This is a genomic window from Paenibacillus cellulosilyticus, assembly GCF_003182255.1.
Lineage (GTDB): Bacteria > Bacillota > Bacilli > Paenibacillales > Paenibacillaceae > Paenibacillus_T > Paenibacillus_T cellulosilyticus.
On record NZ_QGTQ01000001.1, the window covers coordinates 115,344 to 230,686 of the forward strand.

At 51.4% G+C, this 115,343-nt stretch carries 105 protein-coding genes and 1 riboswitch (2 of these 106 cut by a window edge); of the genes, 18 read left to right on the forward strand and 87 right to left on the reverse strand.

The window, feature by feature from the left end:
• The 14 genes from DFQ01_RS00450 to DFQ01_RS00515 all read right to left on the reverse strand — a co-directional run.
• Positions 1 to 851 carry the 5' portion of an Ig-like domain-containing protein gene (locus tag DFQ01_RS00450; protein ID WP_110041912.1) on the reverse strand. Its footprint begins 3,484 nt before the window's first position, so only the first 851 of its 4,335 coding nucleotides appear in the window; it begins with the start codon at positions 849 to 851; its stop codon lies off the left edge, out of view.
• Positions 852 to 984: 133 nt separating this feature from the next.
• Entirely contained in the window at positions 985 to 2,187 is a 1,203-nt protein-coding gene (gene metK, locus DFQ01_RS00455) for a methionine adenosyltransferase (RefSeq protein ID WP_110041913.1), read from the reverse strand.
• A gap of 261 nt (positions 2,188 to 2,448) precedes the next feature.
• A complete protein-coding gene (locus tag DFQ01_RS00460; RefSeq protein WP_110041914.1) occupies positions 2,449 to 2,730 on the reverse strand; it encodes an alpha/beta-type small acid-soluble spore protein in 282 nt (93 codons plus the stop codon).
• 418 nt (positions 2,731 to 3,148) lie between these two features.
• Complete coding sequence (locus DFQ01_RS00465) at positions 3,149 to 3,655, reverse strand: hypothetical protein (protein WP_245946464.1); 507 nt, start codon at positions 3,653 to 3,655, stop codon at positions 3,149 to 3,151.
• A gap of 74 nt (positions 3,656 to 3,729) precedes the next feature.
• Entirely contained in the window at positions 3,730 to 6,237 is a 2,508-nt protein-coding gene (locus DFQ01_RS00470; RefSeq protein WP_110041915.1) for a hypothetical protein, read from the reverse strand.
• Between the two features lie 323 nt (positions 6,238 to 6,560).
• Positions 6,561 to 9,260 carry an S-layer homology domain-containing protein gene (locus DFQ01_RS00475; RefSeq protein WP_174812873.1) on the reverse strand — a complete coding sequence of 900 codons (2,700 nt, stop codon included), beginning with the start codon at positions 9,258 to 9,260 and terminating at the stop codon, positions 6,561 to 6,563.
• Positions 9,261 to 9,828: 568 nt separating this feature from the next.
• Positions 9,829 to 14,004: an S-layer homology domain-containing protein gene (locus DFQ01_RS00480; protein WP_110041917.1), complete on the reverse strand. Its 4,176-nt coding sequence runs from the start codon at positions 14,002 to 14,004 to the stop codon at positions 9,829 to 9,831.
• 190 nt (positions 14,005 to 14,194) lie between these two features.
• Positions 14,195 to 15,325, reverse strand: a complete 1,131-nt coding sequence (locus DFQ01_RS00485; RefSeq protein ID WP_110041918.1) for a glycosyltransferase family 4 protein — start codon at positions 15,323 to 15,325, stop codon at positions 14,195 to 14,197.
• 111 nt (positions 15,326 to 15,436) lie between these two features.
• Positions 15,437 to 16,228 (reverse strand): WecB/TagA/CpsF family glycosyltransferase, encoded by a 792-nt coding sequence (locus DFQ01_RS00490; RefSeq protein WP_110041919.1) that lies wholly within the window; start codon positions 16,226 to 16,228, stop codon positions 15,437 to 15,439.
• A gap of 10 nt (positions 16,229 to 16,238) precedes the next feature.
• Positions 16,239 to 17,390, reverse strand: a complete 1,152-nt coding sequence (gene csaB / locus DFQ01_RS00495) for a polysaccharide pyruvyl transferase CsaB (RefSeq protein ID WP_110041920.1) — start codon at positions 17,388 to 17,390, stop codon at positions 16,239 to 16,241.
• Positions 17,354 to 19,537: a DUF5693 family protein gene (locus tag DFQ01_RS00500; RefSeq protein WP_110041921.1), complete on the reverse strand. Its 2,184-nt coding sequence runs from the start codon at positions 19,535 to 19,537 to the stop codon at positions 17,354 to 17,356. The genes csaB and DFQ01_RS00500 overlap by 37 nt, the downstream gene beginning before the upstream one ends.
• A 13-nt stretch (positions 19,538 to 19,550) precedes the next feature.
• A complete protein-coding gene (locus DFQ01_RS00505; RefSeq protein ID WP_110041922.1) occupies positions 19,551 to 21,263 on the reverse strand; it encodes a phospho-sugar mutase in 1,713 nt (570 codons plus the stop codon).
• Between the two features lie 120 nt (positions 21,264 to 21,383).
• Entirely contained in the window at positions 21,384 to 21,815 is a 432-nt protein-coding gene (gene fabZ, locus DFQ01_RS00510; RefSeq protein ID WP_110041923.1) for a 3-hydroxyacyl-ACP dehydratase FabZ, read from the reverse strand.
• Between the two features lie 196 nt (positions 21,816 to 22,011).
• The gene (locus DFQ01_RS00515) at positions 22,012 to 22,587 is read right to left on the reverse strand and encodes a CDP-alcohol phosphatidyltransferase family protein (protein ID WP_110041924.1); all 576 of its coding nucleotides are present in this window, start codon (positions 22,585 to 22,587) and stop codon (positions 22,012 to 22,014) included.
• Between the two features lie 250 nt (positions 22,588 to 22,837).
• Between DFQ01_RS00515 and DFQ01_RS00520 the strand changes: the two genes are divergently transcribed.
• A complete protein-coding gene (locus DFQ01_RS00520) occupies positions 22,838 to 25,024 on the forward strand; it encodes an Ig-like domain-containing protein (RefSeq protein ID WP_110041925.1) in 2,187 nt (728 codons plus the stop codon).
• Positions 25,025 to 25,265: 241 nt separating this feature from the next.
• On the opposite strand, the gene DFQ01_RS00525 is transcribed toward DFQ01_RS00520, so the two are convergent.
• The 10 genes from DFQ01_RS00525 to DFQ01_RS00570 form a co-directional block, all read right to left on the reverse strand.
• The gene (locus DFQ01_RS00525) at positions 25,266 to 25,625 is read right to left on the reverse strand and encodes a DNA-directed RNA polymerase subunit beta (protein ID WP_245946465.1); all 360 of its coding nucleotides are present in this window, start codon (positions 25,623 to 25,625) and stop codon (positions 25,266 to 25,268) included.
• Between the two features lie 20 nt (positions 25,626 to 25,645).
• On the reverse strand, positions 25,646 to 26,458 hold the full coding sequence (gene flgF, locus DFQ01_RS00530; RefSeq protein ID WP_110041926.1) for a flagellar basal-body rod protein FlgF: 813 nt from the start codon (positions 26,456 to 26,458) through the stop codon (positions 25,646 to 25,648).
• 34 nt (positions 26,459 to 26,492) lie between these two features.
• The gene (locus tag DFQ01_RS00535; protein WP_110041927.1) at positions 26,493 to 27,356 is read right to left on the reverse strand and encodes a flagellar hook-basal body protein; all 864 of its coding nucleotides are present in this window, start codon (positions 27,354 to 27,356) and stop codon (positions 26,493 to 26,495) included.
• Between the two features lie 209 nt (positions 27,357 to 27,565).
• Positions 27,566 to 28,576: a rod shape-determining protein gene (mreB, locus tag DFQ01_RS00540; RefSeq protein ID WP_110041928.1), complete on the reverse strand. Its 1,011-nt coding sequence runs from the start codon at positions 28,574 to 28,576 to the stop codon at positions 27,566 to 27,568.
• Positions 28,577 to 28,710: 134 nt separating this feature from the next.
• Complete coding sequence (gene spoIIID, locus DFQ01_RS00545; RefSeq protein ID WP_110041929.1) at positions 28,711 to 28,995, reverse strand: sporulation transcriptional regulator SpoIIID; 285 nt, start codon at positions 28,993 to 28,995, stop codon at positions 28,711 to 28,713.
• Positions 28,996 to 29,211: 216 nt separating this feature from the next.
• Entirely contained in the window at positions 29,212 to 29,928 is a 717-nt protein-coding gene (locus DFQ01_RS00550) for a M23 family metallopeptidase (RefSeq protein ID WP_110041930.1), read from the reverse strand.
• A 109-nt stretch (positions 29,929 to 30,037) separates the two neighbouring features.
• On the reverse strand, positions 30,038 to 31,231 hold the full coding sequence (spoIID, locus tag DFQ01_RS00555) for a stage II sporulation protein D (RefSeq protein ID WP_245946466.1): 1,194 nt from the start codon (positions 31,229 to 31,231) through the stop codon (positions 30,038 to 30,040).
• A 128-nt stretch (positions 31,232 to 31,359) separates the two neighbouring features.
• Positions 31,360 to 32,535, reverse strand: coding sequence for an ABC transporter permease (locus DFQ01_RS00560; RefSeq protein ID WP_110041931.1), 1,176 nt, complete (start codon positions 32,533 to 32,535; stop codon positions 31,360 to 31,362).
• Positions 32,501 to 33,244, reverse strand: coding sequence for an ABC transporter ATP-binding protein (locus DFQ01_RS00565; RefSeq protein ID WP_110041932.1), 744 nt, complete (start codon positions 33,242 to 33,244; stop codon positions 32,501 to 32,503). Before DFQ01_RS00565 ends, DFQ01_RS00560 begins: the two co-directional genes overlap by 35 nt.
• Positions 33,244 to 34,770 carry an efflux RND transporter periplasmic adaptor subunit gene (locus DFQ01_RS00570; protein WP_110041933.1) on the reverse strand — a complete coding sequence of 509 codons (1,527 nt, stop codon included), beginning with the start codon at positions 34,768 to 34,770 and terminating at the stop codon, positions 33,244 to 33,246. Before DFQ01_RS00570 ends, DFQ01_RS00565 begins: the two co-directional genes overlap by 1 nt.
• A 280-nt stretch (positions 34,771 to 35,050) precedes the next feature.
• On the opposite strand from DFQ01_RS00570, the gene DFQ01_RS00575 reads away from it, so the two are divergent.
• Positions 35,051 to 35,803, forward strand: coding sequence for a hypothetical protein (locus tag DFQ01_RS00575; protein ID WP_110041934.1), 753 nt, complete (start codon positions 35,051 to 35,053; stop codon positions 35,801 to 35,803).
• 65 nt (positions 35,804 to 35,868) lie between these two features.
• On the opposite strand, the gene murA is transcribed toward DFQ01_RS00575, so the two are convergent.
• The 15 genes from murA to DFQ01_RS00650 form a co-directional block, all read right to left on the reverse strand.
• Positions 35,869 to 37,230: a UDP-N-acetylglucosamine 1-carboxyvinyltransferase gene (gene murA, locus DFQ01_RS00580; protein ID WP_110041935.1), complete on the reverse strand. Its 1,362-nt coding sequence runs from the start codon at positions 37,228 to 37,230 to the stop codon at positions 35,869 to 35,871.
• Positions 37,231 to 37,676: 446 nt separating this feature from the next.
• Positions 37,677 to 37,928 carry a DUF1146 family protein gene (locus DFQ01_RS00585; RefSeq protein ID WP_110041936.1) on the reverse strand — a complete coding sequence of 84 codons (252 nt, stop codon included), beginning with the start codon at positions 37,926 to 37,928 and terminating at the stop codon, positions 37,677 to 37,679.
• 21 nt (positions 37,929 to 37,949) lie between these two features.
• Positions 37,950 to 40,892 carry a S8 family serine peptidase gene (locus tag DFQ01_RS00590; RefSeq protein ID WP_245946467.1) on the reverse strand — a complete coding sequence of 981 codons (2,943 nt, stop codon included), beginning with the start codon at positions 40,890 to 40,892 and terminating at the stop codon, positions 37,950 to 37,952.
• A 473-nt stretch (positions 40,893 to 41,365) separates the two neighbouring features.
• Complete coding sequence (locus DFQ01_RS00595) at positions 41,366 to 42,976, reverse strand: NADH-quinone oxidoreductase subunit N (protein ID WP_110041937.1); 1,611 nt, start codon at positions 42,974 to 42,976, stop codon at positions 41,366 to 41,368.
• Positions 42,977 to 42,979: 3 nt separating this feature from the next.
• Complete coding sequence (locus DFQ01_RS00600; protein WP_110041938.1) at positions 42,980 to 44,599, reverse strand: complex I subunit 4 family protein; 1,620 nt, start codon at positions 44,597 to 44,599, stop codon at positions 42,980 to 42,982.
• Positions 44,596 to 46,452 (reverse strand): NADH-quinone oxidoreductase subunit L, encoded by a 1,857-nt coding sequence (nuoL, locus tag DFQ01_RS00605; RefSeq protein WP_110041939.1) that lies wholly within the window; start codon positions 46,450 to 46,452, stop codon positions 44,596 to 44,598. The genes DFQ01_RS00600 and nuoL overlap by 4 nt, the downstream gene beginning before the upstream one ends.
• Positions 46,453 to 46,459: 7 nt before the next feature.
• The gene (nuoK, locus tag DFQ01_RS00610) at positions 46,460 to 46,762 is read right to left on the reverse strand and encodes an NADH-quinone oxidoreductase subunit NuoK (RefSeq protein ID WP_110041940.1); all 303 of its coding nucleotides are present in this window, start codon (positions 46,760 to 46,762) and stop codon (positions 46,460 to 46,462) included.
• 1 nt (position 46,763) lies between these two features.
• The gene (locus tag DFQ01_RS00615; RefSeq protein WP_110041941.1) at positions 46,764 to 47,291 is read right to left on the reverse strand and encodes an NADH-quinone oxidoreductase subunit J; all 528 of its coding nucleotides are present in this window, start codon (positions 47,289 to 47,291) and stop codon (positions 46,764 to 46,766) included.
• Positions 47,292 to 47,741: an NADH-quinone oxidoreductase subunit NuoI gene (gene nuoI / locus DFQ01_RS00620; protein ID WP_110041942.1), complete on the reverse strand. Its 450-nt coding sequence runs from the start codon at positions 47,739 to 47,741 to the stop codon at positions 47,292 to 47,294.
• Positions 47,742 to 47,766: 25 nt separating this feature from the next.
• Positions 47,767 to 48,780 (reverse strand): NADH-quinone oxidoreductase subunit NuoH, encoded by a 1,014-nt coding sequence (gene nuoH / locus DFQ01_RS00625; protein WP_281271951.1) that lies wholly within the window; start codon positions 48,778 to 48,780, stop codon positions 47,767 to 47,769.
• Positions 48,780 to 49,886: an NADH-quinone oxidoreductase subunit D gene (locus DFQ01_RS00630; RefSeq protein WP_110041944.1), complete on the reverse strand. Its 1,107-nt coding sequence runs from the start codon at positions 49,884 to 49,886 to the stop codon at positions 48,780 to 48,782. Before DFQ01_RS00630 ends, nuoH begins: the two co-directional genes overlap by 1 nt.
• Before the next feature lies 1 nt (position 49,887).
• Complete coding sequence (locus DFQ01_RS00635; protein WP_110041945.1) at positions 49,888 to 50,814, reverse strand: NADH-quinone oxidoreductase subunit C; 927 nt, start codon at positions 50,812 to 50,814, stop codon at positions 49,888 to 49,890.
• 3 nt (positions 50,815 to 50,817) lie between these two features.
• On the reverse strand, positions 50,818 to 51,330 hold the full coding sequence (locus DFQ01_RS00640) for a NuoB/complex I 20 kDa subunit family protein (protein ID WP_110041946.1): 513 nt from the start codon (positions 51,328 to 51,330) through the stop codon (positions 50,818 to 50,820).
• Positions 51,315 to 51,680, reverse strand: a complete 366-nt coding sequence (locus tag DFQ01_RS00645) for an NADH-quinone oxidoreductase subunit A (protein WP_110041947.1) — start codon at positions 51,678 to 51,680, stop codon at positions 51,315 to 51,317. Before DFQ01_RS00645 ends, DFQ01_RS00640 begins: the two co-directional genes overlap by 16 nt.
• 667 nt (positions 51,681 to 52,347) lie before the next feature.
• Positions 52,348 to 52,824 carry a Dps family protein gene (locus DFQ01_RS00650; RefSeq protein WP_110041948.1) on the reverse strand — a complete coding sequence of 159 codons (477 nt, stop codon included), beginning with the start codon at positions 52,822 to 52,824 and terminating at the stop codon, positions 52,348 to 52,350.
• Positions 52,825 to 52,975: 151 nt separating this feature from the next.
• Here DFQ01_RS00650 and DFQ01_RS00655 point away from each other — a divergent pair, with 151 nt between their 5' ends.
• The 7 genes from DFQ01_RS00655 to DFQ01_RS00685 are packed head-to-tail and all read left to right on the forward strand — an operon-like array spanning position 52,976 to position 59,730.
• Positions 52,976 to 54,721: a spore germination protein gene (locus tag DFQ01_RS00655; RefSeq protein ID WP_110041949.1), complete on the forward strand. Its 1,746-nt coding sequence runs from the start codon at positions 52,976 to 52,978 to the stop codon at positions 54,719 to 54,721.
• 1 nt (position 54,722) lies between these two features.
• Positions 54,723 to 55,889 carry a Ger(x)C family spore germination protein gene (locus DFQ01_RS00660; RefSeq protein WP_110041950.1) on the forward strand — a complete coding sequence of 389 codons (1,167 nt, stop codon included), beginning with the start codon at positions 54,723 to 54,725 and terminating at the stop codon, positions 55,887 to 55,889.
• Entirely contained in the window at positions 55,886 to 56,113 is a 228-nt protein-coding gene (locus tag DFQ01_RS00665) for a hypothetical protein (protein ID WP_110041951.1), read from the forward strand. The genes DFQ01_RS00660 and DFQ01_RS00665 overlap by 4 nt, the downstream gene beginning before the upstream one ends.
• 37 nt (positions 56,114 to 56,150) lie before the next feature.
• Positions 56,151 to 57,266 carry a GerAB/ArcD/ProY family transporter gene (locus DFQ01_RS00670; protein WP_110041952.1) on the forward strand — a complete coding sequence of 372 codons (1,116 nt, stop codon included), beginning with the start codon at positions 56,151 to 56,153 and terminating at the stop codon, positions 57,264 to 57,266.
• Positions 57,263 to 57,493, forward strand: a complete 231-nt coding sequence (locus tag DFQ01_RS00675) for a hypothetical protein (protein ID WP_110041953.1) — start codon at positions 57,263 to 57,265, stop codon at positions 57,491 to 57,493. Before DFQ01_RS00670 ends, DFQ01_RS00675 begins: the two co-directional genes overlap by 4 nt.
• Entirely contained in the window at positions 57,442 to 58,626 is a 1,185-nt protein-coding gene (locus tag DFQ01_RS00680) for a GerAB/ArcD/ProY family transporter (RefSeq protein WP_281271952.1), read from the forward strand. Before DFQ01_RS00675 ends, DFQ01_RS00680 begins: the two co-directional genes overlap by 52 nt.
• Positions 58,627 to 58,638: 12 nt before the next feature.
• Positions 58,639 to 59,730, forward strand: coding sequence for a GerAB/ArcD/ProY family transporter (locus tag DFQ01_RS00685; RefSeq protein WP_110041955.1), 1,092 nt, complete (start codon positions 58,639 to 58,641; stop codon positions 59,728 to 59,730).
• Between the two features lie 51 nt (positions 59,731 to 59,781).
• Here DFQ01_RS00685 and DFQ01_RS00690 read toward each other — a convergent pair whose 3' ends face one another.
• The 25 genes from DFQ01_RS00690 to DFQ01_RS00810 form a co-directional block, all read right to left on the reverse strand.
• Entirely contained in the window at positions 59,782 to 60,585 is an 804-nt protein-coding gene (locus DFQ01_RS00690) for a tyrosine-protein phosphatase (RefSeq protein WP_110041956.1), read from the reverse strand.
• Between the two features lie 118 nt (positions 60,586 to 60,703).
• The gene (locus tag DFQ01_RS00695) at positions 60,704 to 61,102 is read right to left on the reverse strand and encodes a F0F1 ATP synthase subunit epsilon (RefSeq protein ID WP_110041957.1); all 399 of its coding nucleotides are present in this window, start codon (positions 61,100 to 61,102) and stop codon (positions 60,704 to 60,706) included.
• 23 nt (positions 61,103 to 61,125) lie between these two features.
• Positions 61,126 to 62,532, reverse strand: a complete 1,407-nt coding sequence (atpD, locus tag DFQ01_RS00700; RefSeq protein ID WP_110041958.1) for a F0F1 ATP synthase subunit beta — start codon at positions 62,530 to 62,532, stop codon at positions 61,126 to 61,128.
• Positions 62,533 to 62,625: 93 nt separating this feature from the next.
• Positions 62,626 to 63,501 carry an ATP synthase F1 subunit gamma gene (atpG, locus tag DFQ01_RS00705; RefSeq protein ID WP_110041959.1) on the reverse strand — a complete coding sequence of 292 codons (876 nt, stop codon included), beginning with the start codon at positions 63,499 to 63,501 and terminating at the stop codon, positions 62,626 to 62,628.
• 90 nt (positions 63,502 to 63,591) lie between these two features.
• On the reverse strand, positions 63,592 to 65,106 hold the full coding sequence (gene atpA / locus DFQ01_RS00710; RefSeq protein WP_110041960.1) for a F0F1 ATP synthase subunit alpha: 1,515 nt from the start codon (positions 65,104 to 65,106) through the stop codon (positions 63,592 to 63,594).
• A gap of 15 nt (positions 65,107 to 65,121) precedes the next feature.
• The gene (locus DFQ01_RS00715; RefSeq protein ID WP_110041961.1) at positions 65,122 to 65,670 is read right to left on the reverse strand and encodes a F0F1 ATP synthase subunit delta; all 549 of its coding nucleotides are present in this window, start codon (positions 65,668 to 65,670) and stop codon (positions 65,122 to 65,124) included.
• Positions 65,667 to 66,149 (reverse strand): F0F1 ATP synthase subunit B, encoded by a 483-nt coding sequence (atpF, locus tag DFQ01_RS00720; RefSeq protein ID WP_110041962.1) that lies wholly within the window; start codon positions 66,147 to 66,149, stop codon positions 65,667 to 65,669. The genes DFQ01_RS00715 and atpF overlap by 4 nt, the downstream gene beginning before the upstream one ends.
• Before the next feature lie 213 nt (positions 66,150 to 66,362).
• Entirely contained in the window at positions 66,363 to 66,587 is a 225-nt protein-coding gene (gene atpE, locus DFQ01_RS00725; RefSeq protein ID WP_110041963.1) for a F0F1 ATP synthase subunit C, read from the reverse strand.
• 107 nt (positions 66,588 to 66,694) lie between these two features.
• Positions 66,695 to 67,453, reverse strand: a complete 759-nt coding sequence (atpB, locus tag DFQ01_RS00730; protein WP_110041964.1) for a F0F1 ATP synthase subunit A — start codon at positions 67,451 to 67,453, stop codon at positions 66,695 to 66,697.
• Positions 67,453 to 67,866, reverse strand: a complete 414-nt coding sequence (locus tag DFQ01_RS00735; protein ID WP_110041965.1) for an ATP synthase subunit I — start codon at positions 67,864 to 67,866, stop codon at positions 67,453 to 67,455. The genes atpB and DFQ01_RS00735 overlap by 1 nt, the downstream gene beginning before the upstream one ends.
• Entirely contained in the window at positions 67,863 to 68,138 is a 276-nt protein-coding gene (locus DFQ01_RS00740; protein ID WP_110041966.1) for an AtpZ/AtpI family protein, read from the reverse strand. The genes DFQ01_RS00735 and DFQ01_RS00740 overlap by 4 nt, the downstream gene beginning before the upstream one ends.
• Before the next feature lie 186 nt (positions 68,139 to 68,324).
• Entirely contained in the window at positions 68,325 to 69,473 is a 1,149-nt protein-coding gene (gene wecB / locus DFQ01_RS00745) for a non-hydrolyzing UDP-N-acetylglucosamine 2-epimerase (RefSeq protein ID WP_110041967.1), read from the reverse strand.
• Positions 69,474 to 69,586: 113 nt separating this feature from the next.
• Positions 69,587 to 70,216, reverse strand: coding sequence for a uracil phosphoribosyltransferase (gene upp / locus DFQ01_RS00750; RefSeq protein ID WP_110041968.1), 630 nt, complete (start codon positions 70,214 to 70,216; stop codon positions 69,587 to 69,589).
• A 342-nt stretch (positions 70,217 to 70,558) separates the two neighbouring features.
• Entirely contained in the window at positions 70,559 to 71,806 is a 1,248-nt protein-coding gene (locus tag DFQ01_RS00755; protein WP_110041969.1) for a serine hydroxymethyltransferase, read from the reverse strand.
• A gap of 90 nt (positions 71,807 to 71,896) precedes the next feature.
• A complete protein-coding gene (locus tag DFQ01_RS00760; protein WP_110041970.1) occupies positions 71,897 to 72,514 on the reverse strand; it encodes a TIGR01440 family protein in 618 nt (205 codons plus the stop codon).
• 27 nt (positions 72,515 to 72,541) lie between these two features.
• Positions 72,542 to 73,000 carry a ribose 5-phosphate isomerase B gene (gene rpiB / locus DFQ01_RS00765; protein ID WP_110041971.1) on the reverse strand — a complete coding sequence of 153 codons (459 nt, stop codon included), beginning with the start codon at positions 72,998 to 73,000 and terminating at the stop codon, positions 72,542 to 72,544.
• Between the two features lie 288 nt (positions 73,001 to 73,288).
• Positions 73,289 to 73,368, reverse strand: a riboswitch (ZMP/ZTP riboswitch).
• A 98-nt stretch (positions 73,369 to 73,466) separates the two neighbouring features.
• Positions 73,467 to 74,054 (reverse strand): low molecular weight protein arginine phosphatase, encoded by a 588-nt coding sequence (locus DFQ01_RS00770; protein WP_110041972.1) that lies wholly within the window; start codon positions 74,052 to 74,054, stop codon positions 73,467 to 73,469.
• Positions 74,055 to 74,075: 21 nt separating this feature from the next.
• Positions 74,076 to 74,651, reverse strand: coding sequence for a manganese efflux pump MntP (locus DFQ01_RS00775; RefSeq protein WP_110041973.1), 576 nt, complete (start codon positions 74,649 to 74,651; stop codon positions 74,076 to 74,078).
• A 185-nt stretch (positions 74,652 to 74,836) separates the two neighbouring features.
• Positions 74,837 to 75,958 (reverse strand): L-threonylcarbamoyladenylate synthase, encoded by a 1,122-nt coding sequence (locus DFQ01_RS00780; protein WP_110041974.1) that lies wholly within the window; start codon positions 75,956 to 75,958, stop codon positions 74,837 to 74,839.
• Positions 75,959 to 76,168: 210 nt separating this feature from the next.
• Entirely contained in the window at positions 76,169 to 77,017 is an 849-nt protein-coding gene (gene spoIIR / locus DFQ01_RS00785) for a stage II sporulation protein R (protein WP_110041975.1), read from the reverse strand.
• A gap of 724 nt (positions 77,018 to 77,741) precedes the next feature.
• The gene (locus DFQ01_RS00790; protein ID WP_245946468.1) at positions 77,742 to 78,911 is read right to left on the reverse strand and encodes a N5-glutamine methyltransferase family protein; all 1,170 of its coding nucleotides are present in this window, start codon (positions 78,909 to 78,911) and stop codon (positions 77,742 to 77,744) included.
• Between the two features lie 50 nt (positions 78,912 to 78,961).
• Positions 78,962 to 80,038, reverse strand: a complete 1,077-nt coding sequence (gene prfA / locus DFQ01_RS00795; protein ID WP_110041976.1) for a peptide chain release factor 1 — start codon at positions 80,036 to 80,038, stop codon at positions 78,962 to 78,964.
• Positions 80,039 to 80,172: 134 nt separating this feature from the next.
• Positions 80,173 to 81,909, reverse strand: a complete 1,737-nt coding sequence (locus tag DFQ01_RS00800; RefSeq protein WP_146216818.1) for a methyl-accepting chemotaxis protein — start codon at positions 81,907 to 81,909, stop codon at positions 80,173 to 80,175.
• 201 nt (positions 81,910 to 82,110) lie between these two features.
• Positions 82,111 to 83,211: a redox-regulated ATPase YchF gene (gene ychF / locus DFQ01_RS00805; protein WP_110041978.1), complete on the reverse strand. Its 1,101-nt coding sequence runs from the start codon at positions 83,209 to 83,211 to the stop codon at positions 82,111 to 82,113.
• 95 nt (positions 83,212 to 83,306) lie between these two features.
• Entirely contained in the window at positions 83,307 to 84,218 is a 912-nt protein-coding gene (locus tag DFQ01_RS00810) for a DUF6612 family protein (protein WP_146216819.1), read from the reverse strand.
• 88 nt (positions 84,219 to 84,306) lie between these two features.
• On the opposite strand from DFQ01_RS00810, the gene DFQ01_RS30940 reads away from it, so the two are divergent.
• Positions 84,307 to 84,450, forward strand: a complete 144-nt coding sequence (locus tag DFQ01_RS30940; protein WP_174812874.1) for a hypothetical protein — start codon at positions 84,307 to 84,309, stop codon at positions 84,448 to 84,450.
• A gap of 204 nt (positions 84,451 to 84,654) precedes the next feature.
• Here DFQ01_RS30940 and DFQ01_RS00815 read toward each other — a convergent pair whose 3' ends face one another.
• From DFQ01_RS00815 to DFQ01_RS00835, 5 genes are all read right to left on the reverse strand, one after another.
• The gene (locus tag DFQ01_RS00815; protein ID WP_110041980.1) at positions 84,655 to 87,057 is read right to left on the reverse strand and encodes an S-layer homology domain-containing protein; all 2,403 of its coding nucleotides are present in this window, start codon (positions 87,055 to 87,057) and stop codon (positions 84,655 to 84,657) included.
• 225 nt (positions 87,058 to 87,282) lie between these two features.
• Positions 87,283 to 87,594 (reverse strand): thioredoxin, encoded by a 312-nt coding sequence (gene trxA / locus DFQ01_RS00820; protein WP_110041981.1) that lies wholly within the window; start codon positions 87,592 to 87,594, stop codon positions 87,283 to 87,285.
• 89 nt (positions 87,595 to 87,683) lie between these two features.
• A complete protein-coding gene (locus DFQ01_RS00825) occupies positions 87,684 to 88,112 on the reverse strand; it encodes an RrF2 family transcriptional regulator (protein WP_110041982.1) in 429 nt (142 codons plus the stop codon).
• A gap of 125 nt (positions 88,113 to 88,237) precedes the next feature.
• Positions 88,238 to 89,068 carry an aldo/keto reductase gene (locus DFQ01_RS00830; protein ID WP_110041983.1) on the reverse strand — a complete coding sequence of 277 codons (831 nt, stop codon included), beginning with the start codon at positions 89,066 to 89,068 and terminating at the stop codon, positions 88,238 to 88,240.
• 30 nt (positions 89,069 to 89,098) lie between these two features.
• Positions 89,099 to 89,962: a DUF72 domain-containing protein gene (locus tag DFQ01_RS00835; protein WP_110041984.1), complete on the reverse strand. Its 864-nt coding sequence runs from the start codon at positions 89,960 to 89,962 to the stop codon at positions 89,099 to 89,101.
• A 189-nt stretch (positions 89,963 to 90,151) separates the two neighbouring features.
• On the opposite strand from DFQ01_RS00835, the gene DFQ01_RS00840 reads away from it, so the two are divergent.
• Positions 90,152 to 90,415: a hypothetical protein gene (locus DFQ01_RS00840; protein ID WP_110041985.1), complete on the forward strand. Its 264-nt coding sequence runs from the start codon at positions 90,152 to 90,154 to the stop codon at positions 90,413 to 90,415.
• Positions 90,416 to 90,654: 239 nt separating this feature from the next.
• Here the strand turns inward: DFQ01_RS00840 and DFQ01_RS00845 are convergent, their stop codons facing one another.
• Genes DFQ01_RS00845 through DFQ01_RS00855 form a run of 3 tightly spaced genes read right to left on the reverse strand, consistent with a single transcriptional unit; the run spans position 90,655 to position 92,001 of the window.
• The gene (locus DFQ01_RS00845) at positions 90,655 to 90,978 is read right to left on the reverse strand and encodes a DMT family transporter (RefSeq protein WP_110041986.1); all 324 of its coding nucleotides are present in this window, start codon (positions 90,976 to 90,978) and stop codon (positions 90,655 to 90,657) included.
• Between the two features lie 2 nt (positions 90,979 to 90,980).
• A complete protein-coding gene (locus tag DFQ01_RS00850) occupies positions 90,981 to 91,403 on the reverse strand; it encodes a DMT family transporter (RefSeq protein WP_110041987.1) in 423 nt (140 codons plus the stop codon).
• A 4-nt stretch (positions 91,404 to 91,407) separates the two neighbouring features.
• Positions 91,408 to 92,001, reverse strand: a complete 594-nt coding sequence (locus DFQ01_RS00855) for a TetR/AcrR family transcriptional regulator (protein WP_110041988.1) — start codon at positions 91,999 to 92,001, stop codon at positions 91,408 to 91,410.
• A 217-nt stretch (positions 92,002 to 92,218) separates the two neighbouring features.
• Between DFQ01_RS00855 and DFQ01_RS00860 the strand changes: the two genes are divergently transcribed.
• Positions 92,219 to 93,406: a glycoside hydrolase family protein gene (locus DFQ01_RS00860; protein ID WP_110041989.1), complete on the forward strand. Its 1,188-nt coding sequence runs from the start codon at positions 92,219 to 92,221 to the stop codon at positions 93,404 to 93,406.
• A gap of 111 nt (positions 93,407 to 93,517) precedes the next feature.
• Here the strand turns inward: DFQ01_RS00860 and DFQ01_RS00865 are convergent, their stop codons facing one another.
• The 3 genes from DFQ01_RS00865 to DFQ01_RS00875 all read right to left on the reverse strand — a co-directional run bounded on the left by DFQ01_RS00865 (position 93,518) and on the right by DFQ01_RS00875 (position 97,135).
• On the reverse strand, positions 93,518 to 95,215 hold the full coding sequence (locus DFQ01_RS00865; protein ID WP_110041990.1) for an ABC transporter substrate-binding protein: 1,698 nt from the start codon (positions 95,213 to 95,215) through the stop codon (positions 93,518 to 93,520).
• An 87-nt stretch (positions 95,216 to 95,302) separates the two neighbouring features.
• Positions 95,303 to 96,175 carry a carbohydrate ABC transporter permease gene (locus DFQ01_RS00870; protein ID WP_110041991.1) on the reverse strand — a complete coding sequence of 291 codons (873 nt, stop codon included), beginning with the start codon at positions 96,173 to 96,175 and terminating at the stop codon, positions 95,303 to 95,305.
• 15 nt (positions 96,176 to 96,190) lie between these two features.
• Complete coding sequence (locus tag DFQ01_RS00875) at positions 96,191 to 97,135, reverse strand: ABC transporter permease (RefSeq protein WP_110041992.1); 945 nt, start codon at positions 97,133 to 97,135, stop codon at positions 96,191 to 96,193.
• A 363-nt stretch (positions 97,136 to 97,498) separates the two neighbouring features.
• Here DFQ01_RS00875 and DFQ01_RS00880 point away from each other — a divergent pair, with 363 nt between their 5' ends.
• On the forward strand, positions 97,499 to 98,353 hold the full coding sequence (locus DFQ01_RS00880) for a helix-turn-helix domain-containing protein (protein ID WP_110041993.1): 855 nt from the start codon (positions 97,499 to 97,501) through the stop codon (positions 98,351 to 98,353).
• A gap of 128 nt (positions 98,354 to 98,481) precedes the next feature.
• Here the strand turns inward: DFQ01_RS00880 and DFQ01_RS00885 are convergent, their stop codons facing one another.
• The 3 genes from DFQ01_RS00885 to nirB form a co-directional block, all read right to left on the reverse strand.
• The gene (locus DFQ01_RS00885) at positions 98,482 to 99,579 is read right to left on the reverse strand and encodes a uroporphyrinogen-III synthase (RefSeq protein WP_110041994.1); all 1,098 of its coding nucleotides are present in this window, start codon (positions 99,577 to 99,579) and stop codon (positions 98,482 to 98,484) included.
• A gap of 118 nt (positions 99,580 to 99,697) precedes the next feature.
• Positions 99,698 to 100,030: a nitrite reductase small subunit NirD gene (nirD, locus tag DFQ01_RS00890; RefSeq protein ID WP_110041995.1), complete on the reverse strand. Its 333-nt coding sequence runs from the start codon at positions 100,028 to 100,030 to the stop codon at positions 99,698 to 99,700.
• Between the two features lie 48 nt (positions 100,031 to 100,078).
• Positions 100,079 to 102,547 carry a nitrite reductase large subunit NirB gene (gene nirB / locus DFQ01_RS00895; protein ID WP_110041996.1) on the reverse strand — a complete coding sequence of 823 codons (2,469 nt, stop codon included), beginning with the start codon at positions 102,545 to 102,547 and terminating at the stop codon, positions 100,079 to 100,081.
• Between the two features lie 354 nt (positions 102,548 to 102,901).
• Here nirB and DFQ01_RS00900 point away from each other — a divergent pair, with 354 nt between their 5' ends.
• The 3 genes from DFQ01_RS00900 (at position 102,902) to DFQ01_RS30945 (ending at position 105,262) form a co-directional block, all read left to right on the forward strand.
• Entirely contained in the window at positions 102,902 to 103,456 is a 555-nt protein-coding gene (locus tag DFQ01_RS00900) for an ANTAR domain-containing response regulator (protein WP_110041997.1), read from the forward strand.
• Between the two features lie 344 nt (positions 103,457 to 103,800).
• Positions 103,801 to 105,033: a nitrate/nitrite transporter gene (locus DFQ01_RS00905; protein ID WP_110041998.1), complete on the forward strand. Its 1,233-nt coding sequence runs from the start codon at positions 103,801 to 103,803 to the stop codon at positions 105,031 to 105,033.
• Positions 105,034 to 105,112: 79 nt separating this feature from the next.
• The gene (locus DFQ01_RS30945; protein ID WP_174812875.1) at positions 105,113 to 105,262 is read left to right on the forward strand and encodes a hypothetical protein; all 150 of its coding nucleotides are present in this window, start codon (positions 105,113 to 105,115) and stop codon (positions 105,260 to 105,262) included.
• 252 nt (positions 105,263 to 105,514) lie between these two features.
• Here the strand turns inward: DFQ01_RS30945 and rfbD are convergent, their stop codons facing one another.
• From rfbD to rfbC, 3 genes are read right to left on the reverse strand one after another with little or no spacing between them, the layout of a single operon-like run.
• Entirely contained in the window at positions 105,515 to 106,366 is an 852-nt protein-coding gene (gene rfbD, locus DFQ01_RS00910; protein WP_110042360.1) for a dTDP-4-dehydrorhamnose reductase, read from the reverse strand.
• 44 nt (positions 106,367 to 106,410) lie between these two features.
• Positions 106,411 to 107,436, reverse strand: coding sequence for a dTDP-glucose 4,6-dehydratase (gene rfbB / locus DFQ01_RS00915; protein ID WP_110041999.1), 1,026 nt, complete (start codon positions 107,434 to 107,436; stop codon positions 106,411 to 106,413).
• Positions 107,437 to 107,441: 5 nt separating this feature from the next.
• Positions 107,442 to 107,999, reverse strand: a complete 558-nt coding sequence (gene rfbC / locus DFQ01_RS00920) for a dTDP-4-dehydrorhamnose 3,5-epimerase (protein WP_110042000.1) — start codon at positions 107,997 to 107,999, stop codon at positions 107,442 to 107,444.
• A 226-nt stretch (positions 108,000 to 108,225) separates the two neighbouring features.
• Here rfbC and DFQ01_RS00925 point away from each other — a divergent pair, with 226 nt between their 5' ends.
• Positions 108,226 to 108,540, forward strand: a complete 315-nt coding sequence (locus tag DFQ01_RS00925; protein WP_146216820.1) for a hypothetical protein — start codon at positions 108,226 to 108,228, stop codon at positions 108,538 to 108,540.
• A 12-nt stretch (positions 108,541 to 108,552) separates the two neighbouring features.
• On the opposite strand, the gene gmd is transcribed toward DFQ01_RS00925, so the two are convergent.
• Positions 108,553 to 109,512 (reverse strand): GDP-mannose 4,6-dehydratase, encoded by a 960-nt coding sequence (gene gmd, locus DFQ01_RS00930; RefSeq protein ID WP_110042002.1) that lies wholly within the window; start codon positions 109,510 to 109,512, stop codon positions 108,553 to 108,555.
• A 211-nt stretch (positions 109,513 to 109,723) separates the two neighbouring features.
• Here gmd and DFQ01_RS00935 point away from each other — a divergent pair, with 211 nt between their 5' ends.
• Positions 109,724 to 110,047 carry a hypothetical protein gene (locus DFQ01_RS00935; protein WP_110042003.1) on the forward strand — a complete coding sequence of 108 codons (324 nt, stop codon included), beginning with the start codon at positions 109,724 to 109,726 and terminating at the stop codon, positions 110,045 to 110,047.
• A gap of 8 nt (positions 110,048 to 110,055) precedes the next feature.
• Here the strand turns inward: DFQ01_RS00935 and DFQ01_RS00940 are convergent, their stop codons facing one another.
• From DFQ01_RS00940 to DFQ01_RS00960, 5 genes are all read right to left on the reverse strand, one after another.
• Positions 110,056 to 111,081 carry a stalk domain-containing protein gene (locus tag DFQ01_RS00940; protein ID WP_110042004.1) on the reverse strand — a complete coding sequence of 342 codons (1,026 nt, stop codon included), beginning with the start codon at positions 111,079 to 111,081 and terminating at the stop codon, positions 110,056 to 110,058.
• Positions 111,082 to 111,089: 8 nt separating this feature from the next.
• A complete protein-coding gene (locus DFQ01_RS00945; protein ID WP_110042005.1) occupies positions 111,090 to 112,190 on the reverse strand; it encodes a hypothetical protein in 1,101 nt (366 codons plus the stop codon).
• Positions 112,191 to 112,233: 43 nt separating this feature from the next.
• Positions 112,234 to 113,571 carry a UDP-glucose dehydrogenase family protein gene (locus DFQ01_RS00950; protein ID WP_110042006.1) on the reverse strand — a complete coding sequence of 446 codons (1,338 nt, stop codon included), beginning with the start codon at positions 113,569 to 113,571 and terminating at the stop codon, positions 112,234 to 112,236.
• Between the two features lie 77 nt (positions 113,572 to 113,648).
• Positions 113,649 to 115,016: a sugar phosphate nucleotidyltransferase gene (locus DFQ01_RS00955; RefSeq protein ID WP_110042007.1), complete on the reverse strand. Its 1,368-nt coding sequence runs from the start codon at positions 115,014 to 115,016 to the stop codon at positions 113,649 to 113,651.
• Positions 115,017 to 115,034: 18 nt separating this feature from the next.
• Positions 115,035 to 115,343, reverse strand: partial view of an NAD-dependent epimerase/dehydratase family protein gene (locus tag DFQ01_RS00960; RefSeq protein WP_110042008.1) — the 3' end only. Its footprint extends 744 nt past the window's final position; only the last 309 of its 1,053 coding nucleotides appear in the window; the start codon falls outside the window, past its right edge; it ends in the stop codon at positions 115,035 to 115,037.

Genomic DNA, 115,343 nt, shown 5'->3' on the forward strand with positions numbered 1-115,343 from the left:
TCTGTGCTGCTTACACCAGTAGCATTGTTAGCTGGCGTATAGCTCACCGTCATTGGGGGCTGGGCTGTGGTGAACTTCCAGGTTGAAGTGCCGGAATAGGAATTGCCTGCACTATCTTTAAATGCCCCAGAAGGGATACTCACCGTGTAAGTGCTGGAAGCTTGCAGCTGGGTGTTAGGCACAATCGTAATCGTGCTGGTTCCGCTCCCGCTTACCGAAGACGAGCCAACATCAATACTTTGTGTATCTCCACTCGAACGAGTGATCGTAATATTGCCACTTGCAGCATAAACCGGTTCGCTAAATGTAATGGTGAGCGCTGTTGTGAGCGAGACACCTGTCGCATTGTTAGCTGGCGTAAAAGTGGACGCCACAGGTACTGTGACATCGGCAGCGCTTACTGTGAATCGCCAAACCGTTGCATCATTCAATCCATCGAAGTTCGCACCATTAGACACATTGACGAAAGCCCCTTGGTCAATGCGCACATAATACGATACTCCAGCAGTGAGCGTTGTTGGCATGGTGATCGTTGCTACATATCCTGATGAACTGAGTGAGACATTGGACGAAGTAGCAGAAATCGTATTGATTTCCTCGTTCGTATCCACTCTCCTCACATGGATATAAGCTGCTGACGAGCCTTTCACGACAGCCTCGTCGAACGTAATCTTCAAATTAACGTTGCTAGGGACGGCAGTCGCTCCATTGGCTGGATACGTACTTGCGATTACTGGTGCTGATGTTGCAGCTTCTACTTGCTCGGACCAGCTTGTCCATGCAGGTATTCCTAGTTGCAGCATAAATACAATGACAATAATAAGGCTTATGCTTTTCCGATAATGTTTCAAAACTCATCCACTCCCAGTAAGACAGTCGTACCTATTTTGTCGGTATACAGGAAAGGAAAGTTTAGGTTAACTCGAAAAAACCGAATCGCAAATTGCGATTCGGTTTCATTTTGTATATCAAGCTGTCAAGCAATTAGCTCAGTGCACCTGCTTTAAGTAGATCCGCTTTATCAACGCGTTCCCATGGCAAATCGATATCTGTGCGGCCGAAGTGGCCATATGCTGCTGTTTTGCCATAGATCGGACGGCGAAGATCGAGCATCTTAATGATGCCAGCTGGACGAAGGTCGAAGTTTGCTTTGATCACCTCAACAAGCTTCTCTTCGCTAACTTTACCCGTACCGTACGTATCAACGTTGATCGATACCGGCTGCGCTACGCCGATTGCGTAAGCAAGCTGGATTTCGCATTTGTCCGCGAGGCCTGCAGCTACGATGTTCTTCGCTACATACCGTGCTGCGTATGCTGCCGAACGGTCAACCTTCGTTGGGTCTTTACCGGAGAATGCGCCGCCGCCATGACGTGCATAACCGCCGTACGTATCAACGATGATTTTACGACCCGTAAGACCTGCGTCACCTTGAGGTCCGCCGATTACGAAACGGCCCGTAGGGTTGATGAAATATTTCGTTTGCTCATCGAGCCATTCTGTAGGAACGACTGGTGCAATAACATGTTCACGAATGTCTGCTTGGATTTGTTCCAGTGCAACTTCTTCAGCATGCTGCGTCGAAACGACAATCGTATCGACACGAACTGGTTTTCCATCGACATACTCGATCGTCACCTGCGTTTTGCCATCAGGGCGTAGGTAGTCCAGTTGACCATTCTTACGGACTTCAGCCAGTCGACGTGCGATACGATGCGACAATGCGATAGGAAGCGGCATCAACTCTGGCGTTTCGTTCGTCGCGAAGCCGAACATAAGCCCTTGGTCGCCTGCTCCGATATCTTCATTCTCTTGCTGTACGTCCTTGCCTTCACGCGATTCAAGAGCAGCGTTAACGCCTTGTGCGATATCTGCTGACTGCTCATTAAGCGACGTTAAGACGGCGCAAGTGCTGGAGTCAAAACCGTATTTGGCACGTGTGTAGCCGATTTCCTTAATCGTGCGGCGAACGATTGCAGGGATATCCACATAGTCCGCACTACTGCTGATTTCGCCGATAACAAGTACGAGTCCCGTAGCTACCGAGACTTCGCACGCAACGCGTGCGTTCGGATCCACCTCAAGAAATGCGTCTAGTACTGCATCTGAGATTTGATCGCAGATCTTATCTGGATGCCCTTCTGTAACGGATTCCGAAGTGAACAAATGTCTGCCTTTCAACGACATCTCAACAACCTCCTAAACCTTGTACTTTATTATGCACAATAATTGCGATATGCCTACATGAGAAAACCTCTATCGAGGTCTCTCGAAGATGAGCGACCGCGTTTAGAGGTTGGTTTTATCGCAAATAGGAACGTCTGTCCTCACATTCATGCCTTAGTGAAACTAAACTTTCCTATGTGGTAAAAAATGAACCTTTTCCGACTGGAAAAGGTTGCACACAACACTTCTAACATATTATGATACTTGATCCACCATGGTGTGTCAATGGAACGATCCGTTTCCATTAAGGACAGCTTCTGCTTGTTGGACTAGTCGGCGAGTAATAGCACCGCCTACAGCGCCTGCTTGACGGGTTTCTAACTGCCGCCACGGTATGCTGCCACTCGCTGCGCCAATCGTTCCGAATTCACCAGCGAATTCTGTATCGCCTTCTGCTGTAAACCCTGATGATTGAACAAGACCAAGCTCTGCGGCGATTTCATATTTCATTTGATCAAGAGCCTGACGACATTCCGGAACAACCTTACGATTAGAACGAGCCATAATTAGAGCACCTCCGAAGGAATAGTGGATAGTTAAGATCGTGCTATTATCGTGCTCGGTTCGGGCTCGCTTAAAGCGTATAACCTTTTGTCAGGAAGGGAAGAAACAGGATGAGGATAGGGGTTTCGCCCCTTGGACCCCGTTAATATCTATCCAATTAAAGATTTTCTCCCACCTAGATTTCCACCCCTTCGACCCCGGAATGGGGAACGTGGGAACGATAGAGGCGCGCTCGCATACTTGCGTGTGGGGAGTCGCGTGCCCCTTCGAGGCAAGCCTACTGTGGCGTATTCTTACAGTTCTCTAAATCGATGTGAGGCGACTTACTCTAGACCCTTACCGCGATAATAATTCCACATAAAAAAGACGGCCCCGTAAGAGGCCGTCTCATGTGGTGAATCATTAGCAGTAGGGATAATTATTGCAGTTGATATTGACCACGAACAAGCACCGTGAGACCGTTCTTCTGAGCCGGATCCGGCTGAACACCGCGTCCGCCACGAGGGAATAGTATGAGGTGGTTGTTCGGCACCGATTTGCCATTCGTAATATCTTTACCGTCGGTCAAATCGGAGATGCCGTTCGCATCGCTGCTATACGCGACTGCTTTGCCAGCACGAACAACGAATTCTGATCCATCCTTGGCAATTAACGTCTTGCCCAGCGGCACTGTAACAACGACAACCTCACTACTATTAGCGCTAAGTTGTTCCGTAATCAGCTTCTGTACATCTTCTGCTGTCATACCGCCGCTCTGGCTGCCAAGCTTCTGATCGACATAGCTCTTCGTAACGACTGGGTCGTCAATTGAGCCTGGAACAATCGTGTCGCCTTCTGCTTCTGTTGTCATAAAGGCGCCAACATAAATGCCTACTGCAACAACAGCTACACTGGCCATTAACTTCATTGCTGATTTCCGTTTCAAACGAATCCTCCTTCCAACCTCTCTTATACAATACTAGATTGGAAGGATTTGATCTAGCTTTTACGCGGAAACTATTATTCTTTCTCGTACCAAGTGAAGTCTTTCGTAGCAAGAAGAACCTTCGCATCATCGATCACATCATAAATGTTGACCGTGTACGTATTGAATTGCTGAATCTTCTCCAGAATTTCACTATCACTGAACGTTACCGTCGCATGAAGAGCGGTTCCGCTCGGTAATCCAGGCGTTGTGCCATCGCCTTCTTTATCTAATGTATACGTCTTTGTATACGTTGCATTAGACATCTCATGATCGACAAACTCAAACATAAGATTGTGTTCAGCCGCTACCGAATCATATTCATCAGAGTCTACCAGATCATAGTCGAAGTCCAGTTTAACACCGTTTACCGCACTGCCAGATACAGACAGCGTGTTGTATACGCTGCTCATCGAGAACGTATAGTTCGCAATTGGAATGTTCTTCAGCGTAGTCAACGTTGCGCTTGCTTGCGTTCCGCTTAGCTTGTATGCAACTGGATTAACGACGATTGTGCTCTCCGTCGCCGTTGTTCCGCTTGTCGAAGTACTCGAATCGGTAATCGCCTGACCAATGATCAGTTGATAGTTCGATACATTGAAGGTCTTGTTAAGCTTACCCCATGCAGAAATGAGAACTTTACCGTCAGGAAGTACCTTTTCCTTCATTTGCGATACCTCTATCGGAATAATCGTACCTTTATCATCCTTAATATAAGCACCGATATTACCGATCAAAGCATTGCGTTCTTCGTTGTTGACTGCTACAAATTCGCTGTAGAAGTAGCTCGCTGTCGAACTCTTATAAATATTCGATTTCAGAAGCGTAATACTTGTCTGGTGGCCAACTCTATCGATCACGTATTCCTGATTCTGATTATAAGTCGGGATACTCGAGATCGACGAGCTATTGAACGTGTACAGCGTCTTAGCTGTCTTCCCTTCTACCGGCGCGGTCAGAACGAAGGTCACGTTATCCAAAGCCGTCGTATAAGGAATCTCCGAATAGACAACGAAACGGTATTTGCCTTTCGAAGCAATGTTGATCGTGTCATCCAATGGGACTGCCTTCGCTTCTGCCGTTACTTTGACACCGTTCACTAAGAAGTAACCGCTCAAGTTAGGTGTAGCCTTGGAAGTCGAGCTTATATTCGTTACCTCCAGCTGTGCAATCAACTGGTCATTGTCCGCTTGCGGCGCTCTTTCCAACGTACTAAGCTTCACTTGATAGGAAGTGTCATACGTATAGACACTACCTACAGCACCTTGCTGAGTAGCACCGTTAATCATATAAGTTCCAATAACATAGCCTGACGTCGTCTCTCCATCAGCTACCCGTACAATTAACTTAGAAGTATTCGGGTCAACGGATTCCTCGATCGTTCCCGACAGATTAAGAACTTTCTCGATACCAGGCAGCAGCTTATCGCCATCTGCCTTCGTATAGGACAGCGGATATTCTACTCCACTCTTCGTCCGAATGAAAAACTCCAAATCAGGTAATGCTATTGCAGCAGCGTCAATGTTCTTCAGTGTGAAGTCCATCGTAATATCCGTCGTATCGTCGCTTGTCGTTAAGAAGCCTGTGCTGGCCGATGTACTAATACTTCTGCCGTCCATAAACACTGCACGAGTGCTGCCTACACCTACCGCTGAAGATGCTTTGAGTGCTGGTATAACGAAGGCACCGTTCGCGAGCGATACATTATTCGTTTCATCCTTCGTATACGAAATGAGGTTTACGGATTTGCCCAGTACTGCAAGTGGAACCTGCGACGTGAACGTCACGATCTTACGTTGACCTGGCTGGAGTGTAACTCCACTTAAATCAGCGCTTACGTCGTATACCGAGTAGCTTGCCGTTTGCAATGCAAAATTCAATTTGCTTGCATCGACACTGCTAGAACCTACATTCTCAAGAAGGAAGCTAATTGTTACGTATCCACCGTTCTGATCCTGTGTTACATAGTACTGCTTCAAGGCACCTTTGACTTTGCTGTTAGAGCCAAACAAAATCGTCTTAGGTTGGTAGGCCGCTGTCTTCTCCGTTTGTCCCGCTGGGAATTTAATCGTTCCGACACTACGCTGATAGTTTGGTTGACTGAAATCCCACGCAATTATGTCGAATGTAATATCCGAAATCTGCGTTGTCCGATCCACGATAGCGTAATATGTAATATTAACAGAAGATTTCGGAGCAACTTCTGTGATCGATTTATCGGAGCTACTCGTATTCGCTTTAAATACTTTGCCTGACTTGCCTTTCAAGCGCATGAAGTAATCTTGCAAATCGAGCTTCGAATTGCCATCATTCGTAACTGTCACCGTATACGCTAACACTAGACCTTGATCCTGCATAAGCAGTTGTACATCTCGAACAGCAATTGTACTACTCGAATTCAACTTCACTGCTTTACTCGATATTGACGTAGTGGCTGCTTGTGCTACAGCTGACTGACTCCATGGCAAAATTGATTGAATCGGATTTGCCAATAATGCAAAGGCTGCTGCAGCCGTAATGCTATGCTTGACGATCTTCCGCAATTGATATTCCTCCTTATGTTATGGAAAGTGGTTATTACTTTAGACGCGATAACGGTATCATTTGTTTCATCTCATACCGTATATTCCTTATCCACCATATCATCTTGTACCTTACTCTAATGTAATTGATCTTAATGAACTGAATATGAACAAACGCTAACTTTGCTGAATCCTACCGAAAACAGATAGGTATGGCCCTTCTTGAACAAGGAAATAATAGTTAAAAAAAAACAAAAAAACACCCCTAAGTCATACAGACTAAGGAGTGCTTTTCTTGATTACTCAGCGGAACCGAAGTCCCGCTGAATAATGGATATTGCTAATTACTTAACGTATACGCTAACCGAGCCGATTACACCGTTGCTTGCAACGTACGAGATCGTTACGGAACCGCCAGTTGCGTTACCGTCTGCATCCACGTCGAGCGTGTTAAGCGTACCATCAGCATTCAGCTTGAGGATGTCGTTGTCCGAAGATGTCCACGTACCTACTACCGCACCAGAAGCTGCGATGTTGATACCGTATTGGTCATAAACTTCGAGTTGGTTAACGATGTTAGCCAGAACAGTATTTACATCAGCAGCTGTAAGCGTCCATTCAGTCGTGTCGAACTCTACGCTTACTGCTTGTTGAGCATCGTCACCAGCTTTAACAGCTTTTTCAGCCAGTTTCGTAGCGCCGTTCCAAGCTGTCAGCGTAGCATCGCCGTCAGCTACATACTTGAGTACGTTAGTACCTGCAACTTTTACAGCACCCAAGTTGCTCGACGTTACGGACGTCAGGAAGCGCGATTGATCGATCGCTACTGTTTTGCCGTCAGAAGTTTTACCAACGAGGCTGATCGACTCATCTTGGAATGGAGAAACCGTGTTGACCGAGTTGAGATCGTCAATCGTGAACGCCGTTACTTTGTCGTCTGCAATCACGTTAACCGTGATATCGATCGACGTACCGGAATCGATTGCACCATCGCCATTGATGTCCAGACCTACTGTGAACGTTTCTTTACCAGTCGCAGCACCTGTTACCGTGAACGCACTGCCACGTGTACCAGACAGGTTAGCCACATTGTTAGAAGTCTTCTTAGTTACGAGCAGATAATCGTTGCTATCAAGAACACGACCGTATTGGTCTTTGATATTAACGCTATCGTTGTCGATATCGTCAGTACCACCAATGCTGTAGTACGTAGCGAAGCCATTGTTCGAAGCAACCTTCGTCGCTACAGCTGCTGCTTTAACATCTAACGTGAAGTAGCTGGATACCAGGCCATTAACAACAGCATAAACTGTAGCTGTACCGGAAGTAATGTTATCAGCCAAGTTAATGTCAAGCTTCAGTTCACCTTTGGAATTCCAAGTAGGTGTTACTGTTTGACCATTAACCATGAATGTAACGTCGCTGTTAACGTCTTTCTTAGCGAATTCTGTTGCAGCGATTTTCGTGCCATAGCTATCTGTAGCTGTGTAAGGAATCGTTACAGTGTCACCATTAGCAACAAGAACGCCTGGCTTCGTCATTTGGAACTTCGCAACGTCAGCCGTAGCGCTAACTACTACTGTCGTAGAAGCCGATGCACCAGCCGAAGAGTTCAGAGCCGTAATAACAACCGTACCATCATTGTCAGCATTGAACGTCAGAACGCCGTCGCTGTCAACCGTAAAGGTAGAAGCGTCAACCACTTTTTGGCTGTTCGACGCGCTATAGCCCGTTGCGATGAATGTGATGCTGCCGATTGTAACCGAGTTGTTCGTGCTGCCATCTGCAACTTCATAAGTTCCTTCAGGAAGAACATATTTGTTGCCGTCTGCATCAACGAACGTGTATGGCAGAACCAGACCTTCGTCGCCAGCCGTAATACGTGTATTGCCTTCAAGCGGAGCAACCGTACCCAATTTCAGGGAAGTGATCGCACTTGCATCTGTCGCTGTGAACGTCTTCGATACGGACGTACCCGTGCTCGAGTGAACTGCCGATACAACGATGATGTCGCCTTTGGAAACTTCGTCGCTGTTCAGATCAACTGTGTCGTCTGTTACTGTAAGATTTTGACCTGTCGTGCCATTGTATGCACGAACGTCGAACGACTCGTTTTCAACAACTGCGCCAAATTGGTCATAAGCTGTAACATCGAGGTCTTGGCTCGAACCAACCATCAGCGAAGTAGCGCCAATTGCGATCTTCGAAACTTTACCTTCTACAATCGTTACCGATTGAGCATCTTGACCGGAAATTGCTACGCTGTACGTACCTGCTGCCAGGTAGTCAGCCGTCAGCGTTACAGATGTAGCGTCAGCAGAAATTGCTTTCGTTACGCTGTACGAAACTTCGTCTTGGCTCAGACCGAACGTCAGGTTGCTTTGCTCGTCAGCCGTCAGAGCACGGTTGAATTGAACCGTGATTGCTGTGGAACCTGTTTGCGATACTTTGGATACCGCCAGGTCTGCTACTGTTTCTTCTTCGTCAGCAACAACAGCGTATACAGCGTCAACGAGTTGACCGCGTGTTGCAGCTACGTTGTAGTTCGAGAAGCTAGGGATGATTTTAGCGTCAAGAGCTGCTTGAACATAACCTACTGCCCATGCGCTTGCGCCTTCAACCGTAGCACCTTCAACTGGCTCAAGGCCCAGTGCCAGAACGAGCGTTTTAGCGAGTTCTTGGATTGTAACGTTGCCGTTAGGATCGAATTTGTTGTTGCCAACGCCTTCCATCAGTTGAGCTTCAGTTACAGCACCGATGTAGCCTTTAGCCCAGTGCGTAGCGGATACGTCACTGTACGTGGATGCTGCTGCGTTCTCTTCGAGGCCAGTGCCAACCGTGAGAACTTTAGCGAATTGCGCGCGAGTCATTTTTTGGTCAAGACCTGCAGTACCATCTGGGAAACCATCAAAAATACCGAGTTCTTTCAGTGCTGCGAATTTCTCATCTTGTGTAGGAGCTGTTGTTTCAGCCGCGTATGCTGCCGATGCGAACATCGAAAGCACCATGGATGAAGCTACGAGCATAGACAAACTTTTTTTCATAACCTTTTTTTCTCCTCCTCTAAATTGCTTCGGTTGTTGAGAGTATTGAATGGATAGTGAATTGCTCGTTTCCCTCATTTGCGATTCACCTCCTTTCCAGAGTTGAGCAGTAATTGGATATAAATAATGTCTGCAAGCATGTTAACCCTATGTAAAAACATGTCGCAGAAACTTGTAAACGTTTGAAGAAAATTCTGGTAGAGAAGCTAGACCACTATAACATTATACAGTAGACTAACTCAAGCGTAAAGAGGATGATGAGAATAAGTCCGATCTCTATCTCTCATAAAAACCCGCATTTTCCGCTGTTCTTATACGTTAGACGCAGTTCGAAACTAAAAGTTGCGGCTTTGATCAAACTTTTTCTTGTCTTGGGTATTTCTTTTTTATCTGCACTTTCGTTCCCTCTCAGGAACATCCTTAGTATAGCTTGCAAAGGCGGAATACGTCGATACTAAAGTTTTACCAAGACTTTATGAATCGTATGCTGTCGAATTGACTCCACAGAATCGATCCGATAGAAAGACGGCACCTGCTTCATGCAAGTACCGTCTTCTTAACATACGATCTAGTTCAGCTTAGGAAGCTTCTTCGTATCGACGAGCATCTTGCCTACAATAATTGCTGCATCGGAACGAAGCAGATTAGCTTTTGGTTCGAATACATAGCCTTTAGTCAAATCACTAGAATCGACAGGGGAACCTGTAATGTACCCTTTCTTAGCGATAGCTAGAACGGATGCTTTGGCATAATAGTCGATCGAGCTATAGTCTTTGAACAACTTCTGCAGCTGCTTATCAATCTTAGTCGAGTCTGTCTCCAACTTCAGCTCGAGCGCCCGCGCCAGAATGACAGCTGCGTCACCGCGAGTCAAGTTCCCGCTAGGCTCAAACGTACGAGGCTGCGTACCGCGAATGATGCCTTCACGTGCTGCAGTCTCTATATAACGATAATCCCAAATGGCATCTTGGTTCACGATTTGCGGCACATCATCAAACGACGGGTTACCCAATGAGTAGTTAAGCGGTATGTTCAGGGATTTTACCATCATACGAGCAAATTCACCGCGCGTCGTGTACATGTCTGCACCGAAGTCATCGCTGCCTACCGAGTTGATAATACCTTTGGCGAACAACGCCTCCATATAGTTCCGTGCATATGGATGCGATGTAACATCAGAGAACGAATAAACCATTTTGCCAACAACATAGTAGCCGAATTTCGTGAATGGTATCGTAATCGTGTTCTTTGACATATCCACTACGCCGCCGAGGTTTTCCCAGTACTTGTTCTCATTGTCGAAGCGGTAAACGGTGATGACCGTTCCTGCAACTTCTTTCATGTTTGCGTCAAATGCCAGCGTGAGCGATCCTGTCTTGGAAGCAACCAGCTCTTGGCTCGTGTCGCGATCATAATAAGAAGAAATTTCAGTTCCGTTCGGACCATTCTGGTTGCCAGGGAACTGGTACGGGTCTACCCCTCGTGTAATTGGGTCATAATCGCTCGTCGTAATGTCGTCCGCCAAACCGGCATCCAGCCAGAATACTGAGCTTACCTTCGAGAAGCGCGTCGGGAATGAATACTTGAACAATTCACCATACGATGTAACGAGCTGGTCAAATCCGGATGGTTCGGATTCGAAGTCATGCCGGTCAATAACGCCGTCTTCCGGGTTCGCAATAGCGTACAAAATATTGTGGTTCGTGAATACTTGGCTCTTATACTTCTCAGCTACGTTGTAATCGTTGCGAATGAGCGTTGTACCTTTCGGGAACGTTAGTGCCAACGCGCCATCGAATACTTTCTGGGAGCTGGACATTACCTTAGCGTACTGTGCGCCTGGAATGTTCGTAGGTGCGTAAGTAATCGTGATCTTGCCATCCGTCTTCTCATTCGCGTTGGCAATCGTGAATTTAATATCATTCTTGCCAACTTTCAGATCAGAAACAATGACACGGAAAACGTCGCTGTACTCGTAATCACCATTGTAATCGGCGTCGTACTTACCAATCTTCTCCGCCACTTGCTTATTGATCGTTACCGTCTCTGCACCCGGTGCATCGATGAGCACTTCGATGAAGTTCTGGTTCACGATGTCTCTCTCTGGCGTTTTGATTGGCCGAACAATGCTGTAAGGCAGCGCGGTTGGATCCACCTCAAGGCGAGCCGTTGCTTTGGAACCATACAGACCACTGTTATACGCTGCAAAATTATAAACGCTGGACGTACCATCGCTGTTGAGTTGTTGATCCTTTAAGATAAATGCGAATGTCTGTGTCTCAATATCATAACGAACAAACAAGCCATTCGAATCTACATTCTCAATATCAACCGTCGAAGGGTAAGTGCCCACGTACGTCTCTGTCGTACTGTTATAGATCGCGAACGGCATCGACAGATTCCATTCTATCGGATCAGAAAGCGCTGTACTCGTAATGCGAAGAATATAGTCGTTAAGTTGAATACCCGATGCCGTCGTCGTACTCGACGAGCCGGACGTTGTCAGCTTACTGGTAATGCTTGATATATTCTTGCCAAGATCGATAAAATCAAATGTACCGAATATGTTCATTTTGGAACTATTCGTCGTATAGATCGAACCATTCTTAGGGAATTTCGGATCGCTCTGTACAGGTACAATCGATGCGTTCGTATCGGTCGTGTACGAGAACGGGAAAATACCAAGAGAACCCTCTACCGGAATAACCGGCAGGTTTGTCGGAATAATGTTGAACTTCACCGTCTTCTCATAGAACGTATTCGTTCCTTGGAACACGAACCGCACCGCATTTTCTCCACTGAACATGACGTTAAACACATTGAGGTTCGTTACGTCGCCAGTTCCGTCATCAATTGGTGCGAGCTGGAACCGTGTCTTGTCGATGGTACCCGTGGAATCCGTAACAGGATCCAATTTGAATAATACGTTATTTACATAGAAGAAAATCGACTGCGCTTTACTGTTAGCAGGCGTTACGCTATCAATGTACGCATCATATTGAATTTCATCCGTGTCATTCACGTTTTGAATTCTACCCAAGAACTGTTTCAGAACCGTGCTAACGAGAGCGTCTGCACGAGCTTGGCGATCAGCAGTTGTATCATCATACACGATCAAGCCATCATACAACGATTCGTAGCTGACATAAGGACCATAGAGCATCGTAATCGTCGCATCCATGCTGCTCTCAGTTGTCGTTGATCTGCCCGCATCAATTGTGAATGTAAGGGTCTGTTTGCCCTCGAAAGGCAGTTTCGTAAACTCCAAGACGAGTCGCAGGAATGACTTGGATACCCCGTTAACCGTTCTAGTTACTGTTGCGCTTTCCACTTCAGCAACCGTATATCCTGTAGTTGCAACTTTTGAAGAGACGGCGCTTTTGATCTGCGATATAGTCAAACCATCTTGCATCTTGTTTGCATTGCCGATCAACACCTCAACACCAATCGGCATACCATACAGGTTCTGACCATCCAGCGTAACGCCCGTCATATTCGTTGTGCTTACGCCTGACTGATAACCCTGCAGGAGGTTGATTTGGTCAATATAAGGTTTGTTGCTGTCGACCAATGTGAAATAAAGCCCATCCGTCCCTTGGTACGTGCCAGTCTCTTCATTGATCGTTTGCATCGTCAAGCTGAATGTCTGACCCAGCGGGAGCGTCGTTGGCAAAGTGAGTGTGTACTCGTACACAAAGAAAGGATCCGTCACGCTGTAATTCCCGCTAATGCTTGCATTAAAGTCGGCACTTGTGAAGTTTTTATAAACCGTACTTCCGCTTGCCAGTGTGCCCTTAATGTTGCTGAGAATTTGAGTTGGATCCGGATGTGGATTCGCAGCTGACTCGCCTGTACGTTGGACATAGTTGTTCGGAACGATAACTTTACCTTTAATCTGTAAACCGCTCATATCCGTAACGAAGCTTGGGCTATATTCGAGCGCTGAGCTCGAGCCCGTATCGTCGGATATGTTAACGTCATAAAACGTTACACTGCCGTTATAGAACGCAACCTCACGCGTTGTTTTGAGTGTCTGACTGCCGTTCGATACGGTAATCGTAATCAAGTTTTTGCCTAAAGTAACAGCAACAGGAGAAGCAACAAAAGAATAACTGCTTGTACTGTTTACCGAGAATGTGCGCGAGCTGCCGTTTGAATCAACCGTAACGCTAGTTGCATTCGGCGCTTTACCGGAGATCGTAATGTCAGCCGTTGTCTTATTCTTCGTGCTCGAGGAATAAACCACTGCCGTGCTGCCTTCATTCAAGGCGAAGTCATTGCCATATAAGGATGCCTTCAAATCATATAGTGTCGGTCCATCATGATAATCGATATAGATGGAGTTCGAGACCTGTCCACCGCCCTGTGTACCCGTAAACGTAATCTTGTTCATACCTGAGAACAATTGAATGTTGTACACCTGGATGGTTGTGCCGTTAATATAAACGTTACTCGTCAATCCTTCACGGCTCGAACCAATTTGCTCATCTACGCCAGGGTTGTTCACATCGTAGCCAACAAGCTGGTACACGCTGTATACAACAGAGCTGGAATTGACACCGTTGAGCGTACCTGTCAGTGTTACAAGCCCATTCGTTGTAATGCGCGCTTGACCAGGAGTATCAAATTCCGTTGGAAACGAAAAGCTTCCCGACGTGGCAGCTGTCGCTGTCTTGCCGGCGCTTGGAAGCATGCCGATGACGATTGCGAGCACCATAAACCAGATTCCAATTTTCTTTGTCACAATGTGCCTCCTCCAATAACACGGGTTTCGCTATATACTTGTACTTCCATTATCGGACCCAAAGCGACAAAAGTTTAGGTTATACGACCAATTCATCCCCAATGAATGTCACATTAATGTTTCTGCACGCAAAAAAAGCTTCGGCCCCCAGCGGGAGACCAAAGCTTTCGAATGATAAATAAGAGCCGGATTATTTGGTACGCGATTCTGCATGTGCCTTGAGACGGTTGCGGAACAGCAGGTCTAGAATTGGGCGCTTCGACTTATCTACGATACCGATCATTTCTGCACCAATCTGCAGGAAGACGGTCAGTACACAAATGACGACGAAGGTAAGCCAGTTCGCTGCATGCGTCTTGATGAGCGTCGATTGTACGATTGCACAACCACCGAAGAGAGCAGCTATGCCCCAGATGATAAGCACCGTATTCCGATGGCTGAAGCCAAGCTCCTGCAGGCAGTGATGCAAATGGCCTTTATCTGGAGCGAAGATCGGCTTCTTGCTGCGCCAGCGTCGAATAATCGCGAAGAACGTGTCCGACAGCGGTACGCCGATAATGAGCAGCGGTGTAACGAACGACACGATCGTAACCTGCTTGAAGCCAAGCATGGACAGTGTCGCAAGACAGAAGCCTAAGAACAGTGCCCCTGAATCGCCCATGAAGATCTTAGCCGGATGGAAGTTATAGACGAGGAAGCCGATAACGCCACCGAGCAAAATCGTGCAGAGCAGTATGACAGGTACGAAGCCCATAATCGCAGCCATTGTCAAAATGGTCGCAATCGCAATACCCGAGACACCTGCTGCCAGTCCATCCAGACCGTCAATCAGGTTAATCGCATTCGTGACGCCAACGATCCAGAGGATCGTGAGCGGTATGCTAAGCCAGGACGCAACTGGCTGCATGGATTCACCGAATGGAATGTTGAGCAAATCGATCTTGACGTCGAAGCCGAAGACAACGACGCAGGCTGCCGCAATTTGTCCGACCAGCTTAACCTTAGCTGACAGCTCGAAGCGATCGTCCAACCCGCCAACGATGACGATAATCGACCCGCCGACTAGAATGGCCCGGATCATATTAAGATCATACGAGCGTAGTGTTCCTTCGGGAATGAAGGGCAGTGCAATCAGAACAGCGCCGACAAACGCAATATAAATAGCTAACCCGCCCAAACGCGGCATTATTCGTGTATGCACTTTGCGGTAATTAGGTTTGTCAATAGCACCAACAACAAACGCAAACCGCTTGACGATTGGTGTCATAATGAGCGCAAGGATCAAAGCGATTGCAAATGAGATGCCGTAGAGAATACCCACAGGTGTATCCAACTCCTCTTATTTTCTACCGCATTGATTATACTCCGCGCGAATAACTTTCGCTATCCTCGTTTTTTGCCGAATTGACCGATTTTCACTAGTTTTTAGCGATTAAGGACGTGCTTTCGTCACCTTTTCTTTCTCTCGAACCACTTTGATCACAAATTTAGGTAAAACGAGCATCCTTTTATAGCGATAGGGCTCTTGTAGAAGGCGATATAGCCACTCTATCCTCAGCTTTTGGAACACTTTCGGCGCTCGTTTCAGCTTACCCGCAATGATATCAAAGCTGCCTCCAACGCCCATAATGACCGGTACATTCAACTCGTTCTTATAGCGTGAAATCCATGGTTCTTGCGTTGATGCCGAACGCGCTACGAACAGAATGTCTGGCCGTGCCTCACGAATCGCGGCAACAACTTCCGCGTCCTGCTCGGGTCCAAAATATCCGTTACGCACCCCCACAATTCGCGTGAGAGGATACTTCTGCTTCAAATTCGCTGCTGCTTGATCAATCGTCTGCTGATCGGTGCCTAGCAGATAAACGCTCCAACCCTTCGATTCGCCAAGCGCCATCAGCCGATGTAAAATATCAAACCCTGGCACCCGCTCCGTCACAGGTTCACCGACATAACCAGCAGCCCACACCACACCTGTTCCATCCGGTACAATCAACTCTGCCGTTCGCATCATGCTGTGGTAAGCAGGATCCTCCAGCGCAGACATGACCATAATTGGATTAGCTGTAATGACATGTGTCACTTCGCGGTTCTCAATCGCTTCCGTCAGCTTCGCAATCGTCTCGTCCATCCCCATCTTGCTGAATGGAAGACCATAGATCGATACCGTTGGAATTTGCTTCAATGCGTTTGTGGTTGCTCTATTATTCGTCATTGTCGTCATTATGCGTCGTTCACCTTTTCATAGTTTGACTCAGCAGTGCAGCGATTTGCTGCGCCGGTCGCTGCGACTCTCGCTTCAACCGATCGATTGCTTCACCATGCCGGGTGCGCCAGCCCTCTAAATCGCTCAGAAGCGAATCTGCACTCGCAGCAAACTGTACAGGATCAAGCTGCTCGGTCGTACCGATAGGTGTAAGCCCCAGCCGGTTAAGGAACTGGTTAATCTTCGGATCATAGGACAAGCCAATCAGCGGGACACGTTGATTAGCCGCATAGATGAGCGCATGCAGACGCATACCGAACATCATGTCACAACGGCTGACTTCCAGCAGCATCTGCTGCGGATCGTCGCCAGGCGAAGCTAGTTCGGCACTGCTCTCTCCCAATCCGAGCATCCGCATCTTGTCGATGACGATTTGAGATGTAGCTGCATCGTCAGGCATGTGGAACGGCAGGAAACGGAACCGTACAGCACGGCGCTTCGCTAGTGCTGCAAGTGCCGACGCTGCCCGCTCTAGATCTGCGCCATCCTTGCGCCAATGACGCAGCGACACGCCTACTACAGGCAAAGCATCTCCAGATGGTGGTTTCGTAGAAACCTCGTCAGCCCCTGCTGGCAGCGGTAAGCCCATGACTGGATCAGGGACAATCTCCACTCGCTCCTGAGCTACGCCAATCCGGCCGAGCAGCGCAGCCGACTCAGCATCGCGAACCGAGATATATTTGCTCTTGTTCATGACACGGCGAATCGGAGCAAACAGCCAGCCGCGATTCACAGGGCCAACGCCCTGTGAATAAATAAAGGTTGGCTTACCGAGCATCTGCGCCAGTGACAAGACGCCCGTATAATACGGAATCGTCTTCCACCCTGTCGCATCTTGCAGCAAGCTGCCGCCGCCGCTGATGAGTCCATCGCAGCGGCGAATTTCGCGGAGCAGTACGGATGGACTCATCCGAGGAACTGCTTCAACGCCGTACATCTTCGTTGTCCATGCGGGATCGGCAGACAGCACGACAGGCTCAATCGTAATGCCATGTGCCTCCCCTTCCGCATGCAGCGCATTCAGAATCGACTTCAGAACCGCTTCATCGCCGCTATTGTTAAACCCGTAGTAGCCGGAAACAATTATTCGGCGTACTTGACGATTGCTGGTCTTACCCATCTGCGCCATACTCCTTCCCCAAGCTGCCACACTGCGATGAGCACGCAGCCGATAGCTGCTCCTAAGCAGAGGCCGAGCAGATCACGAATCAACGATATTTGTAAAGGTGTATGAATGTGAGCAAATGTATCTACCATCGACAGCTGGCCAATGGAGCCTACAATAACCAATACCCATGCTGCGCGATAACGAAGCGCCAAGAACAAACCAAGCAGCAGCAATGGATGCGCTAGCAAGAACTCCTTCGATCTCGGACGAACGCCGAATGTCGTCTCCAACGTATTACGCATCATCATTTCGAGCGAAGACGCTTGTCCTTCGTTACCTGTTCTCGACAAGTAGTACAGCCCTACAACACCTAACACCGCTACTACGATCACCCAGAACACCGTAATCTGAATGGACAGCAGCTTGCGGATATTCTCAAGCACCGACGAGCCCATGTACAGGAACAGATACAGTGCGACGAGGAAAATCGGCGCGAGGTGCAGCAGGCTAACGCCGCGGAATTGCTCCAACAGCAAGCTGTACGTAATATTGTTCAACAAACCAAATACATACGGAATGCCTAACATGGAGATCAAGCTGGCGAAGACGAAGAGCGTAATCGCGTTGCCAAACCGTTGTCCGGCAGGAATTCCGTTAAAAATCCATTTGATGCGGCCGATACCAAACACATCACCCAGCAGCGATGTCCATTTCGTATAACGACCAGTCGCACCTTCAAATCCTGCGGCCGATTGCGCCACCGATTGCGAGCGATTATTGCCGCTCCATTCGCCACCGACGTTGCGACGGTTACCTTCGGTACGTCTGCGGATTACATTCAACACCCAGATGAGCGCTAATGTTGGTGCACTGATTGCAGCGCCTAATGCCAAACCTTGCTCAAGCGTCGACTTGGATAGGACATAAAGTCCGCCGCTGCCGATCACGCCAAGCACGAATGCGATAATCGTAAGCCAGTTCGCAAAGGCACCAATTAGCAGCGCAATCATGCTTACTGCACCAAGGCATACGATTGCTTTAGCTGCTTTCGTCCAGCTTGGATGATCCACATCAAACGGCTCAGCCGGACCTGGCGAGAAGCCGAAATCAGCAAGCTTCTGAATCGTGCCATCTGGCCCTTGAAGCGCCGCAACAAGCTTATCCAGCGGGTCAACGACACCGCCTTTATCCAAGCTGCGGCTTGCACCAGCATTCAGATAGAACATGCGGATATTGCGGTCTTTCGCAGCAAGCAGGAACCGATCCTTCAACGTTTCAGGCGAAATCGTTGCCGCTAGTGCGCTTGGAATCGAATGGAGCCTTACAACATTATAGTCTGTCAAATAAGCAAGCGTATTAAAGCCGCTCTGCGGTGACTTCAATCCTTCGATCGCCGCAATGCCGATGCCCTCTTCCTTCAGAAGTGCGGCAAAGGAGTTCAAGCTGTGCAGTTCGGCATTGTCATTGAAGCCCTTCACTGCGGAGCCATCAAACAAGATACGATCTACACCATAGCTTTTGAACTGCTCCAACAGCGCGCGCACTTCTGTTTCGTTATACGGGCGAATTCGATCCGAGATACGAGGCAAAATTCGGAAGCCCGCTGCGTGGATTCGATCCATCGCAATAGGGTCCGGATCCATCGAGATAAGCGTTGCCGTCTCGATCGGCGCGCTGATTTGAAGACCCGAACGACCATCCATCGCCCATGGAGAGACGGAGATGCCTGCTCGTTCGAAGGCCGACGTAATAAGAGGCTTAAGCGCTTGCTCCTCTTCATTGCCGGCAAACAAGACATACGTTTCGTTCAGACCCAAATTAGGCGCCTTGCCCTGAAGTAGAGCAAGCTGCGATTGGTTGTATACATTCAATCGCTTTGCAGTAACGAGATCATCCAGCGTCGCTTCGAAAACAGCCATTGTCGTTACGCCAGCTGCCTTCATTTGCTCCAATTGTTTATCGATAAATGCAGCCGGATTGTATTGATACGAGGCAACAAGCTCAATATCTTTATAGTTCATTACATATTCAACCTGCTTGGACGTGCCCTCCATCTGCCACCGCAGCACACCCAGGGGCAATGCAGCGACTACACCAACTAAGGCAAGCGTCCACAGCACGGCTTTAAATTTGCGGTTCCATTGCTGCCATTGAAGCACTGATGTTCTCTCCTTATGCTAGTTGATCGACGCGCTCCATAACAGCGGTCGTAAGACGCTCGAGATTCGCTGCTGCCTCATCAGGAGACTGACCGCGAACAGCAAAATAGATTTTGATCTTCGGTTCCGTTCCAGAAGGACGCAGGCAGAACCAGGAGCCATCGGAGAGCAGGAACTTCAATACGTTCTCAGCTGGAAGACCATCCAATCCCAAGCTGTAATCAAGCACGGACTCTACGCTAGTACCTGCAACTTCAGTTGGCGGGCTCGTACGCCAGTTTTCCATAATGGCGCCAATCTTTTGAACACCATCAAGACCTTTCAGTGTACGTGATTGCAAGCCTTCCAGGTACGTGCCGTATTGAGCGTACAGCTCAAGCAGTACGTCATACAGCGTTTTACCTTGGCTCTTATAGTATGCCGCTGCTTCGCAAATCAATAAGGAAGCAACTACCGCGTCTTTATCGCGTGCATAGGTACCGGTCAGGTAACCGTAGCTTTCCTCATAACCAAACAGGAACGTGCGCTCGCCCGTTTGTTCGTACTGCGTCATTTTCTCGCCGATGTATTTGAAGCCCGTCAGCGTATTCGTCACATCTGCACCGAACGAACGCGCAATATCTGCGCCCATCTCGCTTGTTACGATCGTTTTGACGACAATACCGTTGGATGGCAGTGTACCTTTCTCACGAAGCTGGCTCAGCAGGTAGTACACCATGATCGCACCGGATTGGTTGCCGGACAGCACAACGTACTCGCCGTTCGTATTTTTAACTACAGCACCCATCCGGTCAGCATCGGGGTCCGTACCGATAATAATATCCGCATCGACTTCTTTCGCTAGTAGAATAGCCTTCGTGAACGCTTCGCGCTCTTCCGGATTCGGCGACTTCACCGTGCTGAAATAGCCGTCTGGCTGCTCTTGTTCAGGAACGATGTGCACATTGCTGAAGCCCGCTTTCGCCAGTACGCCGCGCACAGGCAAGTTACCTGAACCGTGCAGCGGTGTGAAAACAACCGAAACACGTTCGCCAAGACCGCCCTTCAGCAGTTCTGGATTAACGCTGCATGCTGCAACCGTATCGATGAACTGTTCGTCCGCCTCTTCGCCCAGCCAGCGCAGCAGTCCTTGAGCCTCTGCCTGCTCGCGCGAAATCGTACGCACTTGCTCGAAGCTCGTTACTTGTTGAATAAGACCAATCGCCTGCTCCGCCTCGTGAGGCACCAACTGGCAGCCATCTTGGTTATAAGCTTTATATCCGTTATATTCAGGCGGGTTGTGGCTTGCAGTAATTACAATGCCGGCAGTAGCTTTCAGCGCGCGCACCGAGAACGACAGCTGCGGCGTTGGACGCAGCGATGGGAACAAATACGTCGTAATGCCATTCGCTGCAAGGACGAGTGCTGCATCTAGAGCAAACTCTGGTGAATTGTTACGGGAGTCATGTGCGATAACGACAGAAGGTTCCGCTGGCTTCTGTGACAAAATCCAATCAGCCAGACCTTGCGTTGCTTTACCAACTGTGTAAGCATTCATTCGATTCGTTCCTGCGCCCATAACACCGCGAAGTCCACCTGTACCGAACTCCAAATCGCGATAGAAACGATCAACAATTTCGGTTTCGTTGCCCGCAATGGTGCGAAGCTCGTTTTTCGTCTCCTCACCAATCGCTGGATCGTCAAGCCATTCCTCATACTTTGCTAATGCTGCAGCATTTACCGACATCTATAAACCATTCCTCTCTCCCTGTGTTCGCCAATGGCGCCGACCTTTGCGTCGTTCTCTATATAGTTCGTCATGATAGAAGCACTTATTAGATACTGCTGGAAAATTAATTTGTTGCGTTTAGGATGGGTCGGACAACGCGAACATGATGCCGCCTTCGGCAACAACTTTATCATCCACCTTCGCAACGGCATGCCCTTTACCGATTTTGCCCTTCAAGCGCGTAATCTCCACTTCAAGACGCAGCGTATCGCCTGGCGTTACTTGACCGCGGAAACGGAATTCATCGATACCTGCGAAAAAGGCGAGTCTGCCGCGATTTTCTTCCATCTTCAGAATAGCAACGGCACCCACCTGCGCCAGTGCCTCAACGATAAGTACGCCAGGCATTACCGGATAGCCTGGGAAGTGGCCGGCAAAGAACGGTTCGTTCATTGTGACATTTTTGATGCCGACAGCACGTTTGCCTTCCTCCAATTCAAGGACGCGGTCTACGAGCAGAAACGGCTGACGGTGGGGAATAATTTGTTGAATTTCATTAATATCGAGCATGTATGTACCTCCAGTTTTGAAATAACCCCCTAAGCGGGGCATAATCTAGGAAAACCGTGACAACCTAATCCTATCCTGCGCGGAAACTGCAGTTCGCGAAGGTTAAGATAAGGGAGCTCGTCTATAGTCGGCCCGAAGCGCCGAGTGGGACGAGCTTCTTTGTATTTGCATATGCGAATTCGCATGATGTTCCAGTCTATAACTCGCGCGTATTGCCAGATCGATTCGTCGGTTTATCGAGCGGCGCTTCACCATTTTCCTCTTGATCGCGATTGATGGCGAAGATCTTGATCATGTACATGACCGAGGTGACAAAGGAGAAGACGACCACACACCATAGGTACGTCCTAGCGAACGATACTTCGAAGAAAATAAACAGAATAGCAAAGTACAGCAGCACTGTTGTCAGCTTACCCATCCAATTCGCAGGCACCGTCTTGCGTCCGCTGAAATGAAAAGCAGCCGAGCCAGCGATCATCCCCAGATCTCGCACGAACATGAGAATGGCAGCCACAAGTGGAATGTGATCGGTCAACAGCAGTGAAAGAATGACCGTTCCGAGCATGAGCTTATCCGCAAGCGGATCAAGCATTGCGCCGACCGTCGTAATCTGACCCCTTTTACGCGCGATATACCCATCCAATACGTCTGTCATTCCAGCAGCAACGATAACGACAAACGCCGGTATCATCCGCTCTCCTCCCGCAAACACAACAATATAAACCGGTATGAGAAGAAACCGCAATACGGTGAGCATATTCGGAAGATTCAAGCGTTCACGTCCTTTACCACCACGAAATGGATAGCACTTCAAAGTTACCCAACCATTATACCTCTACCTATTGAAAAATTAAACTGACTTGTCGGATTCCCATCACAATGTCGCGCTGCACACCCTTCAATACACAAAATATTAAAGCTTAATGCAAACTGAAAATCTCGTCTTCACTCTTCATTAATACCCCTCAAATACCGTTATTAAAAAGAAAGAAAATATTTACGAAAGCGAGGTATTATCCTCCATGCTGCACCTATCAATGTTTAACATGAAGAAGGCACGCACCTTTGTAAGTATGCTTTTGGCGCTTCTCGTGACGATTTCATGTATCCCAAGCCAAGCGCTCGCAGCCGACACGGTTTCCAGCCTAAGCTTCGACACATCGGCCTCGTCGATCACGATTTACGTATCTGACGACGCTTATTATTTGAACCTGTACGCGACTTTATCGGATTCAACCACTCAGACCGACGTAACCGACTCCGCATCCTGGAAGTCTTCTAACACGGCTGTCGCTAAAGTCAGCCTCGGCGTCATTACTGGCGTTTCCGCAGGAACGGCTAAAATTAGCGCTACCTACGGCGGCTACACAAAATCGATTACCGTCAATGTCGAGTATGTATTTGATTCCGTCGCGATTACGCAGGTAGGTTCTTCAACTCCCGCAAACGCTGAAGTCAAAGTCTCAATGGGCGACACGATCGAATATTCGCTAGTCGGCACCAAATCAACCGTCAGCAGCGACATTGCATCGGAGGACGTCAGCTGGTCGAGCTCCAATACAGCCGTCGCCACTATCGAGGAAGGCGAGTTGACGCTGCTTGCAGAAGGCACGACAACCATCACCGCCGCCTACAAAGGCAAAACGAGCAAGGTGAAGCTGACCGTCTCTTCTCCTTACAAATCGATCACGCTGTCCGATACGGACCTGATCGAATTCACGGTCGGTGACTCGGATTATCCGCTCGTAGCCCTCGCAACGCTGCAGGACGGCACGACATCCATTATAACGGAAGATGCCGAGTGGACCTCCTCTAACACGACGGTCGCTAAGGTCGAAGATGGCGTCATAACGCCAGGAAGCACGGGCACAGCAACCATTACGGTATCGCATCTCGGCGCTACCGATTCCGTCACCGTTGCCGTGCGCGCTGGCTCGCAGACGCTGAAGCTGACGCCCAGCAAGAACCAAGTCATGCAACTAAGTGACAGCCCACTGACACTGACGGCGCAGGCGCTGGAATATAGCAATTCGACGACGGATGTCACAAGCTCTGCAGAATGGACATCGTCGGATGTTATGGTTGCTACCGTATCCAAAGGTATTGTAACACCGAAGGGTACTGGCACGACGACGATTACCGTAACCTACAAAGGTACCCAGCGATCCCTGACTGTTACGGTTTACCCAACAGTATCGGATTTATCGATTGACGAGGACGATCAAACGATCGAAACGTATTTGGAGCAAACAGGCTCTCTGCCGGAGGTGCTGGCGAAGTCGTTTAGCGGCGACGAGGTAACTGTCACGTCTCTGCTGAATTGGGAATCAAGCAACGAGTCGGTTGTCACTGTAGAAGACGGTAAGTGGAAAGCGGTTGGCACCGGTACGGCTACACTGACCGGGTCCATCAACGGCTATTCCATTGACGTTAAGATTAATGTGTCAGGAAAGCCGCTGACGCTGCTCGTCGATTCCAGCACGCTTAGCATGATCATCGGAACGGAATACGCTTATCCTACCGTGACCCTCGTCTATGAAAACGGCGATGAAGCGGACGTAACGGATAAAATCACATGGAAATCTTCGTCAACCAATCTTGTCGTCAAATCGTCCACGTTAAAGGGACTCGCTTCATCGAATGCTACATTGACTGGTTCGTATTTAGGGAAAACGGTCAAAATTAGCGCAACAATTGAAGAAGAAGTCGTCAAGCTTGTTGCAGACCCAACGAGTCTGACGCTCAATCCGAAGAAGTCGAAGTCGATTAAGGTCAAAGCGTTCTATAAGAGCGGTAAGAGCTCCATTGTAAGCACAAAAGTAAGCTGGAGCATAACCGACGAGGCAGTCGCTGAGTTCTCGGGCAAAAATACGGTTAAAGCGCTCAGCAAAGGAACTGCCGTTATTACAGGCACTTATCAGAGTAAAACAGTGACGATTACACTCTCCGTCGTACCGAAGCTGAAGACACTCGTCTTGTCGGAGAAATCGTTGAAACTCGGAATCGGCGAGACGAAGACGTTGAAGCTGAAAGCATTCTACGATGACGGAACATACATCGATCAAACCGCCAACGCCGAATGGACAAGCTCGAACGTGAGCGTTGTCACTGTCGATAGCGGTATTCTCGTAACGAAAGCTAAGGGCTCCGCATCGATTAAGGCGAAAGTCGAAGGCAAGACGATTACGCTTCGCGTAACCGTAAAATAGGACATCAGAACAGCCGCGGTGAATGCCATGTAGAATGGCATTCACCGCGGCCTTTTTTGTTGTACCCAGCACCTATTTTTCCTTTTCTGACATCTGGGGGATCGCTTCGCCAGTGAGATCTAGTAAAAAAGAAGCTGATGATTGCTCACCAGCTTCTTTCACATATTGTGTGACCACTTTTCAATGCTCTCATGAATGACGAGCCTTTTACTGCGTTCGCACCGTTAAACGATAAGCCCCGTTACTCATTAGAAAACATGAGGTCGTACACATGCTTCCATGTCTCCAGTTGGAAAACCTCGCCCTTCGGCTGATGGCCGAGAACGGTATAACCCACGTACATGCCTGCAACAATGGCCCAGAACAATAACACCGGCACGACGAACCAACGCAGCACTCTCAGCACCGGATTACGTTTCTTCCTGCGCTTCACCTGCTTGCCAGAAGACTTAGCAGATTGAGGCCGCTCTGATGGCTTATCATCGGACACCGAACGCTCCTGGACAGGCGTACGCCGAGCCCCTTCCGCCTTTGCCGCAGATGTGCGCATATTGCTGCTTCTGCTGCCTTGGATTGTCGTTGGTTGCCAATCATTACTCATATCGATATATTCAACTCCGTTTATGCGCGCAAGCCATTGGCTAATCCCATTAACGTGTCACTGGAGCTCAGTGCTCGAGAAGTCAGCTGATAGGCGCGCTGCACGTTTATGAGCTCCGTCATCTCGGTCGTTAAGTCTACGTTCGATTGTTCGAGATAGCCTTGGTGCAAGGAAATATCATTGCCTTCACCGGCATTCACGGTTCTCAACACATCTTCTACATTAACACCATCTGCCACAGCATACAAGTTATCTGCCACACTTGTCAGCTGAGAAGGACGCGTAACTTGCAGCAGCTTGAGTCTTCCAATAGACTCAGCTGTGCCATCTTGCGCGACTGCATCAAGCGTTCCGTCTACATTAACGCGAATGGAATAGTTGGGAGGAATAACGATTGGCTGATCATCCTCACCTATCACTGGATAGCCATCACTCGTCGCCAGGAGAGCTGTACCATCACTTTGCAAGGATAATTGGAATGCACCATTGCGCGTATATCCCGTACCTCCAGGCGTCTGTACTTGGAACAGCGCATCGCCTTCAATCGCAATATCGAACGTGTTGCCCGTCTGCTGCAGCGTACCCTGTGACAGATCAGGCGTAATGCCGAGCATTCTCGAACCCCAGCCCTGCGTATAGTTCATCGGGGACAAGCGGCCCGGTTCCTTGAAATCATCCGATTGCTGCTTCGCATTCGTCAGCAAATCCTCGAATGAAGCCTCCTTGCGTTTGTAGCCAACCGTATTCGAATTCGCAATGTTATCCGACATGACATCAAGCTTCTGCTGCAAGCCGCTCATCGATACCATTGCACTAATCATCGATCCGTTCACCTGGCAAGCCTCCTTATCCCTACGCTAGTGTAATCTATACCTTTCCGACCTCATTGACGGCTTTATCCAGACTCTTATCGTAAAATTGTACGACCTTCTGGTTCGCCTCATATGCGCGCAAAGCAGCCATCAGGTCCACTGACGACTGCGCAGCATCAACGTTCGAGCGTTCGTAGTAGCCTTGACGCACTTCAACGCCGTCTGCGGCCGTTACGGCTACCGCTTCGGTATCGCCTTCGAGACGGAACTTACCATTCCCCTCACGAACGAGCATATTCGGGTTATTAATGCGTGTCAGCTGCAGTGCATTGCCTGTGTCAGCGCCGGTCAATCCATCAACAAAACGGTAATCTGAAGTCAGCACAAGATCATCCATGCTTACGCCTTGCTGGAACTGAATCGGCTGTCCATTCGTGCCCAGCACGCGCGTGCCTTCCGACGTTACGAGATAACCCTGCGCATCCAGATCGAATCGACCGTCACGCGTATAACGCGGCTGCCCGTCAGTCCCTTCCAACGTGAAGAAGGCCTGCGGCTGGAAAGTCGTTTCCCCATTCGCTGAAACCGATTTGCCTGATGCATCGAATTGCACGCCCGGCACTTGAATGTTGGATGACAATCCGAAGTCGCCAGATCGGCCCGACTCGGTCAGATCGCCCTGCAGTTGCAGTGACAGGCTCTCCTCTGCGAATACGCCCGTCGATACACGACCAATTCGATGGTCGGTATTATCGCTTGTCCCTGTCAGTGCAAGCAGCATATCTGGAAATGTGCGTGTAACCTCATTCGACTGCTTATAGCCCGGCGTATTGAGGTTGGCAATATTGTTCGTCACCGTATCATGACGGCGCTGCTGCGTCGTCAGTCCGGCAGCTGCCGTATAAAGCCCTCTTAGCATCTGGTAATCCTCCCAGCTTGTCCGGTCCCGTACCGGAACAATAATAGATTCTGCTAGTTCGATAGTCTTCTATTCTCTATATCGGCAAATCGGAACACCGCTTTAATAAGCCCTAGGGCCCACCTTTTGTCCTTATGTATGATCTAAAAACAACGAAAGCCGGCCTCGGCGCGTCCCCCCAGAACGCCCTACCCGCCGGACTTTCATCATCAGTATTTCAACGATTTGTTCTTGCGAATCAATCGATCAAGGTTGTCCAGCATAATACCGGTACCTTTGACGACACAGTGCATCGGATCCTCTGCAACGAGTACAGGGACCATCAGTTCTTCCGATAGGAGCGTGTCCAATCCATCCAACAGTGCGCCGCCACCTGTCAAAATAACGCCGCGGTCGATGATGTCCGCCGATAGTTCTGGCGGCGTCCGTTCCAGCACCGACTTCGCTGCCGATACGATCGACATGACCGAATCCCAAAGCGCTTCACGCACTTCTGCTGAGCGAATCGTAATCGTCTGCGGCAAACCAGATACCATGTCACGACCGCGAATGTCGATCTCGCCATCGCGACGATCACCGTTCACCGTACCGATCTTAATCTTAATATCTTCGCTTGTCCGCTCTCCGATTAGGAGCTTGTACTTGCTCTTGATATACTTCATGATTGCATCGTCAAACTTATTGCCTGCAACCTTAATGGACGACGAGGTAACGATGTCGCCCATCGAGAGAACCGCGATATCCGTCGTGCCGCCGCCAATGTCAACAACCATATTACCGCTTGGCTGGTAAATATCCATTCCCGCGCCGATCGCGGCTGCCTTCGGCTCTTCTTCCATGAATACTTCGCGTGCCCCGCTGCGTTCCGCCGCCTCACGAATTGCCTTCTGCTCCACGGACGTAATGTTCGTAGGTGCACAGATCAGAATGCGCGGTCTGCCATACCAGCTGCGTCCGCCTATCCGATCAATGAACGCTTTCAACATTGCTTCCGTAATTTCGAAGTCCGCAATGACGCCGTCCCGCAGCGGACGGATCGCGATAATATTGCCGGGCGTACGCCCGACCATCCGGTGCGCCTCTTCGCCAACTGCTAGAACCCGTTTGGTATCGCTCTCAATGGCAACAACTGACGGCTCATCTAGCACAACACCTTTCCCTTTCACATGAATCGATACATTTGCCGTCCCCAGGTCAATTCCGATATCCTTGCTGAACATTAGGCGTGAGTCCTCCAACGAATAAAAATAAAGTGCACGTTCGCGTAAGCCCCACAAATCGTAGGGACTTCCTACGAATATTATTCGCTGAATTTCTCGAAAACCCTCTATTTTTGTAGAAAAATTTATTACGATCAGCTCTTTGAAGCGGCGAACACTTCCCGCTTCTTGCTGCTCTTCTTGTACTTGATTTTGGTCGCCTCTCCTCCCCTCAGGTGCCGGATCGACTTATGATACTCAAGGATATGTTTCACCTGATCCGCCAGGTCGGGATTGATCTCGGGCAGCCGCTCGGTCAAATCCTTGTGTACCGTGCTCTTGGAAACCCCGAACTCTTTGGCGATTGTTCGAACCGTATGCTTCGTTTCCACGATGCAGCGGCCTATTTTAATGGTTCGCTCTTTGATGTAATCGTGCACGTTCCCGCCTCCCTACTCGAGATAGTTTGGTACATTATATGAGGGGTCCGGGTATATATTCTTTAAGGCCAAGCTTGACAAGCCGCAATAGCCAATTATTTTCAATCTTTTATTTGCGAAGTAGGACTTACAGCCTATCTTAGACGCTCCAATCGCAAATAAAAACGCCTGCCCTCTATATAGAGAGCAGGCGCCCATCGTTTGTGCGCTTACGTATTAGCGCTTAATGATGTCGTTCGGATTCAGCACGTTACCGTTCTGGCGAACCTCGAAGTGAAGGTGAATGCCTTCTTCGCTTTCCAGATCGTTTCGGCCGGCTTTTGCGAATTGTGCCCCTTGCTTCACTTCGTCGCCTACTTTAACGGAAACGTCGCTCAAGCTTTGGTACACCGTTACCAGACCATTACCGTGCGTAATCTCAACCGTCGTACCGTTCGTTGGATGGTTGTCTACACGCGATACTTTACCGCTAAGTGCAGCAATGACATCGAACGTCGTATTGTCCGGCTTCGTCAAATCCACACCCGTATGCGGGAGGAATTGATTATCGCTCGTCGACACTAACGCAGCTTGTTTCTCTTCGCTGGTTGCATTTTCATCGTAGTACTGAAGCGACACTTCAAGATCGCCATAGTTCAGTACAGGCCACTGCATGTCCTCATCGCCCGTCATTACCGCAATGGTATCATCTGAAGGCTTCGTCGTTACATCGTCACCTTGACTGACTTCAGTATCAGGCGTCGTAGTTGTTTGTTCTGGTTGCTCTCCCCGATAGAGCCACATTAAGGTTACGATAATTGCCGCTGCCGCCATGAACGCTGCCGGTGTAACCCATTTTTTGGCTAACACTCTACGCAGTCCATTTGGTCTAGCAGCTGCACCTCCCGGAATCGATTTGGGAGATTCTTTTGGCTTGTTGTTTTGATCATTCATTGTCGATCACCTCATCAGCCATTGTTGCCAGAACTACTAGGTTTATACGTGAGGTGACGCTATTCTTATAAATTTTGAGATTCCCTCAACCATGCGGTGCGCGAGGAAGCTATTTGCCGTCTTCATTCGGAAGCTTATAAGCTTGTTCGACCTTTACGCCAGTGTAATAGTGGAGCAAGATTTCCGAAGCCGTGGCCCCTTCTTTCGCCATTCCGTTCGCCCCCCACTGGCTGAGTCCTACTCCATGGCCAAGTCCATAGGTTGTAATGGTAGCCTTCCCTTTGCTGATCGTCCACTCGAATTGAGAGGAAGCCAAATCCAGCTTTTCTCGAACCTCGCGCCCCGTGAACGTCTTGCCGCCAATGACGACCGTTTTGACCCGATGTCCTTCCGTCGTCTCGAGTATGCGCGGAGGCTTGCCATCATCCTTAACGCCTAGCCTACGGTACAGCTCCTTCTCTTTCATCTCTACCGTCTGTTTAAATCGGGGCGAAATTTCCTCATCCCATGGACTTGCAACGCTCTTCAGATAAGGCAGCGAGAGCTGCCAGTAATCTTCCACATTCTCTGTAAAGCCATTGCTAGTTGAGAAAAATGCAGCTTCGATCGGCTCCCCATCATAGGTCAGCACCTCGCCATCCGTTTCCTCCACTGCCTGTGTCAGCTTCGCAAGTGATGCTGTCCGCTCCTCGCCGGCCGGGTACCTTGCCGCAAGTTCCTTCAATGGAATGTATACTTGATGATCGACCGTATCGGTCACATCAGCCTTCTCACCTGGCACGCCGCTTCGATCATGCATGGCAAGCCGTCTAACGATATAGGTACGCGCCGCAACAGCTTGCGCCTTTAAAGCCTCCAGCTCAAAATCAATCGGCATCTCACCCGCCAGCACACCGCGTACATACTGCTCGAGCGGCACCGCCTCCACACGCTTCTGCTTCGTCAAGTAAACGCGCACGGTCAGCTTGTCCAAATCGCTATTTGACTTCGCACTACTCTTTTCCGTTGAGGGCACAGCATTACTTGACGCAGATGGTTTCTTCTCAGGTGAACGAGTCGTGGCAGGCTTGCTGTCTGACTGACTAACCGTAGATGAAGTAACCGGAAGAGCGGGTTTCACCACTACCTGCTGTTTGGCAGCTTCCGCCTCATTGCCAGTTGTCTTCTCTCTATCTGTCTGTATCCTACTTGTTGTCCTATCCTGATCAGCGAGAACACCGCCGTGTAATAGAATAAACAGAATAACGCCGAGCCCAATTCCTGCTGCGAATGGCATTCCCCATGCTCGAATGCTGTTGATCAAAGCAACACCGCCCCTTCCGAATCGTCTTGGAGACACGAAAGTCCGCGCATGGGCGCGGACTTTGTCTGTTGTCCCTCTAGCTCTACTATATGAGCGAGAACGATAGGATAGAAGCGATGAGAATACTTTTAATCGTGGCGCAGTGCATCTACTGGACGGAGTCTCGCAGCTTTGTTCGCCGGGAAAATACCGAAGATAACGCCAACGCCTGCGGAGAAAGCGAATGCTTCGCCGACCATCGCAAGCGAAACAGCTGTCTCGGTATCCATGACGACACCGATAATATTCGATGCGATATAGCCGATTACGATACCAATCACACCGCCGAGGCCGCTAATTGCAACTGCCTCGATCAAGAATTGGGTTAGAATATCACGCCGTTTCGCACCAAGCGACTTGCGAATACCGATCTCGCGCGTACGTTCAGTAACCGATACGAGCATAATGTTCATAATGCCGATACCACCAACAATGAGCGAGATCATGGCAATGCCCGCCATCATAGAAGTCATCGTCTGCGTGATCGATCCGAGCGTCTCCATCGATTCCTGCTGGTCAACGACACGGTACGCATTCGTCGAGCTCGGGAACTTGGCAGCGAGCTTCGCGGTAATGAGCGCCTGCGTCTCTTCGGATTTGCCCGTATCCTCAATTTTCAAGTAGATGGATTTAACACCATTCGAACTCAACAGCCGCTCGGCCGTAGTAAGCGGGATTAATATTTTATCGTCCGCCGAGCCGTTCAGGGAATCACCTTTCGTCTCCAGCAAACCAACGACCTTGTAACGGTTGCCGTTAAGCAGAATCGTTTGGCCAACTGGGTCCTCCGTGTCGAATAAGTCAGTGGCAACGTTAGCACCGATCAATGCAACCTTGTTGTAGTTCGTAAGGTCCAAGTCAACAATGTAACGACCCTCAACAAAGCTGACATCCCGCACGTCCGCATACTCCGGCGTAATCCCTTCGACCGTGTAAGACTCACTTGTCGTGCCGTACTTTGCATAAACGCTGCCATTTACAATCGGCGACACGCCTTCTACGTTATCAATGTCGCCGTATTCCATGGCTTCGTCTTTGGAGAGCGAGGTCGTCAGACCTCGTCCTGTAATCGACACCTGCAGCATATTCGCTGCGCCAAGGCTTTCGACTTGCTCCTGTACCTGACGGGAGGAGCCCTCGCTCATCGAAACAAGCGCGATAACAGTCGCAACACCAATCAGCATGCCAAGCATCGATAGCGCTGTTCGTAACTTATTTGCCAATACACTTCTAAACGCCATCCGGAATGCCTGCGAAAGCTTCACGTCTCTCCCTCCTTTCGGCACGTTCTTCTGTCAGCACGCCATCTTTCATACGGACAACACGTTCCGCTCTGGCAGCGACTTCCATATCATGCGTAATGAGGACGATCGTATGTCCCTGTCGATGAAGCTGCTCTATGAGAGCAAGCACTTCTTGGCCGGTGCGCGTATCGAGCGCACCGGTTGGTTCATCGGCCAGAAGCATCGGCGGCTGGCCCGCCAATGCGCGAGCAATCGCCACACGCTGCTGCTGACCGCCGGATAATTCACTAGGTTTGTGAAACATCCGTTCCTCCAGACCAACCAAACGAAGCGCTTCGGTGGCCATCTTACGGCGATCCTTATTCGACATCCCTCGATAGACCAGCGGCAGCTCCACATTCTCGATAGCCGTCAGTTTCGGAAGCAACTGAAACCCTTGGAAAATGAAACCTATTTTATCATTGCGGATCGCTGCTAATTTGTTGTCACTTAGTCCCTTTACTTCAACACCATCGAGCTTGTAGCTGCCCGATGTCGGGATATCAAGGCAGCCGATAATGTTCATCATCGTCGATTTGCCTGAACCGGACGGGCCTACAATGGCAAGAAAATCACCTTTGTTAACAGTCAAATTAACATCATGAAGCACTTGCACTGTCTCTTGTCCCATCCGATACGTCTTAACCAACTTCTCTATCTCTATCAATACTTCGTTGTCATTATGGCTCATTAGCGCATGCCTCCGCCTCCGCCGAAGTTGCCTCCGCCTCCGCCAAAGTTGCCGGTAGGCATACCGCCGCCGAAGCCGCCTCCAAACATTTGGGTTTGCTGCTGTTGCGACGTGGAAGCTGTTGCCGTGCTCACGGTTGGAGATGGCAGGTAGACCGTATCGCCCTCACTCAGGCCCGACTTGATCTCAACGTACGTGTCGTTACTAATACCGATCGTAACCTCTACCAACTTACCTTCAAGACCTGACTGGTTCTGGCCGTTTCTAGTACCCGTGCTGCCATTTCGGCCCGAGCCTCCGTTAGCACTGTTGCCGCTATTTTGGCCGTTTGCAGCATTCTGACCTGTGCCTGTGCCTGTGCCTGTGCCCGTGCCTGTGCCCGTCTTAGCATTGCCACCTTGGCTAGCATTTGCTTGTCCGCCTGCTGCACCATCTGCAGCGCCTGCAGCGCCATCTGGCGGCGTGAAGCCTTCTGGCGGCTGGAAGTCACCCGACGGTGCCTGGGAGTCACCAGACGACGCCTGGCCTTGTCCTTGCGTGTCGCCTTGCCCTTGCGTTTGGCTTTGGTCTGTTTGGCCCTGCGTACCTTGGCTTGTCGTGCTTGTAGTTGCAGTGCTATTAGGCACACGAACAAAGCTTTTGCCGCCCATCGTACGCAGCGCTTCAATCGGTACGAGCAGCGCGTCGTCGACCGATGCCGTTACAATTGCACCTTCACCGGACATGCCGGCGATGACGTTATCGAGTTGATCGAGCGTTACTTTGACCGCATAGGAAGCCGAACCGTTAGAGGATGCGCCCTCTTGTGCGATTTCAAGTACTTTACCCGTCAGCGCCTGATCAGGCAGTGCACTCAGCGTAATGTTCGTCGTCTGGCCGACTTTGACCTTCGGAATGTCCAGCTCGTCAACGTTCATCGTGAATTGCAGCTTCGTGTAGTCGATCAAAGTCGCGATAACTTTCGAACCCGTCACTTTGTCGCCGATTACAACACTCGAAGACGTGACCGTACCATCAGCTGGCGCTACAACACTTGGTACTTCAGCTGCGTTGTCGAGCAGTTCTTCCAGCTCTAGCTCCGTCGATTCCATATCGAGACGCAGGCTGTCCATTTGGACTTTAATATCGTTCTGCTTGCTCTCATCGTCGCCAGCCGCGATATACTGCTTCTTGTAGTTCTCCATCTGAAGCTCTTGCTTCTGCTGGCTAATCTTAGCCTTCTCGATATCGGACGAGTAATCTTCCGTCTCGAACTCGACTAGGACTTGCCCCTTCTTAACTTTGTCGCCTTCTTTAAAATGAACTGCGCTGACCGTACCTTCCTCGCCAGCATATACGGAAGTCGTCTCCGTCGTATTGACAGAGCCAGAGCCCGTGATTTGCACACTGATACTTCCTTTGGTCACTTTTGCCGTTATTTGTTGTGCAGCCGCCGCTTGCGTTTCATCTTTTTGGTTGTACCAATAATAAGCGCCGGCAGAGGCGACAACTACAACCGCTAGTGATGCCAGTAACCATTTCTTCATTGCCTTTACGCCACCTTCCTGTCAATTGTCCGTTTTTTCCACATAAAGAATTGATAAGTTTCCGGGTCTAGAGGAATGAACAAATTGTTATTGACTATAAAAACCTACCTCTAAACGCGGTCGCTGATCTTTGTATGTAGCCTCAATTTGAGGTTTTCTCACTAAAAGGTAGCATAGGATCATGAACGGAAGATGAACACCATTATTCATATTTCGTTCATCTTCCTATGATAGAATGACCCCACTTAAGCTTTGCAGTAATGAATGGAGGTATTTGAGAGTGAAAACATCAAAATGGGCGTATAGCATGAAGGCAGGGATGGCGCTGCTGCTGGCAGCTTCGATTTTGTCGGCATGCGGTTCGAAGGATGATAGTTCAGGGACGGCGGCGGCTTCTAACAGCGAACAGACCACTACAGACCAACAGCAAGGGGCACAAAGCGGTAACGGCGTCCGTCAAATGGCGCAGGCACCGAACCAACCAGAGCGTGATGCGGATTTATTCGCCAAAATCGTCTCGATCGACGGTACATCAGTCGTTGTCAAACAGGCTGACACGAGCTCGATGCCACAGCGCGGGCAAGGCGGTCAAGGCGATGGTCAAGGACAGCCTCCAGCTGACGGACAAGCGCCAGCGGACGGACAAGCGCCGGAGATGCCTGCAGACGGGCAGCAACCAGCAGCAGACGGACAAGCAACGCAAGGCGGCGACGGTCAAGGACGCAGCATGCCAGACTTCTTCACGGGTGAAGAGTCGACGATCTCCATCTCGGAAGGTACGTCCATCTACAAGCTCGTACGCGGCGATGACGGCAGCATGAACTATGAGCAGGTGAAGCTGGCCGACCTGGCAGCTGACGATATTATTAATGTATGGCTCAAGACTGACACGAAGGAAGCAGAGTATGTATCACTGAGCGGCGGTTTCGGTGGTGGCTTCGGTGGCGGCGGCATGCGTGGAAATCAGAATGGCAATGGACAAAATGGTAACAACAGCGGTCAAGCCAGCACAGACACGCAAACGACGAATTAATCCTTGAAAACAGCACAAAAGCTGCCCTCGAAAGGGCAGCTTTTGTGCTGTTCAATACGATTTATTTAAGCCCAAGTTGGCTGTACAGTCCGTACAACTTCTTTCTCACGCTTGAACGATACCGTTTCCCGCACAGCGACTGGTGCGGCGGCAATGACAGCTTCACGCGTCGCCTCAACTCGCTGAATGTCAGCGCCGAGAGCAGCCATTTTGCCTGCGATATCCACATATCCGCGATCAATATGGTGTGTACCAGAAATTTCGGAGACACCCTCTGCAACCAGTGCTGCACAGATGAGCGCCGCGCCTGCACGTAGATCCGTTGCGGTTACTTTCGCACCTGTGAGCGGCATGCCGCCATTCACAATTGCCGAACGGCCATCAACCTTAATCTGTGCATTCATCTTATTGAACTCTTCAACATGCATGAACCGATTCTCGAAAATCGTCTCCGTCACGACGCTTGTGCCGTCCGACACCAGCAGCAGCGACATCATCTGCGACTGCATATCTGTTGGGAAGCCAGGGTATGGAAGAGTCTTCACATCAACTGCCTTGAGCGGCTTATCCGCAATGACATGCAGACCGTTATCCATCTCGTGTACCGTAACACCCATTTCTTGCAGCTTCGAAATAACGGGTGCCAAATGGTCGGCAATCGCACCTTCAATGAGGACGTCTCCACCAGTTATGGCTGCTGCAATCATATAGGTTCCTGCTTCAACACGGTCTGGAATTACCGTATGGCGTACGCCGCGCAGCTTCTCCACGCCTTCGATCCGAATGATGTCCGTACCCGCTCCGCGCACATGAGCACCCATTGCGTTCAAGTAGTTGGCAAGGTCTACGATTTCCGGTTCCTTCGCCGCGTTCTCGATCGTGGTCGTTCCGTCTGCAAGGGAAGCCGCCATCATAATATTCTCCGTTGCACCCACGCTCGCAACGTCCAAATATATCTTGGATCCTTTCAGTCGGCCATCCACCTTCGCCTCGATATAGCCTTGACCAAGCGTAACGTTGACGCCCATCGCTTCAAAGCCCTTCAAGTGCTGATCGATCGCCCGCATCCCAATGGCACAGCCGCCTGGCAGCGAGATCTTAACCCGTCCCGTACGCGCAAGCAACGGCCCCATTACAAGAATCGAAGCCCGCATCTTGCGAACCATCTCGTAAGGCGGTTCATAGGTCGTTAACCGCTGTGCACGTATCGTCATCGTTTCTTCCCCGTGCTGCACGTCCGCTCCAAGCGATGCAATTACTTCCCGGATCGTCAGTACGTCATCAAGGAGAGGAACGTCGGCAATGACACTTTCCCCTTCACTTGCGAGTACGGACGCCGCTAGAATCGGAAGCACTGCGTTCTTGGCACCATGAACCCGTACTGTACCTGATAACCGCTGGCCTCCGCGGACGATTATTTTGCTCATCTTCTGAATTCCCTCCGCACGCTGCAATTTTGTTCTCTGCCGCTTTATGACTATTTCATCGTATGTGGCTGCGTATTGGACTTCGATTAGGACGATCATGACGGCAGGTCCGCTTCCCTATGCACGTCGGGGAAAAGCGTTCATAACATGCCGGTCAAAAATTTGTATAATATTCCAACTATGTCTACCGATAGTCATTTGCTCCAAACTTTATCTTACCATCCTGCTGCACGAATCGACAAGCGTAATTTTCATAAAACGCCTTCATTCGAGCGGCTTTTCGAAGATGTAAAAATTCCCTTTGTTACGCGGCTTTTTCAGATCAAATAAGCAGGCTCAAACCGTTAGAATTCGGCTCATAATGACAACCGTTTTCATATCATTCGATGCGGTTCGCGTTTTTCGTTCCGTCATGTAATACCCATTGTTGACAGGAATCGATTTTGTTATTCGACAAATGCAGTTAGCATCCTTGCCCACTGGTAATAATCCAGAATGAATGAGGCAAGAGAATGTCCAAGAACGACGGCTAATACAACGAGCAATAGACGTGCCTTTGGACCTCTCGGGTGACGCATGAACGACTCCAGCTTTAGTTCTTGAAGCACAGCCCAGCATAAAATAATGCACAACAGCACGACAACAATGGAGAACAGCCCGTTCATGCCATAGGTAATTTGTACGTCTTCCATATTCATCGGTAAATATCCCTTCGCTCATTAGATGCTGTTACGGATACGGAATAACATCGATGTGAATTCAGCACGACTTGCGAATTGTCCCGGTAGGAAACGGTTACCTGGATACCCGCTGATCCACCCCTTCGCTCGCATAGCTGTAAGCATTGGCGACGCCCAATTGCCAGCGGCAACATCCGCATATGGGGCTCCATTAACGACAGCCGGCTGAACACCTGCAGCATGCCCGAGCATCACCGCCATCTCCGCACGGGTCATTGGACGGTCTGGTCCGAATGTACGATCCGGATAACCTGTCATATAGCCCGCGGAGACGGCTAAGGCGATTACGTTATAAGCCCAATGACGAGCAGATAGGTCTTTAAAGGACAAGCGTGCGGGATTCGACTTTGGTGCGAAAGCGCGAACGAGCAGCGCCGCACCTTCGGCACGTGTAACAGCACGATCAGGTTCAAACTTGTAATCGGCATAGCCGGATACAATGCCTTCCTTGGACAGAGCGGTTATAGCCGCTTCCGCCCAATGTCCATCGATATCCCGATAGCCGGACTTCAGTGATTCTGTACGTACAGTAAAATGGTAATATTGCTGATTAAACGCGGCGTCCGTTGTTATTTTGAAATAATACAGACCCTCTTGCAGCGGCATTCCGGCAAAAACACGCTGCCTGCCCGCTACCGACCGGATCGTTCCGACGACCTTCTGGCGCTTGTCGTACACCGTAATCGTCATCTTCCGATCAGCAGGGATACCGCTCAAATCAATGGAGGCATAACTCTCTCCAGTCAGCCTGAGCTGGAACCAATCCTCATCCGCAGCTGTGCCGATGACGCCTAGATATTCCGTTCCTTGACGCATTGCTGTCGCCGTATAGGACTTGTCATTCGGCTCATTCGGATCATCGTATTTCGTTGAAATATCCAGCTTCAGTGTATAAAGCCCCGTAACTGGGCTCGCATCCGCAGCCGCTGCATTATATACCCGAATGTAGTATCGGCCAGGCGTCACCGTAATGAGCGGAGTCTGCTCTTGCTCGCCGTCTCCGTTATCATCGTACGTTACGAGCTTCTGCCCTTCCCGCTGCACAGCCAAGCTGGGGTCGATGCGTACCGTATCCGTCTGCAGCAGCAGCTTGAGCGTCCCGCTTCGCTTAAAGTTCACGACATACCAGTCACGGTCCCCCTGCTTGTCAAAGTTCCCCGTAATGACCTGTGAACGCGGCTGAAGCGTCGCAGCCGCATAGGACTTGTCATTGCTCTCATACGCGTCCGGATTCATGTGAAAATCGGATGTGAGCAAATAAGGCAGCTTATCATCGCGATCATGATCGTACAGCTGAAGCTTGATCCAGTTCGTGCCCTTCTTAACCGGCCACTCCACGGATGTGTTGCCCAGCTTCGCATCCTGTGAATTAGCTGCTTGCTTGCCTGAATACAGCATCATCCGTACGGGCGGCATGGCCGTTCCAGCTGGGTTCAAGCCCTGCAGTTGAATCGTCAGTTTCCCATCATACGGTACATCAACACGATACCAGTCCTGATCGAGACCTCCCGTTAATCGGGCAGCAATTCGTGTCTGCAACGGCCATTTGGCCGCGCGGTCTCTTGAATCGTTCGGCTCGTACGCATCCGGCCGAAGCTGAGCCGTAACTGCCTTATCCACCTGCAGCAGACCGTAACCAGTCTCTTCATCGACTCCTGGCTGCCCGATATCCTTTGCCGTCTGGCGAAGCAGCTCTCTAACCTCGTATGGCTTAAAATTCGGATGCACCCTCAGGACGAGCGCAGCCGCGGCAGCCGCTTGCGGAGCCGCCATCGACGTGCCTTCCTCTTCCTTATACCCGCCGCCTAGTGCTGTCGTAAACACATTCCATGGCGCCGCAATATCAATCTCCGGGCCTGAATTGGAGCGCGGCTCCGGTTGTCCGTTCGGCTTCACACCGCCAACGGCGAGCACTGTCGGATAAGCGGCGGGGTATTCAATCGCAACCTTGCTGCCCAGCTGTTCTCCATCATTGCCCGTCGCGGCAACAAGTAACACGCCCTTGCTCTCCGCATACTGCACAATATCGCGCATATAGGTCGAGAATCGATACAGCCCGACGGACAGAACGACGATCGCTGCGCCTTTGTTAACCGCATACAGGATGCCTTCCCCAAGCTTGCTCTCATCGCCGGCACCGTCTTCATCCAGCGCCTTGATCGGCATAATGCGCGCACGCCACAAAATGCCTGCAATGCCTGCCTTATTGTTCCCTGTCGCGGCAAGGACTCCGGCTACGTTCGTGCCGTGCCCATTATCGTCCTGCGGAGGCAATTTAGGGTCAAGCAGATTCACACCTCCGAGCAGGCTGCCCTTCAGATCCGGATGGCTGAAATCGACGCCCGTATCTACCAATGCGATCGTAATGTCGGTCTGATCATGCACCGTGTTCCACGCCTTCTTCGCACCGATGAGATCGAGGTACGTTTGCCGTGACAAATACGGATCGTTCGCTTCGACATGCGTCTGAGCCGATGATAAAACGTGCACCCGGTCGTTCGGCTGCACATACGCCACTCTGTCATCCGCACGCAGCTCCGTTAGCCATTGTGCAATGCTGCCATCGCCGCCACCTTCAGGAACGACGATATCCGTCGCCATCTCCGTCTGTCGGCTAATGACTCGCGTTCCCGCTGGCACGACGTCCGGCGGTGTATCCCGCCATTTCAGCAGCCAGCTCTCGGCTCCCGTCTCGTCTACCGCTCCACATTGATCGGCCTCGCCTATATAGTCTCCCGCTATTGCTGCGGACGCGGATGCGGATGCGTAAGACTGTCCGTCCAAAGCGAACGAATCGGCAGCCGCAGCCCATAGCAGCAAGCCCGCAAGCATAAGCCCGACAGCGCAGCGAAGTGTGCGATGACGATCCATCTCTTTATTGTGTTGTTCTTGATTATTGGAATTTCGTATATTGTAGTCCATTTGACCTCGTCCTTGCGCAAAGTCCCCGGTCGTTGCCCGATCCTTGCTGCTTCTCCTCCATATAAAAACGCCGATACCATCTCAATAGTTTCGATTCGAAACGGTTATTTTCCTTGCTGGCGGCGAAATATTTTCGCGCACGTCCGCACTCGACTACGATTAGTGCGTTAACGGTCTTACCGACTTCCGGGCGCTATGCTATAGCGTTTCTATTTTCTATTCCCGGACGACTATTCCCCCTCCATACTCCACATGGCTGATTAAGCCTTATTCATCCATATGGCGATTGTGATGTCCCTATGAGAAAACTTTAATCGAGCGAAATTGTTCTTTTTTGTAAACTTAGAAACTTATACATGTTAGGTGATCCATACTCTTGTTTAGCTTGTCTTGAATAAACATGGTAAAGAGCGCCCCGTGGCAGCAGCAGATCCATGCTCCCAACTAGGCGCTCTTCGTTTGTTGTAAATGGTTTATCGCAAAATAAGCAGGTCGCCCACGACCGAGAAGACGTGCTCGAACCAATGCAGCAGACCGTTCGGATAAACGCCAAGCACAAGCGTCGCCGCGGCGCACAGCCAGACGACAATGCCGGATGCCGCAGGCACATGAACAGGCTCATCGCCTGACGAGCGCATGAACATTTGACGGACGATACCGAAGTAGACGTAGTAGGATATGACGCTTGTGCCCGCCATGATCGCAACCAGCCAATACGCATGCGAGCTTGCCGCGCCCATCATGACGAACAGCTTACCGAAGAAACCGCCTGAGATCGGCAGGCCTGCGAGTGATAGAACGAAGATGATCATCGCCCCCGCGGTCCAAGGCGCTCGATGATATAACCCTTCGAACGAACGCAGCTGCACGCTGCCATCCGCATCCCGACGCGAGCCTGCCACTATCGACAGCACTGCGAAAGCCCCGATGTTCATGCACAAGTAAGCAGCCGCGTAGAAGAACAGCTCTGCTGCATTATTCGAATGGACGCCATAGAAGGACAGTCCGATCGGCGCAATCAAGTATCCGGCATTCGCAACACCCGACAGCGCAAGCAGCCGTTTCATATTGTGCTGCCTTAGCGCGCTCAGTGTACCAACGATCATCGCGCAGGCCGCAACAGCCAGTACTGCCCGGAACAGATCGTGCCCGATCGTGCTCCCGTTCGATAGACTTTCGGGAAAAACAACATTGTAGAACAGTCGGAACAACGCCACTGCAGCTGCCGTCTTCGAGACAACCGCGAGGAAAGCACTCACCGGTGTTGGTGCACCTTCGTACACATCCGGCGCCCAAGCGTGGAAAGGCGCTGCCGCGATTTTGATCCCGAAGCCCGCCGCCATGAAGAAGAATGCCAAATAAATAAGTCCGCGGAACGACTCTACCGCTTGTGGCAGGCTGCTGCCAATCTCACCGACGTGGGTGGAACCAGTCAAGCCGTATAAATAGGACATCCCGAATAGGATAAAAGCCGATGAGATACCGCCGGTCACGACGTATTTGAACGCCGCTTCGGCCGGCTTCGCAGATACTTTCTCTTCTGAGGATGCCGCCTGCGCCGTAAGCGCTCGACGTGCTCGCAACCCTACCAGCACATAGGTGGAGATGCTGAGCAGCTCAAGGCCGGTGTACAGCGTTATGAGATCACCCGTCGACGTCATCAACATGGCACCGGCTGTCGCAGGCAGCATCAGGTAGTAATACTCCCCTTGATGCACCAGCTGTCCGCTCGAGCCTTGTTTCATCGCTCCTAGACTCCACAAGACGATAAGCGCCGCCGCCGTCAGCAGCAGCAGCTTGAACATGGCGCCGAAATCGTCGATCCGGTAGTTATCGTTCAGTAAGCCAAGCGCCTCGCTAGCCAGCGATTGGTCCGCCTGATGCTGTATCCGCCAGACGACACTAACGAAGGAGCCAAGCAGCGAAGCAAGCGACAGCCAGCCGATCAGCGACCGATCAACTCGCCGCGGGAGCAGCAGATCCAACATAATAAGGACAGCCATCATTGCAATGAGAATGAGCTCGGGGGCCATATGTCCCGCATCGGCCCAAGTCATCGCCTGCAGCGTTCGTTCGTAAGCCATGCGTTACCCCCCTACCCTCAAGTTCAATTGCTCCAGCATCGAATCGAAGCTGTGATGCAGCTGCTCCGTCACGAATGACGGATAGATGCCGAGCAGCACGACGAGCGCAAGCAGGACAACAACCGGCAATGCTTCAATGAACCGCGCATCATGGACGCTCTCGAAACGCGGCTGCATGGACCCGAAGCTCACGCCCATCACAGCCCGCAGCACATAGATCGCTGTCAATATGATGCCGAGCACCGCAATGGACGCGATCGCCTTATGCGAATCGAATACACCAAGCAGTGACAGCAGTTCGCCAACGAAACCGGATAAACCCGGCAGTCCGAGGGATGCAAGGCCTGCGGCGAGCAGCGCTCCGGACATGAACGGCATCGTCCTTGCCAAACCGCCAAGCTCATCCAGCTTCGTCGTACCGGTCCGTTCATAGAATGCGCCAAGCAGCAGGAACAGCAGTGCCGAGATTAAGCCGTGCGAGATCAGCTGGAACACGGCGCCCTGCAGGCCAATCACGTTCAGTGCAGAGAGGCCTAGCAGAACGATGCCCATATGGCTGAGCGAGGAATACGCGAGCACGAGCCGAAGCTCTTTTTGCCGGAAGGCGATGACCGCACCGTACAACAAATTGATAAGTCCGAGTATAGCGAGCAGCGTCGAGCATTTATCCGCTTGTTCCGGGAATAGGAAGAAGCCGAAGCGAATAAGGCCGTAAGCGCCCATTTTGAGCAAGATGCCAGAGTGAATCATGACGACTGGCGCCGGCGCTTCCTTGTGCACATCGAGCATCCACGTATGGAACGGTACGATCGGCAGCTTGATGCCAAAGGCAATTAGCAGCAGGACGAACAGCACCGTCTGCATCGTACCGGACAGATAGAACGGATTCTCACCCGCCTGCGAAAGCTGGTTCGCATAAGCCTGCGGGTCCGCTAGGTTCGCTGCAATGACATCATAGCTGCCACTATAGCCAAAATGCGCAACCCCCGCTGCAGTCTGTTCCAGCGTAAAACCGGCCGTTACAACGAGAATGACGAAGACGATGAGCATAATGGCCGAGCCCAGCCCGTTATACAGCAGGAACCGAATCGCTGCCCGCTCCCGATCGAATAGCCCCCAGATGCCGACTAAGAACAGCATTGGAATGAGCGTAATCTCGAAGAAAATAAAGAAAAGCAATAAGTCCCGCGCGAGGAACACGCCAAGCATGCCGCATTCCAGTACCAATAACCAGAAGTAATACAGCTTCCATCGTTTTCGGATGGTGATGGAGGCAATCGCCGCCATCGAAGCTACAATCGTTGTCAGCAACACCAACGGCAGTGACAAGCCATCAAGGCTAAGCGAGTAGTCAAAATGCAGGTCGAAGTCGGCTTCGCCACCGACTGCTGCTTTATCGAGCGGGATACTGATCCACGTCGACTGCTCGTCGTAGGCTGTACCCGACTTGCTCGGATCGTAGTCGATGTACAGCATAATCGCCAAGACGAGCGGAAGCAGCGTAGCAATGACGGCCGTCCAGCGCAGCAGACGCATTCGCTGGGAAGGCAGCGCCAGCAATACTACCGCGCCTAACAGCGGCGAGAAAACAAGAAAGGAAAGAATCGGCCAATCGATCGTCATGACCAGAACCTCCTTCCAGCGAATACGACAATGACGATAACAAGACCGATAACAGCGGCAAGGCCATACGTCTGAACTTGCCCGTTCTGCAGTGAGGCGGTCGTTCGGCCCAATCCCGAAGCAGCAGCGGCGGTTAATCGGACAACACCATCTACAACGTAGCGGTCAAACAATCGAACACCTTGGCTGAGTGCACGATAGGGACGTACGAACACTGCCGCATACAGATCGTCGATTCGGCAGCCCTGCTCCAGCAGACGCGTTACGCGCGGCATTGCCTCTGCGATGGTACCTGGACGGATCGTTCGTTTGACATAAGCAAGCCAGCCAATATAAATGCCGAGCAGCGACACGGCTGCACTGATGATCAACACTGTTGGACTGCTGCCGTGTGTGACCGAATCATCACCGGTCAGCCAGCCGCTGAACCACTCGTTCCATGGCGTATCGACGAAGCCAGCTCCAACGGCCAATACAGCGAGCAGCGCCATTGGAAATACCATTACGGATGGTGATTCATGCGCATGATCGGCGTCGGTCGAGACCTTGCCCGCGAAGACACGGAAGTACAGACGAGACATATACAGCGCCGTTAAGAAGGCACCCACGATACCTACGACGAACAGGAACGGATTATCATCCAGCGCAGCCGACAGAATCGCATCCTTCGACCAGAAGCCTGAGAACGGCGGTACGCCTGATAATGCCAGAGCCCCAACGCCGAACAGGATTGCGGTCATTCGCATCGGTTTGCCCAGTCCGCCAAGCTCCCGGATATCCTGCTTCGCAGTCGCGTGAATCACACTGCCTGCCGCAAGGAACAGCAGCGCCTTGAAGAAGGCATGCGTCATCAGATGGAACATGGCGCCCGTCATCGAGCCAACACCAAGCGCAAGCATCATATATCCGAGCTGGCTAATGGTCGAATAGGCGAGTATTCGCTTAATGTCGTGCTGAGCCAGCGCAATGGTTGCCGCGAACAATGCGGTGAAGGCACCTACATAAGCCACAGTGTTCATTGCAACCGACGATGCCTCGAACAACACGAACGTCCTAGCAATAAGGAAGACACCTGCCGCAACCATCGTCGCCGCGTGGATGAGCGCACTGATTGGCGTCGGACCTTCCATCGCATCCGGCAGCCATACATGCAGCGGGAATTGACCGGATTTGCCTACTGCTCCTATAAAGATGAGCAATGCGATCAGGGTTACGATACCGTCATCGACGACACCCGATTGGCCAAGAAATACGTTCTGGATGCCCGCGAAGTCGAGCGCATGGTTCGGCATGTACCAGAACAGCAAAATAACCGCCAGCAGCAGACCGGCATCGCCGATGCGGGTGACGATGAACGCCTTCTTCGCGGCAGCCTTCGCCTCCGGCTTCTGATACCAGAAGCCAACAAGCAGGAAGGAGCACACCCCAACCAGCTCCCAGCATATATAGAGCATCAGGATGTTATCGGCTATGACGAGCCCTAACATCGAGCAAACGAACAGCGATATGTAGCTGTAGAAGACGGTCAATCGCTCATCCGTTTTCATATAACCAGCCGAATACACGCAGACGAGGAAGCTGACGAGCGATACGATCACGAGCATCAGTGAAGTCAAATGCGTAATCTCATAGCCGATCGACAGCGTAAGGCCATTGATTTTGATCCAGTCGATCCGATCCTGATATTCAATCCCCTCGAACAGCACGAGAATGGACAAGACAAGCGAGCAGAGCGTGCCTACGGCCCCGATGTATGGTGCCCAGCCTCTCATTCCGCGACCAAACGATAACAGCACCAGGAATGCCGCTAACGGAAAAAGAGGAACCAGCCACGCCGCCTCTGAATATGCCATTGTACGCTCACCTCCTTAACTCATCGAATTCATCGGCCTTCACCGTGCCTCTTGCACGGAACAGGGCGATCAGTACCGCAACACCGACCGCTGCCTCAGCAGCAGCGACTGCAATCGTGAATAAAGCGAACACTTGGCCGGTTAGCGATGGAACCGCTCCGTATTTGGAGAACGCGACCAGGTTCAAGTTCACGCTATTTAGCATCAGCTCGATTGACAGCAGAACGACGACGGCGTTCCGTTTAACGAATGCGCCATATAGGCCGATGCAGAACAGAATCGCCGCCATCGTTAAGTAAGATGCAAGCATGCTACTCCGCCTCCTTCTTCGCCAAGACGACAGCGCCGATAAACGCGACGGTCAGCAGCACGGATACGATCTCGAACGGCAATACTTGATTGTGGAACAGCAAGACGCCTATCGCGGCCGTATTGTCTTCTTCCGGAACCATCCTGCCGCCGTCCATGCCCGTGAAATCCGCATCGCGGATCGCGTAGAACAGCAGCCCGAACAGCGCAAGCGCTCCAACCGCTGCGAGCGTCTCCTTCAGCGGCTTCACCGCCTCGGCCGCCGCATCACGATGATTCGTCATCATAATGCCGAAGATCATTAGAATCGAGATCGCTCCTGCGTAGATCAGCACTTGGACGAACGCCAGAAACTCTGCATCGAGCAAAATATACATGCCGCCGACGCCTAGAAACACAGCAGCCATCGACATGACCATATGAACGACCTTCGAGGTGCTGATCATCAGCACCGATCCGGCAATAATAAGCACAGCGAAGACGAAGAACGCTGCGTATCCGCCGTCGAAATTAAATGTGAAGCCGTTCATTCATTTGGCGCCTCCCTTCTGCGGCGCTCCAATGTTGTTGTTGTCCTCGCGAACGCGCGTATTGTTGTCCGTCAGCCACTCCCGGTCCTTATACAGCTCATCACGGCTGTACGCGGCCAGCTCGAAGTTGCCGGTCATCACAATCGCCTCGGTTGGACAAACCTCTGTACATAGGTCGCACAAGATACATATTTCGAAATTAAGATCAAACGTATCGATCACTTTCCCTTTCTTCTCCGGGTCAGGGTTCGGCTTGCCGGTCAGCGTAATGCATTCCGTTGGACAGATGCGCGCACACTGGTTGCAAACGATGCACAGCTCCGGTATAAAATGCTGAATGCCTCTATACCGCTCCGGCATCATATAAGGCGTATCGGGGTACGAGGTCGTCACTTTCGGAGCGGTCAACGCTTTCAGCGTGACGCCCATTCCTTTCAACATCCCTTTCATACCGCAAGCCTCCTAAAGGTTAGATCTAGCGCTGGAACAGCTCATAGAAGAGCGCTGTTAAGAAGATGTTCACGAGCGACAGCGGAAGCAGCAGCTTCCAGCCAAGGCCCATCAGCTGATCGATACGAATGCGCGGCAGCGTTGCACGCAGCCAGAACAGGAAGAAGACGATAAAGGCGAACTTCAGCGCGAACCAGATGATGCCCGGTATAAAATCAAGGAACGGCGCCGGCGCGTGCCAGCCACCGAGGAACAGCGTAGTTGCAAGGCCCGCTATCGCATAGACGTACACATATTCCGTCAGCATGAAGAAGGCGAAGCGGAAGCCGCTGTACTCGACATGGTAGCCGGCCACCAGCTCCGACTCTGCCTCCGGCAGGTCAAATGGCGTCCGATTCAGCTCGGAGATTGCAGCGACGACGAAGACGGCGAAGCCGATGATCTGGGGCAGGAAGTTCCAGTCCCAGAACCAGCCGCCGGACTGCGCATCGACGATGCCGCGCAGATTGAGCGTCCCGCTCATCATGACGACGCCGGTAACGGAGATGACAAGCGGAACCTCATAGCTGATCATTTGCGCAGCGGAGCGCATGCCGCCGAGCAGCGCGTATTTGTTATTGGACGCCCAGCCGCCAAGCACGATGGCTAGCGTGGATATGCCCGAGAGCGCCACATAGTAGAGCAAGCCGACATTCAGGTCGGCGAAATACAGCTTTTGCGTATAGGGGATAACAGCCAACACGGCAAAGCTCGGAATAAAGGCCAGCACAGGGGCGAATACGAACAACAGCCGGTCTGCTTTGCGCGGAATCGTATCCTCCTTGATGAGCAGCTTCAGAATATCGGCAACCGACTGCAGCAGCCCAAGCGGGCCGACCCGGTTCGGACCTTGACGATACTGCATCCAGCCGATGACTTTGCGCTCGAAATAGATCGCATAAGTAACGAACCCGAGCACAACGAGCATGAGCACGACGCCCCAGAGAAACACGACCAGCGCATCGTACCAGGTCACAGGAGATGACGACAGCCAATCCATCAGGCATCAACCTCCCCGACGACAATATCAATGCCGCCCAGAATCGTAATGAGGTTAGTCATCGTCTCGCCGACCAGCAGCTTCGGAAGAATTTGCAGATTTACAAAAGACGGCCGTCTGAACTTGAGCCGGTACGGCTCTGCTTTGCCCTTGGACACGATATGACAGCCGATCTCGCCGCGCGGCGATTCGATCGCCACATAGGACTCGCCTGCCGGCGGACGAATCGCACGCGGCACCTTGCCCATCGTCTCGCCGCCTTCGGGCATTTGCTCAAGCGCTTGTCTGAGGATGCGGAGGCTCTGGCGAATTTCTTCAAGGCGAAGTAGGTAACGATCATAGCAGTCCCCATTCTTGCCGACAGGCACGTCGAACTCGAAGCGGTCGTACAGACTGTAAGGCTCATTGCGGCGCAGATCCCATTGGACCCCCGTACAACGCAGGTTCGCACCGGACAAGCCGTAACGAATCGCCGTCTCGGCATCGTAACGGCCGATGCCTTGGATGCGGGACAGGAATATTTCATTGCCCGATACGAGCCGATCGTATTCCTCGATCTTCTTCTCCATGTACGGAATGAACGCCCGTACTTTATCGAGCCAGCCAGGGGGAGCGTCCCACTTCACCCCGCCTACCCGCATGTAATTGTAGGTCAGACGGGCACCGCTCAGCTCATTGAACAGCTGCACGATCGTCTCCCGATCACGGAAGGCGAACAGGAACGGGCTCATCGCGCCGATGTCGAGCAAGTAGGTGCCCCACCAGACGAGATGGCTCGCCACACGCTGCATCTCCATTACGATGAGACGAAGAAACTCCGCCCGTTCGGGTACCTCGAGCCCCATCATTTTCTCCACGGCGTGGCACAGTACGTAGTTGTTCGTCATCGCGGACACATAGTCCATCCGATCAGTGTAAGGGATGATTTGCGTAAAATTCAAGTTCTCCGCGAGCTTCTCCGTTCCTCGGTGCAAGTAGCCCATGACAGGCGTTGCTTCGGTGATGATCTCACCATCGAGCTTCACGATAATCCGAAACACGCCATGCGTACTCGGATGCTGCGGACCAACGTTCAACAGCAGTTCTTCCGTTCGTATCGCGCCCACGTTACACCTCCGGATCAAGCGGCTCGTAGTCTTTGCGCAGCGGATGGCCAATCCAATCATCCGGCATCATAATGCGCCGCAGATCCGGATGGCCTTTGAAATGGATGCCTAGCAGATCGTATATTTCTCGCTCATTCCAGTTGGCCGTCTCCCACACAGGAGTTACAGAATCCAGTACCGGATCGCTGCGGTCAGCGCGCGCCTTCAGCGCATAACGTTGGCCGCTGGCCATATTCACAAGGTGATAGACGACTTCCATATGTGTCTCGTAATCAACGCCAGACACATTGCGCAGATAGCTGCAACCCAGTGCCTCATGCGCGTGAAACAGCTCTGCCGTCCGCCGCAAATACGGCGGACGAATAACAAGCGTCGGCATGTGCGAGCCAAGCTCGTTCACATAAGCCTCCTCGATCGCGTCCACGTCCACGAGCTCGCGGACGAGCGCCGCTGCCGCGTCCAGCTGCGGCTGCAGCGGCGACGGCTCCTTCGGCGCAGCCGGCGCGGCATCGGCCGCTGCACCAGCTGCGGCACGCGGAGCCCGCGCTGGCCGCTCGGCTGGCGCTGCTGGCGCAGGCGCACCGCCTTCGGCGCCGCCCGCTTCCGCGGCAGCTTTCGCCGCTGCACGCGCCGCTCTCGCCTCGGCCGCCGCTTGGCGCTTCGCCTCGCGCTCTGCCTCCGCCGCCGTCGCTTCGCTTGCCGCGCCCTCGCTCGCCGGCGCTGGGGCTTCGCCCTCAGCCTTAACCCCCACCTGCGCAGCTTCGCTCTGCACCTTATCTACTGGCGCTTCGCTGTCAGCCTTATCAGCCTCTATGACCTTACCATCAGCCTTATCTGCTGCTTCACTGGCCTCGCCTTCAGCCTTCTTCTCTACCTCACCCGTTTCCCTCGACGTCACGTCCTTCGTATCCTCTTGATGCTCGCTCATGCCTTAAGTCACCTGCTTCCCAGTCTTCGCCTCATAGCGAATCTTGTGCTGCAGCTTATTTATCCCGTAGATGAGTGCCGCCGGACTCGGCGGACAGCCAGGAATATATACGTCGACAGGCACGATCTGATCGACGCCTTTGATGACCGCATAAGACTTCACATAAGGTCCGCCCGCCGTCGCGCAAGACCCCATCGCAATGACCCACTTCGGCTCTGGCATTTGGTCGTAGAGACGGCGAAGCAGCGGTCCCATCTTTTTCGTAACCGTTCCCGAGACGATCATAACGTCTGCCTGCCGAGGCGATGTGCGGAACATGACGCCGAACCGGTCAAGGTCATAGTGCGACGCGCCCGTCCCCATCATCTCAATGGCACAGCATGCAAGCCCGAACGTCAGCGGCCACAGCGAATTGCTGCGCGCCCACGCCTTGACCTGCTCCAATGTTCCGAGAAACACATTACGTTCCAGCTCCTGTCGCTCTTCCTGCGTAATCCAATCTAAATTGAATTCCATGTCAGCACCTTCTTCTTCCAGGCATAGGCAAGACCAAGCACGAGCATTGCAGCGAACAACAGCATCTCCACCATCGCAAAAAGGCCGAGCTTCTTATAAGCAACGGCCCATGGATATAGGAAAACGGTTTCTACATCAAAAATAACAAACATAAGCGCATAGTGATAATAGCGCACGTTGAACCGAACTTGTCCTTCCCCCACAGGTTCGTTGCCACTCTCGTACGTTGCTTGCTTCGGATCGGTAGGTTTAGAGGGACGAAGCAGACGGCCGACAGTAAGAGCAGCTACAGGCAGTAGAATTCCTAACAAGATGAAAATCGCAACGACGATGTACTGATTCATGTACATATTCACCCGTTCACCTCCATTAGTCATAGCTAGCTACAACGTCTGAACACGACGAGCAGGGCAAAAAATTCCTTCATAATTATAACAAAAGCTGTTACTAGCGTCTATGAAATACATTTCTGTATCCCTCTTACGCACAACTCCTTCGTGCCATCCTCGAAAGCACGCAGGCCGCTCCAAACAATAAGTCGACAGTAACGTACTCGTCTTGTATCCCTATTCGCCAGAAGGACGGCTTATGCCTGCTTGTTCCGAATTGAAATTCCCTGCTAGGCCCGCCCAAATAGACAGGGTATGCTTCTCAGCGCCTTGCATCAACTGCAAGACTTGCGCAACTGGAACTTGAACCTACTGTTGTCTCTACTCTTACGTTTGCAGCAGCGCTTATCTAGTCGGAATTTTTCCTTTTCTATGCCTAAAGGTTGTATTGGAGCTTATCAACCCTTGTTAGCGTCAAAATGGGCCGAATTCCCCGCCATAACCTCAATAGCAACCGCCACGCACTCGAACCTCGCATTTTCGATAAAATAGCCGCCGTGGCAACCGCTAGATGCACCGCTTCGGCATTTGCAGTAGAAAATAGAATAGCTGCAGAAAAAAGAGCGCTCCCCAAGGCTTCCCCAAGGAACGCTCCTTCACCATGTTCATTATCCAATTCCTCGCACGTTCATCCCAAAAAAGCACGCAGCATCCAAAGATGCTTCTGAACCTCTTCCCTGCGCGTAATGAGCAGATCAGCTGTTGGCGGGTCTCCCGCTTCATCCGCAAGCGCTGCCCCTTCGCCAAGCCTGTCCGCAATGCCGGCAAAGTCGTCAGCAAGTGACCGCACCATCGCCGTTGCATCTTCACTGCCAGAAGCCTCGGTTACCTTCGACTGCTCAAGAAAAGCCTTTATGGTCGACACCGGCTTGCCGCCGAGCGCCAAGATTCGTTCTGCCACTGCATCAACGAACAACGATGCTTCGTTATACAGCTCCTCGAATTTGACATGCAGCGTATAGAAATTTGGCCCCTTTACATTCCAATGGTAATCATGCAGCTTTACATACAGCACGCTCCAATCAGCCAATTGGCTGTTGAGTACCGCGACAACGCTGCCGCCTTGAGCCGACTTGTCCCTCTCTGCTGTTACTTGATTTGCCATTATCCCATTCTCCTTTCGGCCTACTCGTACGTCGTTCCCGAACGCACAAGTCTCAGCATGTTAAACAAAATTAGCATTTATTACATTCCCATGTATTATTCAACTGGAAAAATGAACAAAATAACGACAAATCAGGTACGGGGAGATGCCGATGACACATCCAAAAGACGAACGAAGCATGCAACCAGATACAGGCGCTGCTCCGTCTTCTGACGCAGTGCCCGATAACGGGAACCAGTCAGCGAATAGCTCGAGCTCCGATAATCACAATCAGGCTCAGCCAACAGCACAGCAGCAGTCGTCGCAAGGACAGTCATCTGATTCGAACCTGACGCCTGCCGCTTTCAAACCGGGTATCCAAATGGAGCCGACGCCCTCTGTCCAGGAGGTTCTAGACCATCAGCGGCAACTGCTTGGAAAGCCTGTAGCTAATAAGCTGCAAGACAATATTGATACACTGCGTGAGCTGTATAACGACTGCTCGGACATCATCATTCACGAGTTCGATATTCTGAACGGTCCAGCAGCTGCTCTTGCGTATATAGATGGTTTGAGTGACATGCGTTTGATCGATACGCACATCTTAGCCCCGCTGCAGCAAATTGGAACTGCTGGTTCGCGCGACAAAGATCCTATCGTCAAATGCGTGACCATCTCGGCCATGCTCGAAGCGGCGGATTTTCAAATTGTATCTGACAAAATCAGCTACGGACATGCCGTCTTGCTTATTGACGGGATTACATCCGCACTTGTGTACGATGTGATCAACCCAATTATTCGTTCAATCGAAGAGCCGGAAGCAGAGACGGTCGTTCGAGGCCCTCGCGAGGGCTTCGTTGAGTCGATACGGACAAATTCGACACTACTGCGGCGCCGCTTGCATACACCAGCGCTGAAGATGAAGCCTGTCTTCATCGGACGCTACACAAAGACGGCTGCTGTCATCACTTTTATAGAGGGAATCGCAGATCCGAATCTGGTCAAGGAAATGGAAGGCCGACTATCCGCCATTGATGTAGACGGGATGACGGATACGTCTCTAATCGAAGAATGGATCGAAGATAACCCTTTCTCACCATTCCCTCAATTGATGTCCACGGAACGGCCGGATGTCGTCACTGCCCATCTGCTCGAAGGCAAAATTGCGTTAATTGCGGATGGATCGCCCGTTGCACTCATCGCTCCCGCTTCACTCATGAGCATGATGCAATCGCCCGAAGACTTCTACCAACGTTCACTCGTTGCAACCGCAATTCGGTGGCTGCGAATGCTGTTTTCTTTGATAACGATATTCGGACCTTCCTTCTATGTCGCCGTGCTGTCGTATCACCAAGAGATGCTTCCTACCTCGCTGCTGCTTACGATTGCAGTATCACGAGAGCAGATCCCTTTTCCCGCGCTCGTTGAGGCGCTGCTTATGGAAATCACATTCGAAGCGCTTCGAGAGGCGGGCATTCGGCTTCCGAGGCAGGTTGGCTCTGCAGTAAGTATCGTGGGCGCTCTCGTTATCGGACAAGCCGCGATTTCTGCAGGCATCGTCTCATCGCCAATGGTCATGGTTGTTGCCATTACGGCTGTTTCGTCGTTTCTAATTCCGAACTACTCGCTGGGCATCGCCATTCGGTTCATCCGATTTCCGATCATGCTCTGTGCAGGTGCACTCGGACTATATGGGATCGTCCTTGCAGCGCTCGTCATTCTAATCCATCTTATGACGCTGCGTTCATTTGGCGTCCCTTATCTGTCGCCGCTATCCCCAATGCAGACGAGCCAGCTCAAGGATACATTAATTCGTACATCTAGCCCGAATGCCATTACAAGACCACATCTAACGGGGTCCTTCTTCAATCGTGTACGGATGCGTACGGCGTTATATAAGGCGAGGAGGAATTCATAGCATGCGCCATCCTTATCGCAAACTGTCTATATTGCTGTGCAGTATGGTACTGCTAACGGGTTGCTGGGATCGGATGGAAATCAACGATCTTGCCATTATTACGGCAGCTGGCATTGATCTAACCGACAATGACCGTATCAAGCTTTCGGTGCAGCTGTTCGTTCCGAGCCCTCCGAATTCTGAGCAGTCCTCATCCGGGCCATCCAGTGGCTCCAACAATAAGACAGTTGTTAGAGACGCGATTGGAATAGATATGGCCGACGCCACGGCGCGATTGCAAGAGAGGCTGTCGAGGAAAGTGTTCTGGGGGCAGGCGGACGTGTTTGTCTTTGGCGAGAAGCTCGCAAGAAAGGGCATTAAGGAGCCGCTTGACTTCCTTACACGCCACCCGCACCCGCGTGAACGCGCCAATCTATTCGTTAGTGAGGGGGAGGCGGAGAATGTACTGAAGTGGAATACGCCGATTGAACGCAACAGCGCTGAATCCCTGCGGGAAATGGCCGTTCTACGGACAGGCTTAAATATATCGATTCTACAAGCGATAGAGGAATTGTCCGAAGAAGCACATACGGCGGTTCTGCCTATCGTTCGTATCCTGCATAAGGAGGGGGAGGCGTCCCCTTTCATTAGTGGCTCAGCGACCTTCCGAGATTTGCGGATGGCTGACAAGCTTAACACGACAGAAACACGCGGACTTCTCTGGCTGCGTAACGAAATCAAATCGGCAACAATCACTTCGCCGGCTTATCCTGGCGCTGAGCCTGCATCTGTTTATTTGTTTCATGCCAGCTCTAAGCTTGTCCCCTCCATTCACAATGATGAATGGCGTATTCGTGTCATTATCGATGCAACCGGCAATTTGAACGAGAACGCGAGTGATTTAGATACGACCAAAGAAGCTAACGTCTTGAAGCTGCAGCAAGCCTTCAAACAAACACTCCAGAAACGAATCGAGGAAACGGTTAAGAAGGCACAGCAAAGCGGTGTGGACTATCTTGGCTTTGCAGAGCAGTTCTATCGCCATTATCCCAAGCAATGGCGTAAGGACAAGAGCAATTGGGACGTGCTGTTCCCCAAGGTAGTCGTCAACTACGATATTCGACTCGTCATTGCACGCAACGGTCTGACGGGTAACAACAAAACCTTGCAGCAGGACGGTACGCCATGATGCATGTAATGTTCCTGTCGTTTGTAGCGCTTGTTATCGGCGTCATTGTCAGGCTGGAATGGCCTTCCTTGCAGACGACAGCAATGAAGTCAACGTATTTGATCATTGTCATAACGGTGTTCGTCATAACCGTTACAATTACATTCATGCCGGAACTGCCAGGCCCATTGCAAGGCATAAAAGCGTTGTTCAAGCCGCTCACTGCGGCTTGGATGAGTGAGTAACCAAAGAAAAGCACGATTCGGAATTGGAGGGGTCACTATGGAACGGGGGCAGGTATCAGCGGCACAGGTTGCTGTTCTATCCTTTACTGCAGTAACGGCAACGTCGCTGCTTACAGCGCCTACGGTTGTTAGTTCTGTTGTCAAACAAGATGTGTGGCTGTCGCCATTGCTGGCCCTTCCTATCGGATTCCTCATTGTATGGCTCATTGTCAAATTAAATCAGATCTATCCTGACCAGACACTCGTTCAATACTCGATGAAGCTGCTTGGCCGTCCATTAGGCATTGCAGTTAATTTGATATATCTGTTCTTTATCATCCACACAACGGCATACGTACTGCGCCAATTTACCGACTTCATGAAGCTGACCTTCTTGTTCACGACGCCTGCCTTCGTCGTTGCGAGCAGCATGATACTTGTGTGTGCACTTATCGTTCGAAGTGGAGTTGAGATTGTCGTAAGGTTTCCCATGCTGCTTCTGCCGGTCGTCCTGTCGCTTATTCTAATGGTCTATATGCCCAGCATCAAAGATATTAACCTCCATAACTTCGAGCCCGTCTTAAGCGAAGGATTAGTGGCACCATTAAAAGGGGCGTTTAGGCTTATGTCGTGGGTGCCAGTGTTTACCTTTATGAACTTCTACCTGCCTTTCGTATCGAACAAGCGGCATGTGCTCTGGTGGGCGTTTGGTTCCGTTACTATTTTTACTGCAATTGTGTTCACCACTTTTGTTATGGTCTATGCGATCATAGGTGCTGCAACACCCATTTACGTCTATCCGTTTATGGTGCTTGCGCGGTTTATTAGTTTAACCGAGTTCTTCGAGCATCTGGAGTCACTTGTCATGATGGTATGGGTGATCGTTATTATCGTCCGCATCTCGTTTGGCCTATATAGTGCTTCATTGGGGCTCGCGCAATGCTTGGGGTTCCCTTCCTACCGTCCGCTTGTACTGCCAATCAGTATGATCATGGTACTGTTGAGCTACTGGAGCGTTTCGAATGTTGAATTCGTATTCTCGCCTGAATTCATCATTTACTACCTGATCTTCGGTATCGGTTTACCTGCATTGCTTCTAACATTGTCGACGATCCGACAGCGGTTCAGCAAACCGCACAATGGCCAAGATGAACAAGGAGAATATAACGTATGAATCTCTCGAAAACCCACATTGCTGTCGTCACCTTGGTTGCTATTGGCATGTTGCTATTTGATTGGCGGGGGCTTACAGATATTCGGACGAAGATCGCTTATTTCTCGTTATATATTCCTGGGTTTACACTCGCTATTCTGCTGATCATTTATCCGAATCTGCCTGGCCCTGTTCAGTGGATGCGGCCGCTGTTCGCGCCGCTTGCCAAGCTGTTATTCAAATCGTAGTACGTAGGAGTTATTCGATCATCAAGGAGAGATGCGATATCGAAGTTGGAAAAATATCCTCGGCTCAGCTTGCCTGTATGCTGTTTCTATCGCTGCTAGCAACAGCTACACTAACCTCTCCTGCAATTGCATACAGCATCGCACATACCGATATGTGGATGACGCCGATGCTCGGCTCTTTGGGTGGACTTGCTACGATATATATCGCATCCGTGCTTCATCACCGGTATCCAGGCAACACCCTTATCCAATACAGCGAGCTCATTCTTGGCCGTGTGATCGGCAGGTTGATTAGCCTTACGTTCCTTATTGTGTGCCTGATGATGAATGCGAATCAGCTTCGACAGTTTGCCGAGCTGATGAGCTTGGCCTTCATGACGAACACACCGATAGTCGTGTTTGCTAGCACCATGATATTGGTCAGCTCGATCGCCGTACGATTGGGCGTCGAGATCATTGGCCGATTAGCGCTCACCTTCACGCCATTGATCGTTGGTATCGTCGTTGTGCTCATTCTTCCACTCCTTAGTGAGATGGAGCCCGATCAAATTCTTCCCTTCATGGATCAAGGGTTTTCTCCGATTATCCGTGGTTCGGTTGCGCTGCAAGTCTGGTTTCCCATGTACATCTATGCATCGATGTTTCTGCCCTACATCTCGGATCTGAATAAAGCGGCCGGTCGCCTCTATTGGACCATAGGCTGGTCTGTCGTCACATTTATGCTGACATTCTTCTATGTGCTAATGGCTTTAGGCGCAGCTACCAGCTTCTTCTCCTATCCGTTCCTGCTGCTCAGCCGTTATGTATCGATTGCGAGTTTCATGACACATCTCGATTCGCTCATTATGATTGTATGGGTAATCGACGTGTTCGTTCGAACGATCGTCATGTATTACGCTGCTGTCAGCGGACTAGCGCAATGGTTTAAGCTTCGCTCATACAAGCCGCTTACGCTGCCAGTAGGGTTAATCATCATTTTGCTTACCTTCTGGTCGATACCCGATGCGACAACCTATAACGAGAGTCTTGGTCAAGTCGTCATTTACTACTACATCTATGGCCATCTATGTATCCCAATTGTGCTGTATATTATTTCACTGCTGAGAGGCGGCAAGCCAGCGGTCCAACCATAAGGAGGTGCAGTCATGCAGCAAACGAAAATCTCACCCGCCCAGGTCGCCAGCTTATTGATCATGGCGGTATTGTCCACCTCTATGTTGTCTGCCCCCAATTTTGCCTTCAGGGAAGCAGGTAGAGATATGTGGATCTCGGCTATCCTCTCACCTGCTTTCGGTTTTATCATCCTCTTTACGGTCGTTGCGCTGCATCGTATTTTCCCCGGACGTAATCTGATTCAATACAGCGTCAATATTCTGGGTGCTCCGGTTAGCAAAGCATTGGGGCTGTTGTTCCTCTTCAATGCTCTTTTACTTAACGGCAGTCAAACGAGACAGTTCATCGACTTTATGTCGCTCAGTTATTTCACCCGAACGCCAAGCATCGTCTTTACGTTAAGCATCACACTTGTTGCTGCTCTTGCCATCCGCAGCGGCGTAGAGATCATATCCAGAATAGCAGGGCTGCTTGCGCCGATCAGCATTTTCATCGTGCTTATTATCATACTACCGTTGACGTATTCCATCGATCTAGAACGTCTCATGCCTGTTATGGAACATGGTTTCAGACCAATTGGACGAGGAGCAATGGCGCTTAATTTATGGTTTTCCATGTTCGTCTACTTAACCTTTTTCCTACCGCATGTAACTTCAAATAAAGGCATGCTGCGATGGGGTTCGATTTCCGTCACAACTGCAGCTCTCTGCTTCATCTTCTCATTCATCTATACCTTAGGGATAATGGGCAGTGCACTTAAGGCGTTCACCTATCCATTCATGGTCATAAGCCGATATACGCAGGCCTTTGAGTTTCTTGCCCATCTGGATTCCCTTGTTATGCTGTTCTGGGTGATAGATGTATTCCTTCGCGTGTGCATGACCTACTATTGCGTAGTCGTTGGCTTCGCACACCTATTCGGCCTGAGGGATCATGTTCCTCTTATCCTGCCGGTTGGTGTAATTGTCACGCTCTTTACCTATTGGTCCTATCCGAACACCATTGTTTTTGCCAGCTCTGGCTCTTTGGTGGCGGTCAGCTACACGATCTTTAATTTTATCTATCCGCTGATCCTGTTAGCAGCGGCGAAGCTGCGAGGCTTTGCAGCACAATCATCGAATTAACAAAGACTGCAGCCGCTTATTCGCGTTGACTGCAGTCTCATTACATGCACATTATTTTCTTAACCCGAACAGCTGCTTTACCTTGCTCCAAGCTCCTTCAGTTGCAGCAGTCGTAACTGCTGCAGGCTGAATAGAAGCATTATCGAGGAGCAGCTGCGCATTTCTTTTATAATAATGAACGGCTTGCACACCCATCTTCTCCTGAATACGCTCGTAGGCTTCTCTTAGGCCAAAGCTTCGCTTCGTCGCATGATGCGCATCGGACGCCACGAAATGAATAAGCCCCTGGGCGCACATCATCCAAGCAGCCTTCTCAACCCCTCGGCCAAAAACACCGGTAAGTGCATGAGCCGTTACTTGTGCCAATGCACCGTTATCCACGAGCCTTCTCAGTTGCTCGGGGTCATTCGCTAACTCACGATTACGCTCAGGATGGGCGATGATCGGGATAATACCCTTCAAGATCAGCTCATATACGAGCTCCTCTGTGCCTTCCGGTACTCGACTGGATGGCAGCTCAATCAGCATGTATTGGGTATATCCCAGCGTCAATAATCCACCCGTCTCGCCTTCATCCCAGCGATCAAGCAAATCTTGATGGACACGGATTTCTTGTCCCGAATGAACCTGCAGCGGAATGCCAGCCAGTTTCAATCGCTCATTCAACTGCTCCGTCAATGACTCTACTTGTCTATGATCATTCGGATTATTATAAAGCTCATGGGCATGATGCGGTGTTGCGATAACCGTTGTGATTCCATTCTCTACAGCATTCCTAGCAAGCTCCAGCGCTTCGTCCCAATTCGTTGGGCCATCGTCAATTCCAGGTAGGATATGATTATGAATATCGATCATAGCTGTTCTCTCCGATCTGCAACTATGTATAGCAATAAGCAATAAGTATTTTGGATTATAACACAAAACACCGCCAGGCTTAAGCTTGGCGGTGTTTCTATACAAGAGAGGCAAACGATTATTTGCCGTTTACATTGATACGGTTGATCGCACGCTGCAGAGCAAGTTCTGCGCGCTTGAAATCAACATGGTCGGCCTTTGCATTCAGACGATCTTCAGCACGTTTCTTCGCAGCTTCTGCACGCGCCACATCGATCTCGGAAGCGAGCTCAGCGCTCTCTGCCAGAATGACGACTTTATCCTTGCGGATCTCGATGAAACCGCCGGATACAGCGAATTCCTCCGTTGCGCCGTCTTTCTTCACGATAACTGGTGCAATGCGAAGTGGAGTAACGAGCGGAATGTGGTTCGGCAAAATACCGAGCTCACCGTCTGCGCCCTTTACGCTCACCATGTTAACTTCCTGTGCGTAAACTTTGCGCTCAGGCGTAACGATTTCTAGTAAAAGGGTACTCATTTGGCTTCCTCCCGCCTAACGCCTTACAGCGTTTTAGCTTTCGCCACTGCGTCTTCGATCGTACCAACGTTATGGAACGCGGACTCTGGAAGGCTGTCATGCTTGCCGTCGAGAATCTCTTTGAAGCTGCGAACCGTATCTTTGATTGGTACATACACGCCTGGGATACCGTTGAACGGTTCTGCAACGTGCAGCGGTTGGGACAAGAAGTTCTGGATACGACGCGCACGAAGTACGATCAGCTTGTCTTCTTCAGACAGCTCATCCATACCGAGGATTGCGATGATATCGAGAAGCTCTTTATATCGCTGCAGAATTTTCTTAACGCCTTGCGCTACTTGGTAGTGCTCTTCGCCAAGGATTTCTGGAGTCAGGATACGGGACGACGATGCAAGCGGGTCAACGGCTGGGAAGATACCCATTGCCGCGATGCTGCGCTCAAGGTTAGTCGTCGCGTCCAAGTGAGCAAACGCCGTTGCTGGAGCCGGGTCCGTATAGTCATCGGCAGGAACGTAGATTGCTTGAATGGAAGTAACGGAACCTTTTTTCGTCGACGTGATACGTTCTTGCAGCTGGCCCATCTCCGTAGCGAGCGTTGGTTGGTAACCTACTGCCGATGGCATACGGCCGAGCAATGCGGATACTTCGGAACCTGCTTGCGTGAAACGGAAGATGTTGTCGATCAGCAGAAGCACGTCACGGCCTTCTTCGTCACGGAAATATTCAGCCATTGTCAGACCTGTCAGTGCTACGCGAAGACGTGCACCTGGAGGCTCGTTCATCTGACCGAATACCATCGCCGTTTTGTTGATAACGCCGGAATCGCTCATCTCGTGGTAAAGGTCATTACCTTCACGAGTACGTTCGCCAACGCCGGCGAATACGGAGATACCGCCGAGCTCTTGTGCGATGTTGTGGATCAGTTCTTGCAGCGTTACCGTTTTACCTACGCCGGCACCGCCGAAGAGGCCGATTTTACCGCCCTTCGCGTATGGAGCCATGAGGTCGATAACTTTGATACCCGTAACGAGCATCTCTTGCTGCGTCGAAAGTTCTTCGAACGTTGGCGCTTCGCGGTGAATTGGGTTTGCAATCGAACGGTCTACCGTACCGCTGTTATCGATTGGATCACCAAGTACGTTGAATACGCGGCCCAGCGTTGCAGGACCTACTGGTACCGTAATTGCAGCACCCGTATCAACAGCTTCCGTACCGCGAACCAGGCCGTCCGTGGACGACATTGCTACGGCACGAACCATATTGTCACCAAGGTGAGTTGCAACTTCAACCGTCAGGTTGATGTCGACTTCGCCTGGGTTTTGAGCTTTCTTCTCAATCTTGATTGCATTCAGGATATCAGGCAGTTGGCCATTGTCGAATGCAATGTCAACAACCGGACCCATTACCTGAACTACGCGTCCCTTGCTCATTCCTGTACCTCCTTATGGTTGTCATTCGCGAGACCTCTTTACCGCACCACGGTCAAGCAGTGCGGCCTGTCAGAGGTCGCATTGAACGAAACATTATTGCTGCTGCGCATTCGCTCCGCCGACGATTTCCGCGATTTCTTGCGTGATCGCTGCCTGACGTGCACGGTTGTACGTCAACGTCAAGCCTGCAATCATCTTCGTCGCGTTCTTCGTTGCGTTGCCCATTGCGGTCATACGTGCGCCGAACTCGGACGCCTTACCTTCCAGAACTGCGCTGTAGATTACCGTCTCAGCGTATTTCGGAAGAAGAACGTCGAGCACCTTCTCAGGTGAAGGCTCATATTCATAGCTCGCTTTAGCTGCGCTGGAGTCGCCAGCCAGATTCGATGCATCAAGCGGCAGAAGCTGCTTGATTACCGGAATTTGCGAGATTGCGTTAACGAATTGGTTATACACCAAGTTCAGTTGATCGTATTTGCCTTCTTCGAAGCCCTTAACTGCAGCTGCAGCCAATGCCTTGATGTCAGCAAACGTCGGTGAATCGGACAGTCCTACAACTTCCTCCGTCAGCGTTACGCCGCGGCGTTTGAAGTAGTCACGTCCTTTGCGTCCGATAACGAACACTTCGTATTCTGCAGGGGACGTGTGCTTCTCCTGAATCTCCGTCCAAACTTTACGGAGTACGTTGGAGTTGTAACCACCAGCCAGACCGCGGTCAGAAGTCACGACCAAGTAAGCCGTACGTTTGATCTCGCGGGACTGCAGCATCGGATGCTTGATTGTACCGCCGCCCGAAGCAATGCTTGCAACTACGTCACGGATTTTGTCGGTGTATGGACGGGATGCTACCGCTGCGTCTTGAGCTCGTTTGAGCTTGGCGGACGCAACCATCTCCATTGCCTTCGTAATCTGCTTCGTATTCTGCGTACTCTTGATCGAGCGCTTAATTTCGCGCATACCTTTAGCCATTCGTTGTCACCACCTTATTACTGGCACAAGGGAGAAACACGAGGTTTCCCCTTCACCCAGTTCTAGTCCGCGTTATTTTGAAGAAATGGTTTATACCGACGGTGCAAAGCCCTTCTTGAACGCGTTGATCGCATCAACAAGCACTTTCTCGTTGTCGGAAGTCAAATCTTTCGTATCGCGGATGGAAGCGAAAATTTCTGGCTTGTTTGCATCCACGTATGCAAGGAATTCGCCTTCGAAACGGCGTACGTCTTGAACTGGAATTTCATCCACATGGCCCTTCGTTACGCAGTAGATTGCTACAACTTGGCGTTCTACTGGCATAGGAGCGTTGATGCCTTGTTTCAGAATTTCGAGCGTGCGCTCACCACGGTCCAGACGGGACTTCGTGACGCGGTCGAGGTCGGAACCAAACGCTGCGAATGCCGCGAGTTCACGGTATTGCGCAAGGTCGGTTTTCAGCGTGCCTGCAACCTTTTTGATTGCTTTAATTTGAGCCGCGCTACCTACACGGGATACAGAGTTACCAACGTTAACCGCTGGACGCTGACCGGAGTAGAACAGGTCGGACTCGAGGAAGATTTGACCGTCCGTAATCGAGATTACGTTCGTTGGGATATATGCAGAGATATCGCCTGCTTGCGTTTCGATGAACGGCAGTGCCGTCAGGGAACCGCCGCCAAGCTCGTCGTTCAGCTTAGCTGCGCGCTCGAGGAGACGGGAGTGCAGGTAGAATACGTCACCTGGGTATGCTTCGCGGCCCGGCGGGCGGCGGAGCAAGAGCGAGAGCTCGCGGTATGCAGCTGCTTGCTTCGACAGGTCATCGTATACGATAAGAACGTGCTTGCCTTGGTACATGAAGTACTCGCCCATTGCGCAGCCCGTGTAAGGTGCGATGTACAGCATTGGGGATGGCTCGGATGCGCTCGCCGTTACGACGATCGTGTAATCCAGCGCGCCCTGCTTGCGGAGCGATTCAACAACGGTACGAACCGTCGATTGCTTCTGACCGATTGCAACGTAGATACAAATAACGCCGTTGCCTTTTTGGTTCACGATCGTGTCGATCGCGATTTGCGTTTTACCCGTTTGACGGTCGCCGATGATCAATTCCCGTTGGCCGCGGCCGATTGGAATCATCGCGTCGATTGCTTTGATACCCGTTTGCATAGGCTCAAATACCGACTTACGAGCCATAACGCCCGGAGCTGGAGACTCAACTGGACGCGTAGCAGTCGTGTTGATCGGGCCGTTGCCGTCAACTGGCTCACCCAGCGCGTTAACAACGCGGCCGAGAAGCGCTTCGCCTACTGGTACTTCCATGATACGGCCGGTACGTTTAACTTGGTCGCCTTCGCGAATGCCTTTGTAAGGACCCATGATAACGACACCGACGTTGCTTTCTTCGAGGTTGAGTGCCATACCGATTACGCCGTTGGAGAACTCCAGGAGCTCACCTTGCATCGCGTTCTCGAGGCCGTGAACGCGGGCGATACCGTCACCGACGGAAATTACCGTACCAACGTCAACCACTTGAATTTCGGATTTATATTGTTCGATCTGCTGTTTCAGCAATGTGCTGATTTCATCAGGTCTGATACTCAATTCGCTCACCCCTATCTACAGTGCTCGTTTGTTCAACGATTTTTGCAAACGATTCAACTTACCCGCCAGGCTGCCATCATACAGACGGTCGCCGATGCGAACTTGAATACCGCCGAGCAGCGCTGGTTCAACAACTTGCTCTGCCGTAATTTTCTTACCCGTAATCTGGCTGAATTGCGCCGCTACTTTGTCGAGCTCTTCAGCGCTCAGCGTTTGCGCCGTATAAACCGTCGCACGCGCTTGGCCGAGGGACTCGCCTGCGATCTTCACGTAAGCGCCGTAAACGTCACTAATAACGTTTTGACGGCCGTTCGTCAGGAGCAGCTCCAGCGTATTCAGCACAATGTATGAAACCCGATCCGCGAACACGCCGCGGAGAAGTTCGATCTTACGACTAGCATCAACCGATGGGAGCGCCAGGAATTTCTGAACGTCCACTTCACTGTTGATCGCTTGCACGATCAGCTTCAGCTGATCTTCGACTTCAGCAACGATCTGTTGCTGCTGAGCAATGTCAAACAAGGCTTTGGCGTAGCGCTTCGCTACTACGACATTGCGGCTCATTTGCTTCCAACCTCTTTCAGGTATTGGTCAACAAGCTGCTCTTGCGACTTCTCGTCGATTTGCTTCTCGATAATCTTCGATGCGATGGCAACGGACATGCCGCCAACTTCGCCGCGAAGTGCTGCAATTGCTTTGTTCTTCTCGCTGTCGATATCGCGAACCGCGTCGTCTTTGAGACGAGTAGCTTCGGATTTCGCTGTGCCGATAATGTCATCAGCTTGCTTGGAGCTCGTCGCTCTAGCTTGCTCGATAATGTCATGTGCTTCTTTACGCGCTTGTTGAAGCGCTTGTTTCTGTTCTTCGAGTTGCTGGGAAGCCTGTTTACGGCTGTTCTCTGCGTTGTCGAGCTGGCTTTGGATGAGCGCTTTGCGCTGCTCCATAATGCCGAACAGAGGACCGAATGCGTAACGCTTCAGCAGCCAAAAGAGAATCAGAAACGCCACTAATTGAATACCAAATGTCGACCAGACGATATGCACTGGGCGTCACTCCCTTCTTTTGCAATCGGTATTACACGTGCGTACACGAAAGTTTCGATGCAAGGTGAAACGGCTGCTGCCATCCTCTCGGCGGCGTAGCACGTTTCATAGAAAGTCCGCCATTAACGCTCATCGCTAGGCGGAACTTATCGTTCGAACAAAAGGAAGGCGCGGAGGCTAAGGCACTCCCCGCCGTAGTTGTTCGATATAATCTTAAGCTTCGCCGTAGAAAATGAACGCCAATACGAGCGAGATAATTGGAAGTGCTTCGACGAGTGCGACACCGATGAACATCGTCGTTTGAAGCGTACCGCGCAGCTCAGGTTGACGGGAGATACCCTCAACCGTGCGACCTACGATCAGACCGTTACCAATACCAGCGCCAAGTGCGCCCAAACCGAATACGATTGCTGCTGCAATCAATGCTGTTGCTCCCATTAGAAAAATCCTCCCTTAAATATGTTTGAATGTATTGAGGCCCGTAAGACAGGCCATTGTTCCTGTGCTTCGGGAATGAACCCAGTGGATAGATCCGCGAATACGGATTAGTGTTTCTCTTCGTGAACGATTGCCTGCGACATGTAAACCATCGTCAGCATAACGAAGATGAAAGCCTGAATCGTACCGACGAATACGCTGAATGCTTGCCATACGATGAGCGGAATAACACCAGCCCAGCTCAGACCACCGACGATAACGCCGATCATAACCTCGCCGGCAAAGATGTTGCCGTAGAGACGAAGCGCAAGCGACAGCGGCTTGGACACTTCCTTGATCAGGTTCAGCGGCAGGAAAGGAATGTATGGCTCGAAGTAGTGTTTGAAGTAATGCTTCGTGTTGCGGCGCATACCTTCGATGTGAGTTAGCAGAATGACGACAATTGTCAAAGCAGCCGTAACCGCTACGTCAGCCGTAGGCGATTTCCACCATGCGATATGCCCTTCTTCTTCGCCGCCAAGGTCGAGTTCCATACCGAAAATCGTAGCGCCATGATGCGCTTCCGACACGATACCGAGCGGAAGACCAAGCATGTTGCCGACAAAGATATACATGATCAGCGCCAGACCGAGCGTCAAGTACGGCTTACCCTTCTTGAAGTCCATCGTCGTGCCGATAATACCGACAACGAATTCGATAACCCATTCTAAGAAGTTCTGCATCTTGGTCGGTTTATCAACCGATGCGCCTCGCACGCATACACGTGCCAGCACGAACACGATAATACTGGTGACAATGATCATGAAGATGGCCGCAAGGTCAAATTCCATTCCCCATTTGTGAACAATAGGAGCTATATGATCCATTAGTTGTTTTCACCCCTTTCATCGAGGGATTGCGTACGTCCCCGCTTGCGCTTGGTCCAAAATCCCAGTAAGAGTGTTGCCAATTGGGCGACAAATAATCCCGCAGCGACAGCCTCTACTCTGAAATCAAACGTCATTGTTGCAATTACAGCTGCAAGCAAGCCGATGCACGCACGGGTGAAAAATCCCAGTGAGGCGCGACCGTTACCGCCAGCAGCGGCTCTCGCACCAATCCGGTCAATCTTCCACGCCAAATGAAGCGCATTCACCAAGCTGGCTACTGTACCCACAACAAGTCCGCCCCACCAAGCCTGCTGCGCCGGTAAAACAGCCCAGCAGATAAAGCAAACGGACAAAAAAAAGAACGTCAAACGTGTAACGGTTCGTAGGTGGGCCGACAAGTTGTCATTCAAGATCCTTTGCCCCCCGTAAACACTCGGATTAGAAAATAGATCGTTACGACACCGACCGCAAGTCCTGCAACGAGCCCGACAAGATACCAGTAATGCGTGCCATTAGCGGCGTCCGCCTTGGAACCAAGCCAAAAACCAGCCCCTAAACATACGGCAAGGTCAGCCCCTACGGTACCGACCAGCCCCATTGCGCGCCAAGGATTGTCCCCAAGGCCACTGTCCCGCGCGTTCCGATTATTTTCCGTAGATGGTTTTTCATTGGACGGATTCATAGAATCACTCCAAAACTCTCATTTATTTTATCCAAGCGCAATCCATTCTGTCAATTCATATAAATTCAAACATTTAGTGAACGGTGGTCCGAAAACCCTTGTGCAGCAAGGATTTTCGGATTTCCAAACCGTACAGTACAACTGTATGCTGTACCCTCATTGGGATTGCTAATTATCCCTTGTAAACTATGAACGTTGTGTGAACGGAGCCGGACGGTTGTCCGCTTTTCCAAAATGGTGCAGCAGTGCCTGAACGATCCGTACAGATGCTTGTCCATCGCCATAAGGATTCGCCGCTCGGCTCATTTGATTATACAAGTCTTGGTCAGTGAGCAGCGCGCGCGTACGCTCGTATACATCCGCTTTTTCCGTACCAACCAGCTCCAATGTACCCGCTTCGATTCCTTCCGGACGCTCTGTCGTGTCGCGAAGAACGAGCACAGGTACGCCATATGAAGGTGCTTCTTCCTGCAAACCGCCCGAGTCCGTCAGAATCAGGTGCGTATGTGGGTAGAAGTTGTGCAGATCAACGACGTCGAGCGGTTCGATCAGTTTGATGCGCGGATGGCCGCCGAGCAGCTCCTCAGCCGGTCCTTTGACCGCTGGGCTCAGATGTACCGGATAGACGATCGCGATATCCTCGAACTCATCTGCAATACGACGTACCGCGCGGAAAATGTTGCGGTGCGGCTCGCCCTGTGACTCGCGGCGGTGAGCCGTCATGAGGACGAGGCGCTTGCCTTCTGCCCATTCGAGCACTGGATGCGTGAAGTCCTTCTTAACGGTGTATTGGAACACGTCCGTAACCGTGTTGCCTGTCACGTAGATGCGCTCCTCTGACTTGTTCTCCTTGCGCAGGTTGCCCGCAGACCAATCCGTCGGTGCGAAGTGCACATCAGCCAGAACACCAGTCAGCTGACGGTTCATCTCTTCTGGATAAGGCGATAGCTTGTTCCACGTACGCAGGCCAGCCTCAACGTGGCCGACTTGAATCTGCTGCAGGAACGCTGCATAGCTTGCGAGGAACGTCGTCAGCGTATCGCCATGCACGAGCACGATATCCGGCTTCGCTTCGCGCAGAACCGGCTCCAAGCCTTGCAGTACGCGAATCGAGATCTCGTTGAGCGTCTGGCGGTCCTTCATGACGTCGAGGTCATAGTCCGGCTGGATGTTGAACACCTCCAGCACTTGGTCTAGCATTTGGCGATGCTGCGCCGTGACGCAGACGATCGACTCAATTTGTTCGGGATGACGCTGCAGCTCAAGAATGAGCGGCGCCATCTTGATCGCTTCGGGACGAACGCCGAAAATCGTCATGACTTTCAATTTGGACACAACAAGTCAGCTCCTAACTTCACAATAAAATGCATAATGGCATGGCATAACGCGCCGCATCCTCCCTGACGGGCATCGGATCAGCGTCATGCTCAGATGAATAAGGATGGGTTCTAATGCGTACCGAACATCCGGTCGCCGGCATCGCCCAGACCCGGCACGATGTAACCATGGTCGTTAAGCTTCTCATCGAGCGCTGCCGTATAGATCTCCACATCCGGATGCGCCTTCTGAAGCGCTTCTACCCCTTCGGGAGCAGCGATCAGGCACATCATCTTAATTTGCTCACAGCCACGGCTCTTGAGCGAGTTAATCGCTGCAATGGCCGAACCGCCCGTCGCAAGCATCGGATCGATGACAATTAGCAGTCGATTCGTTGCATCCGTCGGCAAGTTGATATAGTACTCTACGGGTTGAAGCGTCTGCGGGTCGCGGAATAATCCGATATGGCCGATTTTGGCAGCCGGAATCATCTTCAGCATGCCATCCACCATACCAAGGCCCGCTCTTAGGATCGGGATAAGTCCAAGCATACGGCCGGATACAACCTTCGATTCCATCTTCTGCACGGGGGTTTCTACTTCGATCGTTTGAAGCGGAACGTCACGTGTAATCTCATATGCCATCAGCATAGCTACTTCGTCAACAAGCTCACGGAAGTCTTTCGTATTCGTGTCCTTATTGCGAATAAACGTCAGCTTATGCTGAATTAATGGATGATCGCACACTACCAATTTGCTCATGGGGAATTGCCTCCTGATTTACTAGCTGTTGTAAGGGGAACTTGAAGTACTCATCAATGATCCCGTTTATTATAGCATTGTAAAACCGCCGTTGCATCCGGTCTCTTGCAAGCCAGTACCAACTGTTTCACCGCTCCATCTCATGTACTAATCGTCAGCTTTCCCCTATGGCGCCTTGGTAATGTAAAACGGCTATCCCTTCTTGCCCACAATCCGTCTTTCTTCTCCCACTATACCCATAATCCGTATGTTCAATCACAGCGATCGATACATATGTATGTACAAAAGATTGCCCCCTGCTCCGCTGGCGGAGAGGGGGCATCTTGATGTCCGGTTCTATGATTAGTAAGCCATACCTGGGTACAGCGGATATTGTGCCGTCAGCGCTTGAACTTTCGCGCGTGCTTCTGCAAGGACAGCTTCGTCCTTCGTATTCTTCAGCGTCATCGCGATAACGTCAGCAATAACTTTCATTGCTTCCGTACCCATGCCTCGAGCCGTAGCTGCTGGCGTACCGATACGGATACCGCTCGTAATGAACGGGCTCGTAGGGTCGAATGGAATCGCATTTTTGTTACAAGTAATTTGAACAGAGTCAAGAACGTGCTCTGCTTCTTTACCCGTGATGTTCAGGTTGCGCAGGTCAATCAGCATGAGGTGATTGTCCGTACCGCCCGATACGAGGTTTAGGCCGTGGCCAACAAGTGCGTCAGCGAGAACGCGAGCGTTGTCGACAACGTTCTTGCCATACTCTTTGAACGAAGGTTGAAGTGCTTCGCCGAATGCAACAGCTTTCGCTGCGATGATGTGCATGAGCGGGCCGCCTTGGGAGCCTGGGAATACCGCTTTATCGATTGCTGCTGCCCATGCTTTACGGCAGAGAATCATACCGCCACGAGGACCGCGCAGCGTTTTGTGCGTCGTCGTCGTTACGAAGTGTGCGTGTGGCACTGGACTTGGGTGAAGACCTGCAGCAACGAGACCAGCGATGTGAGCCATGTCAACCATGAACAGCGCGCCTACGTCTTGAGCGATTTGGCCAAGCTTCTCGAAATCGATGATGCGCGGGTATGCACTTGCACCCGCAACGATCAGGCGAGGACGGTGCTTGAACGCCAGCTTGCGAACTTCTTCATAGTCGATCGTGAAGGAATCTTCTTGTACGCCGTAAGGAACGAAGTTGTACAGGAGGCCGGATGCGTTAACTGGGCTGCCGTGCGTCAGGTGACCGCCGTGAGCCAGGTTCATGCCGAGAACCGTGTCGCCAGGGTTGAGGCATGCCAGGTAAACAGCCATGTTCGCTTGTGCGCCGGAGTGCGGTTGAACGTTCGCATGTTCAGCACCGAACAGTTCTTTCGCACGGTCGCGTGCGATATTTTCAGCGATGTCAACATATTCGCAGCCGCCATAGTAGCGTTTGCTTGGGTAGCCTTCTGCATATTTGTTCGTCAGAACCGTACCCATTGCTTCGAGTACTGCCTCGCTAACGATGTTCTCCGATGCGATCAGCTCGATGTTGTCGCGTTGGCGCTGCAGCTCGAGACCAAGTGCTTTAACGATTTCTGGATCTTGTTTACGCAAATTTTCCATAGGATAAAATCCTCCCTCGGTTTAATGGTGAAGCTATATTCACAAGCGGTTGCCCGCATGGTTGAACGTATAGGTAAGTAGGATGCCGATTTACTCGCAGGTGCTGCTTGGCCGATTCGGCTCAACCGACTGATCCAAGGTGTACACTGCCCGTGCGCCGCCGATCAGCTTCGGACGACTGTAGGCCATCGTCACATGTGCTTGGCCGATGGAGCGAATCGTTGGTCTGACTGGAACCGCCACCGCCCGCAAATGCATGCCGATGAACGTGTCGCCGATATCGACGCCTGCGTGGGCGCGAACCGATTCGACCAACACGGCATCATTCAGATGACGATACGCATGTGCGGCCATCGAGCCGCCTGCCTTCGGTACAGGAACGGCCGCGACCTCATCGAGACCGTAGCGCTCCGCCGCCTCGCGTTCCAAGACAAGTGCACGGTTCAAGTGCTCACAGCATTGATACACGGGATAAAATCCGACCTGCTGGCGGACTGCCTCCACACCAGCAAAGATTGCAGCAGCCGCGTCCGTCGTGCCTGATGTGCCGATGCGCTTGCCGAGCACTTCACTCGTGCTGCACCCAACGACGACAAGCTGGCCGCGCTTGATGCTGCCTGCTGCCACCAATTCGCTGACAATCGTCTGCACCGCCTGCTCAATGACAGATGCCTGCCGGCTGTCAAAAACACCATCGACGTCGCTCATCGCTATGCCTCCCGTGTGAAGCGTTATTTAAACGTTCGCAGCGTATTTCGCTTCGATTTCTTGTACTTTGCTGATGCGTCCAACATGGCGCTCGCCATTGGAGAACGGCGTTTCGAGCCAGATGCGGATGATCTCTTGCGCTACGCCCGGACCGATAACGCGCTCGCCCATTGCCAGCACATTCGTGTCATTGTGATCGCGCGTTGCTTGTGCCGAGAACATATCGTGCACGAGCGCGCAGCGGATGCCGCGAACCTTGTTCGCCGCGATCGACATGCCGATGCCTGTGCCGCAGATGAGAATGCCGCGGTCAGCTTGGCCGCTCGCTACAGCTTCGCATACTGGAAGCGCGTAGTCAGGGTAGTCGACAGATTGGTCGCAGCTGCAGCCAACGTCCGTTACTTCATGGCCGAGCGATTCGATGAACGGAACCAAAATGTCTTTCAAGCGGTAGCCGCCGTGGTCGGCCCCAATCGAGATTTTCATGGTGGTGAAACCCTCCTTAAAGTTTTGCGATAGCCTCCGCCGTCATTCGGCGGAATGTGCAGCAAAATCTGCTACGGAAGCATACGCTTAAGATTTTGCGATAGCTTCACACCATCTTGTGGTGTGATATGCAGCAAAAGCAGCATCGGAAGCATTCGCTTAGTTTTGCGATATTAGAAACCAGTCCGCACTTATTATACCTAATTTACGCGCATTACACGACAACTATCGACATCTGCATTTACCTGTAGAAAAGCAAAAAAGAGCATAACGCGCTCATCACGCGATGCTCTTTGCCCAGGCGACCGGCCGTATATTCCGATGCTCCACCGTGGTATCCCACTTCGTCGCCAGTTACATCGGAAACCGTTAAATTTGATTCCATCATACCCGATCCAGCGGCCAAAATCAATCCTCAACCGCCCATCCAAACGCACAGCAGCGCATATTTCGGCACATGGATCGATTACGATTGGTCTTCCTTCGCCAGCTTATCCAGCAGCTTCTCGACCGCTTTCTCGATCTGAGCCGCGCAGCTCTCGTAAACAGGCAGCGGGCCGCCGAACGGATCATCGATGTCAAAGCTCGGGATTTTGCGTTCCAACTCAAGCATACGTCCTCGGTCCGCATCCGAAATCTGCTGACCAAGCGCCTGCTTCATTTGCCACTCCGTATACAAATGCTCCAGTTCAGCCAAATCCGCCGCAATCCGCTCGTCCAATCCTGCATATTCGAGCAGCGTATGCGTCTTCTCCAATGCGTCCGGGAACCGGCCAATCAATCCCCGCTTATGCGATGCCGTCATTGTCAAAATCAAATCCGCCCATTGCACCGCCGAATCACCAAGCATCCGGCTCTTGCCATTGTGCGCAATTTGTTTGCGTCTGAGCGTCTCCGCCGCATTCGCGGATACCGCCATCCCATCCACGGTCGAGACGCCAGCCGAGCGGACTTCAATGTCCAGCGAGCGCCGCGCCGCCATGTCCCGCATTATCGCTTCCGCCATCGGTGACCGGCAAGTGTTGCCGGTGCATACGAACAATATCCGTTTCAAGGCAAGCTTACTCCCTTCCAGTTAGAACACGAACAATAGACCAAATGTGAGCAGGATGATGCCGCCACACGCCTCGCCGTAATCACCAAGCGTCCGGCTGGCGCTGCGTCCAAGCATGAGGCCGAGCACTGACATTAAGCCGCCTGCTAGACCGAACATCAGCACCGTAAGCATGACATCCAGCGCGAACATCCCTAGCGAAACGCCTACGGAGAACGAGTCAATGCTGACGCTGAAGGCAAATATCAGCATTCCCCAAAGTGAGCTGTGATTGACGATCTTCGCGCTTTCGCCGCCGCCTCTGAATGAGTTGTATACCATATGGCCGCCCAACAGCAGAAGCAGTACACCTGCCGCATGAGTCGCGACATCGCCAAGCAAGCCGCTCACGTACTGTCCGGCGAACATACCCAGCAATGGCATCAGCATATGAAACAACGCAATAATGGTGCTCAGAAGCGCGATACGCCGAAGCCGTATCCCTCGCATCCCAATGCCTACGCCCAGCGAAAAAGCGTCCATTCCAAGTGCGATCGCCATAATAAGCAGTGTTAACAGCTGGCCAGCTCCCATACTCGCATCCCAATGCACATTCATCTCTCCCGTCCTGCCGCATTCTTGTACACTTTATGCGGACGAGCGGGCGTTCATGTTCACATTACGTGATCAATATTCATTATTCGGTTTTGTAAAGCAGAAATAGCTGTCTCCGTATATTGCGGAGCATGCGTTTCATCCGGAATCCGAGCATGAATACGTTGAACCCTTATTCTTACTCTGACTTACACATACACAATCCGATTTGCAGCCGCCTTCGCCAAACGGTTCATCAGTGCCAGCCCGATCCCATCGCTTGGACAAGCCTCTGCCCAGATGCTCTCTACACCGCGAACATCGAATTCACGAAGCGCCGCATACAACCCTTGCGCAGCCGTCTCCAACTGCTCCAGACTGCCACAAACAACAACCTCATCCGCCGTAAAATAATGCTTGTGCTCCTCATACGTGAGCACGCCCGTCACTTCGCCTCTCGCTGCGGCCGCCGCCACTTCTCGCTGAATGTAGTCGCACGCTTGCGATGCGTCGCCGTTGACGAGCAGCATCGTGCCGCGTGGTGCGTAATGCGCGTACTTCATACCTGGCGAGCGCGGTGCTGCCTGCGGTTCGGCGTGCAGCTGCTGCTCTGGCGCAGCTGTCGAAGGAGCTTGGCCGCTGTCCAATCCGGCCAGCGTTTCGTCCAGCAGCACGGTCGGAACAACCTCCCGCAGCTGCTCAGCCGTAACGCCGCCCGGGCGCAAAATGCGTACGACGCCCGGCGCTTCCACCATGACGACGGTCGACTCGAGGCCCACGCCCGTCGGGCCGCCGTCGACGAGACCGTCGATCCGGCCGTCCAAATCCTCGCGGACATGGTCCGCGAGCGTCGGACTTGGCCGGCCAGAGCGGTTAGCGCTTGGCGCCGCTACCGGGCAGCCAGCGGCTGCGATGAGCCGCAGCGCCACGTCATGCTGCGGCATGCGCACGGCGACGGTGTCGAGACCAGCTGTGACGCGCGGGGAAACCGCGCCTGGAACAGCTGGCATCACGATCGTAAGTGGCCCCGGCCAGAAACGTCGCATAAGCGCGCGCTCCGTATCGCCTACGGGCTGCACCAGCCCCTCCAGCTGCGATTCGTCCGCAATGTGGACGATTAGCGGATTGTCGGAGGGGCGCCCTTTTGCCGCAAAAACCTGTTCCACCGCACTTGTCTGACGGGCATCCGCCCCAAGGCCGTATACCGTCTCTGTCGGAAAAGCAACTACGCCGCCGCCGCTCAGCAGCTGCGCAGCCTCGGCAATCGCTCCCCGCGCCGCTTGGTCATCGGCACCGGGCAGCACCTGCCATAATGATGTTTTCGTCGTCATCCTAATTCCTCGTATCTCGATTAATCGACTAATGTTGTAGTTGTATTATAGCACAATGAAAGCCGGCTGCTTAGGCAGACCGGCTTGGGATCCATGTAGGAGTGACGTGGGATTAGCGTATGGTTACGAAGCAAGCAAAGTGCTAAGTGTATGCTTACGATGCAAGCAAATTGCTTGCAGGCAGTTGTATCGAGGGTGGCAAATTGCTTTTTAAGCGAATAAGTTATGGAAAAATCGAATGATAGCTTCAAACAGTTCCACTAAGAAAAATTTTGCCTCAGGCGCTTGGCCGGATTGTTCATCTGCCGATTTGGTTACCTGCGTGTCTGCTTCTGCTTTTGTATTCTTGACGGATGAGTCTTTCGCGCTGGCTTTAGATGTCGTGACGTCGGACTTGCCTTCAGCCTTAGCTGGTTTAGCATCTGCTTGTTCAACGGCTGCCGTCTCGGTTCTCGCAGGCTCTGCTTCACCCGAAGCAGCATCTACGAAGCACAGCGGCGGGAACAGTACGCACCACCAGTTCTGACCTGCACCCTTGCCCAGTGTGATGCGGAGCGCCTCGTAGTCGCCTGCTGGGTAGACGCGGCTGCCGTACATTTTGGTCGGGAACGGGACGACGGCAAGCTCTGCCTTGAATCCATACTCGAAACCGCGAATCTCCAGCTCGTGAGCGATAACGGCTTCGATCTCACCCATATGGGTACGGATCGTTTCGCGGGCTTGGTCAATGGTTGCTGGACCGCTCACCCAATTGTTCATCGCTTCGACGACTGCATCACGCACATGGCGTTTGACCGCTTGGTCGGCTGGTGCATCGGAGTTCGCCAGAATGCGAAGACGGATCGATTGATCTGGGATTGCACCTTCAATCGCAGATGCGTCAGTGCGCACCTGTTCCCAGCTCATCAGGATGACGAAAACAGCGAGAATCAAGTAACCGTACATCGGACGATATGCGAAGCGGCGGCGCCGCGGTTGTGCGAGTTTAGAAGATGAAACAGTAGAATCGTTAGAAGCAGGATTGGAATCAACCGAATAATAGGAATGATGGCGGATCATATACACAAGCCCCTCTCAGGCACCCGTCGGCGCTTCAGCTTGCGTTCCGGAACGTATCTATCAGGCATTATGTCCGAGAGAGGGACCCTATAAACCTAGTAGAGAAATGAAAATAGAAAGGGGCGTTTTCATGGCGGGGCGGGAGCTGGGTAGGACGGTTAGGATACTTGGAAGTACACTATTTGGTGGCTGTGTCGGGTGGTGGGTAGTTAGGATACTCTAAAGTACTCTATTCGCTCGGTTGGACGGGGCGGTGGGCAGTTAGGATACTTTAAAGTACTCTATTTGCTCGTTGTGCGGGACGGCGGGCAGTTAGGATACTTTAAAGTACTCTATCCGCTCGTTGTGTGGGACGGTGGGCGGTTAGGATACTTTAAAGTACACTATTTGCTCATTGGGCAGGACGGTGGATAGTTAGGATACTTTAAAGTACTCTATTCGCTCGGTTGGACGGGGGGCGGTGGGCTAGGCGTAAATGGAGGTGGGTGATTAATTGCCTCGACGAGGCCCGACTGCGCTTATGATGCCGCAAGTTAGAGGCGATATTCCGACCCTAATCAGGGCTGCCAAGCCTAGGTCTATCGATAGCGGCGGTTTTTCGCCCCTATATTGCTCAGGCGAGCGTAATCATGGAAATAGGGGCGAAATATCGCCCCTATCCTGCACAAATATACCCTCACTGGAGAATAGAGGAAATTATCCGCCTCTATCCTCCACATACCTCCTACTCCGCATGGCGGATCGCCAGCACATGCCGGTCGATGCCGCCGTAGTCGGTGATGATGCGGATGTCGTCCCAGTGGCCGATTGCACGGAGCAGATCGGCCACGTCCTGCGCCTGGCCGATGCCGAGCTCGAAGCCGACGATGCGCGGGAGCTGTGCGAGCTGCGGCAATTGAACGGCCATGCGCCGGTACGGCTCAAGGCCGTCATCGCCGCCGCCGACGAGCGCAAGACGCGGCTCGTAGTCACGTACCTCCGGCTGAAGGTCGGGAATATCCGCCGCTGGAATATACGGCGGGTTGGAGACAAGCACATCGATTCGCAGTCCGGCTGGATCAACAGCGTTAGCACGCAAACCGCCGCCAGTACTATCCGCATCACTCGCAGCAGCAGGTGCCTGCCACTCAGCTAATTTTCCAGCTAGCCCCAGAGTCTCGGGACCACCGGCAGCATCCTGAATTGCAGCAGTAGGAGCTTGCCCCTCGGCTTGCTCTCCATCTGCCCCTGCAGTCTCCCGTCCAACGACCGCCCCCTGAATCACAGCAACCTCATCCGATCCCGGTCGTCCCCCCTCTTCAACAACAGCAGCGAACGGCAGCAACAGGTCACCCTGCACGAACGTGATGCGTCCTTCCACTTCATGCTTAGCGGCATTGCAGCCGGCGACCGTCAGCGCGTCCGCCGACAGATCGGACGCGAATAAACGCCAGCTCGGGCGCTCAGCCGATAACGTTACGGCAATCGCTCCGCTGCCCGTACCTACGTCAACGACTGTTGGCACATGCCCTCCACCTGCGGCCGGCCACAGCTTGTCCACTGCCTCCAGCACAGCCTCGACGAGCAGCTCTGTCTCCGGCCGTGGGATCAGCACAGCAGGCGTTACCGTAAACGGCCGCCCGTAGAACCACCCTTCACCAATCAAATACTGGACAGGCTCACCGGCCGCTTTGCGTGCAATGAGCGCCGCCCAGGTCTCGAACAGCTGCTCAGGCAACGGCTCATACCAGTCACGCAGCAGCTCTGCCTTCGTGAAGCCGAGCACATGGCAGAGCAGCAGGTTAGCGTTCGAACGCGGCTCGCCGATACCGACCCCAGCAAGCAAAGAAGAAGCCTGCAAGCAGGCTTCTCCGATTGTCATACCGGGTCGAAAGGTAACCTCTGATTGCGTCATCGGTCAAATTCGCCCCTTTTAAACTGCAAGCATTAACGCCCGCAGCCTTATTAAAATTGATTGTTCTCTTGCTCCAGCAGCTCCGCTTGTTCCGTCAGCGTAAGCGTCTGAACGATCTCTTCGATGTCACCGTTCATGATCGAATCGAGGCGATGCAGCGTCAAGCCGATCCGGTGATCCGTTACACGGCTCTGCGGATAGTTGTACGTACGAATCCGCTCACTGCGGTCGCCCGTACCAACCTTGCTTTTACGCTCGCCCGCATACTTCGCTTCTTCTTCTTGACGATGAATCTCATAAATACGCGAGCGAAGTACTTGCAGCGCCTTCGCTTTGTTCTCATTCTGCGATTTGCCGTCTTGGCAAGTTGCAACGATGCCCGTAGGAACGTGCGTTACACGAACGGCCGATTTCGTCGTGTTGACGGACTGACCGCCAGCGCCGCTCGAGCAGAACGTATCGACGCGAATGTCTTTGTCGTGAATCTCAATCTCAACTTCTTCAACCTCAGGCATTACGGCAACCGTCGACGTTGATGTATGGATACGACCGCCCGATTCCGTTGCAGGAATACGTTGAACGCGGTGCGCGCCACTCTCGAACTTCAGCTTGCTGTAAGCGCCTTTGCCGATAATCATGAACACGACCTCCTTGAAGCCGCCGAGATCGCTCTCGTTCATATCCATGATTTCCGTTCTCCAGCCCTGCGAATCCGCATAGCGCGTATACATCCGATACAGGTCGGAAGCGAACAGCGCAGCTTCGTCGCCGCCCGCCGCACCACGAATCTCGACGATAACGTTCTTCTCGTCGTTCGGGTCCTTCGGCAGCAGGACGATGCGGATACGCTCGTCAAGCTCCGCTTTGCGCTCCGCCAGCTCTTCAACCTCGAGCTTCACCATCTCGCGCATTTCGTCATCGAGCTTCTCGCCTAGCATCGCTTTGGCATCATCAAGCTGCTCGCTGACGCTTTTGTATTCAGTAAAGGCCTCGTACGCTTCCTGCAGACTCGATTGTTCCTTGGAATATTCGCGCAGACGCTTCGGATCTCCCGCAACATCCGGGTCACAGAGCAATTCGCTCAATTTCTCATAACGGTCGGCTAGTACAGATAACCGGTCTATCACCGTTCATTCACCCCTATAAAGCCCGGCACAGCCGCAGCTTTGTATTCATCCGACAATTATAGCACAACACCGCTTCGGCATAAACTGTTTTGGATGTGGAAAGAGCCGGAACCGCGCCCAAGCCGCTATCTTTCTTATACTTTGAAAGACTGCACCGCCGATGTAAGCTCGCCTGCAGCGGACTTCATCGACTCGGAAGCGCCCTCAACCTCTTCCATCAATGCCAGCTGGCGTTCAGCTGCAGAGGATGCTGATGAAGCTTGATCCGCTGCGCGTTCCGCGATTCGTTCCAGTTCATCGAGTGAAGCTGCGATCTGCTCACTGCCTGCTGACATCTCCTCGGTTGAAGCGGAAACCTCCTGCATCTGACTGACAAGCGTACGTATGCCTTCCTCAATATGGCGGAACGATTCGCCCGCTTGGGCTGCGATGACCATTCCCTCCTGTGCTTCCTGCAGCGAATTCGTAACCGAATGCGCCATTGCATTCGTACGAAGCACAATACTGCCGAGCATGTCGCTTACCTGCTGGGACGACTCGCCTGCTCGCTCCGCCAGCTTGCGAATTTCCTGGGCAACGACTGCAAAGCCTTTGCCTTGCTCCCCTGCGCGCGCCGCTTCGATTGATGCGTTCAAGGCGAGCAAATGCGTCTGTGTTGCAATATCGCTAATGAGATCCATCGCTTCTCGAATATTACGGTTCCCTGCTTGCAGCTCTTGTACTTCAGAAGCCGCCTGTACAAGTCTCTCTTCAATAGCATTCATTTGCGCAACGGTGCTGTCGATACGCTCGCCGCCCGATGTCGCTTTCTCCGACGTTACCGCTGCAAGATCAGCTACCTGCGAAGCCGATTCTGCAATACGATGAATGCCGATCGTAATCTCGGTCATCGCACGCTGGCTCTCCTGCGAGCTCTGCAGCTGCTGGGACGAGCCTGCCGCCACTTCGCGTACAGAATCGGCAACAATTCGCGTCTGCGACGAGGAATCGCTAGCGTTATGATGCACGGACTCAGCGTTGTTATTTACGGTCTGGGATAACGTTTGGACCTTATGAATAAGTCCATTCAAATTGGCAATCATGCCATTGAATGCCGTAGACAAACGACCGATCTCTCCACCCGCTCGTACATCGGCCGATACCGTCAGATCGCCGCTTGCGGCTTGTTCGGATAGACGCGCCAGACGCTTCAGAGGAGCGAGCATTGCACGAAGGAGCAGCACGATCAGAAGTATACCGATTACCTCCGTGCTAATCGCGATAACGGCTTCGCGCTTCAACATTGTATTCAACTGCTCTTGCATATGGGATGGGTCAAAATCAAGCTGGAACACCGCCATCGTATCGCCCTTGCTGTTCTTGATCGGCTGCAAATACGTGAGCCAGTTCTCACCGTTCTCCAGCTCAGCCTCGTAAACGACGGAACCGTCTTTCTGAGCCTTCTCCCAATTATTCATAAACTGTTCGGGCGCTGTGAACGCATCGCCTGCCTTCGGGCCTTGTTCGTCGTCGGAATCGCTGGACAGCATGTAAGTCATTGCCCCACCTTGCACGCCCGGCACCAGTACGTAGGCATGGCTGACGTTATCTTCCTTCGACAACAGCTCCGTAATTTCACTCAGCTTCTGATATGAGCGAGACGTTGTAAACGGCTGCCCCTTCTTCATTTTCTCATATACAGAAGACATTCCCGTCTCCTCCGGAATGAACTGCTTTTCCATCAATCGGCCCGAATCACGCAGATGTTCGAAATACGTGCTTTTATCCTGCGCGCTATTCTCTAATACCATGATACTGACGACAATAATGATGAATATTGCCATGATTAACGAACTTTTCAGCACTAGCCCCATGTTTCGAAACCATTTCACGTTGTGAACGCCCCCTGTTGTAGGAAAATTGTACCACCCTATTTCTCATAACGGCATTGGAATCGGTTTCAATTAGAACAATCGGATATAAATACAAAAACAAAATTCAATGTCTAATAGATAAACATCAACGAATGCATAAAAAAAGAACGCCATTCCAGCAAATCGCGCTGTGATGGCATTCTTATAACAAAATATCGATTAAACGTTGAAACGGAAGTGCATAACGTCTCCGTCTTGCACCACATATTCTTTGCCTTCGAGGCGAAGCTGGCCTTTCTCCTTCGCTGCGTTCATGGAGCCTGCGGCCACCAGATCGTCGTAGGAAACAACCTCCGCACGGATGAAGCCGCGCTCGAAGTCAGTGTGGATGACGCCTGCCGCTTGCGGCGCTTTCATCCCTTTGCGAATCGTCCATGCGCGCACTTCTTGTACGCCAGCTGTGAAGTACGTGTACAAGCCGAGCAGCTTGTACGCCGCGTTGATCAGACGATCCAAGCCGGATTGCGTAAGACCAAGCTCCTCGAGGAACATTGCCTTGTCTTCGCCTTCGAGCTCGGCAATCTCGGATTCCACCTTTGCGCTGATCGGCACAACAACTGCGCCTTCCTCCGCTGCGAATTCACGTACGATCTTCACGTATGGATTATCATCCGAATTCGCCGCTTCCGTCTCGTTCACGTTAGCCGCATACAGCACCGGCTTCATCGTCAGCAGATGAAGGTCGCGAATAAGCAAACGCTCGTCATCGCTCAGCTCGACGCTGCGCGCTGGCTGGTCGTTGTACAGTGCTTCCTTCAGTCGCTCCAGCACTTCAACTTCCTGCGCATACTGCTTGTTGCCGCCCTTCATGTTCTTGCGGGAGCGGTCAATACGACGGTCAACGGAATCGATGTCTGCCAGGATCAGCTCGAGGTTAATCGTCTGGATGTCACCAAGCGGATCGACTTTACCAGCAACGTGTGTAATGTTCTCGTCCACGAAGCAGCGAACAACGTGTACGATCGCATCTACTTCACGAATGTTCGCAAGGAACTTGTTACCGAGTCCTTCGCCCTTGCTCGCACCTGCTACGAGGCCGGCAATATCAACGAATTCAAATGCTGTAGGTACCGTACGGTTCGGTACGACGAGCTCCGTCAGCTTGACGAGACGCTCATCCGGTACCTCAACGACGCCCACGTTCGGGTCGATCGTACAAAACGGATAGTTGGCCGATTCCGCTCCGGCCTGCGTAATTGCGTTAAACAGCGTCGACTTGCCGACATTCGGCAGTCCGACTATTCCACATGAAAGCGCCATGACGCACAACAACTCCTAATCTCTTATCAATATTGGACATTATACCGCAGCCTGCCTCACATGGAAAGCTTCTAGCACCTGAGACTCGCTGACGATTAGGATGACGCCGGGGCCTCCTGCCCCATTTCGTCCTGCAAACGTTCCAGCTCATCAATGAGATCCTGCGTCGGAGGCGTGACTTCTTCCGCCTTCTTAGCCTCCTCCGGCACCGTGACGGTTTGGCCGCCTTCCCAGTCACTGTACTTGATATCAAGCGTTTGATTAAGCGTCACCGGCTCCCCTTTTTCGAATTCAATGGACAATACCATGGCCATGCTCACACTCATCGGCAGCTTTGAGGTGGCATCCGTCACCAACTGATAGGTGAAGCTGTTTACCTTAATCGTATCGGCAACCTCTTCCGTCATCGTTCCGCCGCCGAACGTCCCGCGCAGCACATCGTCTATGATTGCTTTGGCCCCTGCATCCGTCCCGTCCCCTGAATAGTCGTACTGAAGCTGTCCTGCCGAATTCGTGCTGCTCTTCAGCTTATCCGAAGACTGCTCCAACTGTTTGATCGGTTCCGAAGGATTTACCTGATAATCCGACAAGGTCTCCTTCACCTGCGGGATCACGGAGGCAGTCATTCGCGTCCAATCTCCCGATGTTAAGTCATGCATGTAGTAGCCATCCGACGTCAAAATCGTCTCCATCTTCGACTTCTCGCCCTCATACTCGGATTCAATGGACTGCTTCATCTGAAGCGGCTCACGCACGACGGGACCAGATGTCGTCATGTCCATTGTTTCTTCGCCCAGCTTCTGACCAAGCTTCATCTCAATCGACCACGTCTTCGACTTCGCTGCCGCTTCGGCAGATTGCTCCAACTGCTGCTTCAGCTTCGAAGCATCCCCCGACACCGTTGTTTCCTCCGTCTTGCCCGATGAACAAGCTATCGTCATCAGCAGCGTGATGACGGCTGTGCCCAGCATCATGAACCGTCTGCCTGCTCTATTTGCTCTTCTCATTCGTTCGTGCTCCTCTCCATCGTCATCGTTCTTAGAATGTCCCAGGGTATACAGGGGATACTACCCGCAAGGGAGGTGCGATAAACCAATGGAGAACCAATCGCATAAAGGCAATTACAAAGGAACAACGAATATGAAGGCGAAAAATCAAGACATGGCATTCGTTAACGATACGATCGAGGATGCGAAATCCGTCACAAATTTCTCGGGTAAAAAGAAAAAATCGGATTAAGCAGGATGATACGGCTGCCACTAATTGAGATGAGGCGGTAAGTTTCAGCCAGGATGAAACGGCTGCCACTAATTAGATCGGGCGGTAAGTTTCAACCAGTAAAATATAAGACTTCACCTTATAAAGTCTTATATTGCACGCAAAATCCCCGCCGAGGCATGATGCCGCCGGCGGGGATTGCTATTACTGCACTTCAGCCTGCGCTTATTTATCGCGCAGCGGCGCTTCTTTCAGATCAGCCTTCACCTGCAAGAAACGGAAGAATGCCGTCGCCGCTTCTGCACGCGTCACTTCGCGTTCTGGCAAGAACTTGCCGTTCTGCAGCGTCATAATGCCAAGCCCAACGGCGATTGCCGCCTGCCCTTTCTGCTCGACCTTATCCGCATCTGAGAACGTCACGTTGAACAAATTGTCATGCTCGGCAAGCGGGTTGTAGCCCAGCGCACGCACGATAAGCTCCGCCATTTCCTCGCGATCGACCTTGCCCTCCGGATTAAATGTACCGTCGCCGACATCGATCAACTGCTGCTGCAGTGCCGTCTCGACATACGCGAAGTAGCCCGAATCCGCCGCTACATCGTTAAACGATGCAGTTGCTTCTGCTTTAGCATCAGAAGCATAATATATCGGCGTGCCTTGATTCATCGCCAATACGAGCATCTTAATCATCTCGCCGCGCGTGATGACCGCATTCGGATTCACTTTGCCATCCTGCAGATCGAGTGCCTTGTACGTAACCATCAGCTCCAGCTCACGTTGCGCCCAGTGGCCTTCAATGTCCGTAGCTGTCTGCCGCTCCAACGTCGTCACTGTGCCATCATCCGCATTGATCCATTGTCCCGTAAGCGCATCAAGCGTCACGTTCTGATCAAGGTTATAACGTGGCACGAGCTGATAAACAAGCTTCGCTTCGCCTTGCGATTTCACTTCATTCGGCTGGATTTCGCCAGCTGCCACCATGAGCTTATACTTCTCAACTGGAATCGGCTGTCCATCCCAGTAGTAATTGTACTCCGACTGATACGTCAGCTGTACGCGGTAGTAGTCCATCCAAGCATCGGCAGCTTTATCATCACCAATGACCTTTGGTGCGATCGCCGGGAACTCAAAGCCGGATGTGTTGGACCAGTAGCTCTCGACAGAGCCGTCATAGGCGCTGATCGACACTTGCACGGATTCGCTGTCGACAGAAACGCCATTTACTTTGCGAACCGCATTGAAGTAGTAATTACCTATTTGTTCCGGCCTCTTATTCTCATAAACAGATGTATCATATTCCATCAAGTAGTACTGATCGGCGAGCCAGCCGAGCTGTTTGCCTAGCACTTCAATCGCCTTCGTACGCGCAGCGGCATACGTAGCACCCGTTCCCGTGTTAGCCGAGTTATAGGCCGAATAGCTGCGGACCTCGCCCGTTTGCGCATCTACCTGCGCATAGATCGATGTACCGCCGTTATTCTTATCCGCACTCTCTACCGAGTAGGACAGCTGCCAATACGATCTGTTCTTGCCTGTCGCATCATCCGCATACTCGCCGTACTCGGAGCTCGTAAGCTTCGCATCCTTCGGCAGGCCGAAGGCGGCATCGACCTTAGCTGCTGCCTGCTCCTTCGTCAGTGCAGCATCCGAGGAAGGCTTCGTACCGAGCGGCTTCGCACTGATCTGCGTTTCCTTTGCTGTTGTGCTTTCTCCGCCAACAACTTCGCCTGTAATCGCTGATATCGCGACTGGTGCCATACCGTAGACAAGCAGCGGCTTACGCGGCTTCATTTGATAAGGAATGATGTACGCTAATGTAGGACTCGCTGCTGCTTGCAGCTTGGCAACCGCCTCGTCACTCGTAACCGCAGCAGCCGCTTTATCGAATGTGATGGAGTTATCCCAATAGCGGTTGTAGCTCAGCACATGACCTTCGCCATCAATCTGCAGATCGATGTAGTTCTCCACGAATGGAATGCCGTTCACGATCCGGTTGAATCGAATGGAATGAACGACCTTACCTGTCAGCGGGGGCTTATCGCCTACGCCAACATAAGCATCCAACTCCACTTGATCCTTGTAGGCCGCAGCCACCTTCGCGATGAACGACTGCGCGACCTCAGTCGCTTGATCACGATCCACCTTTGCCGGATATACAGGCTTCACATTCGTATCGTCCGTGTAGCTGTTATAACCGATCAATTCGCCGTTGCCAGCGTCAATCGTCACATTGATATTGCCGAGCGTACGCTCCTTCACTTGATACGTATAGCTTAAGCTCCATACGCTGTACTGCCCGCTGGAACGGAATGAGGAAGAAAGGCTGGCGCTTTGCAGCTTATACGTTTCCGGGATGCTGACATATTGTTGAGCGAGTGCAATCGCCTTTGTTTTCGTAATGGCTGCATCAAGCTGGACATTCGCTTCTGTCGTTGGCAGGCCTTCTGCCGATGATGAGGCTGTAGTTGATTGTGCGCTGTCGGCCGTTGCAGATACCGCAACGGCTTCATTCGATGCTGCGAATGCGCCTGTAGGCAGTGACAGCGTAAGCGCTGTTGCCGTCGCCAATGCAACCAGCTTGCGCGAGTTCAGCTTCCGCTTCCTGTTCTTATTGGACTTGGTGGACATTTCGTAATACCCCTCCCGTGTTATCGGTCCTGATGGAAATGATCGCTTTTCGTTCCAATCTGAATAATACAACGCTGGCGGGATGTATTTAGTTGCTGGAAATTACGGAATTTTTGAGAAATCCACTATTTTTTGAATACATGTTTGCACACAAAAAAGCCCTCACCCTGCTCTTGCGAGCAGAATGAAGGCTCTTGCCGTTGCTATTCACGGATTACGTCAACCTTACAGGTTGTTCGTAATTCTCGTTTTGAGCGAATCCTTGGATTGCAGACCAACGAGCTTGTCGATTGGTTGGCCGTCCTTGAACAGGATCAGCGTCGGGATGCTCATTACACCGAACTGGGAAGCCAGTTCAGGCTGCTCGTCAACGTTGATTTTCGCGATCGTAGCTTGACCTTCAAGCTCCGTTGCGAGCTCCTCAACGATAGGAAGCTGCATTTTGCAAGGGCCGCACCATGGCGCCCAGAAATCTACGAGGGACACGCCGCTTTCGATGCTTTGTGTGAAGTTTTCTTTCGTCAATGCGATTGCCATATTGTATCATTCCTCTCCTAATTATCTTGTATGGAATGGGGGTTACCCGTCATACCGCTAAATCCTTCAGCCGCCAGCTATGCCTGACTTCACTCGCAGTCGCTGCATTCCCGAATCTGTCCAAGCACATCACGAATCGTAATGGCATTGAAGTGAGCTTCAAGATGCTTCTCCGCTGTGCAAAAAATGCCGAACATGACTTCATTCATGTTCGAGCCAACAACGCAATCCATGTCTGGGTTGCCCGAGCACCAGCTTGGCATGAGCGACCCTTGGGCCATGGCGCGATAAATATCGCCAAGCGTCACTTTGTCAGGCTCTGCTGTAAGCCGATATCCGCCGCCCGCGCCTTCGCGCGTTGCAACGTAGCCGGACTTGCGCAGCGTGCTCATTACTTTGCGGATACGGGCGGAATTCGTATTGACATTGTCAGCCAGCATCTCGCTCGAGGCCATGCCATCAGGCAAATAGGCCAAGTAAACCAGACTGTGTACGGCTATCGTAAATTCGCTGTTCATTTACTGGTTGCCACCCCGTTTCATACTGTAATCATATCAGTTACAGTTAACCCTGTCAAGCCGGCGGCAACCTATATGGTGCTTCCCGAATAGCGGTTATATGCGGATTTTCCTCATGCCAAATGCTACACGAACGTGAGCGGGTCTGGACCGAACCGGCGTCCCTCGTTCAATGCATCAATCGCAGCTGCATCCGCTTCCGACAGTTCAAAATCAAACAAATCCGCGTTCTCGGCAATACGCGAAGGCGTAACCGACTTCGGAATCGTAATAACGCCGCGCTGCAGATCCCAGCGGAGAACGATTTGCGCCGGCGACTTGCCATACTTCGCTGCCAGCTCAGTCAGCAATGGCTGATCCAGATTGCCTTGCATAAGCGGGCTCCACGCTTCAAGCTGAATACCCCGCTCGCGGCACAGCGATTGCAGCGAGGGCTGCGTCAGCAGCGGGTGGAACTCAATTTGATTTACCGCCGGTATCACTTCACAGTTCGCAAGCAGCTCCTTCAGCTGCGGCTCCAGGAAGTTGCTGACGCCTATCGCACGAACGCTGCCGTCACGGTACAACTTCTCCAGCGCGCGGTATGTATCGACGTACTTGCCCGTCACTGGCCAGTGAACGAGATACAGGTCAATGACATCCAGCCCAAGCTTGCGACGGCTCACCTCGAACGCCTTCAGCGTCGCATCATAGCCTTGATCTTCATTCCACACTTTCGTCGTAATGAACAGCTCGTCCCGGTTCACGCCGCACTCGCGAATCGCACGGCCAACGCCCTCTTCATTATGGTAGAAGGAAGCGGTGTCGATGCTCCGGTAGCCGATCTCTACGGCTGAGCGAATCGCGTTCACGACCTGCTCACCATCCTCTGCCTGCCAGACGCCAAGGCCAAGCCATGGCATACGAACGCCATTGTTCAGTGTTACCGTATCTGCAATATGCTTTGGAATACTCATCGTGTTGCATCTCCTATCTTATTCAATTAGTTAGAACAAACTAAGCTGCTCCGCATCGGGCTCCTCCGGCTTCGGCAGCGGCGGTACGGGTTGTCCGAGCATCGCCATCAGCTGACGTGCGTTATCGGCAGCATCCCCACCCGAGTTGTTGTTAAAAATAACAATAACCCGCTCCGACAGCTGCTCCAGTCGGCGCAGCCGCTCGGCCCATTCCGCAAGCTCTCCTTCGCTGTAGCGGTACAGATAACGGACGTCGCGCCAATTCGGCGCACTGCCGGATAACCAGCCCTCCGCATGTCTGCCGTGGAAGCGGACGAGCGTCAGCTTCTCATCGGTCGCCGCCTCAACAATCGGCACACAACCAACTCCGATCTGCGGCTCATCACATATGCTGTGAATCCATTCATCTTGCTTCATATAATCAAGCGTTCGCTCCTGCATGTCAGGTTCGAACCAGCTCCGGTGCCGGAATTCGAGCATGCATGGTATTCCCGCCATTCGCGCTCTCGCCTCGCGGACCATTCTAACATTGTCTCGTGTACAATCGAACCACGGCGGATACTGAAACAGCGCCGCCGCCAGCTTGCCGGCCTCGATCATCGGCAGCAGGGAATCGCGGAACGCCTTAAACATCACGCCTTCGCTTGGAAAAGGGATACGTCCTCGCGTGTGGCCAGTCATGCCTTGGTAGGCTTTGACGACGAATCCGAAGTCAGATGGTGTGTCGCTCGTCCACTTCGCCATATTCCGTTCCGGCTGCACCGCATAGAACGAGCTATCGACCTCAACAACCGGAAACAAGCTGCTGTAGACGGCCAGCTTGTTCTTCGCTGCGCCGGGCGCCGCATACAGCTTATCGTGATCGCCCCAGCCCGCCAGTCCAATCTGAATCATCTCCGCCTGCCTCCCTCTCCGCCAACTGTTCATGAACGAATTCCTTCCATGAATATACTCGAACCCATTACGGCCTTTCAAGTTTACAAAAGGAAACTGTGCGCCATTTACATGTCATGTGAGCCCAGATGACCGAATAGAATGAAATCAGAACGTCATCCTACTATTGTCCGAAGGTGGTGCTTTCCCATGGTATGGCTGTGGAGTGCGCTAGTTGTAATCGTTCTGGCTGTCGTTATCGTCCTCATTTCAACCTCGCGCTCAAGCTGGACGATCATTCAGACCGAAAGCGACACACGCATTGACCTCGTTGACCGCTTGTATGCGTACTTGAAGTCACAGGGCATCAAATCCAGGCTTACCGGTGATAACAAGGTTCGCACCCTGCAAGTTCGCAAGCAGGATGAAGAACGAGCACGAGGACTCGCGGAGTCGTTTCAATCCAAGACGTAAAGCAGCATTGTTTGACACCGACCTGCCTGCCGATAGTTTGGCATCTGATCCGATAAGCCCCATCCGCCTACTTTGAGCGGTCGCCATCTGGCGATCGCTCCTTTTTATCGGTACGCTGCACAAAACAAGCTCCTCCTGCGATGCCGTCGGGCACGCAGGAGGAGCTTGTTTTGTCTCAATAGAAGGGTATCGCTTTACTAACAGGCATAAGTGCTGAATGATTGCCGATTGCTCTGTGCTTAATGTGAAGCTCCGCTTATTTTCAAACCGATTACGCCAACGATAATCATGCCGATGAACAACAGCTTGCGCCAGTCCTTCGATTCACCAAACACGAACATGCCAAGCAGTACGCTGCCCGCGGAACCAATCCCTGTCCAGATGCCGTATGCGGTGCTGATCGGAATGTCCCGCAGCGCCTGCGACAGGCAATAGAAGCTGACAATACCGGATATAATCGCGCCGACTGTGCCCTTCCACTTACGGAAGCCGTCGGACAGCTTCGTGAACGTTACCCCGCTTACCTCGCCAAGTCCGGATAACAATAGAAACAACCAAGCCATGTTTACTGCACCTCCTGCCGCTCAGACGCTACAGCCGCGCCATTGCTATGATGATCCTTGCCTGCGACCGTGCCATCGCCAGTCTGCTGTTGCTCCGCCGGCTTCTTCTCGCCCGAGATGACCTTGAGGCCGATAATGCCGCTGATCAATATCGTAATGAAAATTAGTTTGCCGACCTCCGCCGGCTCGTCAAGAAATAAAATGCCGACAAGCGCCGTGCCTGCCGTACCAATACCCGTAAAGATCGCGTACGCCGTACCGATCTCAATGACACGCATCGCCCTTGCGAACAAGGCGAAGCTCGAAATAAGCGCCACAACCGTTAATATACTCGGCACAAGCCGAGTGAAGCCATGCGACTCCTGCAGACCGAACGCCCACGCGATCTCCAGAAAACCGCCTGCAATTAGATAGATCCATGCCATTGCCTTAATCTCCTCTCATGATGCCGTTCCACAGCCACTCCCATACGGCCTCGACCCGTTCTCGGTGCGTCTTCGCGTCGTAGAGCTGAAACTCCACAAGCAGGCCGTCAATCAATGCGTAAATGACCGCGACCTGCCGATTCAAATTCACTGGCGGCGTACCTGCCTCTTCGGACGCAGCGCGCAGCAGCGCATGAAGATCATCCGTAATCTTCTCTTCGTACTGCAGAATATGCTGACGCAGCCGCTCATCCAATCCACGCGGCGGAGCAAGCATCACTCGTTTCAGAAACGCCTGCCCGATCGACATGCCTTTGAAATCGGTGTAGAAATCAAACAGCAGCCGCAGCCGTTCCTTCGCGGATAACTGCTCGACCCGCTCGCCGTCCATCTGCGCGATCCACTTCTCCCGCTCCTCGACAATGACGTCCTCGACGAGACGAAGGAATAGCTGCTCCTTCGATGCATAGTGCGCATAGATGGACGGCGTCTTAATGCCGACCTCCTTGGCAATGTCGGACAGCGACGTGCCTTCAAATCCATATTCCGTGAACAGCTTGAGCGCTGTTTGTTGAATGCGATATGCGGTATCGTTCATGGGATCGAACCTCGTTTCGAATTTACCTAACGAACGTTAGTTAGTTGTTTCTGCTGACCATTCTAGCTGAGGGGGAACGGGAAGTCAAGGGGCGATTATCCGCCTCCTATTTTCAAATTGTGGAAATATTATATTGTTTGATTTTGCAAGTATATGTTACGTTAGTGTTGGATTTATTGAATAAAATTGGGAACAAAGGAGTTGCCACGTCCGAATTATGAAGAAAACATTGCATAACTTCTTACTTATCGTATGTATATTGTTATTACTGCCTCAAACGATCTATGCAGACTCCTCTGATACGACTGCAGTACCAACCACAACGACAGATAGCTTATCCTCGAAGATCGTATTCCCGATCAAGTTCAATCGCGCGACAGGCGACGATATCATCTCAACCGCTGCGGACGAGAAGGGCAGCATCCTTATTGTGACGAATAACTACCTCAATATTACGCATGACTACGGGAAGACTTGGGTGTCCCGCTCCCTCCCATCGTCCGGCATGTATGCGGTGCGTTATCTCAAAGGAAAGTTCTATCTATCCACGATGCACGTCGATCAATACTATTCGGTGATCCGGATCTATGCGTCGAGCAATGGCGGAGACGAGTGGACGAAGCTGAGCCTTACGGCCAAGAACGGCCAGCCGGTCACGATCGGCAGCCTGCAATATTTGAACGGCAAATATGTGATGCTCGGCACGCAGGTGCTTAACGAACGTACGCCGGTCTATACGTCAACCGACGGGTTCACTTGGAACGAAGTAGGCAGCATCCCGTTCAATATCGGCTTTCTGACTTGGAACGGCACGCGCTACAGCGCATTCGGCGGCGGCTATCAGCTCACTCCACAGAACAAAAGCCAACAGATGACCCGCAACCAATTCAAGCTAAAGAATGGCAATTGGGCGGAGATGATCGTCTTCACGTCGAATGATCTAACCGAATGGACGATGCAATCGGGCGCGATCAAGAAGAACTTCTATTATGATTCGTTATACGTGAATGGTAAGCCTTATCCCGTCTATGATTACCAGGAGGAGCAGCCGGTTACGAACGGAACGATCATCCTCTACGATTACTACGGAAATCGACTGAAGTCGACGAACGGTATTACGTTCACGATGTCGAGCCAAGCCGACCTGTTCCCTACCAACGACTATCGCTCGCCGATGTTCCAAGTAGGCAAGCAATATATGATTTTCACGCAGTACTGGTATGCGTCTGGGGTTATGCGCTTGAATGTGCTGACTTCAACCGACAAGGTGCATTGGAAGACGACGAAGCTAAGCCGCAATACCGATAACATGTGGGTCTATCAGGCGGGAAGCATGCTGGTGGGCCTTACCGATAAGCATCTTCTGCTATCGAGCAACGGCATCGATTGGAAGGTCGTTCGCTAGACAAAAAGAGACCCATAAGCGATCACGTCACAAAGGCGCGATCCTTACGGGTCTTTCCTATTATTTATGAGGGGTTTAAGCCATGCGAGCTGTACAAGTGTGAATTAATCATTAGTAGCCAAGCTTGCTCTTCGTTTTCTCGAAGATTTCGTTAGCCATATCCGTGTAACGCGTGCTGCCGTTTGCTTCTGCTTGTTTCACATAAGAATCCCACTCTGTGCCGATATTCGCTTGGCCCGTAATGAACTTCAGCGTCATCGTCTTCACATAGTCCATCAGCGGCTTGGAGATCAGGTTCATCTCTTCGCTATCGTCAGCAGATCCCATGATTGGAGGAGCAACTTTACGTGCTTGGCGCAGCGTCAGAATGCGGTCGTTGTAATCCTTCTCGCCTTCGGACATTTTCGACAGCTTCAGCTTAGCCGAACCGCCGTAAGCGAATACACCGCCGCCGAAACCATAGTCGACGTTCAGTTTCTTCTCTGCCGTTGGGTTCAGACCGTTAAACGTAATATCCGAGTTGAGCTTGATGTTGCCGTCTGCATCCTTGGAATACGTCTCGCCTTCAACGCCCCACAGGCTCAGCGTGTGACCTTCGTCGGAGTACCACAGCCAGTCAACGAAACGCAGCATCTGAATGAACTTCTCTTCGCCCAGCTTCTTGAGTGCGTTCTGGCTGATCATGACACCATTCTCGAGGCGCGACGCTTCGATTTGCAGCTGACCTTTAGGGCCGCCCGGCTGAACGATCATGTACAGATCCGCGTCAGGCACTTGCATCTTCGCTACCATATCTGCGAGGTTCTGGTAGTTGCCATTGATAACGTACGTATCGCCTTTGTAGAACTTAGCTAGCGCTGCATCGTCTTCCTGCGTGAACGATTCTGGATCCAGAATGCCTTCGGAATACAGCTTGTTGAAATACGTCACATAGTTCTTGAAGTCTTCCGTCGTGTCGGCAAAATTGAACTTCTTCTGGTCTTGGTCGAATACCAAGCCGTTGGACAAGCCCCAGCCGCCTGTTACGCCGTACTCAACAGCCGCGATGTTGAGCGTAGACTCGCCTTTGAAGCGGTCCGACATCACATACTTAGCACCCGTGTAATCTTTAACCTTCTTCATTGCATCGTAGAAGTCTTCATACGTCCAGTTGCCTTCGTTTGCTTTGACATCAACGCCTGCCTTCTCGAAGACGTCTTTACGAATGATGTACGAGTAGCCGCCGCCCGCTACTTCCCACAGTCCCGGAAGCACGTAGTATTTGCCGTCATCCTTCAGCTTCGCCTTCAGATCTTCCTCCATGCCCCAGTCCTTAACGGCTTTCTGGTAGTTCGGCATGTACTGCACCCAGTCGCTGATCGGAACAATCTGTCCGCCGGCTACGAACGGGCTCTCGTCGTACGTCTTCGGAATGATGAACGGTGCGTCGCCGCTGTTGACGAGCAACGTCTTCTGGTTCTCGTACTCGGTTCTCGCCGTGACCGTCAGATCGAAGGAAACGTTCGTTTTCTCCTTGATCGCGCTCCACAGTCTCCAGTCTGCCTTGTACGGATAACCTTCGTTGTCGCTGAACATCATGGAGTACGATACAGGCTCATCCGAATGGAAGGTTGTATCTTCACCGAATGTGTAGCCAACTGCCTCTGCGTTGCTCGTCGCATCTGTGTTGCCTGCTGTTTCTGTACTTGTTTTCTCTGTTGTACTAGACTCCCCGTTTGTGTCCTTGTCATTGTCACTGCCGCATGCTGCGAGACCGAAAACCATAGATGCCGCAAGCATAATACCTGTTGCCTTCTTAAACCTGTTCATGGTACGCCTCCTCAAACCATCAAAATAATATAATGGATAGAAATGACTGCAGCAAGCTGCTGCCTCTTCTGTGAAACCAATTGTTGGTTAACCCTTTACGGAGCCGATCAGCATACCCTGTACGAAATATTTCTGAACGAACGGGTAGATACAAATAATCGGCAGTGAAGTTAGGATCATGGCTGTCGATTTGATCGTTGCAGCAATCTGCGTCGCAGCCGCGTCGGACGAACTGAATTCATTCGTGCCGATCGCACTGTCGATGATTTGCCGCAAATAGAGAGCGACTGGCCAATGTTCCTTCGACTGCAAATAAAGCGAGGCGCTGAACCAGTCGTTCCAGATCGCAACCATGCTGAACAGAATCATTGTCGCCAGAATCGGCTTGGAGAGCGGCAGCGTCATTCTTGCAAAAATGCCGTATGTGCCTAGTCCATCTACTCTCGCAGCTTCATCGACTTCATTAGGCAAGCCGGCGAAGAACGTCTTCACCAATATGACATTGAATGCGCTAATCGCGCCGGGAATCACGATCGCCCAGATGGTGTCACGCATATGCATCATTTGAGCGACGAGAACGTAGTTCGGAATCAATCCGCCCCCGAAGTACATCGTAAACAGGACAAACGGGATAAAAAACTTGTTCAGTCGAAGCTTCTCCTTCGACAAGGGATAAGCCAATATCGCCGTTAAAGATACCGAAATAACGGTGCCGAGCACGGCATATAGGATCGTGTTGCTGTAGTACTTATAAAATTCAGGCTTCTGCAAAAGGAGCTTATACGTATTCGCGGTGAAGTCGACCGGAAATAGCGTGACCTTCCCTGCGTAGATCGCAGCTTCCGAACTGAAGGACTGCGCGACCAAATAAACGAAAGGGTAGAGCGTAAAGATGACAACAAACAACATGACCAGCGCGTTAAACCCTTGAAATGTACGATAAGAGGCTGAAACCTTCATGCATGATACTCCCTTCTACCACAGGCCTGTCTTGGTTGTCTTCTTAGAGACGAAGTTCGCCAAGGTCACCAGAATCAAACCAATTACGCCATCGAACAAACCAACCGCGGTAGCAAAACTGAAGTTGCCGCCGACGCCTTCTTTGCCACCGATACCCATTCGGTACACGTAGGTGGAAATAACGTCTGCCGTCTCATACGTAAGCGGATTGTAGAGAAGCAGCACTTTCTCAAAGTTCGAACCCATGATGCCGCCGATATCAAGAACCAGAAGCGTCATGATCGTAGGCAGGATGCCTGGGATTGTAACATGCCATGCTTTGCGGAACCGAGAAGCGCCATCTATACTAGCCGCTTCGTACAACTCTGTATTAATACTGGTCATTGCCGCGAGATACAGAATCGTGCCCCAACCTAGACCCTGCCAAATGCCGGACGTGATGTAGATCGTCGGGAACCATTGCGGCAGCGAGATGAATTGTATCTTCTCAATCCCAAGGTGACCTAGAAGCGTATTGATCGGTCCTGTCAATGAGACGATCTCCTTGATCATCCCCGCCACGATAACCATCGATATGAAGTGCGGCAGATAGGACACGGTCTGAACGAGCTTCTTCACTCGCATACTTCGCAGCTCATTGAGCAGCAAGGCGAATATTAAGGTAATCGGGAATCGGATGACCAAATACGTGATGCTGAGAAAAATGGTATTATTGAACGCCCGCCAGAAGGTCGGGTCCTTCAAGAACATATGGAAGTAACGCAAGCCCACCCACTCGGTACCGAAGATGTTCGGACCGCCGCGATATTTTCGGAAAGCGATTACATTTCCCAGCATGGGCAGGTACTTGAAGATAACGAAGTAAGCAATCGGAATAATTAGAAAGGAGTAAAGCTTCCATTCCTTGCGGACATGCGCTACAAGAGATGGCTTTCGCATTGCAAGTCTTGCATTCGACATACACCCACCACTTTCCACTTGATAATTAAATCTGCCCATTTTAATGTACGCGTGTACATTTATTGGCAAATAATCATGAATAAATAAAGATATACAAGGATACTGTCAACTTCATACGTATAATAATTAAATATCTAGAAAAAGATCATATATACGCGTCAAAGGAATTGTAACCGCTTTTATCACTGCTGTTGATTAGTATTTTATAGAACGAGCCGATCATTTGACATAGAAGAAAACAAGAATCGTTTGTAATTATTAAACATCTTTATTGCATGACCTTGAACATGTTATGATGAGGATCCGGTTCCTCTCTTTCGTAGATAGGGCGTGATTCTGAGTGTTCTGGAGTTGATTCGTACGATGGAATTCAGCCAATTCGAGTCGATCTATCCCGAGGTTTTCCTATTCGTTGATCGCCGGTGCTTCCCGGATTGGGAAATTATCCGCAACAAAATCGACTTCTACGATTTGACGTTCGTCGTGGGAGGCAAAGCCGATTATTATGTCGATGGCCAGAAAATCACAGTGGAAGCGGGGGATATGCTGTTCATTCAATCGGGCAGCGTCAGAGAGGCTCACACCTACAAAGACGATCCGATGCATTCGTATGCGTTCAACTTTCTATTAGCAGCACCCCATGATGAGTTCCGCTTTCCGTTTGAAACGGTCACGAAAAATCAAATCACCAACGAAATTCTCAACTATATTCTCGAGTTCAATCGGGTCTGGAGCGGCATGCAGCCGGGGCATCGGTTAGCAGCCAGAGGCATCTTCATTCTCCTCCTTCACCATTTGCTGTCGAGTGCCTTCCAGCGCTCACCCGAAACCAATCCCGATGATCGGATTATTAAAATTAAAGAATATATCATCGATCATTTCCCAGACGAGCTGGATATGTCGACCTTGTCCAAGGTCGTTAATCTTCACCCTGTCTATCTAGGCAAGCTGTTCAAGACGAATACCGGCTACAGCATCCGGCATTTCATCAATTTCATTCGAGTGAACAATGCCGAGATGATGTTGTCCAGCGGCGGCTTCTCCGTCTCGGACGCAGCCCAGCGCTGCGGCTACAATGACATTAGCTACTTCAGCAACGTATTCCGGGCCATCAAGGGCTATCCGCCATCTAAGGCAGGGATGCAGAGGTGTCTAGTGATCGAGGAAACGAACAGAGCTGCAGCGGTGGTCGAAGCTTCTCTCAAGAATTCTCTATAGTGGGCAAAATAAAAGAAGCCTGCGGATTCACTCGCAATGTCGAGTGCCGCAGGCTTCTTCTTATTGCCAATAAAACCTACCGATAAACGCGGCCGTTCATCATCGAAACAGCCGCGATAGAGGTTTTCTTATGGTTGTACAGTCGTACCCTTCGAGCATTCGCCAGAGACGTTCGCTGCTTCGACGGCAGCTGCTTGATCTGCTGTAAGCCCACTAAATACAGCCGTATCAGTAAGCTTCGACAACCCGACAAGTGCAACAGCCGAAGACAAAATCCCTCCGCTTCCGCGTGGCGCAGACCCCGATGCCGTATCCTTGCCAGAGGCTATAACACGCTTCGACGCAGCGTTCGCAATCACTTCACTGCTGCGACCTTGGACTGTCCGCTCTCTAGAAATAGCATCCGTTACTCTAGAGGCTAAAGCTGCAGCATCGTAGTAACGTGAGAGCGTGACGACCATGCTGCCCATCCGCTCTTCTTCTGGGAAAAGCACACGTGTCACACCTTCTTCGCGAAGCGCCTCGGCGGTCACTTTGCCAACCGCAACAGCGAGAACGCGGCCTTCGAAGGCTTGCAGTACTTGTTCCCGCATACCAACAGCTGCCGCTTCGCTCATCAAGCAGCGCACTTGAACCGTACTGGTGAAGGCAACGGCATCTACTTCTTCAGCAACAATCTCGCCGATCAGCAGTGCTATCGCGCCGCCCTCCGGCATAATGTGACGATACGGCAAAATCTCCTCGCAGATCGCACCTCTTGCCTCAAGCACAGCGTTCAGCTTCGGCGCCGGATCACCGTACAGTTGCAACCCGACTCGTTTGCCCGCCAGACTATACGCGCCCAGCAGCTGCAGCAGTCCCGCTGTCGTCCCATCCTCGTCGCGCACCTCAGGCGTCAGCCCAACCTTGCGCAATACGTTGACGGTCTTGTAGCCGCGCGCCGCGATATGCACGCCGCGCAGCGTCTCGATGAAACGTTCCAGCTGACCCAACTTCTCGGCTTGCGCAAGCAGCGCCTCTGTTCCGACGCCGGTCGTCAGCACCAGCCAATCAACAGGGTTCTCGATCAGTGACTGCAGCTGCTCCGCAAACTGCGAGTCATCGAGAAACACCGTTCCCTGCGCTGGACGAATGACAGCTGTCCCTCCGAATTTGCTGATCATGCGAGCCATCTCATCCGCCTTGCGCGGTCCAGTAACTGCAATCGTCTTCCCTTCAAGCCGCATATTCTCAGATCCTTTCCTTTGGAGATTTACTTCGCAGCATCCACTCCGGCGTTTCCAAAGGAAACGTACTCCGAATACACAAGCTAACTGTCATGAAGAATAAACTACCCTTTACCTGTTAGGATACCTTCGACTGTGCGCCGTCCAATAGGAGCAGCACATTGCCGCTTCCATCGACACTCGTCTCGAACGTACGGACACAGCCTTCATCCGGATCCTGCACGATCCCGTTCGTCAGGTTGATTTTCCAGTCATGCAGCGGACAGTAGACATGACCGTCGCATACCAGCCCTTCGGACAGCTTCCCCTGCTTGTGCGGGCAGCTGTTCTCGACCGCCTTCACCGTGCCATCGCTCAGCTTGAACAGCGCAAGCTCCAGCTCTCCCATTCGAAACACTTTACCCCGACGTTCCGGAAACTCCGTAATATGTCCGATCAAATATTGCTCCATGCCGCTCTCTCCTCTCGAATCTCTCTCTATATGAAACTAGGCTGTTCCCTAGACCGTTTGATCGTTTGATCCGTTATTCGTCACTGCCGCTGCCGCTTCAGCATGAACAGGCGCCGTAAGGGCATCAAAAGCGCTGCGCAGCTCATCGTTCTCGATAATTTGCTTCCACGGATCCTGCGTCAGACTGAGCGTATGGTCAATGCGGGAATTGAGCGCATCGCGATCTTCCTTCTTCTCCAGCGCTTTCTTGATCGTATCCAGACCAACACGCGCTGCCCACTCGCTCGTACGCTCCAGGTAAGTCGCGTCCTCACGGTAGTACTGCAGGTATGCCCCCGTCCATTCCAGCACTTCTTCTTCCGTTTTCACTTTGACGAGCAGCTCCGCTGCACGTACCTTCGTACCGCCGTTGCCGCCAACATAGACTTCCCAGCCGCCGTCAATCGCGATAACGCCAAGGTCCTTGATCGTCGACTCCGCGCAGTTCCGCGGACAGCCCGAGACCGCCAGCTTCACCTTATGCGGCGTATTGAGACGCTCGAATTTCTTCTCCATATCGATGCCCATTTGGATCGAGTCCTGCGTACCGAAGCGGCAGAACGTCTTGCCGACGCATGTCTTGACGGTACGAAGCGTCTTGCCGTAAGCGTAGCCCGATGGCATGTCGAGGTCCTTCCACATTTTCGGCAGATCCTCTTTCTTCACGCCGAGCAAGTCGATCCGCTGGCCGCCCGTAATTTTGACAAGCGGCACCTCGTATTTCTCTGCTACCTCCGCAATCCGCTTGAGGTCTTCCGGCGTCGTTACGCCGCCATAAATACGAGGTACAACGGAGTACGTGCCGTCCTTCTGAATGTTCGCGTGGTTCCGTTCGTTGACGAAGCGCGATTCCAATTCATCCTCATGTTCAGCCGGCCATACCATGCCGAGGTAGTAGTTGAGCGCCGGACGGCATTTGGAGCAGCCCTCTGGATTTTTCCATTCCAGAACCGCCATGACCTCACGGGAATTCGTCAGCCGCATGCTGCGGATCGCATCTACGACTTCGTCGCGCGAATGTGTCGTACAGCCGCAGATGCCTTCCTTCACAGCCGAAACATTATCTGCACCGACCGTCGCCAGCAAAATCGCTTCAACCAGCGGCTTACAGCCGCCGCAGGAGCCGGACGCTTTCGTGCAAGCCTTGATCTCACCTACGCTGACGCAGCCTTTCTCCGTGATCGCTTCAACGATCGTATCCTTCGTGACACCGTTACAACCGCAGACAATTTCATCGCCGCTCATCGCTTTGACCAAATCGTCCGGTCCGCTCGCCTTACCGCCACCGCCGGAACCAAACAATACTTCCTTCTCGCGGCCTGCGAAGCTATCGCCTTTGCGTATATAGGAGAACAGCTTGGAGCCTTCCGACGTATCGCCGAACAACACAGCGCCTGAAATCTTGCCGTCCTTGAATACTACCTTCTTATATATACCGTCGAGATCGTCCTGAACCCGCAGCGCCCGCGTATCCGGTCCGTCTGAGAAGTCGCCTGCGGAGAACACGTTGACGCCAGAGATTTTCAGCTTCGTCGACAGGACCGAGCCCTGGTAGCCATCCGCCTCAATGCCTGCGAGTTTCTTCGCCAACACCGCGCCTTGCTCATATAGTGGAGCGACGAGTCCGTATACGATGCCGCGGTGCTCCGCGCACTCGCCAACTGCATATACATTCGGAATGTTCGTCTCCATATAGTCGTCTACGACGATACCGCGGTTAACCGCAATGCCTGCATCCTTCGCAAGCCCGGAGTTCGCCTTAATGCCGACAGCCATGACGATCAGATCAGCTTCGACAGAGGTGCCGTCTTTGAAGGTCAGCCCTTCGACGCGGTCGCCGCCGATGATTGTGTCAGAGTTTTTGGTAAGAAGGAACTTCATGCCTTGACGCTCCAGCTCCGCCTGCAGCAGCTTCGCCGCCGTCTCATCCAGCTGACGCTCCATTAAATAATGGTGAATGTGGACAACGTGAACTTCCATGTTCAGATTGACCAACCCGCGAGCCGCTTCGAGACCGAGCAAACCGCCGCCGATAACGACGGCCTTCTTATATTGCTGCGATGCGGAGAGCATCGTCTCACAGTCTTTAATATCGCGGAAGGCGATGACCCCTTCCTTGTCTGCGCCCGGGAGCGGCAGCATGAACGGCAGCGAGCCCGTTGCAAACACCAGCTCATCGTATTCCAATTGAAGCCCGAGATTCGTCGTTACCGTTCTCGCTTCCGTATCAACTGCTGTCACCGTCTGTCCGGCGTGAAGTTGAATATTGTTTTCTCTATACCATTCCCAGCTGTTCAATACGATATCTTCCATCGTCGCTTCACCGGCTAATACTGAGGACAACATAATCCGGTTGTAGTTCGGATGAGGTTCCGATCCAATAATCGTAATGTCATACCGATGAGGGTTCAGCTTAAGCAATTGCTCCACAAATGATACGCCAGCCATGCCGTTGCCGATCATCACTAGTTTCTTCATCGTCTCTCCTCCTGTCGAAGCCCATCTCTTTATGTTCGCACGTCCCTGGCAGCCGCAGTCTCCTATGAGACATAAAAAGCCTATCCCTCCCGCAGACTGCGCATTATTACGCACGTCTTACGAGTGAGATAGGCTCCATTGCCATTGTTGCGGCACGCCGTTGTGCCGACTTCTATTGGACTTAATAGCCTCAGTATACTGACCTCACGACTCGATGTCAACTAACCTTACACAAAAATATCAAAACGGGCTTCATAGATAATCAATACTTTTGGCCGTCGACAGCTATCGGTCTGCATGTTATATTTTATAACATATTGAATTGCCAGAAAATCGGAGGGATGGGTCATCGATATGAAAACGATTCTGCTCATTGAAGATGACGAGACGAGTGGATTACGGGATCGGTTAAAAGATTGCTGCCGTACGATCCATCGAGCGAAGTCAGAGCAGGAGGCATGCGGCCTCATCGCGGTCGTGGACGGTATTATAATGAACGTACCGCTTGCACGTCTGCATCATTGGCAGGCAGCACTTACCGCGATGCGGCGAATTCCGCTGCTGTGGCATTGCACGGAGCAGAAGCTGCCGGGTCAGATGGATTGGGGGTTCGCTTTAGACGGTGTACTATTTCCTTCCATGACTGTTCCTGAGTTGAAGCACGCTCTTATGTGGGGTGCACGCACCCATCAACAACGCAAGCGCTGGAGTGAGGAACGCGAGCAGCTGATGCAGCGGATCGAGGAGCGCAAGTGGATTGATCAGGCGAAGGCAGTGTTATGTGAGATTCGTGGCATAAGCGAGAGCGAAGCCTACGATTTTCTACGTAAACAAGCAATGAATGAACGGAAACGAATGGGTGATGTTGCCGCTTCGATCGTAAAGGTGTACCAGCTGATTCACGGATAACAGGCGTGATGTCGCAGTATTTGCGTTTCGCGATGCCGCTCTCCTTCTGGCAAAATTCTTTGTGTAAGGTATATTGACATCAACTTAACAAGTCGCATATAATCCAATTACATTCACAATGCCGTGAATCAATACCGGCTGGTACAACGCTGTACCTGTCGTAGGCAATGGGGCCAAATTGCAATCCTTCCGTACGGGAGGGGAGCGATTTGGCCCCTTTTTGGCATAGAAGCCATCGGGCAAGTGCGCATCAAGGAGTTGGAGGAAACAACTGTACAAGAGAGAGACAAAAAAGAGAGAAAGAAAAACAGAGAGCTTGGTCACTAGGAGAGGAGAATGATTCAATGGCAGGAAAAGGTTTCTTAAAAAGCGGTCACACCCCATCGTTATTCAGTGCTTTCGCTTACTTCGACATCAGCTTCATGATCTGGAGCTTGCTCGGACCGCTCGCAGTTGTCATTATGAATGACTATCCGATGGATGCAGCACAGAAGGCGAATCTCGTCGCGCTACCTGTACTCGGCGGCTCCATCCTACGGCTCGTGTTCGGTTTCCTAACCGACTATATTGGACCGAAACGGACAGGTCAGCTTGGCATGCTCATTACGCTCGTCCCGCTCGTGCTTGGATGGCAGTTCGTTAATTCGCTCAATTCCCTGTATATCGTCGCATTACTGCTCGGCTTTGCCGGCGCTTCATTCGCAGCGGCGCTCCCGCTCGCAAGCCGCTGGTATCCGCCGCAGTACCAAGGCCTCGCAATGGGGATCGCGGGCGCCGGGAACAGCGGTACGGTATTCTCCACGTTGTTCGCTAACCGGATCGCGACGCATTATGATTCCTGGCATGTCGTGTTCGGCCTTGCCATCATCCCTATCGCCCTTGTATTCATCGTCTTTACCTTGTTCGCGAAGGATAGCCCGAATCAACCTGCACCGAAGAAGCTGGCGGACTATGCCAAAGTGCTGAAGCTTCGTGACACTTGGCTGTTCTGTCTGCTGTACGGCGTCACGTTCGGCGGCTTCGTCGGCATGGCGAACTACTTAACGATTTTCTTCAATACCCAATATGAACTGAGCGCAGTAAGAGCCGCAGACTTCGCAACGCTGTGTGTCATCGCCGGCAGCTTCTTCCGTCCGGTAGGCGGATGGCTGTCCGATCGCATCGGAGGCATCAACATGCTTCTCGGCTTGTACGGCGTCGTCGCGATTATGCTCGCTTGCATCTCCACCCTGCCGCCGTTTGGTCTCATCGTCGTGCTGCTGTTCATTATGATGATGTCGCTCGGAATGGGTAACGGCGCCGTGTTCCAGCTTGTCCCGCAGCGGTTCAGAGACGAGATCGGTCTCATTACCGGTATCGTTGGCGCTGCAGGCGGCCTTGGCGGTTACTTCCTGCCGAAGATCCTTGGCAACATCAAGCAAGCAACAGGCTCCTACTCAACAGGCTTCCTGATCATTTGCGGTATCGCACTGCTCTGCGTGTTCACGCTGCTCGTTGTGCAAGGCAGCTGGAAACGTACGTGGATCGGCACTGGCGGCAAAGCACGCGCCGATCAAGGCGCAATTATTTCTTCCTAACTATATAGAAGCCATGCATGTCCGGCGCGGTGCAGTGCCGTGTCACCCCATTCCCAACTCGAAAGGATGCTGATTCGATATGAACAAACACGAACGACTGTACACAGTGAATGAAGGAGACTCCTTCGCTTCCGGATCTCATGCACATTCTTATGAAGATTCCCCTTGGGAAATGGCGGACTTCGGCGACTGGCTGGACGCTGCGGATTTGTTTGAGATGTTGGAGTAGCGTAGAGCTGAACCTTGAATACTTAGGTGCTAAATACCGCAACTACACAGTCGAATGTTCTTACGATCGCTGTTGTCCTCGGATTGTACTGATTATATAAATTCAGAAATGGTAACAATCCGAGTGACAAAGGCGACCACTTCGTTTCTACAGAACAATTCGTCTGCTCCGTTGCTGATTAGCACGGATGTACTCAAAATTAAGCTCTATTAATTTGCTGGAGTAAAAGGAAAGGTTGAGCCGTTAGTTGGCTCAACCTTTTGGTGTGCGCAGCTGATGCATGAAGTCTCGCAGCGCTTCGCGCCAGTGCCGCATTGGCGGCAGGCCATTCGCGCGGATCGCGCTGTGGTCGAGCACTGAGTACGCTGGGCGCGGCGCCGGACGCGGAAATTCCGCCGTCGTGCATGGCTCGACCTTCGCAGGCAGGCCGCCCTCCTCGAAGATCGCGGCGGCGAACTCGTACCACGAGCAGCTGCCGCTGTTCGTGGCATGGTAGATGCCGTACGCTTCCGTCGCGATGAGCGAGAGCAGCATCTGCGCGAGATCCGCTGTATAGGTCGGCGAGCCGAACTGATCGCTGACGACCTTCACCGTGCCGCCCGCTTCGCCAAGGCGAAGCATCGTCCGCACGAAGTTTGCCCCATGCGCTCCATACACCCATGCCGTACGTACAATGAAGTAGCGGTCATGCAGCGACTGAACGAGCTGCTCCCCTGCCAGCTTCGACTTGCCGTATACCGTCAGCGGATTGGTTTCGTCATATTCGTTGTAAGGCGTTGTTGAGCGACCATCGAAGACGTAATCCGTGCTGACGTAAGCCAGCTTCGCGCCAGCTTCACGCGCTGCGATCGCGATATTGCGCGATCCTGCAGCATTCACCTGGTAGGCGTTGTCCGCGTCAGCCTCCGCACGGTCAACAGCCGTATAAGCCGCGCAGTGAATAACTGCGTGTGGCCTTACTTGTTCGACCGCGGCGCGGCACTGCGCTAGGTCGGCAATGTCCAGTTCGTCACGGCCGAAGCCGAACAGCTCATAGGCCGGATCGCTTCGCAGCATGAGCTCGCGGCCTAGCTGCCCGTTCGCGCCGGTTACGAGTACGCGAATCGGAGCTATTTTATCCATGGAGGCGACCGTGGATTGTTCTGCTGTCATGACTGATCTCCGTCCGCGCTACTGCCATAGCGAGTATCGTAGTAGGCGCGATAGCTGCCGTCCCTCACGTCTTTCAGCCACTGGCGGTTCGCCTTATACCATCGGATCGTCTCGCGGATGCCGCTCTCGTAATCGTGCTTTGGCGTCCAGCCAAGCTCGTTGCGGATCCGGTCCGCGTCGATTGCATATCTGCGGTCATGGCCGAGCCGATCCTCTACGAACGTAATAAGCGACTCCGGCTTGCCGAGCTCCGCCAGTATCGTGCGCACGACCTGTAGATTCGTCCGCTCATTACGTCCGCCGATGTTATATACTTCACCACTCTTGCCCTTACGCAGCACTAGATCGATCGCACTGCAGTGATCCTCGACATACAGCCAGTCACGAATGTTCAGCCCATCGCCGTATACCGGAAGCGGCTTATCCTCCATCGCCTGCTGCAGCATCCGCGGAATAAGCTTCTCTGGGAACTGATACGGTCCGTAGTTGTTCGAGCAGCGCGTGATGTTGACCGTCAGCCCATAGGTCTCATGGTAAGCACGCACCAACAGATCCGAGCCCGCCTTACTCGCGGAATAAGGGCTGTTCGGCGCCAGCGGCGTCGTCTCCGAGAACAGACCCTCTTCTCCAAGCGTGCCATACACCTCGTCGGTCGATACATGAACAAACTTGCCCGTTCCATACTGCCTCGCAAGCTCCAACAGCGTCTGTGTCCCAAGGACATTGGTCCGGACGAACACCTCCGGCTGCTCGATGCTCCGATCGACATGCGATTCAGCTGCAAAATGGACAACCGCGTCCAACCCTTCCGCAAACAACGGCTCCAGCGCAGCCCGATCGGTAATGTCCGCCCGAACGAAACGATACTGCTCAGACTGATCTATCGATTGCAGATTGTGTAGATTGCCCGCGTAGGTCAAGGCATCGACGTTGATGATCGACAGATCGCTATAGCGGCCAAGCATATAATGAATATAATTGCTTCCGATAAACCCGGCACCGCCGGTTACAAGCAGCTTCATTCGTTTCATCCTTCATAATCAAAGTTGTTGTCCGCGTCCGCCAGCAGCGGATGTCGTCCATCCTTATCCGACAGCACCGGCACGTTCGTCGGCCAGTTGATCGCTAGTGCAGGGTCATTCCACGCAATGCCGCGGTCATGCGCCTGCGAGTAATACTGATCCACCTTATATTGGACCTCGCAGTCCGGCACAAGCGTGCAAAAGCCATGCGCGAAGCCACGCGGCACGAGCAGCTGCCTTTTGTTATCCGCCGATAAAATAAAACCTTCCCACTTCCCATAGGTCGGAGAGCCGCGCCGAATATCGACAATGACGTCGTAGATCGCCCCCCTCGTCACCCGTACCAGTTTCGTCTGCGCCTGCGGATTCAGCTGATAGTGCAGCCCGCGCAGCACGCCAGCCTCTCTAGACAAGGAATGATTGTCCTGTACGAATCGATAGGTTAACCCCTTCTCATCCCACAGCCGTTCCTGATAGCTCTCCATGAAGAATCCGCGATGGTCACCGAATACAATCGGCTCGATCAGCTTCGCCCCGGACAGCCCCGTTGGTCGAATATTCAACGTATCCCTCACCGCCTGATCCTAATTGTAGCAGCCGGACAGCTCGAAGAAGCGCGCACCGCATACCGGCCCGTTGTCGCCTTCCTACAGCATATGATCGAAAGTGTCAATAAATATAGGCGTTTTTGACGGTATATATATGGAAAATCGATATTTTCATGATTGAAACGACAAAATAATATGATACAATATGTATCATTGAGTAGAAAAAATAGGAGGTTGTGTCATGTCATTTTCTTTGCACCACGCAATGGCTATGCTGATGCAGTTGGTGCTCTCGTCCATTCTTATGCCAGTAATCGTTTATTTGTGTACGCCTGTCATGATGACAGGGACGTTATCCGCAATGTCGGCCTCGGTCATCGCTGTTTACGCATCGCTGCTAATCATCTCACACGCCATCGGACTCCGTGTTATGAAACGCAATGCGCAGGCACTCGCCATGATCATACCGACCGTACTCGTCGCTGATGCTGCCGCTATGTTGGTCGGTATGAATTGGTATGGCACAACGGTCATCGATTTACTCATCAAAATGTAATCGCTCGTCGCTCTACGTCCTATTACGCTCCAAATCCTGATTTACCATCATTTCTATTAATTGCTTGAAATCCACTTCCCGCTTCCACCCAAGCTTACTGCCCGCTTTCGAACTATCACCCAGCAGCAAATCAACCTCTGCCGGACGGACAAAAGCCGGATCGATCACGACATATTGCCGGTAATCGAGGCCTACATAACCAAATGCCACTTCCAACAGCTCTCGAACGGAATGCGTTTCGCCTGTTGCGATGACATAATCGTCCGGTTCATCCTGCTGCAGCATGAGCCACATGGCTTTCACGTAGTCGCCGGCATAACCCCAATCGCGGAGCGCATCCAGATTGCCCATTCGCAGCTCGCGGTCCAGCCCCAGCTTAATGCGAGCGACAGCGTTAGTGACCTTGCGCGTGACGAATTCCAAGCCTCGGCGCGGTGATTCATGGTTGAACAGAATGCCCGAGCATGCGTACATGTTGAAGCTTTCCCGATAGTTGACCGTGATCCAATGCCCGTATACTTTTGCCACCCCATAAGGACTTCTCGGGTAAAATGGCGTCGTTTCCTTCTGCGGCGTTTCGACGACCTTGCCGAACATCTCGCTGCTGGATGCTTGGTAGAATCTTGCCGTCGGCTTCACAATGCGTACCGCCTCGAGCATATTCGTAACGGCCATTCCCGTGATTTGCCCCGTCGCAATCGGCTGCGGCCACGAAGCGGCCACGAAGGACTGCGCCGCTAGATTGTATACCTCATCTGGGTCAGATACTCGGACCGCCTCAATCAGGGAGGCCAGATCGGTCAAATCGCCCGACAACCAATGAATCCGATCCTGAATCGCTGCGACATTCTCAAAATTGGGCGTGCTCGTCCTTCTCCGCAGCCCATACACCTCGTAGCCCTTCTCCAGCAGAAGCTCCGCTAAATACGAGCCATCCTGCCCCGTAATACCTGTAATGAGTGCGCGTTTCATGCATTCTTTCCCTTCTGGTTGCTATATCTTTCGTTCTGCGCCTAACGAATGATTTGCGAGCATATATCGTTATGCTACTTTATGCTCGTCAACCAGTATGAACACGGCTCAATTACTATGAATATGTAGCAAATATAAAATCCCAGCTTGAAAAAAGATTGTTTAATGATACAATATGTATCATATAGAATAAAAAAAGGGAGGTCTCTCGATGTCCGCAATATCGCGTCGCTCTGCAGCCTTTGTATCACAACTCTTGCTCTCATCCATGCTGCTGCCCGTTCTTCTATTCTTCATTAGCGGTCCAATTATCGAAAACACTCCACTATCATCATTGTCGATCGTAATCATAGCGGCGTATGCGTTACTGCTCATTGCTTCTCATGTGTTTAGTTTACAAACCATGTCGACAACTCGTAAATCCCTTTATGTCGCCATATTCATTCTAGCCAGCATAGCAGCCGATGGAGCCGCCATGCTAGCCGGTATGAACGTCTATGGTACACAACTATTGGAATTCTTATTTAATGTATAAAGGATCGCTTAGCTCATCATGCTCTCAAGCTGTTTCTGACCTTCAGCCATCTCAGACTCAAAACGCGTGCGATACTCTTGAATGATTGCCGTGTCATAACCATTTTCCGTTAGCTTCGCTTCTGTTTGAGCGATGATCGTATTAAACTGCGACGTTACTTGTGCCAAATAAGCTTCACCTTGTGCTTTAAGCTTTTGTTTGGTTGCTTCATCTTCAGTACTAAAATACTGAAGAGCAAGGCTTGCGAAGCGACTCTTCGCCGTATTATACAGCGACTGCAGCTTCGTGTCCGCATCCGCCTTAATTTGCTCGTATGTCGGTTTCACCGCTGAAACGCCACCGCCTGATACTGCACCTGTTCCTTCCGTACCGGAGCTAGTACCCGCTTCTGTACCATTCTCGTTATCCGAGCCTGTGCCAGTTTCTTGATCCGTGTTACTGTCAGTATTACTGTTTGCCTGCTGTTGCTGACGGTATTCTTGTGACTCCCCTGAGATTCGGTGTGTTGCCGAGTCCCACTTGATCTCTGTCCCAATACTCTCACTCATGAAGCGAACCGGTACATAGATCGTGTTATTCACCATGTATGCAGTTTGTCCAGTAGGAAGCGTACGCGACGTACCATCGAATACAAAAGAGGCCGACACTGGTGCAGCAGTAATCGCCTTACCTCCTACCGAAGAAGACTGCCCACTCTTTCCTGCAGCATTCATCAGATACTCCTGCAGCACGATGCGTTCTTTATCTGAAGGCTCCGATACCGTAACTTTCTTCGTCTTACTATCCCATGCAACCGTCTTCTGAAGAGCATACGAAATGAATCGAACGGGTACATAAGAAGTGCCTTGATTTACGAAAATGAATTGTCCTTCCGGAAGCACAACCGTCTTGCCGTCGAACACAAGCTCAAATGCAGACGTTTGAACCTTAACCGATTTATTAGACGTCGGTTGTGCCTGTGCTTGCGCTGCAGCAGGCAGCATTAATGTTAGAGCAAGAACCGCCAACCAGATTGTTTGCCATTTGAATTTCATAGATATACCTACTTCCCTGTCATGTGTTTTGCAATCGCCGCTATTCCACTTGCACGAGCAGCAGATTTGGCCTTATCGTATTCCGATTTCCAATTAGGCATTGTAGATGTAGGAATACCGGCTGCTTTGTAGTCTGCTTGAGCCTGGGATTGAAGTTGGTTGAACTGGCTGTCACACGTACTCTCCGCGTCCGACAACTGACCGAGGAATTTCGTCTGCAGCTGAGACAGCGAAATGTCTGGGTTAGCATTGAGCTCAGCCGTAATTGATTGGAGCAGCTTATTGCTCTTTGCTGTACAGGTTGACTTCAAACTCGCAAACTTCGAATCATATTTCGCGTCAATTTCTTTCTTCTTAGCAGCTTGTTGCTCGTCCAATTGCGCTGAAGCAGAATTTGTGTTCGTCGTATCCGACTTTGTCGTCGTATTGTCTGATGTTTCAGCAGTGTTCGTTGCCGTCGAATTATTGGCGCTGCTATTAACGTCTTTAACCTGCGTTCCCGAATTCGAAGTGGTCCCAGATGCTTTGGCCGCCTGCATCTCCTTCCACTTTTGCTCATATTCTTTGATTTTCTCAGGGTCTGTTTCGCCGACCCATTCAATTGGATAGTCGGGATTGAGGATATTAAGGTTTTTACCGTACTTAAGCGTAATAGATCTTAGCAACTCAATTTCATCTTGTGTCAGCTTCTCCAGTAGCAAGTCACGAATATGCTGTTTTTCCTCGGTTGTAAGATCGTAGGTGGCATTCCCCTGCAGGTAACGTATGTCTCGCAAACTCAACCCGGAATTGAGCAGAATCGCTGCGATATCGAGTGCATCTTGACCCTCAATTTCCTTGCCCACAAGGCTTGCAGCTTTATCTACCGCACCCTCCATAACTTTCGGAATTTTCGCAGGTTCAGTTGTAACTTCTACACTCCCACTTGTCTCTGGATGCCGGCTCTTAATATCATCTAGACTGATGGACTTAATATACCAATATCCTGCACCAACTGATGCAATAATAAGAACCACTAACGTTATTATAATAATTAACAGCCACTTCACCCAGCGCCGCATCTTCTTTTTCTGTTTAGTTCCTTTCTCAACATGTATCTCCGTGGTCATATTGCCTCCTATGTACTCTAGTTGTAGAGCATAGATTATAATCTTAGAACGATAAAACCGGATTGCTCTCTCTTACACCATTATTCATCCTCGGCCGGCCGATAGAATAATAAGCAAATGGTGTGTCCTTAAGGTCCTCTTCTCGATAAATGTTTCTACCATCAATTAGGTTTGGTGATTTCAACCACTGCTGAATACTTGATAACGGGATATTGCTGAACTCTTTCCACTCAGTTAGAATGCAGAGCGCGTCCGCCTCCGTTGCTGCTTCCTGAGCTGACTGACAGTACTTCACCTCAGAACGGTTAAAGTTTCTCTCGAAATTACTTGATGCAATTGGGTCATAGGCTTTAACCTGCGCCCCTCGTGCTAATAAGGTCTCAATAATATCGAGGGCTGGAGCGTCACGAACATCGTCCGTCTCTGGTTTGAAGGCAAGCCCCCAAATCCCTATAGTGCATCCCGCAACATCTCCCAGCAGCTCCTCCAGCTTACGGATCACATTAAAGCGTTGATCTGAGTTTACTTCTACCACAGATTTTAATAGTTTAAAGTCATAGTCCATCTGTCCGGCAATTTGAATGAGAGCTTGCGTATCTTTCGGGAAGCAAGAACCGCCATAACCGATACCTGCCTTCAAGAAAGAAGAGCCTATCCTTCGATCCATCCCCATACCGTTGGCGACTTCCTCTACATTAGCTCCAACCTTTTCGCAAATATTGGCGATTTCATTAATGAAAGAGATCTTCGTAGCAAGGAAGGCATTAGAAGCATATTTAATCATCTCTGAACTTCTTACATCCGTTATCGTAATTTGATTAGTCAGAGGGCTATGCAGCGCAGTAAGTTTCTCTGCCGCTCGCTCACTCGCTGTTCCTATAATAATACGATCTGGATTCATCGTATCCTTAACCGCGCTTCCCTCCCTAAGAAACTCGGGCACAGAAGCAAAATCAAAGGATACAGTAGCATATTCCCTTATTATGTCCGCTACCTTCTCATTTGTCCCTACTGGTACAGTACTCTTCACAACGATAACTTTATATGTATCAATAGCTTGGCCAATCTCTTTTGCCGCCTGCTCAATGTACGTCAGGTTAGCCCTTCCATCAGGCAGTGATGGAGTTCCAACTGCAATAATAATGATCTCTGAGCTACCTACTGCCGAGGCCAGATCTGTCGTAAAAGACAGCCTCCCTGCAACCATATTGCTAGATATCAATTCCTTGAGACCTGGCTCATGTATAGGAACCTCGCCATTATTCAACATATCAACCTTCGCTTGCACATTGTCCACACAGACCACTTCATTACCCAATTCAGAGAAACATACCCCAGAAACTAAACCGACATAGCCAGTACCAATTACTGCCAGTTTCATCCTTTTCCACTCCTTGCAATTTACATAAGACAACCTCAGTTGCAATTGGAAATATTATAAGCAGTATTCCTTTTCACTTAAATATTAAGACAGTGTTTGGTCATTTCCGACCATGACGAGTATAACTCCATCACCTTATCCTCGTCGGAATATCCGTTATGAACAACAATCATCTCTATATCCGTATTTGCTTTTAAACCATGTAGAGTCTTCATCGGGATATGAAGTACATTACCAGCTTTCACTTTCATTGATATCCCGTTCTGAACAAACTCTCCTTCGCCTTTCACGATCGTCCATACCTCTTCACGGTTTAGGTGCATTAGATAACTAAGATTTCTGGCAGCTTTAATTGCAACACGTTTTGTAATTACGGTACGCCCATCTTCGTATCGCTCATTATCCAAAATTCTAACCCAGCCCCACTCTCGCTCCTCAAACATTGGACCTTGTTCATAGTTTATATAATCTTTTATCCGCGGGCTCGCACCCTTATCCGATACAAGTATACCATCAGGACTAACGGCCACAACAACATTCGGTACGCCAAGTACAGTAACAGGGATTTCAAGTTCATTTACCAAATGAGTATTGATGCAGTCTTCACTGATCGTTCCTCTACCAATCTGATTCTGCCCCATCTCTTCCGTCAATGTATTCCATGTACCAAGATCCTTCCAATATCCACTGTAAGGAACCACTACAATGTTTTGGGTCTTCTCAACTACCTCATAATCGAAACTAATCTTTGGAAGCTTGTGATACTGTTCCACGAGTTGATTGTATTCGAGTGGATACCCCTTTTCCTTCAGGATATTAATGAGATATCCCAGTCTAAAGGAGAACACACCACAGTTCCATAAGGCTTGTTGTTCTATTAAGCCGACAGCTACTTTTTCAGAAGGCTTTTCCTGAAAATGACTTACTTTCATTAGACCATCGTTAATGTTCTGTTCACGTTCTGGAATAATATAGCCGTACTTTGCCGACGGATAAGTGGGCTTAACACCAATAAGTGCTAGATCGGCCTCGGTTTCCTGTAATGTTTTCTCTAATCGTTTTACAGTATAAAAAAAGTGGCCCTCTACGTAAGGATCCACAGGTAATACCGCTATCACTTCATCCAAAGCCACTTTTGCTACTGAATATAAATAAGATGCTGACAAAGCAATAGCCGGAAAGGTGTCTCTACGCTCAGGTTCAATAATAAGCGGCACAGATGGCCCGATCTGATTATGCATCATTTCAATCTGGGCTTTCCCAGTTGCAATGTAACTACAATCCACCAGGCCGCAATCATCGATTTGTCCCCAAACTCGCTGTACCATGGAGACAAGTTCTTGATCCTCATTCTTAAGAACTTTCAAGAATTGTTTTGATCGGGCATCGTTTGATAACGGCCAGAGACGTTTACCAGAACCACCGGATAGAAGGACTAGCTTCATCTTAGTTCCTCCTCCCATCTAAAGTGAATAATATTCTTTATACCATGCTGCAAATTTGCGTAAACCTTCCTTCAGGCTCGTATTTGGCTTAAACCCAAAGTCTCTAACAAGGTCATCAACATCAGCATATGTTTGATAAACATCTCCAGGCTGCATAGGAAGAAGCTCTTTTTCAGTTGGTTTATTAATAATTCCTTCTGCTATTAGAGAATTTTCCAGAGTCTCTACAAACGTTGATAAACTTTCAGGCTGATTATTACCGATATTGTAAACCTTATACTTAACTCCATCTTCTGAAGGCTCCGGACTCTTTTTCATAACCTTCAT

Coding starts and splice junctions, on each gene's coding strand:
- metK (WP_110041913.1), bottom strand. CDS start 2,187: ATGTCGTTGAAAGGCAGACATTTGTTCACTTCGGAATCCGTTACAGAA.
- DFQ01_RS00460 (WP_110041914.1), bottom strand. CDS start 2,730: ATGGCTCGTTCTAATCGTAAGGTTGTTCCGGAATGTCGTCAGGCTCTT.
- DFQ01_RS00475 (WP_174812873.1), bottom strand. CDS start 9,260: ATGAAAAAAAGTTTGTCTATGCTCGTAGCTTCATCCATGGTGCTTTCG.
- DFQ01_RS00490 (WP_110041919.1), bottom strand. CDS start 16,228: ATGACGACAATGACGAATAATAGAGCAACCACAAACGCATTGAAGCAA.
- csaB (WP_110041920.1), bottom strand. CDS start 17,390: ATGGGTAAGACCAGCAATCGTCAAGTACGCCGAATAATTGTTTCCGGC.
- DFQ01_RS00505 (WP_110041922.1), bottom strand. CDS start 21,263: ATGTCGGTAAATGCTGCAGCATTAGCAAAGTATGAGGAATGGCTTGAC.
- fabZ (WP_110041923.1), bottom strand. CDS start 21,815: ATGCTCGATATTAATGAAATTCAACAAATTATTCCCCACCGTCAGCCG.
- DFQ01_RS00520 (WP_110041925.1), top strand. CDS start 22,838: ATGCTGCACCTATCAATGTTTAACATGAAGAAGGCACGCACCTTTGTA.
- DFQ01_RS00525 (WP_245946465.1), bottom strand. CDS start 25,625: ATGAGTAATGATTGGCAACCAACGACAATCCAAGGCAGCAGAAGCAGC.
- DFQ01_RS00535 (WP_110041927.1), bottom strand. CDS start 27,356: ATGCTAAGAGGGCTTTATACGGCAGCTGCCGGACTGACGACGCAGCAG.
- mreB (WP_110041928.1), bottom strand. CDS start 28,576: ATGTTCAGCAAGGATATCGGAATTGACCTGGGGACGGCAAATGTATCG.
- DFQ01_RS00550 (WP_110041930.1), bottom strand. CDS start 29,928: ATGAATGATCAAAACAACAAGCCAAAAGAATCTCCCAAATCGATTCCG.
- DFQ01_RS00565 (WP_110041932.1), bottom strand. CDS start 33,244: ATGAGCCATAATGACAACGAAGTATTGATAGAGATAGAGAAGTTGGTT.
- DFQ01_RS00570 (WP_110041933.1), bottom strand. CDS start 34,770: ATGAAGAAATGGTTACTGGCATCACTAGCGGTTGTAGTTGTCGCCTCT.
- murA (WP_110041935.1), bottom strand. CDS start 37,230: ATGAGCAAAATAATCGTCCGCGGAGGCCAGCGGTTATCAGGTACAGTA.
- DFQ01_RS00585 (WP_110041936.1), bottom strand. CDS start 37,928: ATGAATATGGAAGACGTACAAATTACCTATGGCATGAACGGGCTGTTC.
- DFQ01_RS00590 (WP_245946467.1), bottom strand. CDS start 40,892: ATGGACTACAATATACGAAATTCCAATAATCAAGAACAACACAATAAA.
- DFQ01_RS00595 (WP_110041937.1), bottom strand. CDS start 42,976: ATGGCTTACGAACGAACGCTGCAGGCGATGACTTGGGCCGATGCGGGA.
- DFQ01_RS00600 (WP_110041938.1), bottom strand. CDS start 44,599: ATGACGATCGATTGGCCGATTCTTTCCTTTCTTGTTTTCTCGCCGCTG.
- nuoL (WP_110041939.1), bottom strand. CDS start 46,452: ATGGCATATTCAGAGGCGGCGTGGCTGGTTCCTCTTTTTCCGTTAGCG.
- nuoK (WP_110041940.1), bottom strand. CDS start 46,762: ATGCTTGCATCTTACTTAACGATGGCGGCGATTCTGTTCTGCATCGGC.
- DFQ01_RS00615 (WP_110041941.1), bottom strand. CDS start 47,291: ATGAACGGCTTCACATTTAATTTCGACGGCGGATACGCAGCGTTCTTC.
- nuoI (WP_110041942.1), bottom strand. CDS start 47,741: ATGAAAGGGATGTTGAAAGGAATGGGCGTCACGCTGAAAGCGTTGACC.
- nuoH (WP_281271951.1), bottom strand. CDS start 48,780: ATGGATTGGCTGTCGTCATCTCCTGTGACCTGGTACGATGCGCTGGTC.
- DFQ01_RS00635 (WP_110041945.1), bottom strand. CDS start 50,814: ATGAGCGAGCATCAAGAGGATACGAAGGACGTGACGTCGAGGGAAACG.
- DFQ01_RS00640 (WP_110041946.1), bottom strand. CDS start 51,330: ATGGAATTCAATTTAGATTGGATTACGCAGGAAGAGCGACAGGAGCTG.
- DFQ01_RS00645 (WP_110041947.1), bottom strand. CDS start 51,680: ATGTACATGAATCAGTACATCGTCGTTGCGATTTTCATCTTGTTAGGA.
- DFQ01_RS00650 (WP_110041948.1), bottom strand. CDS start 52,824: ATGGCAAATCAAGTAACAGCAGAGAGGGACAAGTCGGCTCAAGGCGGC.
- DFQ01_RS00655 (WP_110041949.1), top strand. CDS start 52,976: ATGACACATCCAAAAGACGAACGAAGCATGCAACCAGATACAGGCGCT.
- DFQ01_RS00660 (WP_110041950.1), top strand. CDS start 54,723: ATGCGCCATCCTTATCGCAAACTGTCTATATTGCTGTGCAGTATGGTA.
- DFQ01_RS00665 (WP_110041951.1), top strand. CDS start 55,886: ATGATGCATGTAATGTTCCTGTCGTTTGTAGCGCTTGTTATCGGCGTC.
- DFQ01_RS00670 (WP_110041952.1), top strand. CDS start 56,151: ATGGAACGGGGGCAGGTATCAGCGGCACAGGTTGCTGTTCTATCCTTT.
- DFQ01_RS00675 (WP_110041953.1), top strand. CDS start 57,263: ATGAATCTCTCGAAAACCCACATTGCTGTCGTCACCTTGGTTGCTATT.
- DFQ01_RS00685 (WP_110041955.1), top strand. CDS start 58,639: ATGCAGCAAACGAAAATCTCACCCGCCCAGGTCGCCAGCTTATTGATC.
- DFQ01_RS00690 (WP_110041956.1), bottom strand. CDS start 60,585: ATGATCGATATTCATAATCATATCCTACCTGGAATTGACGATGGCCCA.
- DFQ01_RS00695 (WP_110041957.1), bottom strand. CDS start 61,102: ATGAGTACCCTTTTACTAGAAATCGTTACGCCTGAGCGCAAAGTTTAC.
- atpD (WP_110041958.1), bottom strand. CDS start 62,532: ATGAGCAAGGGACGCGTAGTTCAGGTAATGGGTCCGGTTGTTGACATT.
- atpG (WP_110041959.1), bottom strand. CDS start 63,501: ATGGCTAAAGGTATGCGCGAAATTAAGCGCTCGATCAAGAGTACGCAG.
- DFQ01_RS00715 (WP_110041961.1), bottom strand. CDS start 65,670: ATGAGCCGCAATGTCGTAGTAGCGAAGCGCTACGCCAAAGCCTTGTTT.
- atpE (WP_110041963.1), bottom strand. CDS start 66,587: ATGGGAGCAACAGCATTGATTGCAGCAGCAATCGTATTCGGTTTGGGC.
- atpB (WP_110041964.1), bottom strand. CDS start 67,453: ATGGATCATATAGCTCCTATTGTTCACAAATGGGGAATGGAATTTGAC.
- DFQ01_RS00740 (WP_110041966.1), bottom strand. CDS start 68,138: ATGAATCCGTCCAATGAAAAACCATCTACGGAAAATAATCGGAACGCG.
- upp (WP_110041968.1), bottom strand. CDS start 70,216: ATGAGCAAATTGGTAGTGTGCGATCATCCATTAATTCAGCATAAGCTG.
- DFQ01_RS00755 (WP_110041969.1), bottom strand. CDS start 71,806: ATGGAAAATTTGCGTAAACAAGATCCAGAAATCGTTAAAGCACTTGGT.
- DFQ01_RS00760 (WP_110041970.1), bottom strand. CDS start 72,514: ATGAGCGACGTCGATGGTGTTTTTGACAGCCGGCAGGCATCTGTCATT.
- rpiB (WP_110041971.1), bottom strand. CDS start 73,000: ATGAAAATCTCGATTGGGGCCGACCACGGCGGCTACCGCTTGAAAGAC.
- DFQ01_RS00775 (WP_110041973.1), bottom strand. CDS start 74,651: ATGAATGTGCATTGGGATGCGAGTATGGGAGCTGGCCAGCTGTTAACA.
- DFQ01_RS00780 (WP_110041974.1), bottom strand. CDS start 75,958: ATGACGACGAAAACATCATTATGGCAGGTGCTGCCCGGTGCCGATGAC.
- spoIIR (WP_110041975.1), bottom strand. CDS start 77,017: ATGATCCGCCATCATTCCTATTATTCGGTTGATTCCAATCCTGCTTCT.
- DFQ01_RS00790 (WP_245946468.1), bottom strand. CDS start 78,911: ATGACGCAATCAGAGGTTACCTTTCGACCCGGTATGACAATCGGAGAA.
- ychF (WP_110041978.1), bottom strand. CDS start 83,211: ATGGCGCTTTCATGTGGAATAGTCGGACTGCCGAATGTCGGCAAGTCG.
- DFQ01_RS00810 (WP_146216819.1), bottom strand. CDS start 84,218: ATGAGAAGAGCAAATAGAGCAGGCAGACGGTTCATGATGCTGGGCACA.
- DFQ01_RS30940 (WP_174812874.1), top strand. CDS start 84,307: ATGGAGAACCAATCGCATAAAGGCAATTACAAAGGAACAACGAATATG.
- DFQ01_RS00815 (WP_110041980.1), bottom strand. CDS start 87,057: ATGTCCACCAAGTCCAATAAGAACAGGAAGCGGAAGCTGAACTCGCGC.
- trxA (WP_110041981.1), bottom strand. CDS start 87,594: ATGGCAATCGCATTGACGAAAGAAAACTTCACACAAAGCATCGAAAGC.
- DFQ01_RS00825 (WP_110041982.1), bottom strand. CDS start 88,112: ATGAACAGCGAATTTACGATAGCCGTACACAGTCTGGTTTACTTGGCC.
- DFQ01_RS00830 (WP_110041983.1), bottom strand. CDS start 89,068: ATGAGTATTCCAAAGCATATTGCAGATACGGTAACACTGAACAATGGC.
- DFQ01_RS00835 (WP_110041984.1), bottom strand. CDS start 89,962: ATGATTCAGATTGGACTGGCGGGCTGGGGCGATCACGATAAGCTGTAT.
- DFQ01_RS00840 (WP_110041985.1), top strand. CDS start 90,152: ATGGTATGGCTGTGGAGTGCGCTAGTTGTAATCGTTCTGGCTGTCGTT.
- DFQ01_RS00845 (WP_110041986.1), bottom strand. CDS start 90,978: ATGGCTTGGTTGTTTCTATTGTTATCCGGACTTGGCGAGGTAAGCGGG.
- DFQ01_RS00850 (WP_110041987.1), bottom strand. CDS start 91,403: ATGGCATGGATCTATCTAATTGCAGGCGGTTTTCTGGAGATCGCGTGG.
- DFQ01_RS00855 (WP_110041988.1), bottom strand. CDS start 92,001: ATGAACGATACCGCATATCGCATTCAACAAACAGCGCTCAAGCTGTTC.
- DFQ01_RS00860 (WP_110041989.1), top strand. CDS start 92,219: ATGAAGAAAACATTGCATAACTTCTTACTTATCGTATGTATATTGTTA.
- DFQ01_RS00865 (WP_110041990.1), bottom strand. CDS start 95,215: ATGAACAGGTTTAAGAAGGCAACAGGTATTATGCTTGCGGCATCTATG.
- DFQ01_RS00870 (WP_110041991.1), bottom strand. CDS start 96,175: ATGAAGGTTTCAGCCTCTTATCGTACATTTCAAGGGTTTAACGCGCTG.
- DFQ01_RS00875 (WP_110041992.1), bottom strand. CDS start 97,135: ATGTCGAATGCAAGACTTGCAATGCGAAAGCCATCTCTTGTAGCGCAT.
- DFQ01_RS00880 (WP_110041993.1), top strand. CDS start 97,499: ATGGAATTCAGCCAATTCGAGTCGATCTATCCCGAGGTTTTCCTATTC.
- DFQ01_RS00885 (WP_110041994.1), bottom strand. CDS start 99,579: ATGCGGCTTGAAGGGAAGACGATTGCAGTTACTGGACCGCGCAAGGCG.
- nirD (WP_110041995.1), bottom strand. CDS start 100,030: ATGGAGCAATATTTGATCGGACATATTACGGAGTTTCCGGAACGTCGG.
- nirB (WP_110041996.1), bottom strand. CDS start 102,547: ATGAAGAAACTAGTGATGATCGGCAACGGCATGGCTGGCGTATCATTT.
- DFQ01_RS00900 (WP_110041997.1), top strand. CDS start 102,902: ATGAAAACGATTCTGCTCATTGAAGATGACGAGACGAGTGGATTACGG.
- DFQ01_RS00905 (WP_110041998.1), top strand. CDS start 103,801: ATGGCAGGAAAAGGTTTCTTAAAAAGCGGTCACACCCCATCGTTATTC.
- DFQ01_RS30945 (WP_174812875.1), top strand. CDS start 105,113: ATGAACAAACACGAACGACTGTACACAGTGAATGAAGGAGACTCCTTC.
- rfbB (WP_110041999.1), bottom strand. CDS start 107,436: ATGAAGCTGCTTGTAACCGGCGGTGCCGGGTTTATCGGAAGCAATTAT.
- DFQ01_RS00925 (WP_146216820.1), top strand. CDS start 108,226: ATGTCATTTTCTTTGCACCACGCAATGGCTATGCTGATGCAGTTGGTG.
- gmd (WP_110042002.1), bottom strand. CDS start 109,512: ATGAAACGCGCACTCATTACAGGTATTACGGGGCAGGATGGCTCGTAT.
- DFQ01_RS00935 (WP_110042003.1), top strand. CDS start 109,724: ATGTCCGCAATATCGCGTCGCTCTGCAGCCTTTGTATCACAACTCTTG.
- DFQ01_RS00940 (WP_110042004.1), bottom strand. CDS start 111,081: ATGAAATTCAAATGGCAAACAATCTGGTTGGCGGTTCTTGCTCTAACA.
- DFQ01_RS00945 (WP_110042005.1), bottom strand. CDS start 112,190: ATGACCACGGAGATACATGTTGAGAAAGGAACTAAACAGAAAAAGAAG.
- DFQ01_RS00950 (WP_110042006.1), bottom strand. CDS start 113,571: ATGAAACTGGCAGTAATTGGTACTGGCTATGTCGGTTTAGTTTCTGGG.
- DFQ01_RS00955 (WP_110042007.1), bottom strand. CDS start 115,016: ATGAAGCTAGTCCTTCTATCCGGTGGTTCTGGTAAACGTCTCTGGCCG.